The sequence below is a fragment of the Bacillus sp. BD48 genome (genome assembly GCF_046566805.1).
Lineage (GTDB): Bacteria > Bacillota > Bacilli > Bacillales > Bacillaceae > Bacillus > Bacillus safensis.
Window position 1 is genome coordinate 1 of sequence record NZ_JANGFM010000005.1, and the last position, 115,343, is coordinate 115,343.

Here is a 115,343-nt window from a genome sequence, read left to right on the forward strand (position 1 = left end):
TTACTCCTTTTTCTCTCAACTTATAGGCTAGTTGATTCGCTCTCTCGTTTAACTCTTGATAAGTTAATTCATTTTCTTCAAATACAACAGCTTTTGTTTCAGGAGATTTCTTAACTTGTTCTTCAAACTGAAAATGAAGCGTTTCATCTTGCGAAAACATTACTTTAGTCCCGTTGAATTTCTTCAATATATTATTTTTCTCCAACTCTAATATAATTTCAACTTCTCTCAGAGGTATATTGGGATCAATAGAAAGTTGATCAATAATATTAATCAAATGATTTAATAGATTAGAAACATAGAAATTATTATATACTTCAACATTGTAAGTAAGCTTTACTGTAAATAGGTCAATAACGGAGCAAATTAATTCATTATTAAGAAAGCCTTCTATTTCTTGTGGTGAATAATCCCCTTCCCTACAAAAAAAGATCAAATGCCTGTTACTATTACTAGTGAATCCTACCCCTGATTGTTTATCGCAATCTACATTTAATAATAAGTCTGAAAAGGTTTGAACTTTATCGCATTTTAAATTTATATCTGTGCTACTATAATTATTTCCAACAGGTGTAGAAACATCAATAGAGCTAACATTTATCTCATCTTTTCCTAACAGTTTACTTAACAATATAAACCAGACAGTGTGAAATAAAACTTTATATTCAACATTTAATTTTTTTGATAAAGAGTTAAATTTATTGATCAGATCTTTATCAAAATGAAATATAAATTCTCCATATTCATTATTTTTTTGATTTGATGCATTAAAATAGTTATTAAAATTTTTATTTCTTTTATAGTTCATTTATATTCTCCTCGCAGTTTTATAAAAAAATATAGTGTTAATTTTCTTTGTTTCGAGATAATATAAACTCTTTTCTCCCAAAGACTATAGGGAATAATGCTCTATATATATTCAAAATTAAACTAATGGCTCACTAAACATTTTAACACTTATCATAACTAATTTGGAAAAAAAAGATGTTTTTACCTAAAAATGATCATTTAATACTATCTTTTCACTAAAACACCCGAATAATATGTATATAAAATACCAACAAAAGTAAATGAATGATTGATTTATCAAATAAATCTGAATAGTATACTTACTTATAATTAATAAAAAAACAGCCTACTATTAAAGTCAGCTGTTTTAACTATTATAAAATTACAAGAATAATAAATTTCACTTTGATTCACAAGTTGCTGTACTCTCTAGCTTTTTAAATAAGAAATAATACTGCTTAACATTTCTATCGTGAGTGATTGGATCGATCTAAAAATGTCATTACTGCCTCTGTCATTTTTTGTGCTTCTTTTGGCGCTCTGTCTGATCCAAACCATTTGTTCAAGTCACTGTGGCTTAGCGTATGAACCCGAAAAACAAACCGAGAGCCTTTATCATGGTTCAGTTTTTCTGCAAATCGGTACACCTCAGGATTTTCCCAGCCTGTGACCAAATAGACAGGCGGTACATTCGCTTGATTCATATAAGTGACAGGTGATGCCTTTGTCCAGTTCTTCTCTTGTTTGCCAAAGACTTTTTTGTACGATGGGATGGCTTGTATAAATTGATTGAGGTTTAACGGTCCGTCTAGAACAACAATGGAATTGATCGATTTTGGCGACAGCCCCACACGTTTTAAGTAGGTCGAATCCGTTGCAACCAATGCCGTCAAATGACCGCCCGCTGAGTGACCCATGACATTGATTTTTGATGAATCGATTTGATATTCATCCGCATGATCCTTGACCCATTTAATGGCGTTTGCCGTATCATCTGCCATCTGCTCATAGTTGGCATTAGGGTGAAGCCTGTAATTCATTGAAACAAACACATACCCTTGACCTGTAAAATAATCAGCCTTTGAAGCGACTCTATTCTTATCGCCGCCTGTCCAGCCTCCGCCATGGAGATAGATCATGACTGGATGCTTCTTCTTTTTGTCTTCATCTTTGCCCTTTGGCATGTACATATCGAGTGTTTGCTGTTTGTTTTGTGTGTCTGCGTAATGGATGTTTGTTGTCGGCTTAGGCTGGTTGAAACGGAACACAAAGAATGCGCATACCAATAAACCAGCGATGACCGCCGCAAATAAGAGCCATTTCATGATTCGATTCAATGTCATTGCACCTTTCTGTGTTGGGATGAGGGAGCACGAGTAGCAGATATATAGATATACTAGCACGATTCATTCGATTCATATGGAATGAGCAGAGCGATACAATTGATCAAGTCGTAAGATTCATTATACCCCTTAAAGTGGTGAAATTCATTGATTTGCTCTAGAGGGTTGACATCGAAATCAGGAATTAGCTTCTGGATTTTTCATCTAAAAACCATGTCATAGTCTATCCTCCAAGAGGTTATTGTATAAATGCAATGATTCGTTTTCTTGTTTCCTCATGGTACTGGATATAGGAATGTAATAAAGGATATGATTCAAGGATGTGTTGAAACGCTTTAATTTGAGGGTAATGCTCTTCAAATGACTGACGCAGCACGTTTAACTGTTTTTTCGGTATTCGTTTGTTATCGATCACATAACTTAAGCTTCCTGTTACAAGTGTGAAAAATTCATAAAAATCATCGGACCAAATGCCAGTTTCCTCCTCAAAAGATACGATATCTTCTGGATAAGCGGAATGAAAACAATATTGATAGCGCTGCTTCAAATCATTGATTAACTCTTGTTTATCTTGGCTGGTGTTCATGGATCCACAACACCTTTCTCTCAATGCTTTTAAGCAGGTTAAAATTTAGGAAGAATATAGTCCTTATTATTCAATATTTGTGTAATTTTGAATGAATTCATTTCTAAAATCTTCTGGAAGTTTCTGATTTGGAAATACAACAGAAATCCAATCTAATACAACCTCATTTAAAGTTCTCCACGTTTTTAACGTTTGGCTTTTCATCTGTTCTAATTGATGAATCGCTAGTACTCCAATCTCATAACCCCTTTCGCCATAAATGATCCATTTCGCAGAAGGGGAAATCCATATCACACGTGAAGCAATATTCATTAAACTATCATTTACGCTATCTATCGGATAATCCGTTAAGATATCAAGGTAATCACTTGGTGTTATATTTAAAGGAATTTTCACCCAAGGATAATAACCAAATTCCCGATAGAAATCATTCATACATCTCGAATCATCTAAAGCAGCCATTAGTATGTATTCATCTCTGTGTTTCATAGCTAACCCTTTTAACATCTCCCAGCTATCATCTGATAACAACCAATGAAATTCTTCAAATAAATAATGAGGTTTTTTTGTTTTAAACACTTGATCAGGGAATGTTTTTGTACTGTGAACGAGCGAATGGATAAACGATTGAACCTGTTCAAGTTCTTTTGGATCGGATATAAATAAATTTTTCACTTTATGCTCCTCTCATATCTTTGTATGACTGATGATCATTTCTTTGACTATTTTATCAAGTCATTGATACTCTCCACTTCAAACCTCATGTAACATTACGAATAATTTGATAGCAATTGAGTGAAATATTCATTGAATGTTTTTTGATCCTTCAATAACAGTTCTAACCAATTTGCTAAAACAGGATGATCCAGTGGTTTCCATCCTTCTTCTAATAAAATATTTAGGGGACAATCTTTTTTTGATACCATACCTATTATACAAATTTCCAAATCTCTATCTGCCCAAATCGCCCACTGCAAAGAACGGGATAACCAGATCACTATGTTTGAGTTCGTAATTATATTATCCGCTATGGAACCTTTTGGGTGCGTCCATAGTGCATTTATATAGTCCTCATCTGAAATGTTCACACTCGTTTTCAGCCAATTGTAATAACCAAACTCCTTCAAAAAGTAATCAACTGGATCTGGCTTAAGGACAGCGGTCAAAAATTCTCTATCTTGTGTTACATTTAATAACTCTTTTATGGTTGGTAAAATATCATCACTTATTGCCCAATCAAACTCTTGAAACAAAAAACAATCAAAATTCTTACGGAAGACTTGTTGTGGCAGCCTTTTATTTTGATCAAATACATGATCCACTATATTTTGATAGAATCTGAATTCTTTTTCTGAACGAACAAATAAGTGCTCATACTGGTTCAAGCAAAAGCCCCCTTTCTGCCATATTCATGTGATTTCCATTCCTTTTCTAAAACTAATCCATATATCATCAACTTATCAATATATCCCCTTTTCATATAAAAAAAGCACCCTAAACGGATGCTTCAATCAAATGATATTTTTTCAAAATACGATAAGTAATTTCTTTTGCCTCGATTCCGGTGCCTTCGATATTTGTGGCGAAGATGTAGGTTTTGTTTTCATGTTTGATGAAGCCTACGTACCAGCCGATGCCTGAGCCGGAGCCTGTTTTTCCGTATAGGGTGGCGTGTGTCTCTTCTTTTTGGATCATCATTCGTTTGACCGTTCTCATGACAGATAGGTCAAATGGGAGACTTTCTTCATATAGCTGTTTGAGGAAATGGACTTGTTCTACTGGAGTAATTCGTAACGTACTACTTAACCAAAATTGATCGATTCCGCCAGATATGTCTTCGTTCCCATAATGAATGGCTTTCACCCAATGATTCATGCGTTCTTCCCCGATGTCACGTGCCATGGCTTGATAGTACCAGACGACTGAATCTCTCATGCCAGAGCCCAGTGTATGATCCTTATTCCAGTTATCAATTTCTCTTTTTACTCCGTCCCAATATTTGATGTCATATTCATCACTCACTACGCCTGTTTGGAGTCCGATGAGGGCATTGGCCACTTTAAATGTCGATTGTGGGGCAAAGCGCTCGTTCGCTCTTTTTTTGTTATACACCCATGGCGATTTTTCTTTTACTTCTTGGATGACAAATGTGCCTTCCCGGTCTTTCATGAATTCATCTACTGACCACGCTGGAGATGTTCCCTCACTTGATAAAGGCTGGCCGATACAAAGTGCCATCAGCATGATGGCGGAAAACAGCCATTTCATATGCTTTTTCTTCAAAAAAACCGCTCCTTTTCCTATGATTTGTATCGATTGTAGCACGCCTGAGTGATGAGACATAAGGGACGCTTGTCCTCTTTTCTGTCAAATAAAAAAAAGCCGGTTTCATCCGGCTTTCTGGTCATATTAGCTTTCTTTTTTCTCTTCAATGGCCTGCTTCGCAATTTTTGAAATCGTCATATCATCCATTGGCGGGTTATGGAGTCCAGCCCGGATATCTCGATAGTAACGCTGAAGCGGACAGCCGAGGCTTAAGCTTTTTGCACCGACTAAACGCATGGCTTTATCGACCACTTGCAGACTATGATTAACGACTGTATGCTTCACAGCACCGAATTCATTGATTAACAGCTCTCTTTTCTCTGGCTGTTCATACAATGTTGTCGTTGAATAGATGACGTGGCGTGCTTGCTTTAGTAGTAAATCAATTTCGCCAATCAGTGTTTGGACATTTGGCAGATCACTAATCGTTCCGCTGATACTGTTCGGTGAATGGGTGATGGCATACTGAACTGCATAATCTCTTGCCGCTTGAGCAATTCCTAAATAGCAGGAAGGAATATGGGCAATCCAAGGGTTTAACGTACCACCCCGAGGTCCTTTTTGCACTTCAACAAGCATGTCATCTGAGACCTCAACCTGATCTAAGATTAAATCATGGCTTTCTGTTCCTCTCATGCCGACAACATCCCATGTTTCTTCTATAGAAACACCTTCTGTGTCACGGTGAATTAAGAAGAATCCCATCGCCTCTTTTTCTTCGATCCATACGCCGACTAAAAAGTATGTGAGAGCTGGTGACATTGTTGTGAAAATTTTACGTCCATTGATCACCCAGCGATCACCTGATTTAATCGCTGTTGTTCCAGGCTTGCCGCCTCTTGTTGGGCTGCCTGTCTGCGCCTCACTCACAGCACGGTTGACAAGGGCGCCCTTCTTCACTTCTTCCGCAAAGAATTGCAGCTGCTTCTCATTCCATAGTTTCTTTTCATAAATTTCACCTACAACCCCTTGATGCCAGCCGATCGATAAGGCAGTCGCTCCGTCCATACTTCCAAGCGTTTCTTGAAATAGAACCATATCCGTTACAGATTGACCTCCGCCTCCATATTCAGTGGGAAGAGAGAGTGTTGTATATCCCATGTTTACTAATGATTCGATATTCTTTTTAGGAAAATAAGCGCCTTCATCATGTTTTTTTGCGTTTTGTTCAATCGTTTCACGAAGAGATTCCAGCTGATTGAGCCATGTTTTTTGAAAATCGGTATCGACAAATAATGCTTTAGACAAAACGTATCCAACTCCTCTATTTCTCACAATCTATGATATCTTATTTTTCCAATCGGAATGAATAAAACACACTTTACTTATAGGATTTAATGTGTTAAATTTTATCAATATTAAGTACATCTGTCAAAGGAACGTGATGCTTTTATGATCTCAGCTACTAATCTACATAAATCTTATGGGCAGACCCATGTGTTAAAAGGCATTGATTTCACCGTACAAGAAGGTGAAGTGGTCGCAATTATTGGACCGAGTGGATCAGGAAAAACAACACTTCTTCGCAGTTTAAACAGCCTCGACATTCCAGACAAAGGAGAGCTGACTGTAGGAGAAGCCACGATTCAATTTGAACGATATCATAAAAAAGATCTTTTAAAACTAAGGCAGCAATCTTCCATGGTATTTCAGCATTATCACTTGTTTCAAAATAAACGCGCACTTGAAAATATTACAGAGGGATTGATTGTGTCCCAAAATATGTCTAAAAAAGAAGCTGAAAAGGTTGGAGAGCAATTTTTAGCGCGGATTGGACTGCTACACAAAAAGGATGCATTTCCGAGTGAATTATCTGGCGGTCAACAGCAGCGGATTGGAATTGCCCGCGCTCTTGCGATGAATCCTGCGGTGCTTTTGTTTGATGAACCAACGTCCGCACTGGACCCAGAGATGGTCGGAGAAATCCTTGAAATGATCAAAGATATTGCGCGCCAAGGGATGACAATGGTTATTGTGACGCATGAAATTTCGTTTGCAAAGGATGTTGCAGATACGGTGATCTTTATGGCAGATGGGGAAATCGTTGAAAAAGGCTCCCCAGAAGACGTCCTGATGAAGCCTCAGCATGAACGAACAAAACAATTTTTATCTAGGATTCATCGCGGAATGTGGCAAGGATCGGAGGAAGACATATGAAACAAAAGACAGCATTCATGACAGCTGGTGTCCTTCTGTTTCTCCTCTCTCTGATTGGCTGCAGCAGTGTGAAAACAACAACAGAGGATGGAAAACAAATTGTGAAAGTCGCACTGAGTGCAGAGGTCAATCCACCCTTTTTAGCCACAAATGACCGAAACGAACCGATTGGCTATAATATTGATTATTTAAATGAAGTGGAAAAAAGACTTCCGCACATACATTTTGATTACATCTTTGGCGAGGAAGAATCCAATTTAATTGGTGTAGGCGCAGGGAAGTTTGAAATGGCAGCTAATTGGTTTTTCAGTAATCCTGAACGCGAAAAGCGGTTTCTTTATCCTAAAGTTCCGTACGGCTATTCGATGACAGGTTTAATTGTGAATGAATCAAACCAGGATATTCAATCACTTGACGATATGACATCTAAAAAGCTAGCTCCTGTCAGTCCCAGCGGCGGATTGCGTTCCATATTAAATCAATATAATGAAGAACATGATCCAGATATTCCGCTGACAACGATTGAAAGCCCTTCAAACGAACTCAACTTAAAGCGCGTTGAAAGCGGACGGTCTGATGCGGCTTTTATGAATATTTCGACCTTCGATACCATTCAAAAGCATCTGAACCTAAAGGTCAAAGTGGGCGGCATTGTGTCAAAGGAGCCAATCTATCTTGTCTTACAGCCAAGCGAGAAGCAGCTTGCAGCAGATTTGGACCGGGTCACACAAGAGATGATTGATGATGGAACACTGCCTAAGCTTGCGAAAAAGTGGTTTGGGGTTGATTTCTTTCAAGATATTGACTACATCTCAGAGCAAGGCTATCAATATGAAGAAAGGAAGGAAGCATCATGACGTTTACAGCTGGAGATTGGCTGCAAATCTTTTTACAGGTGCTTGAACGCCTGCCACTCACTTTTCTCATTATTGCAGTGTCATTGTTTTTCGCCATCATAATAGGGCTCTTATTTGCATGCATTCGTATTAAACAAATCCCAGTGCTGAAGCAATTGGCTGTTATTTATTTATCTTTTACACGAAGTACGCCATTAATTGTTCAGTTGTTCTTGATTTATTTTGGCCTGCCCCAGCTTTTACTTGTGGCAGGGATTCAAATCAATCATTGGGACCGTGTGCTATTTGTGATGATGACGTTCTCTTTACATACTGGCGCTTATTTATCTGAAGTTTTTCGCAGTGCGTATTCGTCTGTTGGAAAGGATCAGCTGGAAGCCGCCTACATTGTTGGGATGACAGATACCCAGGCATTGATCAGGATCATTATCCCGCAGGCCTTTCTCATTGCCCTGCCAAACCTCGGAAATTACACCATAGATCTCGTAAAAGACACAGCGATTGCCTTTACGATTGGGCTCATCGATATTATGGGACAGGTGAAGATTATCTTAGGGAATAACTACGGAATCGGCATGTTTGAAGTGTATGTCATTATTGCAATTGTGTACTGGCTCATTTGTATGAGCATTGAATTAGTCACCATGCTGCTTGAAAAGAAATTTGTAAAAGGCCGTACCAGTCTGTCACGTTAAGGAGGCGATTTGATGCAAACCATTGATATTCCATTTGCAATTGACCAAATACCACATATTCTAAAAGGCGTTCCTTTTACTTTATTAATTGCACTTGTTTCCATGGCTGTGAGTCTTGTGATCGGATCTGTTTTTGCTTTCATTCGTCTCTTTCGCATCCCTGTACTCAGGCAGCTCGTCACGCTCTACGTCTCCTTTTTTAGAGGAACGCCTCTTATTGTTCAACTGTTCGCTTTCTTTTATGGGCTTCCTTTTGTTCTAACTAGTATGAGCGGCACATTCGGACTGTCCTTTCATCCGGATATGGTCTCCCCATTAGCTGTTGCCCTCATTACCTTCAGCCTGCATTCAGCCGCCCATTTAACAGAGGTAGTCCGGAGTGCACTTCTCGCAGTAGACAAAGGGCAGCTTGAAGCGGCAAAAATTGTAGGTATGACCACAAGGCAGGCGATGCTGCGCATTATTTTGCCGCAGGCATTTGTTGTAGCTTTACCAAACCTAGGCAATCAGCTCGTCCAGCTTTTAAAAGCCACTTCTCTTTCATTTACAATTGGGGTACTTGAAATCATGGGTATTTCCCGGATCATTGCAAATGACGGCTATCAGTTTTTAGAAACTTATCTCGTCTCTGCTTTGATCTACTGGTTGCTGAGCATTTTCTTTGAATTAGCTTTTGCATTATTAGAGAAACGTGTCAGCGTATACGGAAGAACTCTCGGACGTTAAAAAGTCGATCAGGTACAAAAACCTGATCGACTTTTTTATTCACCCTTTTTTGATGTGTTATCAGTTCTTTTGGTGCTGAGCCGAATACGACGACATCCTCTTCTCGCTCTATTAAAACATCTTTTCAATTATCACTATTCAACCACAGCTCTCTTAATCTGATCACATAAAAAAGAGAATGGCATATGCCATTCCCTCTACTATCCTACTTATTCAGCACTGACTAAAATTTTCACTTGATCTTTTTCATTGATTAATGCATGGAATCCATCCTCGATCACATCGTCCAGCTTGATTTTTTTCGTGACGAGTGTGTCTGCAGAGAAATAGCCTTTTCTCATTAAGTTTAATACAGATGGGAATACGTCTCTGTAGCCGATAATTCCTTTTACTGTACGCTCTTTGATGACGATATCATTCGGCATAATTTCTGCGCCTTTTTCCCAAATACTCACAATGACTGTTTCACCTGAAATTCTAGTTGATTGGATTGCTTGCTTCAATACAACAGGTACACCTGTCACTTCAAAAGATACATCGACGCCACCGTTTGTACGGCTAGCAATTTCTTGAACAACATCTTCATACTGAGAAGGATCAACAATGATCGCTCCAAGCTCTTTTGCTTTTTCTTGGCGTTCTTTTGATAATTCAACTGCATAAATATCAGTAGCACCAGCTGCTTTTAATGCTTCAATGACAAGTAAACCAATTGGTCCGCAGCCAAACACAGCTGCTGTATCCCCAGCTTGTACTTTACTAGAACGAACCGCATATAAAGCAACTGCAGAAGGCTCGACAAGCGCGCCTTGCTCATATGAGATTTCGTCTGGTAATAAATGAAGTAATTCTTCATCGACTGATACATATTCAGAGAAGCCACCGCCGCCTCCGGCAAGTCCTAAAAAGCCCATGTTTTCATCTAAGTTATAAGCACCTTGATGCCCGTGAGTTGCAAAAATAGGTTCAACAACCACTCGATCGCCTACTTTGTAATTGCTCACACCTTCTCCTACTTCAACAACCTCGCCAGAGAACTCGTGTCCCAGCGTAATAGGTGCTTTTTCTTTTGTAAGTGGATGAGGTTCATTCACAGGAATGAAGATCGGTCCGCCCAAATATTCATGTAAATCACTACCACAAATGCCGCACCATTTTACTTTAAGTTTCACTTTTCCTGGAGCAACTGTTGGTTCATCAATTTCCTCTAGTCGAATGTCCTTTTGATCGTGCCAGCGTAGTGCTTTCATTTGTAAGACTCCTTTTCTCATCAATTTAATTAACTTACTTAAATAATGATAACATAATTTTTTTAATTTTCTAAGTAGGATGCACTATTTTTTTGACAGTCAATGGACGAAAGATGACAAAACATAGCAATAGACAGATCAGAAGCATACATATACACCCAATGATGACGGAGATTCTAATCGATAAAATATGAGCGAGTCCGCCGAATATTCCTGTCATGGTCATCGTTAGAATGGCTTCAACCAAAGCATAAAAGCTGGCTACCCTCCCCATCACCTCTACCGGGATATTTGTTTGATAGAACGTCATAAAGCCTGTATTCGCAAAAGCTAAAAAGAAGGCTAAAACAAAAAATCCCACGGCGGCTGCAACTAGTGTGCTGGAAAACGCATAAAAGAGATAGCCAAACGCCACAAACAAACTGCCGATCCCAAGCATCAGCGAAACTGACAGCCTCTCGACAATGACCGAATTAAGACTTGCACCTGCGATGATACCTGCTCCAGCTATACTGACAAGAAGGCCGTATTGTGTATCAGTCAGCATCAGTACTTCTTTTGCAAAGGCTGTTTCAAGTGAGTCTATGGCCGTAGGAAGGACCGATATCGCCGCACTAAATAATAAATATACCGCCATGATCTGGCGTGACGTCAGACTAAATCGCAAAACAAGCTTTGCATCCTCTTTTAACATTGAAAGGGAAAATCCCTTTTGGCCAGCATCTGTTTTGAGCAAATTCGGTAAACACATCGTTAACAGAGCAGATATCAAAAGGCAGAACGCATTTACATAAATTGAAAGAACAGGCGTCCCGATGAGAAAAAGCAGACCTGCTGCTGCGGGTCCAAGTAAAAATCCACCGGATTGTAATAAAGAGCGAATGGCATTAAACCGTTTTCGGTTATCGGCCGAGATGAGTCCTGTCATATACACCATCGACGCTGGATGAAACATCGCTTGTGCCATCTGTATGAAAAACACCATGACATACAGAATGAGCAGATGTCCTGAAAATAAGGCAAAGGGGATGCATGCAATAAGCAGAGCACGGGTAATATCTAAACTGATCATCACATTCCGCTGATTTAGCCTGTCAATCAAACTGCCAGACCAGCTATTGGTCAAAAGAGCAGCCGCAGGTCTTAGCAAATAAACTGCTGTTACAGCAAGGACAGAGCCCGTTTCTTGAAAAATAAGCAGATGGAGGGCAATCATATAAATCCATTCTCCTATGTTTGCAATCCCGATGGCTCCAAGTAAAATACTCATATCCCACCATTGTTTTTTCATCATGATCCCCCCTATTTGTCATAAAAAAATCCCGCCCCCAAGACATTTCTGTCTTGAGGACGGGATTTACTCCGCGTTGCCACCTCAGTTCATTCATCTGTTGCCAGATGAACCTTAGCGGGTATCATACACCCTTCTCTGTAACGGGAGAAGTTCGCTGCACCACCATCCGACGGAATCCGGTGCAGAGCTAAGAGGCTTGGTTCCATCATACTTCCCAGCTCCTTCTCAGCTTCACGGAGTTCTCTGTGTGGGGCAGCTATGATGTACTCTTCTCTATTTGCGCTGTGTCTTTTTTCATCACGATCTTCAGCTGAATTGTTACATATTGTACTGCGCCTCGATCATAGCGTCAATGTTTTTTTCATGTTAATCCGCATAAATCATTTTTCTAGTCATGCCGCCATCAACGACCAAATCTGTGCCGGTCACAAATTGATTGTCTTCATCAGTTAAATAAAAACAGGCTTTCACAATATCCTTTGGCGTGCCGACTCGATTGGAAGGATGCTGCTGATGGTCAATTTCTCGAAGACTTTTCTCATCCTTCGTTTCAATCCATCCAGGGGAAATGCTATTCACCGTAATATGATCCTGACTAAAAGAAACCGCCAAGGCATGAGTAAGCGCGGAAATCCCGCCTTTTGATGCAGCATATGCTTCCGTATGAGGCTCTGACATGGTCGCACGGGTAGATGAAAGGTTCACAATGGAACCGCCTTTTGGATTCTTTTTGATATAACGTGCTGCTTCTCTAGCGCATAAAAAAGTCCCTCTTACATTTGTATGCAGCACATGATCCCACTCATCAACCGTTAATTCATAAGGCGATGCTGTGCACATGACGCCGGCATTGTTGATGAGAATATCAATCGTTTTGCAGCGCTCCGCCGCAAACGACATTAAGCGCTGAATATCCTTCTCCTGTTTCACATCCGTTTTGATGAAATAAACTTCATAGGACTCTTTTCTCAACTGCCCCTCCAAACGCTTTCCCTTTTCTTCATCTATATCCGCAAGCACCACCCGCGCCCCTTCTTTTGCATAGCCGCAGGCGATCGCTTCACCAATTCCATTGGCTGCGCCTGTGATGATGACGGTTTTATGTTGAAAATTCATCATTCATCCAATCCTTTCTCCATGAGATGTTGTCGTCTATCATACCATTTTGAGGAGTACGCATGAATAAAAAACCCTCTATCGCAATTGAGAGCCATAGAGGGTTTTTAAAAACTAAAATGAAACGAAGAAAAGTGATTAATAGGATCTGATATTTTTCAAACCAATCACCATAAAAACAATCGTAAAAGCAGCTAAAACTGTTATGTCTAATAATAAGATTGATTGGTTGACAGTACCGCTCATGATCTCACCAAAACCAGACATCATCCACGTTTGTGGTATAGCCAAAGAGATCTTCTTCATCATGTCTGGAACGATATCTAAAGGCCAATAAATACCACCCAGCATGCACGATCCTACAATGACAATTGCACTAAATACTTCAGCCTGCTTTTTTGTATGAGATAAGGTGGCAATCATAAAACCCAAACTCACAACAAGCCCTATAACAAATGATCCGAACACTAAAATAAGAAACAGATTGCCTAAATACACATGAAAGAACACAGATAAAACGGTCAAAAGAACACCCAGTTGTATCCATCCAAGAAGGAAATAAGCCATTAAATAGCCCAGCAGCACATATATTTTATGAATTGGGCTCGAAAGCAATCTTTGCCATGTATAATCTTTATACTCCAAATGAATAGATGACACAGAGCTTGAAATCGCAAACATCATAAACATAATGGTAAAGCCAAGTGGTATCAAATTTGGCTGCTGGCTTGCTTGACCATCTTGATTTTTTTCAATCAATGAAATGGTGCCAGATCCATTTAACTTGTTCAATGCATTGGTGAGAGAAACACTTTTCTGCTCTTTCACACCCTGATTGATTTGATAAATGATGGCTGCTGTCTCTTTTAAATAGGGAGATAAGACTGCATATTCCTCAGTTTTCTTATAAACTGTCACATCAAAAATCTCTTTATTTTCTTTTAGATGGGACTTTAATTGGTTTGCGACTTTCACAGACGCAACTACCTTTTCTTCAGATACTAAATCTTTTGCGTCGCTTTCAGTTGCCTTTACCCAGAGAAATTTGGTGTTTTTTTCGAGAATTTGAAAAATTTCTTGATCCAGTTTACCTTGACTCGGCTCTAGAATAAAAGCAACTGTCGGTTTCTTTGTATCAGATGCGGTACTACCAAAGATAAAACTAAATACGATTGGCATCACAAATAAAAAAATGAGGGTCAATGGGGACTTTAATGTTTCTTTTAACTTTAACGTTATAATGGCTAATATTTTATGCATAACGATGCTTCCTTTCAAAAGACATTCTTAATAAAGCAATGATGAAGAAAGCTAGTCCCATCCCACAGCTAAGTAATAATCCGCTTTGAATTTCACTAAAATCAGCACCAGCCATACTTTTCAAAAACATTTGAAGTGCAAGAGAATTAGGTAAAAAATAGCTGATATCAATCACCCATTGTGGGAATAAGTATAAGGGCACCATACTCCCGCCTAAAGCAGCTAACACTTGAGTTCCTAAAATACCCACACTGTTAAACGTTTTTTCTTTATTGATAAAAGAACCAATCAGCACCCCGAAACCCGCAGCATTTAATATAAAACTACATCCGATCATAACAACAGTAAAAGGCTCTCCCCAGTTCACCTTAAAGACTAAACTAGTAAATAAAATAATGACCGAAAGTTGAAACATACTCATCAAAACAATACCCAATAACTTCCCAACGATGTAATTCGTATTGCTTAATTTTGATACAATCAGCCTTTTATAAACATCGTCCTCTTTTTCCTCTATCATACTTCCTACTAGAAAAACAACAGTCATTAATAAAAAAAGCACCCCCATCCCGCCTGCGTAGTATTGGAAGGATGTAATCGGCTGGCTGTTGAGATGAATATTTCTCTCGTTCACCAGTTCTTTATTCAGTTGATCAGACACGATCTCCACTTCTTTACCTTGATTCAACGGCACCAGAATACGATTCATATGATAATTTTGATAGAATTGCAGAATCACATTTTCTAGAACCATTTCCTGTAAGGTTGAATTAGGTCCTTTCAAAATATTCAATTGCACATGATCATGATTCAATAGGCTTTTTTCAAAATCCGGCTTGATGATTATACCCATTGTAATGTCTCTACTATTTAAATCTTTCTCTAGCTGATTTTTCGAGGTGACCTTCACATCAAATATGTCACTAAGTTCACTCTTAGACAATGTTGAAAGAAACATTTTACTTGTAGCGGACTTGTCTTGATCTGTTATTCCTACTCGAAATGAATTGATCCTGATTTCACTATCTTTCTTCATGTTATCTCCAAATGCTGCACCTAAAATAGCAATTAATATGATAGGCATAAAAAAAAGTGTAAAAAAGCTTTTCTTATCCCTAAAAAACAATAATAGATCTTTCAGTACAACCCAAATGCTCATATGTTTACCTCCAAACAGCCTAATCCCTCAATTTTTTACTAGTTAAATATAAAAAAACATTTTCTAAGTTTGGTTCTACGATTTCTGCTGAAATAATTTGAACATTTAATGCAGTTACACCTTGAATGAGACGACTTAATAGCTGCTGAGGATGTTGATCAAATATTTTAATTTGATTTCCATGAATCACGATTTCCTTTAACGGATCTTCATCATTTATGTATTGGCACACACGATCTATTTCGCTCTGTCCATGTTCACGTTTAATAGTAAAAATAATTTCTCGTTGATTGCCAACAAGCTCACTTAATTCATGTTGATTCCCCATGGCAATGATCGATCCGTGGTCCAAAATGGCCATTCTTTCACATAAATATTCGACTTCTTCCATGTAATGACTAGTATATATAATTGTCATCCCTTCACTATTTAACTTTTTTACTGTTTCTAGTATGTGATTTCTTGATTGTGGATCTATGCCTACAGTCGGTTCATCCATGATTAATAGTTTCGGTTGATGCAAAATCGAGCATCCGATATTCACTCTTCTTTTCATTCCTCCAGAGAATACTTTCACTTTGTCATTTGCTCTATCTTCAAGACCAATTAACTGAAGTGTTTCTTGTACTCTGCTTTTTAACTCCTTTCCTTTGAGTCCGTACATTCTCCCCCAAAATATTAAATTTTCTTTCGCTGTCAAATGTAAATATAAAGCGATCTCTTGCGGAACAATACCAATCATTTGCTGTGCTTTTTTTGTTTCTTTGTTTAAATCTAAACCTTCAATCGTTACAGTACCGCTTGTTGCGCGGATAAGCCCTGTCAAGATGCCAATTAATGTGGATTTCCCAGCGCCATTCGGTCCCAATAGACCAAACGATTCTCCTTTTTTTAAGTGAAAGGTTACCCCTTTTAATACCTGTTGATCCTCATAATTTTTCTTAATGTCATGTACTTTTAGCAACCTATCTCTCTCCTCTATTCTGTCTATCGTTCTCTCACATAAAATCCCTTATAATAAATATCATCCAATCAAATCATAATATATAGTAAAAAAATTCTACTAAAGATGAATATTTCCAATCTGTTCATTTTAACATGTTACGGAATGCAGGAGAATAGTACAGGCTTTTTTAAATTTTAAAAATACAAAAAACTTACAAGGTATTCTTGTAAGTTTTTTAATCAACTTTTTGAAATCAATTTATGCGGATCAAATACAAACTTCAGTCATATTACAGCACAGGGGTCACCCTTCACAAATGTTCGAGTCTGTTTTGTCCAGCAAAGTTGAATCGACATTTTTATTCTTTCCTGAAAAGTGCGATCCAGTCATCCACCTCTATTGATTCTATTTTATCCTCTGTCATTTTCAATCTATAATATTGCTTTATTTTCTCGTTAGCATCTATCATGTATTTTGTAACGTTCTCTTCTTCCTTTAAAGTTTTCGTTGTTCGCTTGACCCATTCTTGAAAAGGATAACGTTTTTTTTGTTCCATTGATCTTACTTCTTTTATTCCCTCTTTTAAAAACAATTCCCGCCATTGTTCTGTAGATAAACAGGAGACATGACTTGGGTCTCTCAATCGTTCCAGCTGATTGATAAATAGTGCAAGCTCTTCATCATTTGGCGAAACATTATCAATAAAGAAAAACAGACCATTTGACTTTAATACGCGAGATGCCTCTTTGGCAAACTGTTCAGGGTGCGGGAAATGGTGTGCTGCAATTCGGCATGTGACCATATCAAATGTGCCATCTAAAAAAGGAAGGTTTTCCGCATCCGCTACTACATAAAAAATTTGTGGATACGTTTTTAAATGAAGTGATGTATTAGAAAGCATCTCTTTCGTTAAATCCGTCGCAAACACTTGATTCACATATGGGGCTAGTGCTTTTGCGGTATGCCCCCCGCCTGTTGCTATATCGAGTACGATCCAGCTTTCTTTTGGAGCTGTCCATTCAACAATTAGATCCAGGTCTGCTCCCTTTGCATGAGTTTGACTTGTCACATACTTTTCTGCATTTCTCCCAAATTGTTCTACCACTCTTCTTTTGGCCTGATCTGAATTCATCTGATTCCTCCCCTTTGAAATAGACTGGATTTTCCACAATAAAGAGCCGTCCCATTTTATTGAGCGGCTCCTTTCATGTTAAAAATTTATCGAGAAAGCATTCCGTGCGGGTCAATCACAAATTTCTTCGCCACACCCGAATCAAAGTCACTATATCCTTTAGGGGCTTGATCAAGGTCGATGACGGTTGCATTGACGGCTTTGGCAATCTGTGCTCTTCCGCTTAAAATGGATTTCATTAGACTGCGATGATATTGCATAACAGGGGTTTGGCCTGTCACAAAGGTATGAGCCTTCGCCCAGCCAAGTCCAATTCGTACTTTCAGAGAACCGACTTTTGCATCGGCATCCACTGCTCCTGGATCTTCTGTGACGTAAAGCCCTGGAATTCCAAGCTTGCCGCCAACTTTGGTAATATCCATAATCGTATTTAAAACAGTCGCAGGTGCTTCTCCCTGATCCCCATGACCCGAAGCTTCAAAGCCGACACAATCGACGGCACAATCAACTTCTGGCTCCCCTAAAATATGTGTGATTTGTTCGCCGATTCGATCGTGTTTTCGTAAATTGATCGTCTCGCAACCAAAGCTTCTTGCCTGCTCCAGTCTTTGCTCATTCAGATCTCCAACTATCACAGCAGATGCGCCAAGAAGCTGAGCCGAATGTGCTGCTGCAAGACCTACTGGCCCAGCACCTGCAATATAGACGGTAGAGCCCGGTTTTACGCCAGCCGAATAAGCACCATGAAAACCTGTCGGGAAAATATCGGAAAGCATCGTGAGATCAAGTATTTTTTCCATCGCCTGATCTTTGTCCGGAAATTTGAGCAGCTGAAAATCTGCATATGGCACCATGACGTACTCTGATTGGCCGCCAACCCATCCGCCCATATCTACATATCCATAGGCAGAGCCTGGACGGTCCGGGTTTACATTTAAGCACACATGGGTTTTTTGTTCTTTACACATGACGCAGCGTCCGCATGCAATATTAAACGGAACGGACACGAGGTCCCCTTTTTGAATAAACTCTACATCTCGTCCAACTTCAACGACTTCACCTGTAATTTCATGACCAAGGACAAGCCCTTCAGGTGCAGTCGTACGCCCTCTCACCATGTGCTGATCACTTCCGCAAATATTCGTCGTCACTACTTTTAAAATGACGCCATGCTCACATTTGCGCCCCACATTGGCTTTAGGTACACCCGGGCCGTCTTTTAAGACCAAATCAGGGTATCCAATATCCTCAACTGCTACTTTTCCTGCTCCTTTATAAACGACACCTTTGTTTCCCGACATGATTTCATTCCTCCCTTTTGTTTAAAAATGAAGTCTCTACAATTTTCTCTATTTCTTAAGCAATTTCCTTCTTCAAACAGCACATTATGTGAAAAAGAAGGAGGTACATGTCTACGTGAGAAAGAAAAATGTGTCTTCCAGTGAAATAAAAAAGAAAATATTGAAAAAAAAGCTAAACTTTTGCAGAATGGTGTCGATATAAGAAATAAGCCAGACAGGTATCCTTAATCGACAAACAAATTCCTTATATATACTATCATTCCTTACACACCTGGCTGGCGCCTACATCACATACAAAAGGCTCTTCTGATGAAGAGTCTTTTTATATTTTTACATTCGAATGCAGGCAAAGAGGCTCCTCTGACGAAGAGCCTCTTTTTTGATTGCTTGTTCATTACCTGGGAAATATTTTCATCATTTTAAGGCTTTGATACAGATGTATGTATCATAGTGATAAACCGAGACTTCTCTAAAGTGATACGCTGAAAATAGGCGGCTGATCTCTTGTTCACTGTACGATGAAAAAGATGTTGACCGTTTTTGTTCCTTTATCAGCTCCTGCTTTTGGAAGGATAAAAATACTTCTCCATCCACTTGAAGAACACGGTACACTTCCTTCATGACTTGCTCAATATCCTTCAAGTAATAGATCGTTTGCACCGTAAATAATTTATTGAATGATCTGTCATCAAAAGGTAATTGCTCAGCCTTACCAAGCGTAATAACGGCTTTGTCCTGTTCCGTTAGCTTCTTATGTTTTCGTTTTGCATATTTAATCATATGACGAGAAGCATCTACCCCATATACTTTTCCGCGGTCAAGTTTTTCTGCTACCTTTGATAAGGTGATGCCTCTCCCAGTCCCAATTTCTAAAATTCGGTCATTTTCTTGTATATTTAAGAGTTGAAGCGTCCATTCATTGATATTATGATGATTTTTTTCCATATAGCGGGCAACCCATTTTGAGAACAAGCCTTTTGGTTCCCTCATCTGTTTTCCAATCCAGCTTTGAATCAATGTTAACACCTGCTTTTCACCAGTAAATAAACTATTTACAAATTTTCTTACTTTTCATATCGGCTCTCACCTAACAAAAATTAAGACCTAGTCCTAATTTATTTGTCCTTTATAAGACGCTCCTTTTCAGAAAATGTTTCGCAGAAAGTGAAATTTTTTTAAGCTGAATAGGCGTTTTCATTATTTGTGCTCAGATTGATTTCGTTTTCTGCATGAGCTGCATAATTTATAAATGTATCTTGATTAGATAAAGGTGGTGCTAGATTATGGGCTTTGGCGGTTATTCTGGAGGCTACTGCGGTGGCTACGGTGGCGGTTTTGCAGGCGGATTCGCATTGCTTGTTGTACTGTTCATTTTGTTGATCATCATTGGTGCAAGCTGGATTTGCTAACGTAAAAGGAGCAGGAAACCATGACGTTTCCTGCTCCTTTTCTTTAATACCAATAAGTCCGGTACTGATACATATAACGTCTGAGCATTTCCTCTTGCTCTCTTTGCATTCGGTATGGATTGCCGTACCCGTGCTTTAAGGAATGCGGAATTGATGCATACCCGTGCCCTACAGACGGAAACCTCATATATGGTGACATCGACATTCATTGATCACCTCACAATCTCCTTTTACGGTTATCATATGTGCAGGTGATCAATGTGGAGCGTGTCTAAACCTGGTCCTTCTCCCTCGTATAACAATCAAGCATTGCAAGCATCATAAACATGTCAATCTCCTCCTTTTCACATTTTTCATTTCTTGTTTTAGTTCATATACTTTAGTTGTTTCTGTTTCATTTCTTCATAAATTGTTTCGACTTCTTGTTCGTAAAGAACGGTCTCAATGTCCTTGTATTTACGCTTGATCGTCAAAGTAATAAAAAATAAATGGATTGTCATATACGCTCACCTCCCTTCAGTTCGCAGCACGCGAAAAAGCCCGCAGATCTTCTTTATCAGTTGACCTGCGGGCACACAAAAATGCAGATCAAAAGACAGTGTCTTCCAACCTGCAATGGATGATACGTGTGAAATCCTCGTTTACTTAAACAGTTTTGAAGCGTGCACCGTATAAGGCAAAGGAAGGACACGAACTCTTCCACAGGCTGATGACATGATGAAATTGTTGGTTGAATTGATCACAAGTAGATACGAATAACATATTCTTCAGCCTCCTTTACGTTTTTTTAATTACTTTGTAAGTATATCCAGCAAGCACCATTTTGTAAACCTGTTTTTAGTAATATAGATGATTTTTGTGTTTTTGACTAAATTTCTACAGTTATTCTTGTCCGATTGTCCAATACAATGAAAAAAGCCTCCTCAGGGCACATGAGGAGACTTTCGAATTAATCTTCATCTAATTCTTGCAGTTTCTTTTGAAAGAAAATCGCGCGTTTAACACAAACAAACGCTGCTAATAAGAAAATACAATCTATTCCCATCATCAGCATTTTTGGAGATGCTTCGATGTGCTGATTCGGTAAGATTGTACCAATATATAAAAAGGTGCTGACAGCAAGCAAAATAAAAGCGTACTGCTTGTAATCTGTCACTAAATCACTCCACTTTTTCTTCACTTGTTTCACCTTCCAGTTATCAATGTCTATTCATAGCTTAACATAGTGAGAGAAAGCGAGGAGCATGTAAATCTATCCATTCGCCAGCGCGCTTAGTCCTTGCTTCAGATCATTCAGTAAATCATCGATATCTTCAATTCCGGCCGAAATACGAATTAAACCATCTGTAATGCCGAGCTCCTCCCGGCGGTCTTTTGGAATGGACGCATGGGTCATTCGGGCAGGGACAGAAATTAAGCTTTCAACCGCTCCAAGGCTTTCTGCGATTGTAAACAGCTTCAGCTGGCTTAAAAATACATCGACATGTTCTTCTTTTCCAATATCAAAAGAGATCATGCCGCCGAAGCCTGACGCTTGTGTTTTCGCAAGTTCATGGCCAGGGTGAGTACCGAGACCTGGATAATAAACACGTGTGACGGCTGAATGTTGATCTAAAAACTCAGCGATTTTCTGTGCATTTTGTTGATGTGCTTCCATTCTTAGTCCAAGCGTTTTGATCCCTCTCATGAGAAGCCATGAATCCTGAGGTCCAAGAATTCCGCCTGTTGAGTTTTGAACAAAATGGAGTTCTTCTCCAAGTTCTTTCGTCGCTGTGACGACAAGCCCGCCTACAACATCACTATGGCCGCCTAAATATTTAGTCGCACTGTGCAAGACAATGTCCGCGCCATATTCAATCGGCTTTTGGAAATACGGTGTGAAAAATGTATTATCGACAATCATCAAAATGTTGGCGTCCTTTGTCAATTCGCCAATGGCTTTTAAATTCGTCATTTTGAGTAAAGGATTGGTTGGTGATTCAATGTAGACGGCTTTTGTTTCAGGTAAAATGGCTTTTTTCACTGCTTCAGGATCACTTGTGTCAACAAAGGTTGCATGAATGCCAATGCGGTTTAGCACCTTTGTGATGACGCGGTAAGTTCCTCCGTACACGTCATCTGTCAGGACAATATGATCTCCGCTGTTAAACAGCATCATCACAGCCGTAATGGCTGCCATCCCTGAACCAAATGCGTAGCCGCTTGCTCCTCCTTCAAGATCACGAATGACTGTTTCCAGTGCTGTTCTTGTTGGATTTGCTGTTCTGGAGTATTCATACCCCGTATGTTCGCCTGCTTTCGGCTGTTTATAAGTACTCACTTGGTAAATCGGAACAGACACGGCACCTGTTCTTTCATCACCCGTTGTTCCGCTGTGAATCATCATTGTTTTTGGTTTCATGCTATTTTCCTCCCTCATAAATTCCTTTACTTAAATATCGCTCACTGCTGTCAGGAAAAATGGTGACAATGACTGTCCCAGGGGCTGCTTTCTTTGCTTCCTCTAAAGCGGCAAATAAAGCGGCACCAGAAGAGCTGCCGATGAGAACACCTTCTTTTTCAGCTGCTTCTTTCACCATTCGAAACGCATCATCATCACTGACAGTGTAAATCTCATCGAATAAAGACTGTTCCATATAATCTGGGATAAATTCAAGGCCAATTCCTTCCGTTCTATGCGAGCCCGGGTCTCCACCATTTAAAATTGAACCTTCAGGCTCCACAACCACTGTTTTTATCGCCTGATGCTGCTCTTTTAAATAGGCAGCACAACCTTGAAAAGTCCCTCCAGATCCCGCTCCCGCCACGAATACATCGATATTCCCTTTTAAGTCAGACCATAACTCCGGACCGAGCGTTCTGTAGTAAGTCAATGGATTTACTTGGTTTTTGAATTGTAAAACACAATAGGCATTGTCGAGGCTTGCCTCTAGTTCAAGGGCTCGATCAATCGCACCCTTCATGCCTTCTTTTCTCGGCGTATGAATAATCTCAGCACCGAGCGCCTTCATCACCTGTTGTTTTTCTTGACTAAAATGTTCTGGTACACAAAAAATGGTCTGCAATTGATGCTTCCTTGCACTTAAGGCAAGCCCAATGCCTGTGTTTCCAGCAGTCGCTTCAATAATGGTTCCGCCTTTTCGCAGTTTGCCAGATGCCAATGCTTCTCTAATGAGCATATCACCTAATCGATCCTTAATACTTCCACCTGGATTCATCATCTCAAGCTTTGCATACACCTCAACGCCTTCTGGGATGCCAATCCCTGACAGCTTTAAAAGCGGTGTGCGGCCAATTAATTCTGTAATATCCTTTATGACAGCCATATGATTCCCTTCCTTTGCATGGAAAAGAAGGGGGAAACCCCTTCTTTTATTGTGTTTGCTTTATCATACGCAAGACAAGGTCGGTTGAGTGAATCGCTGCTTGCTCAAGGAATTGATCAAAGGAGATATTGGATTCTTTCCCTGCAATATCTGATAGCGCACGAACGACAACAAATGGCGTGCCAAAGAGCTGGCAGACTTGTGCAACGGCTGCAGCTTCCATTTCCACTGCATATAGCTCTGGAAACTTCTCTCTTACAAACGCTACACGATCCGGATCATTCATAAATGAATCCCCTGTTGCAATCGTTCCTTTTGCGACTTGAATATGATCGATCTCTAAAGCAGATTCCTCTGCCAGCTTCACAAGCTTTTCATCTGCAATGAAAGCAGCTGGAAGTCCCGGCACTTGTCCATATTCGTAATCAAAGATGGTCACATCTACATCATGATGTCTCACATCAGTAGAGATGACAATATCACCTACATTTAATGAGTGATGGAAACCGCCAGCAGATCCTGTATTGATCACATAATCTGGCTGAAAGCGGTCAAGCAGTAATGTTGTGCTGACCGCTGCATTTACTTTTCCAATCCCCGATTTTAATAAAATCACTTCTTTATCTTCATAAACACCTGTTGTAAATTCACACCCAGCGATGTTTTCTTGTGTAGCATTTTTTAGTTGATCTCTTAAAATCGTCACTTCTTCTTCCATTGCACCTATGACTGCGATTTTCAAATCAAAAACATCCTTTCATTCCCTTTTCTTCGCTTCTACGATCCAAACAAAATCATTCATTTGATGAAAGGACGTGCTAAAACCTTCTTCTTCAAAGATTTGCTTTAGCACATCAATGGATGGATAATATTCCGTTTCTAAATCCTCTGCAAGCTGATCGAACCCTGCGGCTCTCGCTTTGTTGATCTCAGCTTGATGTGCTGCTTGATTTTGAAACATTGTATCAGCAAAGACTATTTTACCATCTGAGTGAAGGATGTTGCTATAGGTGTGAATGGCTTGTTTTTTTTCTTCGTCCGTTAAATGGTGGAAAGCATATGAGCTGACGATCGTATCTGGCTCAAAAGGCGGTACTGGAAATGATAAAAAATCCCCATCATGAAATACATCTGGTACTCCTTTTTGAAGAGCCGCTTTCTTCATGGCATCTGATGGTTCAACACCAAACACGTTTTTATCAGCTGCAAGCAGTAGCGCTGTTAGATTCCCCGTACCGCTTCCAAACTCAAGAATATATTGGCCTGAACGGCGGGCAATCTCTTTTAAAATGGCCGGATACCGGCGAAACACTTCTTTATACTGCTCATCATGACCACTTACCGTGTCGTCATAAGAGTCAGCCCAATGATCAAATAAAGAAAGAAACTCACGTCCCATTTTCTTTCCCTCCACTTTATCTATTTATTCCTATGCGTATAGTATGTTTTATTCCGTCGAACAGTTCCTATCCTACCACAACTTCTGTTTCTTTCCTACTAAAAAATACTGGGAGAGGCAGAAAAATATTTGCCCTTCTGAGGGAGAGAGATTAAGATGAATGAAGAGTATAGAGAGGTGAATCAAATGGATTTTCAGCTGGATTTTTTAAAGGACAAAATTGAATTTTTTGAAGCATCGTCTTTAAAAGAACTTGAACAAAAGATCCAAAAACAAATTGAGCATAATCAGGCGATCCTGCTGACCGTTCATTCTGTCAGTCATCAAACGACTGTGATCGATGAGCGGATTTTGTATACAGCAGTTGTTCATTTTAAAGCAAATGTCTAAACAAAAAAGATAGCATATCTGCTATCTCAGCGTGTAGACAAACCCTCGCATTCGGTGTCAGGTCTGCAAAGGTTTTCTATACGGCTGAAAAGAAGACAAAAGGGCTAAAATAAAGATCATTTTAGCCCTTTGTCTTCAATCTGAAAGATAGCATATCTGCTATCTTTTTTTCATGTTTATCTTAATTTTTCAACCTTCACAGGTTTCCAGCCTTTTTCATCTACCCACGTAATTTCCACGCGGTAGCGTTCACCTGTTGATTTATCACGAATGGTTCCTTTTGCATCTTGAGGACCTCCGTTATTTCCTAACCAAAGAACAGTCATTTGATCTTCTGAAATTCCTGTCGCATAAGACATGGCTTTGATCATTTCTTTCCAGTCTTTTGAGCTCGAATCATAGGTTGCTGTATGTGAACCGGATTGCTCTGTTCCTACAGGCTCCCAGTCATCATTTTCGTATGTTTTGTCTACGTCACTCGTTTTGCCGCCATCTGTTTCTTTGGCGTCTTTTAACGCATCTTTATTAGGTTTCTCTTCATCATCTGTCTTCTTCGTTTCGTCGTCTTGATCAGTTGAATCATCTTTTTTTGCATCTGAATCATTGGATGTGTCTTTCTTTGGATCTTTCACATCTTCTTTTGAGTTTTGTTTATTTTCACTTGTTGCAGGTGCCGTTTTTGATGGCGCATCCGCTACATCTGGATCTTTCGGCTTATTAAAAATTAACAAACTCGATGCGACAACCAAAATAAGCACCACAACGATACCAATTAATATGTTAAGCACCATATTTGCCTTTCTGCGCTTATCACGATGTTCAAATCGAGAATTTCTACTCAAAATCTCTGCACTCCTTTGCCTCTGTTCCCTAAGTCGTTACTATTCTAACATGTCATGAAGGGATGTTCTATGTCTGTTTCATTTCAATTTCATTGACCTTTTTTACAATATCATAAAACGCATCATTTGTCTTAGCCCGGCCACTTGTCTCGTCAAGGTGAACAACGACAAGGGCGTATTTTGGTTTTTCTACCGGAAAGTATCCAGCAAACCACTTATGATAAAGCGGATTCCCCTTTTTGTCTTGACTGCCGGTTTGGGCAGTACCTGATTTTCCCGCTACATCGTATGGCAAATCTTGAAACCTTCTTCCGGTTCCCTTGTCAGAGGTCACCACCTGTCTTAAGTATTTTTGCAGCTTTTGAGCTGTATAGCGGTCGATGCTGCCCGCTTCAGGTCGTTTGTTTTGAAAGGACAGCATCGTTGTTCCGTTTTGATACAGCACTTTTTCTGCGATTTTCACTTCTTTTCGTTCTCCTCCTCTTGCGATCGTAGCCATCATATTCGCGATTTGCAGAGGAGTTGTTTTGACATTTTTTTGTCCTATTGCGGTTTGTGCAATGGCTTTTTTGACATGCTTGTCTCTTTTATCTCCCCACACACTGCCTGTTTCTTCACGATCAAACTGTTTGAAGTGCTGCTTATGATAGACATCCCCTTCCCAGCCAGCTCGATCTATGAGTCCAAGCTTTGAAGCCGTCTTTTCGATGATTTGATCATCTGTTTGAATGAGCCTTTCAGCAAGTGTCGCAAAGGTATAATTGCAGCTCTGCGAGAAACTGTCAGTCAGATTCATCACTTTCTGTTTTCCTTCAGGCTCTCCATATAAATTCTTTCGACAGTCATACATGGTTTGTGGCTGGTCAAGGTTTTTTTCGATTGCTGCGGCAAGCACTGCCGTTTTAAAGACAGAGCCTGGTGCAATGGCTGTCAGCATGTAATTTCTTGCCTCATGCCGGTTTTTACTTGTGACATTTGGGGTACTCGCCATCGCCAGCACACTGCTGCTTTCAATGTCGAGCAGAACAGCACCGCCTTTTTCAACGCCTTGTTCTTTGAGCACCTTCTCCATTTCAGCCTGCATGTCTTCATCTATTGTTGTCTGTACCTGAAGTGGGTAAAAGGAATGAGCTTCTGCTGTATATTTGACGTCCATACCGAACAAAGGGTTTCCCCTTCCGTCCACATGATATAACAATTTTGTGTCTTGCTCGGGTAATAGAAATTCGTCAAAGGTGCTTTCCAGCCCAAATGTGCCGATTTCAGTACGAATAGAAAGCTCTTTTTTGTCAGGATAACGCTTTCTGAGTAGTTCTGGATTCTCACTTGTGAAGCCTAATGTGTGGAGGGCAAGTCTTTTTTTGTCCTTCTCTTTCATATATACGCCGTACACACCTGAATATTTCATATCATTGATGTCTTTCAGCTTTTTTTTCGTGATGTCATCTTTTAAAATGAGAGGTTTTTTTGTTTCTGTCAGCTGTTTTTTGAGTTCATCTTCTTCCATCTCAAGAATAGAGGCGGTTTGCTGTAGGTGCGGAAGATCATATTGCAGGAAAGGAAATAAGATAACCGCGGGCTGTTCTTTTGTAAGTAGCGCTTGGCCGTTTCGATCTAAAAACTCACCGCGCCCGTCTGAAATAACGACTTCTTCTGTTCGCTGTTTGACACTTTCTTGTATTAAATTGATATCAAGCTTTGAAAAAGATTCTGTGAAGAACAGCTGAATTTCTGCCAGTCTAAACAGAAGACCGAGCAATAGTATAAAAATAATTGCACCTGTCCATTGAATTCTTCTTTTTTTGCGCATAAAAACACCTCGTCCCTATTGTGGACGAGGTGTTTACCTGATAAACGTGATTATGAAATTTTTACAATTTGGACGAACATTTCTCCGCCAGGTGTTTGAACGGTTACTTTGTCGTCTACTTGTTTACCTAAAAGGCTTTTTGCAATAGGTGAATCGTTTGAAATCTTGCCTTCGAACGGATCAGCTTCTGCACTTCCAACAATAGTGTAAGACTCTTCTTCACCGTCTGGTAATTCAACGAATGTCACTGTTTTACCAAGTGAGACCACGTTTGAATTTCCTTCATCTTCGATAATTTTGGCATTACGAATCATATTATCAAGCGTTGTAATACGGCCTTCTACAAACGCCTGCTCTTCTTTAGCAGAATCATATTCCGAGTTCTCAGAGAGGTCTCCAAAGCTTCTAGCGATTTTAATACGCTCTACAACCTCTTTACGTTTAACCGTTTTCAAATGTTCAAGCTCTTCTTCTAATTTACGTTTTCCTTCTTCTGTCATTGGAAATACTTTTTCTTGTGCCATGAATCATTCACTCCTTCTATTAATCCTCATCATACAAACTTTCTGCATGTGAGTGACGACTGAAATATACAAGAATGAGGACATGTTCAGGCCCTCATTCCTTCTGTCCCATATTCGTAAAAGTCCATCTTACATGGCGTCCCTTTTAGATGCAACTATTATGCCTTTTATTAGACAGGACCACTCGCAGCGGTCTAAAATCGCACAAACTGTGGAAAGGCACAGGAAACTCCTGTACCTCGTTCGGCCATTTCGATCATATGTAGAAGAATAGCTTATCCATTCTCCATCTTCCAATACATAATATGGTCAGTGTACGATATGTCTATGCTATATTATTACAAAATTGCTTTTTGATCAAGAATTGTTTGAAAATTTGTGATGATTTGTTTGTCGTTTTTTTAATATACTTTTTTAACTTGATTCTTTCGCTATGTGGTAGTGATTTCTCCATCTCTTCTTTTCTTCATTGTTTTACTATCATATCAAACCCTCAAAATTCTTTCTGAGAATGATGCTTTAATAAATGTTCACATATTATTAACAAATATTAACAAGGAAATATTTGGTTTTTGTTGAATTCTATCAATGCAAGACCAAATACATGCTAGGGAGTGTTTTGAATGAACATGAAGAAAACAATTGTTTCTGTTCTATCCATCTCTACCTTATCTTTTTCACTAATGGGCATGGCTTCAGCCAAAGAAACAGCGGATTTCACAGTCAATAGCTGCTCTTCGGGATTGAAAACATTAGATGTAATTTCGATTCAAAATTACGATTTACCTATGAGAGTTGGCGAGCAGTGCTCAGTCTATAATGCTGCAGCAACTCGTTATTGGACAGATAACCAGAGTGTTGCTACTGTTAACTCTTTTGGAGTAGTAACCGCTCATTCACGTGGCGATGCCACTATCACTCTTTATAAAGGAACGTCTGTCTTAGGACAAGTTTATGTGAGAGTTTGGTAAGATGATGCTGAAAAGACCTTTACACTGTAAAGGTCTTTTTCTTCTCCACCATTACTCTGCTCGGTTTTGAAGAATGGTTTGAATTTTTGTGACCATGAGATCTATCGCCACATGGTTTTGACCGCCTTCTGGGATGATGATATCGGCGTATCGCTTTGTCGGTTCAATGAATTGATTATGCATCGGCCTGACAACAGATACATATTGTTCAATTACAGAATCGATCGACCGGCCTCTTTCCTTCGTATCGCGTAAAATGCGGCGGATGATGCGAAGGTCTGCATCTGTATCGACATACAGTTTAATATCCATTAAGTCTCTCAAACGTTCATCTTCGAGCGCAAAGATACCTTCTACGATAATGACATCCTTCGGCTCAACATGAACCGTCTCTTCTGAACGTGTATTTAGTTTAAAATCATATATTGGTTTTTCAATGGATTCGTACCTTAAGAGCTGTTCCAAATGCTCAAACATCAGGTCATTGTCGAATGCAAGCGGATGATCATAGTTCGTGAGCAGGCGCTCTTCAAATGGCATATGACTTTGATTTTTGTAATATAAATCTTGCTGAAGCATGAGGATGGAATGTCCTTTAAATTTTTCATAGATTGAATTGGTGACGCTCGTTTTACCTGAACCTGAGCCGCCAGCAATACCAATGACAACTGGTTTACTCCTCATGTGGCTGTTATTTCCCCTTTCTCATCATGTTGCTAGGGTATACTTTTTGATCAAGCTTGAATTTGACGATTTGCAGCGGATGACGAGCGGCATCTAGTTCATTTCCTTTTTCATCCCAAATCGTTTCAATTTTGCATGTGAAATTCTCAATTTCTGGTCCGAAGAATTCGACTTCGTCACCTTGCTTAAAGAAGTTACGCTGCTGCAATGTCACGATTTGTTCTTTCTCATCATAATGAAGAACAAGACCTGCAAAATCAAATGTCGTTTTCTTTCCATGAATGCCAAACATTTGTTCATCCGTTCCTGGTACGCCTTCGAAAAAGGCTGGCGCTGTGTCACGGTTTGCGCATTTATCTAATTCATCTAACCATTCCTGCTGAATGACAAAATTGTCTGGATCAGCACAATACGCATCAATGACTTTACGATACACACTCACAACAGTGGCAACATAATGAATGGATTTCATCCGTCCTTCGATTTTTAAGCTGTCAATTCCCATTTCGATCATTTGAGGAATGGATTCAACAAGCTTCAAATCTTTTGGACTCATCGCAAATGGCGCATCTTCCTCGCCAAATAATGGCGCTTCCTCAGAACCTTCTAGTTTATAAAGATCATAATCCCAGCGGCAGGACTGGCAGCAGCCTCCGCGGTTAGAATCTCTTGCCGTCATATGGTTACTGAGCACGCAGCGGCCAGAGTATGCGATACACATCGCACCGTGAATGAATGTTTCGATTTCAATATCGACTTTTTCTTTCATTTCTCTAATTTCTAGCGCACTTGTTTCACGTGCAAGCACCACACGCTCAAGCCCTTCTTCCTTCCAAAATTGAACAGCTTTCCAATTTGAAAGAGATTGCTGTGTGCTTAAATGGACTTCAAGTTTCGGTGCAACACGTTTACACGTTTCAATGATCAGTGGATCAGCTACGATAATGCCTGCAACTCCAGCGCCTTCAATCCCTTGAAGATATTCCTCCAGCCCGTCCATGTTTTCATTGTGGGCAAAGATATTCGTTGTCACATAAATACGTGCGCCATATTTATTTGCAAATGCGACGCCTTCTGCCATTTCTTCAATTGAAAAGTTATCTGCATTTGAGCGAAGTCCAAATTCTTTCCCGCCAATAAAGACAGCGTCAGCTCCGTAATGTACAGCAATTTTCAGCTTTTCCAAGTTTCCTGCGGGTGCAAGCAGTTCTGGTTTTTTTGTAATGACACGTTTCCCATCAATCATTTCAGAAATACCATCTTTCAATAATGCCATTTCCTCTGCCTCCTCTTATATTAATAAACCGTTTCTTTAAAGAAGAATCCCGTATCAATCGAACGATTCACTGGCTGAATCTCTTCAATCCGCTTCACCCAGTCTTCTTTCTGATCTTCATACGCGTCTTTGTCAGTCGTTAGTAAATCAATTGCTTTTCTATAAAGTGATGTCACCTCTGTCATATAAGAAAGTGACTTTAAAATTCCGTCAATTTTAAATGAGTCAATGCCTGCGTCAACAAACTCTTCTAATTCGTCAATCATACATACATCATTTGGACTCATAATATGTGTCCCGTTTGCATCCTCGAAAATAGGGTATTTGTTTTGACGCTCTTGGTCATGCAGGAATAGCCCTTCCTCCATATTTCTGCCTTCGACGTCCATTTGTTTGCCCTGGTATTCAAAGTAGTTGCCGATGAGCGTACGTTTCGACTGAAACATACATGTCATGCCATGGACTTGAATTTCAATTTCCACCTCAGCATTTTCTTTGATGTCGATCACACTGTCCATATTCAGCTCTTTTGCAAGAACAGCACGCGATGCGCCTTTTCTGCCCCAGTAGTTACAAGTGTAATAGTTGGTCCCAGTCGTTTCTGTACTCCAGTGAAGGTTCAGGTTCACCCCTGTTTCCTTTGCCGCCATGATCACGGCTGGGTCTCCAAAGACGACGCCGTCCACGCTTAATGAATCGAGAAAGGTCAAATAATCTCCAAGCAGCTGCACGCGGTCATTATGAAAAATCGCATTCATCGCAACATACACTTTTTTGTGATGGGCATGTGCAAGCTCTACCGTTTGTTTCACATCTTCTCTTGAAAACTCACCTGCAAGACGAATACCGTATGTTTGTTCGCCTATTAAGAATGCATCAGCTCCTGCCTCAATTAATGGCAGTACATCTGACACGCTGCTTGGCGTCACAAGCAATTCTGGTTTCTTCATGATTGGTCACCTCTTTTTGTACTAATGGCGATCCCGTCTCCAACGGGAATAATGCACGTTTGGAAATCCGGGTTTGACATAAGCCATTGATTGTATCGATCAATTTTTCCAATTAATTGTTTTTTTCGTTTATCTTCAATTTCTTCTTCATAATTTGTCGCCACTAAGCCTTTGAATAATACATTGTCTGTAATGATCATTCCGTCATGAGCGAGCATCGGTTCAAACAGCTCAAAAAAACGCTTGTACTGCCCTTTTGCAGCATCAATAAAAATCACGTCATAGGGCGCCATCGTTTGGACCGTTTTAGCCGATTCCATCGCATCACCAAAAAACACGTGTATTCTTTCTTTTAACTTTAATTCCTCAATGTTCCGCGTCGCTTCTTCATAGCGCTTTGCATTGCGCTCAATCGTATAAATCTCAGCATCTGGCAGAGCTGTTGCCATTCGAATGGCGGAATAGCCAATCGCTGTCCCGACCTCAAGAATTTTCTTCGGCTTTTTCATCGAAAGCAGCTGCAATAAAAGCTCGATGCTCACCTTTTCCATAATCGGCACATGATGCTCTTTTGCATATATCTCTAATTGAGCGATTGCATCAGGACTTGGGTGAATTAAATGTTCAATATAATCATTTATTCGATCATCTTCGATAGTCATTATCCGTCTAGCTCCTTCATGACCTGAAAAAGAAGAGTCCTGCCTATTGCAGCTCTCTTTCTCGTCAATCTTTCGTTCATCTAAGTAAAAACAACCCGATATATTTTACCACAAAGAAGTGGTAATTGCGAACCTATAAAATGGATATTCCAACGAAAAAAACTGCAGGCAATCTCATATTGTCTACAGTCTTTTTCGATTCACTTGTCCATTAATTGCTGCCTGTGATGTATTTCGCTTTTGCTTTATTATGCTCATTTAACGTTTTCGTAAATACGACTTCTCCATTTTTCTTCGCAAGGAAGTAAACGTAATCCGTTTTCTCTGGATGCAGAGCGGCTTTCCAGGAGGATTCACCAGCATTTGCAATAGGTCCAGGCGGCAGCCCTTTGTTGTTATACGTGTTATATGGAGATTTCACTTTTAGGTCTTTGTAATAAACGCGGGATTTATGCTCACCTAGTGCATAAAGAACGGTTGGGTCAGTTTGAAGCGGCATGTCCTTTTTCAACCGGTTATAAAATACACTTGAGATTTTTGCCCGATCTGTCTTTTCTGTTGCTTCCATTTCAATCAGTGATGCCATCGTTAACACATCATGTATGGACATGTTTCTCTTTTTCATGTCTTTTTCATACGTTTTCACGTATTGATCTGTTTGTTTAATCATCGTTTCAATGATCGTTTCAAGAGATTCATCCTCACGATAAAATGGATACGTAGCAGGGAATAAATAACCCTCCAACGGATGTTTCACCTGTTTTCCATCCACCTGTGATGTCACGGTTTTCGGATACTTTTTCATTAATGTTTGAATGAAAGCAGGATCATCCAGCTTCGCTTCAACTTCCTTCGCTGAAAAATTCGTCTGATTTGCGATAATGGCTGCAATATCAGACAGCTGTCTTCCCTCTGGAATCACTAGCTGAAAGGCGTAATCTGTCCCGCCAGATGTCAGCTTTTTAATCAGTGTGTCTGCGTCCATTGTTTGTTTTAAATGAAAATATCCTGCTTTAAAGCCGGACGCTTTTTTGTATTTTGCATAATAAGTGAAAATCGTGTCATTCGAAATGAGCCCATTATCTTTTAAAATGCCTGCAATTTCGCGGACAGATGTCCCATTTGGAATATGAATATTTATGGTTTGTTTACTTTTTTGATCGACCGGTCCGAGTGCTGATTTAACATATAAAAAGCCTGATAATGCTGCAATGATGATGACAGCAAGGACAGATAACAGGACGATCCCCATTTTTCTTTTGAAGAATGGTCGTTTCTTTTGTTCTGAAAACATGCATGGCCCTCCTCACATCTAGCTTTTATAGTACATGATTCGACGGAGTTCGGCAATTACTTGCTTATGCAGCTCATGACAGAACTTGACATAACACGGCTAAACCAATACCGCCACCACTTCCAATAGCAGCCATGACATAGCTTCCATTCGGTAAGGCACGCGCTTCATAAAATAATCTCACCATCATAGCAGCTCCTGACGCGCTGTAAGGATGCCCAAGGCAAAGTGCACCGCCTCTTCTATTGATCCGCTCATATGGTATACCTAGCGTCCGGGCAATAAGTGCTGCTTTCAGCGCAAACGCTTCATTGATTTCAAATAACGCCACTTCTTCTGCCTTGATGTTCTCTTGATGTAAAAGTTTCTTGATCGCATCAATTGGTGAAGCAGCTGGAAAATGAGGATGTATCGCCGTCACAGCACTTCCGGCATACCGTAACATCGCCTTACAACCACTCGCTTCCGCTAACGCTCTTTCCATCACAGCGACGGCGGCGGCTCCGTCTGCTTCCTTACAGCTATTGGCGGCGGTCACAGTTCCTTTTCCCGGTAAAAATACAGGCTTTGCCCGCTTGATCAGCTTTGTCATCGGTCTTATTTTAGCAGCCGCTTCATCTATGTTCATACCATCAATCGAAACGATTTCTTCTGAATATGTACCATGTTTGAATGCCGCTAAACTTCTTTCCCAGCTTAAAAGGGCATAGTCATCTTGTTCTTTTCTTGTGACAGAAAATGTTGACGCGGTCAGCTCAGCTGCTTCTCCCATATGCGGATCTCCTATCCACTCCGGTGAAAAGCGGGCTCTTTCTTTCATTGGTGATCTGGAAATGCTCTCTGTCCCGCCAGCAATATACATTGAGCCCTCCCCCGATTGAACCATGATGCAAGCTGTTCTGATCGCTTCAAGACCAGAGGCACACTGCCTGTCAATCGTCATACCGGGAACGTGTAAAGGAAGACCTGCTTCTATTGAAGACAGACGGGCCATATTTCCACCGCCTCCGACGACATTGCCTAATATGACGTCAACTGGCGTCCTCTTCTGAGACAAATGCCAAATAAGGGGAGCGGCTAATTGCTCTGGGCGATAATTTTTCAGCATCCCATTTTTGTCACCGAAGGGTGTTCGTTTTGCTTGTACGATCACTGCTTGCATGACAATTGCTCCTCCGCCCACCTTTTCATGCTCGCGCGGGCTATTTTTCCGCCGGATGTTGCAATCATTTGATCAATCACAAGCCATTTTTTTGGTACCTTGTAGGCTGCAAGCTTTTCTTTGACAGCTTGTCGAACCGCTTTTATTTGCGGCACTTGCTCCAGTATGGCAACAGGAATTTCACCCCAATATGGGTCAGGAACGCCAACCACAACCGACCGCTTTACCTCTTGCTGTTCATTTAGCACGCGCTCAATTTCCTCAGGATAAATATTCAGCCCCCCATAAACAATCATGCCATTCTCACGGCCGCTCATATACAGATAACCGTCTTCATCCAGCCATCCCATGTCGTAAACTGTCAGCCACTCCTGCGGCGGTTTCTCCTCATGTAAGTAGCCTGAAAAAGTCATTGGGCTCTTTACATAAATTCTCCCTGTTTCATTTGGCTGACAAACAGATTGATCGGGCCGCCTTACTTCTACTTGAATGGAGGAGAAAGGCCGTCCAACAGAAGAAGGTTTTTGCAGAAAATCATTTGAAGACAAATAAGAGACAAAACTTAACTCTGATGTGCCATAAAAATCAAAAAAAGTGACATGTGGATAGTTGATGACAAGCTGTTCTTTTGAAGAGATGCTCCAATCTGCTCCCGATGACATGACAAGAAGCGGATTGTCTCCTCCAAAAGCATCGATTTTCAGTAATGTTTCTGTCATTGCTGGGACAGTATACATAACGGTGATATCACCTGTCTCTAAGGCTTTCTTTGCTTTTCCTGGCACAAATTTTTCTAAAAGCGTCACTGTGCCGCCAAAGTTTAATGTACTGATGGCACCATATAAAAAGTGTGAGGATAAAAGTGTACCTAATATGAGAACATGATCTTGATGAGTGATTTCAAATGAAGCGGCGGTCGTTCGAAAGCTCTCGATCCATGACTGCTGGCGCCTAATAAAGGCTTTCGGTGAGCCCGTTGATCCTGACGTAAATCCCATATAAAAGACAGGGTCCTTCTCGGTATCACATTTGCTGCATGGACTGTCTGTGAAAAGGTTCATTGTTTCCTTCCATTCAGATAAAGAAAGAAGCGGCATGTCCACACTGCCCTGTTCAAATCTTTTCATATATCGATCCTCTATAATGGCCAGGTCTGCCTCACTTAACAAGAGCTTTTCTACACATTCCTCATGACTCCATCTCGGATCAAGCGGAACGGCTGTCCACCCAGCACAAGCAGCGCCCGCAAATATTTGCAAGAAAGAAGCGCCATTTGATAATAAAAAAGCGATTCTTTTTTGCTGATGAGCCGTTCCTTGTAACCACTGTGCCGATCTCTGTACACGTTCATACCAATCTTGATATGTAATGCTTTCTTGCTCATCTATGATGGCAATCTGATCTGGTTTCATTTCTGCATGTACTGCATAGCTTTCCGTTATTCTGATCAAACTGCACGCCTCCCTTTGTGCAGATCCCTTTTTCGATATGACATGGCCTGAATAATTTTGACCGTAAAGACAGCACACATGCCAGCTTTGATGAAATCACCTGGAAGATAAATCAAACTAAAAAATGCTGCCTGCGAGACCTTAATATGCATCATCATGGCTTGAAAAGGAATGCCGCATAAATATAAAATCCCAATACTGCAAATCGCATAGATCACAAAAAGACGCAGTGCGGTTACTTTTTTCAGCCGGTTCACCCATAGGCTGATCATGAAGGCAGCAACTGGATAAGCAAGTAGAAAGCCACCACTTGGCCCAAAAAAGACTCCAATTCCGCCTCTCCCACCTGATAAAAGAGGTGCGCCTGCTGCCACAACCAAAAGAAAAAGACATAAACTGATCAGTGCTTGTTTTGGCTTTAACAGCCCTCCAGCAAGCAAAAGACCTGCGGTTTGCAATGTAATCGGTACAGGTGTAAATGTAAGTAAAATCGGCGGGATCAATCCCAACATCCCGATGACTGCTGTCATTAACGCTATTTGCATCATATCTTGAATTTTCAACATACATACCCCTCACTCAATTTATTGTTAAAAACAGAGTAAAAGGTGCAGTTCATTATGTCAACATAAAATGAAATAAAGTTAACATAATAGCCGTAAAAAAAGACCTGTGAAGAAAGATCAAGAAGATCTGTTCACAGGCCTTTTATTCGTTCTATTCTTCGTCTTCTTGATCTAAGAACGTATTTAACGTTTCTTCAATCATGTCCCACTCTTCATCCGTTTCAATCGGCTCTAGCTCGCCATCTTCACCGTCTTCGTTCGGTGTGAAGCTTGACGCATGAATTTCAATTTCCTCATTGTCTTGCTCAGAAATTGGGTAGTAAAGAACATATGATTTGTTGAAATGGTCGCTTTCAAAAGTAAATAGTACTTCGCAAAGCTGTTCATTTCCATTATCATCAACGATTGTAATTTGCTTTTCTCCGTGTTCCATTTGATTCACCTCATTTTAATTTAAGCTGTCTAAATATCCTTGCAGGATCATGACAGCCGCCATTTTATCAATGACTTTTTTACGCTTTTGTCTGCTCACATCTGCAGAGATGAGCATTTTTTCAGCTGCCATTGTTGACAGACGCTCATCCCAAAGCACAACAGGAACATTGTACGTGTTTTCTAGCACTTTCGCAAATGATTGGCTGGCTTCGCCTCTTGGACCGACCGTGCCGTTCATATTCTTTGGAAAGCCAAGTACAATTTTATCTGCTCCGTATTCAGCTATGATCTCAGACAGGCGGCTAAGACCAAAGTCACCGCCTGCTTCATCAATTTTAATTGTTTCAATCCCTTGCGCTGTCCATCCCATTTCATCACTGATCGCAACACCAAGGGTTTTCGTGCCTAAATCTAAGCCTAAAATTCTCATGTTTTACGCCTCTTTATGTGTCTCTAAGTACGATTTAACCAATTCCTCAATTAATTCGTCTCGTTCTAGTTTACGAATTAGGTTGCGTGCATCCTGATGTCTTGGAATATAAGCAGGGTCGCCTGACAGCAAGTATCCGACAATTTGATTGATCGGGTTGTACCCTTTTTCTTGTAGTGCGTCATGAACTGTAATGAGCACTTCATTCACATTGGTTTCAGCTGAATCATCAGAGAAGTTAAACTTCATTGTCTTATCAAATGAACTCACTGCTTCTTGCACCTCTCTTCCAACATTCTACTAGCAAGCTTTTTTCTAACCGCTCATCTAATACCATTATTCTACACTACATCGCCTGATTATAAAACGGATTTGACAGATTCTTCGACAGTTGCCAGTGCTTCTTCAAGCTTTTCTGGTTGTTTTCCGCCTGCTTGTGCCATATCTGGACGTCCGCCTCCGCCTCCGCCGCAGATTTCAGCTGCCTGCTTCACAAGCTTCCCTGCATGCAGACCTTTTTCGATCACGTCTTTTGTCACTCCTGCTGAAATGTTTACTTTTCCGTTTTGAACGGCTCCCAGGACGATGACAGCTGATCCTAATTTAGCTTTCAAGTCATCAACCATTGTTCTTAAATGGTTCATGTCTTTAGCGTTTACTTTTTCAGTTAACACTTTCACTCCGCCAACTTCTGTCACTTTCTCTAAAATAGAGCCTGCTTCTGCTTGGCTTAATTTCGCAAGGAGAGATTCGTTTTCTCTTTGAACCTCTTTTAAATCTGCCTGTAATGAAGCAATCCGTTTTGGCACGTCCTTCGTATTTGACTTCAGCTCGCTTGCTGCCTGCTCTAAAATCGCCAGCTGGTCATTTAATTCTTCATAAGCACCTTTTCCAGTCACAGCTTCAATACGACGTGTTCCAGCACCAATACCCGACTCAGACGCAATTTTAAACAAACCGATTTCCGCAGTGTTTTGCACGTGACAGCCGCCGCATAGCTCGATGCTGTAATCGCCCACTTGGACAACACGGACAATATCGCCATACTTCTCACCAAAGAGCGCCATTGCACCCATTTCTTTTGCTTCAGCAATTGGTTTCAGATCGATGGCAACAGAGATGCCTTCCCAAATCTTTTCGTTCACGATTTTTTCAATTTGAGACAATTCTTCTTTCGTCACTTGTCCAAAGTGAGAGAAATCAAAACGAAGTCTATTTTCATTCACCAATGAACCTGCTTGGTTCACATGGCTGCCTAATACATCTTTTAGCGCTTGATGCAGAAGGTGTGTCGCTGTATGGTTTTTCACAATGCCTTTTCGAAGAGCTGATTCCACTTCAGCAGTGACCTCGAGACCTTTTTGAGCCGTACCGCTTACAACGATTCCTTCATGGACATGCTGACCATTTGGCGCTTTTTTCACATCTTTGATCTCAATGATGGCTTCTGCACTTTTTAGTGTCCCTTTATCAGCTACTTGTCCGCCGCTTTCCGCATAGAAAGGTGTTTCATCTAACAAGATTTGCACCGTGTCTCCTTCATGTGCTTCCGAGACAATTTCACCATTTTGAAGCAATTCGATAATGCGAGAATCCGCAGTTAAATTTTCGTAGCCAACAAAGGTACTTTCCACTTTAATATCGCCCAATGCGCCGCCTTGAACCTGCATACTGCCGACATCTTGTCTCGCATTTCTTGCCCGTTCACGCTGCTTCTCCATTTCCGCTTGGAAGCCTTCTCGATCAACTGTCATGTTCTCATCTTCTGCGTATTCTTCTGTCAGCTCGACAGGGAATCCATACGTGTCATACAGTTTAAATACATCTTCACCTGAAATTTGTGAGCTGCCTTTGTCTCTTTCTTTTTTGATCACTTCTGACAAAATCGCTAACCCTTCGTTCAGTGTTTCATGGAAACGTTCTTCTTCGTTTTTAATGACTTTCGCAATAAATTCTTCTTTTGCTTGTACATCTGGGTAGAAATCCTTCATGATCTCAGCAACAACTGGCACTAGATCATACATAAATGGACGGTGGATATGAATCGTTTTTGCATAACGCACAGCACGGCGCAGCAAACGTCTTAATACATATCCGCGGCCTTCATTGGAAGGAAGCGCTCCGTCACTTACAGCAAAAGCAACTGTCCGGATGTGGTCAGCAATGACTTTAAATGCTGTATCTTTATCCTTTGCCAAACCATAGCTTTCTCCAGAAATGGTTTCGACTGCACGAATAATTGGCATGAATAGATCTGTATCGAAGTTTGTCGGCACGTTTTGAATGACAGATACCATTCGTTCAAGACCCATCCCTGTATCAATGTTTTTCTTCGGAAGTGGTGTGTATGACCCATCTGGATTATGGTTGAATTCAGAGAACACAAGATTCCATACTTCTAGATAACGCTCGTTTTCCCCGCCTGGATATAACTCTGGATCGTTCAAGTCGTGACCGTATGATTCGCCTCGGTCATAGAAAATTTCTGTATTCGGTCCGCTTGGGCCCTCGCCAATATCCCAGAAGTTTCCTTCAAGACGAATAATACGTTCTTCAGGCACACCAATTTTATCTCTCCAAAGAATATACGCTTCTTCGTCCTCTGGGTGGACTGTCACAGATAACAAATTCGGATCAAAGCCGATCCATTCGTCACTTGTGAGGAATTCCCATGCCCATTCAATAGCCTCTTCTTTAAAATAGTCACCAATAGAGAAGTTGCCAAGCATTTCAAAGAACGTGTGATGGCGTGCTGTCTTCCCTACATTTTCAATATCATTCGTCCGAATTGATTTTTGCGCGTTGCAAATACGCGGATTGTCAGGTACGACGCGGCCATCAAAGTATTTTTTTAATGTTGCCACACCACTGTTGATCCATAAAAGTGTCGGATCGTCATGCGGTACAAGTGACGCACTCGGTTCTACAGCATGTCCTTTTTCTTTAAAAAAGTCTAAAAACATTTGACGTACTTGAGCTGAAGTTAAAGTTTTCATTCAAAAATCCTCCCTTTTCATTCATCAATCTCCACACAAACGCAAAAACATCCCGCCCTATGCAAGCACAAAACGACTTACACAGGGACGAGATGTTCTCGCGGTACCACCCTGATTATAGACAAATTCGTCTATCACCTTCACATCCGATAACGCCGGAAGAGAGCGGCAGTGTTTATCTGCACTCGGGACTAGCTTCCGTTAAAGGTCTGATAAGGCTTTTCTCAGCAAATAAAGCCTCTCTCTGCAACAGCTTTTTAACGTACTCGGGTCCGTCATTGAATTTCAATATGTATGAATCGAAATTATTATAGACAACTCGGCTCGTCTTGTCAATGAACGCTTCGTCTCATCAGGATATATTGCACAATGACCACTCTAATAATAGCAGCAGTTGGTACGGCTAAAATCATACCTATTAAACCAAATAACTCTCCACCAGCAAGCAAGACAAGCATAATGACGACAGGATGCATATGAAGGCTTCGCCCTACAATGATTGGACTGAGGACATTACTCTCTAAAAATTGCAGCACCGCTACTGTGATCAGCACAATGATGACAGATTTCACCGAAATGGTAAACGCAATAAAGACGGCAGGAACTGCTCCAATAATCGGTCCAAAATACGGAATCACGTTCGTTGCTCCTATCAACATGCCAAGGACGAGCGGGTATGGGATATGAAAAAGCCAGAGCACAATGGCTGCTGCCCCCCCTATTAAAGAACAGACAAGCAGCTGCCCTCGAATATAATCACCAAGCGATTCATCCACTGCTTTGACAAAAGCATGCCCCCTCTTCCTAAATGATGGCGGCGTTAAATACCATGCCGCCCGCTTCATCATGTTCATGTCTTTTACCATATAAAAAACAAGAAAAGGAATGAGTGCTGCGACTAATGCGTAATCAAGTAAAACTTTACAGCTAAGAATCATCCGCTCAGCGCCGTTGGCTGCATATGTCTCCGATTGAACAATGAAGCGATCCAAGCGGTCGTGAAGTCCGTCAGGCCAGTGGCTCGTATGACGATGAATATGTGATAAAGCGCCATTATACGTTTCAGCAAGGACAGGAATTTGTTCTGAAAGCTCATTTAACTGCGCGATCATAACAGGTGCTCCTTTATAAACCGCAAAACCAATCCCGCCAAAAAACAGGACATAGATCAATAGGAGGCTGACAGTTCTCGGCAGCCCTCTTGCATGCAGTCTTTCCACAATAGGATAAAGCAGATAAGAAATAAAAATGGCAATGAGAAGCGGAATCAGAACAGCCTTCAACAATAAAAAAATAGGCATCCATAACTCGTCGAGCTGCAGTAAAATGAGCAAGGATGCAAGGACAAGCAAGACCCCTGCAGCATATATCAGAAATTGGATCGGACGTTTCTTCACCTTTTTCACCTCTTTTCTTATTGTTTAACCATCTTCTGCAATTATCCACGTAAATAAAATTTGTCCTAACTTTGTTAAAAATGAATACACATGAAACATACAGCTCTATCCAAAGTCACTGTTTGCTGTGAAATCTCGTCAGAAAATATTCCATCTTTTACTTCTTTTTACACAAGTTGTGCTAGAATCCACTTTAGCTTTAGCCAATGAAACACAAGAGGAGGTTCTTCATGATCACATTCGAAGAAGTCAACAAGCATTATGGCCAGTTCCATGTACTTAAGGACATTAACCTACATATTCAAAAAGGTGAGGTTGTTGTGATCATCGGTCCTTCAGGATCTGGAAAAAGCACGATGCTCAGATGTATCAATCGTCTTGAAAGCATTGATGAGGGAAAAGTTCTCGTCAACCAAGTGTCTGTTCAGCATCCGAAGACCAACATCAATCTTGTCAGGCAAAATATCGGCATGGTCTTTCAGCATTTTCACCTCTATCCGCATAAGACGGTGCTTGAAAACATTATGCTTGCGCCGATGAAGGTCAAAAAAGTGAGCAAGGAAGAAGCAAAGGAAACAGCTGAATTTTATTTAAATAAAGTCGGCATTCCTGAAAAAGCAGACACCTATCCTTCAAGACTCTCGGGCGGACAGCAGCAGCGCGTTGCCATTGCAAGAGGACTTGCGATGAAGCCAGAGGTCATGCTTTTCGACGAACCGACATCTGCACTTGATCCAGAGATGATCGGCGAGGTATTAGATGTGATGAAGCAGCTGGCCCGTGAAGGCATGACCATGGTTGTCGTCACGCATGAGATGGGCTTTGCCCGCGAAGTAGCCGACCGCATTGTTTTTATTGATGAAGGCAGAATTCTTGAAGAATCAACACCGGCTGCTTTTTATGAAAAACCGCAAGAGAAACGTGCCCAATTATTTTTAAGCCGTATTTTAAATCACTAGGGGGAATGGTTGAATGAAAAAAATAAAACGCTTTGGACTGCTGCTCTTTATGACTTGCTGCATCGCCGCTTTGGCTGCTTGTGGATCTACTGAAAAAGGCTCAACTGATGCAAAACAAGGAAGCTCATTAGCAGCCATTAAGAAAGACAAAAAAATCATTTTCGGTGTAAAAAATGACACACGCCTATTCGGTCTAAAAAATCCGAGTAGCGGCGATATTGAAGGATTTGATATTGACATTGCAAAAGCCATCGCAAAGGAAATACTCGGCGCTGAAGGAAAAGCAGAATTCAAAGAAGTCACATCTAAAACGAGAATTCCTTTGCTTCAAAAAGGAGATATTCATGCGATTGTTGCGACTATGACAATTACAGAAGAGCGTAAAAAAGAGGTCAATTTCTCAGATGTATACTTTGAAGCAGGACAATCACTGCTTGTGAAAAAAGGAAGCGACATCAAATCCATTGATGATCTTAAAAAAGGAACGAAAGTGCTGGCCGTAAAAGGATCTACTTCTTCTCAAAATATCCGCGAGAAAGCACCTGAAGTATCCGTATTAGAATTTGAGAACTATCAGGAGGCATTTACAGCATTAAAATCAAATCAAGGGCAAGTGCTGACAACTGATAATGCGATCTTATTTGGTATGGCAGATGAGGATTCAAATTATGAAGTGGTCGGCGGCACCTTTACAGATGAGCCTTATGGCATTGCTGTGAAAAAAGGGGATCAAGAATTAACAGATGCGATTAATAAAGCCTTAAAAACGTTAAAAGACAATGGAGAGTATGACAAGATTCTTAAAAAATGGATCAAAGAATAACGTTTGATTCGTTAAGATCGATGCCTCAGGTGAGCCGCTCCATGGCTCCCCTGTTGATCAGGAAGGAAGTGAACTGATTGCTGCGGTTTTCCATTCTCACTGAAAACTTTCATCTTTATGTAGAAGGCTTTAAATATACCATTGGTGCAAGTGTCATTGCTCTGATTGGAAGCTTTTTGATCGGTACACTCATTGCCATTATGAGAATTGCGCCACTCAGGCCGCTCAACTGGTTAGGGACGGCTTACGTAGAATTTATTCGGAATATTCCGTTATTATTGATCACTTTTGTTTTCTTCTTTGGTTTACCTGTGCTAGGTATTGTAGCAGATGGCTTTACTGCTGGTACAATCGCTCTTGCCATTTATACGTCTGCCTTTATTGCTGAAGCCATTCGTGCAGGGATACAAGCTGTGCCGCTTGGACAAATGGAAGCAGCCCGCGCCTCAGGTCTGTCATATGGCGGGACAATGCGGTATATCATTTTGCCGCAGGCGATTAAAATCGTCATTCCCCCTCTTGGGAATCAATTTATTAACCTTGTCAAAAACTCCTCTATTTTAGGTGTCATTGCAGGGTTTGATCTTATGTATCAAGGAGACCTTATTGCATCTAGAACATTTGTGACGTTTGATGTCTACATCTTTGTTGCGATGTTCTATCTGCTCTTAACCATTCCGCTCAGTCTAGGTGTTGGTTATTTAGAAAGAAGATTAGCAAGAAGCCACTAGAAAGGAGGAAACATCATGGATTTTATAGGTGCCTACCAGCCTGATCATCTCGCCTTTTTACTTGAAGGATTTGCTGTCACCTTAAAAGTGGCTTTTATCTCCATCATTTTGAGCTTTATCATTGGATTAATCGTTGGCACATTGCGGTTCGCTCAAATTCCGGTTTTATCAAAGGTGCTTGCGGTTGTTGTAGAAACCATTCGGAACCTGCCGCTTTTACTGATCATCTTTTTCACGTATTTTGCATTGCCTGAAATCGGCATCAAGCTGAGCATCACAGCCTCTGCTATTGCGGCTTTAACCGTGTTTGAATCTGCGATGCTGTCAGAAATTATTCGGAGCGGCCTTAAATCAATTGATAAGGGTCAGATCGAAGCAGCCAGGTCTTCTGGTTTAACCTATATTCAAACATTAAAAATGATTATTATGCCACAGGCCCTGCGCCGAATGGTGCCGCCAATTGTCAGTCAATTCATATCCCTTTTAAAAGATACGTCGCTTGCCGTCGTCATTGCGCTTCCAGAATTATTACATCACGCACAAATATTAAACGGTCAAAGCCAATCCTATTTACTGCCGATTTTCCTATTGGCAGCTATGATGTATTTTGTCGTCAATTTCAGCTTATCCATTCTTGCAAGACGATTAGAATACAGGCAGACATAAAAAAGGACATCCACTCACGGCGGATGCCTAAGCGTATAGACCGGTTTGCGATCACGCTGAAAAAACAAAGGGCTAAAATGAAGATATTTTAGCCCTTTTTGTTTACATCATTCTCATAACACGTTTTCTTAGCTTTTTCATATCCCGCTTTGATGGCATATCATATCGGCTTGCAAAGTGATATGCGAGTGCACCTGCACCAAGCGTTAATAGTGAAGAAGTCATTTTGCCCATTCGAAATTCCCCCTTAACACTTATAGTTGAATTGAACGTTCATCGTCACTAAACAGATCATCTAAGCTGCTTAGTGTCCCGTCTTCCTCCACTTGGTGTGTAGATATTTTGCCTTTTGACAGTGTCAATTCAATAAAACAGCCCCAGCAATAATATTGATTGACCCCAATTTTTCCGATGTCTTTACATTTGCAATTTGGGCAAATGAGCATAATCAGCACCTCTTTACGTTCGGTTTAGAACCAGTGCTTCCTTTTGAACGTTCATCAAGGTTCCGGCAGCCTGCAGCTGTTTCCGAATCCCTGATAGCTCTGTAAAGAAGCCGTCCGAGAGTTCATATGCTACGATTGTGCCCGAATTTGAGCAAAAGTATACATCTTCCAAAATGCCTAAATTTTCACCATCAGGCGACTGCATCATTTTCTTTTTTAACTTCGAAAATAACAAGGATGGAGCAGAGGAATCCATGCCTATTCCCTCCTGGCAGCTCACATATAAACCTTTGTCTGTCAGCTGATCAAAAGCAGAGAATGGAATGAGTGCACTGTCTTTCTTTTTCCCCTCTAACACATATCCTCCGCAGCTGCCTTCGGCTAAAAAGCAAATATCTTTTATGGAACCAAGCGAATGAGACAGCTCATCTGTATAGATCATCATTCCTTCAAGTTCTCGGCATGTTCTCAAAATGTGCTCAACCACCTTTTGCGGAACAGTCTTATCGTGTGCGTTTACTTCATGACTCATACGAAGAAATGGCTTCCATGAACAGAATGGGAGAAACTCTTTTCACGCTGAAAAGAAGACAAAGGGCTAAAATAAAAATCATTTTAGCCCTTTGTCAACAATCTGAACCTTCTACTCATGCATAAAATCAAACGGAGTGATTCCCTCCATGCCAATATTTGCGTCATGTACGCTAAACGGAAGCTCTTTTTGGAGCGCTTCAAGTTCAGCATCCATGATTTGTTCGGTTTGCACGAGTCGCATCGTTAAGGACGTTTGTCTGAGGGAATCCTCATTGTTTTTCACGCCCCACTCCAGCGCTGATTCCTCGCCGCACAAAATTAAAAACTTTTTACTTCGTGTAATGGCTGTGTATAGCAGATTCCGCCGAAGCATTCGGTAATAGCTTCTCACAACTGGCAGCACAACAATTGGGAATTCACTGCCTTGTGATTTGTGAATGGAGCAGCAATAGGCATGTGTAAATTGATGAAAATCCTTTTTTGTAAAGGTGATTTCATTTCCATCAAAGGAGATCACAGCCATGTCTTCTTTTTCAGTATTTTCTTTTGCATAAAAAATCGAGACAATTTCACCGATATCGCCGTTAAAAATGTTGTTCTCCGGCTGATTCACAAGCTGAAGCACCTTATCACCTGTCCGATACACCACATCACCAAACGGGATTTCTCTGCCTTTTGGTTTTTTAGGATTCAAAATGTGCTGCAGCATTTTATTGAGCTCATTGATGCCTGCTTTTCCTTTATACATCGGTGCCAGCACTTGAATGTCCTTTGCCGAAAACCCTTTTTGAGCAGCATTGCTGACGACTTTCTCAATGACTTCTTTCATTTGATCAGCTGAACACTGAATGAACGACCGATCCTTTGAGCGTGCAGTAATATCCTTTGGCAGCACACCATTTTTCATATCATGTGCAAGTTCAACAATGGTTGAGCCGTCTGCCTGCCGGTAAATATCAGTCAGGGTAACAGCCGGCACAGCTTTTGAGGCAAGCAAATCCCGTAAAACTTGGCCTGGTCCGACAGATGGCAGCTGATGTTCATCTCCTACCATAATCACTTGGATATGATCAGGAATCGCTTTAAACAAATGATTCGCCAGCCAAATATCCAGCATACTTGATTCATCAATGATGACAAGCTTTCCTTCAATCGGCTGTTCCTCATCATGAGAGAAGCCTTCCGAACCGTTCCAGCCTAGCAGCCGGTGAATGGTGACAGCTGGAAGCCCTGTTGATTCTGTCATTCGTTTAGCCGCCCGTCCAGTTGGTGCCGCAAGCACAAATGGAAAGGATTCATCTTTTTTATAATCACTTGGATCAAGAGATACACCGTGAAGATCACTGTAAAGCTCGACAATCCCTTTAATGACCGTTGTCTTCCCTGTTCCAGGCCCGCCTGTTAAAAGCAGCATCGGGGACATGAGTGCCTTTTGAATCGCTTCCTTTTGTGTCGGTGCATACTGGACGCCTAACCGCTCCTCCAGCTCACCAAGTGCAAGCAGAAATTCTGATTCAGGAAATTGATCTGCATATTCTGTTTGGGAGACGATTTTTTGAATGCGTTTGGCAACACTTTGCTCCGCATAAAATAAGGATGGATGATAGCAGCGGTCATCTTCAATGATCATTTCTTTTCCTTCGCCAAGTGCAATGATCTGATTGGCGACATCCATTTCAGTCACTTTGTAATCATTGCCTGTTTGGTTGAGCAGCTTGCGGGTTTCAACGATCAAATCTTTCGTTTGTATGTACGTATGACCGTCCTGAAGACTGGCTGTCTCCACTGTATATAGCAAGGCGGCACGAATCCGTTCTGGGTCATTTCCTGAGATGCCTGTTCTAGCGCCAAGCTCATCGGCCTTAATAAATCCGATCCCCTCGACATCCTTAACGAGCTGATAGGGATTTTCCTCGATCTTCTGCAGCGTTTCACTTTCGTACACTTGGTAAATCTTCATGCTGAGCTGTGGACCAAAGCCATATTGATTCAGGCTGATCATGATTTGTTCCAATCCTTGATGCTCCTGAAGCGCTGCGGCCAGCTTATCCGCCTTCTTTTTTGATAAGCGCGGTACATCGTACAAAACAGCTGGGTCACGCATTATTTTATGAAGCGTCTGATTGCCAAGCTGCCCCACAATTTCTTCAGCCGTCTTTTTCCCTATTCCCTCAAATAAATCACTTGAGAGATAATGTATGATTCCTTGCTTCGTTGTCGGTACTTCCTTTTGAAAATGAGTGGCCTGAAACTGTTCACCAAATTTCGGATGGCTTGTGACTTTGCCAAAGAAGGTGTAGGTTTCCTCCTCATGAAGTGCTGGGAAGTAGCCTGTGACAGATGCTGTTTTTTCCTCTAAGTTTTCCGATGTTTCAATGACTTTCACCTTTAACACCGAGTATAAATTACTTTCATTATGGAAAATAACGGCTTGAATGGTCCCCTTTAAAAACGGTTCGTCCTCAAGCTTCATTTGATCTGGATGTTCCTGCACAGGTCTTCCCTCCTTCCATCTATTCTGCCTCTTGAATCAGCTTTTGCGCATGTAGTGCCAGCATATGGTCAGGCTGCACATCAATCGCTTTTCCTAACATCTCAAGTGCTTCGTCTTTTTTCTCTAAATACGCATACGCAACCCCTAAATTATAAAAGGCATCTGCATGCTGCGGATCACGCGTGATGACTTCGGTAAAAGTTGTCACCGCTTCTTCCAGCATGTGTTCATTGGCTAAGCACATGCCAAATTGAAATCTTGCTTCATTATCTTCTTCGTTTAGTTCAACGGCTCGCTGAAGGTACGGCATCGCAAGCTTTGGCTGCTCTAATTTAATAAGCGTCTGCCCGAGCATATAAAACAAATCACTATTTTCCATGCCCGCTTTTAGTGCTTGTTCAAAGTAGTCTTTCGCTTTCATAAAGTCTTCTTTTAATGTATACACATTTCCTGCTCCATAATAGGCTGCAGCTGCAGTATGATCAAGCTCAATTGCTTTTTGAAAGAAATTTAAAGCACGTTCAAATTCATTGATACTTGAAAGTAAGTTCGCAAAGTTAATATATGGAACCGGGTCCTTCGGGCTTTCTTCGATCGCTTTTGTAAAAGCTTCAGCTGCTTTTTCGATATTCCCTTGATTCAAGGCTTCTATGCCGATTTCGTTATAATTCATTCGCTCTCTCATCCTTTCATTAAAAAACCTCAACAGCGACGTTGAGGTTTTGAAAACATGTTACACATACGACAGCTTTTGACCATCCTTGAAGACATCGTCAATTGTACCGCCGCCAAGACATTCGTCGCCGTCATAAAAAACAACCGCTTGTCCCGGAGTAACAGCACGAACAGGTTCATCAAAGATCACCATTGCTTCTTGCTCACCTGTCATTTTGACCTTTACATGGTGATCTTCTTGACGATATCTGAATTTTGCTGTGCAAGTTAATTCACCGTTTTCCCCGACAATATGAGGACGAGTCCAGCTGATATTAACGGCAGAAATACTTTCAGAGTATAAAAGTGGATTGTGGAAGCCTTGTTCAACAAACAAGATATTTTTCTTCAAGTCTTTCCCAACGACAAACCAAGGATCACCGCTGCCGCCAATGCCAAGTCCTTGGCGCTGACCAATCGTGTAATACATTAGTCCATCGTGCTCCCCTTTTACTTCTCCGTCCATTGTCTGCATCACACCAGGCTGTGCAGGCAAATATTGACTGAGGAACGTTTTAAAGTTCCTTTCCCCAATAAAGCAAATACCTGTTGAATCTTTTTTCGTTGCTGTTGCGAGCTCTGCTTCTTTCGCCAATTCACGAACCCTTTTTTTCTCTAGATCACCGATTGGGAACATGACTTTATCAAGTTGTTCCTGAGTCAGCTGATTTAAGAAATACGTTTGGTCTTTGTTTGCATCAAGACCTCGCAGCATTTTGACTTCATCGCCTGTTCGATCAACACGGGCATAGTGGCCTGTTGCCAAATAATCCGCACCAAGTGAAAGTGCATGCTCAAGGAATGCCTTGAACTTAATTTCTTTGTTACACATGACATCTGGGTTTGGCGTTCTGCCCGCTTTATATTCATCAAGGAAATATTGGAACACTTTGTCCCAATATTGCTTCTCGAAATTCACTGCATAATAAGGGATTCCAATTTGGTTACATACGCGGATGACATCCTCATAGTCTTCCGTTGCTGTGCAAACACCATTTTCATCAGTGTCATCCCAGTTTTTCATAAATATGCCGATGACATCATAGCCTTGCTCCTTTAGCATAAGAGCGGCAACTGATGAATCGACTCCTCCGGACATACCGACCACAACTCTTGTATCTTCTGGTCTTTTTGTCATCTACATCAACTCCAATTTCAATGAAACAACATGCGCGTTTCGTTCTTTAGGTGCTTCGCTGTTTCATTTTTCACACACGAACAAAAGGAAGCATTTATTTGGCTAGGCGTTTGACAACAGCCGCTATCTTACGTGCCGCCTGCTTCACATGATCCTCTTCATTCCCAAGACCGAAGCTTATTCTGACTGAGGACGTCAGCTCTTTTGCTTCTTCGCCATACATGGCGCTTAACACGTGCGAAGGAAGGACAGATCCAGCCGTACATGCCGATCCGCTTGAAACAGCAATCCCTTCCATATCTAAATTCACAAGTAGCGATTCAATGGAGACGCCCGGGAAATGAACATTTAATATGTGTGGCAATGTCTCTTTCGGATGTCCATTGATAGAGAAATTGAGTGATTCCTCTTCGAATACTTGCAGCATAGTTTCTTTGAGCTTACCATAATGCATCGCTTTTTCTCTTCTATTTTGCTTCGTTAATTGAACAGCTTCTGCAAGCCCAACAATTCCTGCCACATTTTCAGTGCCAGCACGGCGCTTTCTTTCTTGTTCCCCTCCGAATATTTGCGGAGAAAGTTTCACGCCTTCGTTTACATATAAAAAGCCAGTTCCCATCGGGCCATTCAGCTTATGGCCAGAAGCAGATAAAAGATCAATATGAAGGTCTGCTGCATCAATTGGCATTGTTCCAAACGCCTGCACTGCGTCTGTATGAAAATGAGCAGTGTGATCACGTAAAAGTTCGCCAATGGCTTTGATTGGCTGAATCACACCTGTTTCATTATTGCCGTACATGATGGTTACAAGAATCGTATCATCTCTCAATGCTTGTTTTAATTGCTCGAGATGAATCAATCCAGTTTCATCCACATCTAAATATGTCACTTCAAATCCTAGCTTCTCTAGGCGTTCACATGTATGCAGCACCGCATGATGCTCAGTTTTTACTGTGATGATATGTTTTCCTTCATGCTGTCTTGCCATGGCAACACCTGTGATCGCCAGGTTGTCCGCCTCGGTTCCACCGCTTGTGAGGATGATCTCCTGCGGTTTACAGTGTAATTCTCCTGCAATGACTTCTCTTGCTTCATCGAGCCACTTTCTTGCCTCGCGCCCATATGAATGAATACTAGAGGGATTGCCAAATATCTCTGTAAAGTACGGCATCATCTTGTCCACAATACGCTGATCCATCGGCGTTGTGGCCGCATGATCTAAATAGATTCGTTCCATTTCCGGTACACCTCTGATCTAAATATAGAACATATACGAGTCTTGATCCCCGTCATCTGTGTAGCTTGCCAAGTCTTCAAGAGTTGTATTGTCTAGTACGTCTTTTACTGCATCACGAATACGAATCCACAGTTCACGCTTTGCTGGTTCTTCGTTTTCGATGACTTCAACAGGACTAATTGGTCCTTCTAATACACGAATAATATCACCTGCTGTGATCTCGTTTGGTTCATGTGCAAGAACATAGCCGCCATACGCACCGCGGATACTTTTTACAAGACGGGCATTGCGGAGTGGTGATACAAGCTGCTCTAAATAATGCTCAGACAAATCATTGTTTTGAGCGATTGATTTTAATGATGTAGGGCCTTCGCCATGTTTTTTGGCTAATTCGATCATGATCGTCAGACCATATCTGCCTTTAGTTGATATTTTCAAGTTAAACACCTCTGCGTTTTCTATTCTATGTCATCAATTATTTTTCTGATTTCATATACGCTGATATATAGACCAAAAGCAATTATATCATACTTTCAGCCAACTTTCATTTACGGGTACTGAGCATAATAGGAGGACGCATCCCTTTTCTATTTGAAGAAATTTCGGTACTCTATACAAACAAGACATTGCTATAGGAGAGATAATTATGAAACCTTTAGCGTACCGGATGCGCCCGAGTCATATTGAAGACATTATTGGGCAGGAGCATCTTGTTGGAGAAGGTCAAATTATTAGACGAATGGTCGAGGCAAAACATTTATCCTCGATGATTTTATACGGACCGCCGGGTATCGGCAAAACATCGATTGCGACCGCGATCGCTGGCAGTACAAGCATTGCTTTTCGTACGTTGAATGCGGTCATTCATAACAAAAAGGATATGGAAGCTGTCGCCGCTGAAGCAAAAATGAGCGGCCAGGTGATCCTTATTTTAGACGAAGTCCACCGGCTTGATAAAGGAAAACAGGATTTTCTTCTTCCTTATTTAGAAAATGGCATGATCATTTTAATTGGGGCAATGACGGCTAATCCCTATCATGCGATTAATCCTGCCATCCGAAGCCGGACACAAATATTCGAGCTGAAGCCGCTTGAAACAGAGCAAATCAAAGCTGCGTTAACAAGAGCCTTACAGGATGAGCATCGCGGTCTTGGCGGTTATGAGGTGACAGTGGACGATGAAGCGATGAATCACTTTGCCAATGGATGCGGAGGAGACGTGCGTTCTGCTTTAAATGCACTAGAACTCGCTGTCTTATCGACAAAAGCTGATGAGACTGGGCATATCCAAATCACTCTTGCCGCAGCAGAAGAATGCTTACAAAAAAAGAGCTTCTCACATGACAAGAATGGTGATGCTCATTATGATGTCCTCTCGGCTTTTCAAAAATCCATTAGAGGATCTGATACAGATGCGGCGCTGCATTACCTTGCCAGACTGATCGAAGCTGGAGACCTTGAAAGCATTTCAAGAAGATTACTCGTGATGGCTTACGAGGACATTGGCTTAGCCAGTCCGCAGGCAGGCCCCCGCGTGTTAAGCGCTGTACAAACAGCAGAAAGAGTCGGTTTCCCGGAAGCACGAATTCCGCTGGCGAACGCAGTGATTGAGCTGTGTCTTTCCCCTAAGTCCAATTCAGCATATAAGGCGATTGATGCGGCACTTGGTGACATTCGGACAGGGAAAATCGGTGAAATTCCAGTTCATTTAAAGGATGCTCACTACAAAGGCGCCACAGCACTCGGAAGAGGTGTCGATTACCTCTACCCACATGATTACGAAAACGGCTGGGTGAAGCAGCAATATTTACCTGATCCGCTGAAAAACAAGCAATACTATGTACCGAAGCAAACCGGGAAATTTGAAGGTGCATTGAAACAGGTCTATGAGAATTTAAAACGCCAAAAATAAAAAAAGCCCCCTGCATATTAGCAGGCGGGCTGTTTATTTATCCTTCACACGTGTAATCGGAATATCTTTTAAAAGCTTCATAATGACATGACCACCCATGATCAGTCCGGCAACAGACGGAACGAATGCATTGGATGATGGCGGCATTTGTGCCTTGCGAATCTTCGCTTCATCATTTCCAACTTCTTTTCTGACATCTTCACGAATAACAATCGGACTTTCATCAGAGAAAATGACTTCAATTCCTTTACGAATCCCTTCCTTACGCAGACGTGTTCTCACAACTTTTGCAATAGGATCGGTATGCGTTTTTGAAATATCATCAATTTTGAAGCGTGTCGGATCTGTTTTGTTCGCAGCTCCCATACTTGAAATGATATTCACACCTCGTTTCAGACACTCTTTCATTAAATGAATTTTATAGTGAATGGTATCTGAGGCATCAATGACATAATCAAGCGGATACTCAAAAAATTGCTCGTATGTTTCCTCTGTATAAAACATCTTCAGCGCGACAACTTCACATTCTGGATTAATATCAGCGATTCTCGCCTGCATTAAGTCAACCTTTGGCTGGCCAACTGTTGATAGCAATGCTGGAAGCTGCCGGTTCACATTTGTAATATCAATATCATCTTTATCAACAAGAACAATACGGCCAACGCCTGAACGAGCGAGTGCCTCTACTGCGAATGAACCAACGCCGCCCACACCAAGCACTGCAACTGTACTGTTTTTTAGTATATTTAAGCCTTCCTTGCCAATGGCAAGCTCGTTTCTTGAAAACTGATGTAACAAGTGCCTCACTCCACCTTTATTTAAAATGAATCGAAAGAATCATATCATATTCAGACTTCTCCGTCATCCTTCTCTAAAAGAAAAAAACACAAAAAAGTCCCGATGACGCCGCCAGCATTTCCTTCGTTTTGAACCCCGCACCATGCAGGTGGGTGCTTTCTTCCTGACTTTATAAGTCCTCTAAAGAGGCATTTATGCAGAAAGGAAAGGCAAGCTCCCGTATAAAAAAATGTTCGGTCAAAACTAGGTAACCACCGTACGTATCAGGACTTTATTTATTGATTGATGAAAGCATATCATAGGCATATTTCTTTTTCAAGCGTTTACATACCTATAAACATGCGCCTATTTTACTGTTTTACTTTTGTTTTAATCGCTAAACTCAGCTCATCAAGCTGCGCCTCGCTCACATGGCCAGGGGCATCTGTGAGAACGCAGCTCGCACTTGCCGTTTTCGGGAATGCAATCGTATCTCTTAAGTTAGAGCGGCCTGCAAGCAGCATCACTAAACGGTCAAGCCCCAGCGCGATTCCGCCATGCGGAGGAACACCATGCTCAAAAGCATCCAGCAGGAAGCCAAATTGTTCGTAAGCCTCTTCTTTTGAAAAACCAAGTAAACCAAACATTTTTTCTTGAATATCCTTTTCGAAAATACGAATAGAACCTCCGCCAAGCTCGTAGCCATTCAGCACAAGATCGTAAGCCTGTGCCTTCATGTCTTCCGGGCTTGTTTCAATTAATTCAAGATCCTCGCGAACTGGCATTGTGAATGGATGATGAGCAGCATAGAAGCGGCCTTCTTCTTCATCTTTTTCAAGCAGCGGCCAATCGACAACCCATAAGAAATTGAATACAGACTCATCGATCAGTCCAAGCTCTTTACCAAGTTTTAAGCGAAGTGCACCAAGCGCATCATGGACAACAGACGTCTTATCTGCAACAAAGAGTAAAAGGTCGCCTTCTTCCACTTGCAGCTGTTCTTTTAATTCAGCTTGCTTTGCTTCATCAAAGAATTTAGCGATCGGACCTTTTAATTCAGTCCCTTCTGCTTTTAGCCAAGCTAGACCTTTTGCACCGTAGTTCGCTGCAAATGCACCAAGTGCATCAATGTCTTTTCTTGAGTAGTTCGCTGCAGCCCCTTTTACATTGATGGCTTTCACAGCTCCACCATTTTTCACAGCTCCGCTAAATACTTTGAAATCTGAGTCTTTTACCGTGTCTGAAATGTTCACTAGCTTCATCTCAAAGCGTGTATCTGGCTTATCAGATCCATAAGAATTCATCGCTTCATCGTATGTCATACGAGGTAATGGTAATGTAAGGTCTACACCTTTAACATCTTTCATCACCTTCGCCATCATCTCTTCAGCAAGCGTCATGATGTCCTCTTGACTCATAAAGGACATTTCAATATCGACTTGTGTAAATTCCGGCTGACGGTCAGCACGCAAGTCTTCATCTCTAAAACAGCGGGCAATTTGATAATAACGGTCCATTCCAGAAACCATCAGCAATTGTTTAAATAATTGCGGAGACTGAGGCAGTGCATAAAATTCTCCCTCGTGTACACGGCTTGGAACAAGATAGTCACGCGCACCTTCTGGCGTACTTTTCGTTAAAATTGGTGTTTCAATGTCTAGAAAGCCGTTGTCGTCTAAGAAATGGCGGAATGCTTTTGTGACTTCATGTCGCATTTTCATTGTTTCAAACATTGCAGGGCGGCGAAGATCTAGATAACGATATTTTAAACGCACATCTTCTGATACCTCGTCTGCTTGGTCTGAAATCACAAATGGAGGAGTCTTTGCTTCATTTAAAACGGTGACCGTTTCGACTTGAATTTCAATTTTGCCCGTTTTTAAATTTGGGTTGATCGTTGCTTCTTCTCTTGCAACAACCGTTCCTTTAATATCAAGGACATATTCATTACGAATTGATTCTGCTGTCTCAAGCGCCTCTTTTGATAGGTCTGGATTGAAGACAACTTGTACAATCCCTGTACGATCGCGAAGATCAATAAAGATTAATCCGCCTAGGTCACGCCTTTTTTGAACCCATCCTTTTAATACAACTGACTGACCGATTTGGTCTTCTGTTACTTCTCCACAATAAAAAGTTCTACCAAACACAAACATTCCACTCCTTCTTTACGCTTTCTGGTGGGCCTTCAACATTTGAATCAGCTCATCAAGCTTCACTTCAATTTGTTCACCCGTTGTCGTATCTTTCACATTCACAATTTGCTGCGCAAGCTCATCTTCACCAAGAACTGCAATAAATTTGGCTTTTAATCGATCAGCCGCTTTAAATTGTCCTTTTAGTTTCTTCCCTGTATAGTCCATTTCACTTGAGATACCTTCTTTTCTCAGACGGTTTAATAATGAAACAGAATAATCCTTCGCTTCATCTCCAAGTGCAGCAATGTATAGATCAATACCATCTTGCAGAGGAAGCTCAATTCCTTCAGCATCGATCGCAGATAAGAAACGCTCGATACTCATCGCAAATCCGATCCCTGGTGATTCAGGACCGCCAATTCCTTCAACGAGCCCATCATAACGGCCGCCGCCGGCTAATGTTGTGATCGCACCAAAGCCTTCTGCATTACTCATGATCTCAAATGCTGTGTGATTGTAGTAATCAAGACCGCGTACTAAATTTGGATCGACGACATACTCAATGCCTATATCTGATAAGTATTGTTTGACCTTTTCAAAATAAGTCCGCGACTCTTCATTTAAGAAATCTTGAATGGATGGAGCTGTTGCCATCAGTTCGTGATCACGATCCTTTTTACAATCAAGAATGCGCAGCGGATTTTGATGTAGACGCGTTTGACAGTCATGACAGAATTCATCAATTCTTGGCTCAAAGTGCTCGACCAGTGCTTTGCGGTAGTCTGCACGGCTCTCTTTGTCACCAAGGCTGTTAATGACGAGTTTTAAGTTAGAAAGACCTGCTTTCTCATACACACTCATCGCAAGCGAAATGACCTCTGCATCAATGGCAGGATCTTTGGAACCAATCGCTTCAATCCCAAATTGATAAAATTGACGATATCTTCCTGTTTGCGGACGTTCATAGCGGAACATTGGTCCGATGTAATACAGCTTTGTTGGTTGAGCCGGCTGTGCAAACAATTTATTTTCAACATAAGAACGGACGGTTGAAGCTGTTCCCTCTGGACGAAGAGTGATGCTGCGTCCTTTTTTATCTTCAAATGTGTACATCTCTTTTTGAACGATATCAGTTGATTCGCCTACTCCCCGTGCAAACAGCTCTGTATGCTCAAAAATCGGTGTGCGGATTTCTTTGTATTGAAAGGCTGCACATGTATCTCTCGCAATTTGTTCAACATACTGCCAGCGTTCTGACTCTCCAGGTAAAATATCCTGTGTGCCTCTTGGAATATTAAAACTCATTTTTCGTCCTCCTACGACCATCATTCATTTTTTATGTGGACATATAAAAAACCCCCGCCTCTACTATGTGTATAGTAGGGACGAGAGTTATACCCGTGGTGCCACCCTAGTTGGAACATGATCAAGCATGTTCCCGCTCAAATCCTTAACGCAGATTCACGTTCTCCGCCTATTGACTCATTTTTAGAGCGTTCAGCAGGAAACCTACAGAGTGTTCTTTCGTGATAAATGCCATGCGGATTCGCTTTCAGCCTAAGGCGATTCCTCTCTGCTCACGCAATTTACCCTACTATTCTCTATCATCAGTTCCACATTTTAAATTTTCAAGTGTGTTGATTTATATTATAATAAGGTCGGTGCTGCCACTCTGTCAACCCTTGCCGTGCCTCTTTTTCTTTTCCAGCTCTTCTTTTGACGTACATCCGTATTCAGATGCGGTTTCTTCAAGGAAGCCTGGCTGATCCATTTCGTCGTGCTGCCAGCGGTCAATATCACGATGTCCATTATATTGCACTCGTCCTAATTTTCTGCTTAATCTCATGTTTGTACATCCTTTTATCACATTTTTATTTAGTATAAACAGATTGATTCATTTTTATTAGGGAAACTGCAAGGAATTCATCCACTACATAACGAATTAACATTCATCGGTTTTACAAGGGAGGGGAAAACACCGTTTTGAATCTGAAAAAACACAATCAAATGATGATGCTGCTTACTTGTTTTGTTCTCATCGCGAGTTCTTTGCCTATGACACATGCTACAGCACAAACAGATCAAGCTGTGGTCGCAACTGATGAAATCAATGTGAGGACGGGCCCTGGTTTAAGCTATGGAATCGCAGCTGTTGTAAAACGCGGCGAAAGTTATCCCATTCTCACTGAACAAGGAGAATGGGTGCAGATCCAATTATCAAACGGACAAAAAGGCTGGGTCGTCTCATGGCTGATCACCACATCATCCAGCGCTCAAAAATCCGCGAAACCAAAGGCGCAAGGCCAAAGCACGGCTGGAGGCAGTACAATTACATCGACAGCTTCCGACCTTCGCATCCGGACAGGCCCTGGGACTTCCTATCAAGTGATTGGTACTTTCCCGCAAGGCGCTTCCGCTAAAAAACTCGAGACAAGCGGCGAATGGACGAAAATTTCGTATAAACAAGCAGAAGGCTGGGTTCACTCTGATTATGTTTCAGGGGGGCAGAAAACTTCTCAATCAAGCTCCGGCGAGTCCTCTCGCTCTAACCAGACAGGCACAGTTGGCGTATCGAGCTTGAATGTAAGGCAATCGGCTGCACCAAATGCACAAGTCGTCGCTTCACTTGCCCGCAACACACAGATCACCATTTTGCGAGAGCAGAACGGCTGGTATGAAATTGAGGGGAAAGGCGTAAAAGGCTGGGTTGCAAGCTATTACATTGTCACAGACAAAGGAGCAGGCTCTGCACCTGAAAAGAGTTCATCCTCTTCGGCTTCTGAGCAAAAAGCGTACATTGTCTATGACGGCACCAACATTCGAAAAAGCGCTTCTACCTCTGCTGGGATTGCAGAAAGAGCAACCAAAGGAGCTGCCTATCAAATCGTTCGGACGCAAGGCGACTGGTACGAGGTGACACTATCAAACGGCGGGACTGGCTATGTGGCGAGCTGGGTCGTTCAAACAAAGAAAAATAGCAGCGAAGCGCCAAGACCTCAGCAGGATTCATCGTCTGGAACTGGTTCTTTAAAAGGAAAAACGATTGTTCTTGATCCTGGTCATGGCGGAAAAGACAGCGGCACAATTGGCGCAGACGGTGCTTTTGAAAAGAACATCACCATCAAAACCGCCAATTTACTGGCAGGCAAATTAAGGGCTTCTGGTGCAAATGTTTATTTAACAAGAAGTGATGATACCTTTATCAGCCTTCAATCAAGGGTGGCAACATCTCATTACCGAAATGCAGATGCATTTATTAGTCTTCATTATGATAGTTTTATGGATCAAAGTGTTAGAGGAAGTACTGCGTATTATTATCAAGCAGCAAAAGATCAGCAATTAGCGTCAAGCGTTCATTCCGAAGTCGCCAAACGCTCTCAAATCCCTGATAAGGGTGTCAAATTCGGAGATTACTTTGTTTTAAGAGAAAACAAACGCCCTTCCCTTTTATATGAACTCGGGTACTTAAGCAATCCTCAGGAGGAAGCGATCATTTATAGCGCCTCTTACCAAGAACGAGTCACAGAAGGAATGACTGAAGGATTAAAACAATATTTCCGTTAAAAAGAAAGAGGCCACTGCGCCTCTTTTTTGTTTATCTGCAAAAGAAAAAGACTCTAAACAAACTCCCGCATGAGTTCATCTACAGTCTAAAGAGAATCTATTCTTTGCTGTCCATCAAGATCGTGACTGGTCCTGAATTGGTCAATGACACGTCCATCATCGCGCCAAAACGGCCAGTTTCTACATGAATGCCTTTTTCTCTAAGGGTTTTATTGAAACATTCATAAAGCGAGTTGGCTGCATCCGGCTTGGCGGCTTTCATAAAATTCGGCCGTCTGCCCTTTCTCGTGTCACCATAAAGGGTAAATTGTGATACAGACAGAACGCTCCCTTTTATGTCCAATAAGGAACGATTCATTTTCCCATTTTCATCTTCAAAAATACGTAAATGTGCAAGCTTCTCAGCTAAATAAAGCACATCTTCTTCAGTATCTTCGTGTGTGACACCAACAAGCACCATATATCCTTCGTTGATGGCACCTGTGACCTCTTCTTCTACCTTCACAGATGCATTTGTCACACGCTGCACAACAAGCCTCATAGACGATATACTTCCTTTCTAATTCATGAATCGGCGAACAGAGTAAATGTCTTTGATTTGTTTAATGCGTTCGACCACTTTGTGCAAATGATTAATATTTTGGATAAAGATCGCCATATGGATCGTCGCCACTTTGTTACGATCAGACTTCCCAGAAACAGAGGAGATGTTCGTTTTGGTTTCGTTGACTGCTTGAAGCACCTCGTTAAGTAATCCGCGTCTATCATATCCTAATATTTCAATTTCCACATTGTATTCTTTACGGTTTTGAGCAGGCTGCTCATGCTCCCACTCGACCGGAATTAACCGCTCCTGCGCTTCTCCTGTCTTCACGTTCGGACAGTCGTCGCGGTGAACAGATACGCCTCGGCCCTTCGTAATAAAACCGACAATGCTATCGCCAGGAACAGGATTACAGCACTTAGATAAGCGGACAAGCAGGTTATCAATTCCTTTGACCCTTACGCCAGCTTCCCGTTTTTTCCCGTGATACGTCTTCGGTTCCACCGTCACTTCTTGAACAGTTTTCTCTTGCTCTTCTTGATCTCTTTGTTTTCTTTCTTTTTCCGTTAAACGATTGGCGACCTGTAGTGCAGTAATGCCGTTATATCCAACTGCTGCATACATGTCCTCTTCGTTTGAAAAGTTAAATTTGTCAGCCACTTTTTGCAGGTTTTCTGCTGTCAGAATGTCTTTGACGTCAAACTCAAGGTTTTTGATTTCTTTTTCCACGAGCTCTCGGCCTTTTTCGACATTTTCTTCACGGCGCTGTTTTTTGAAAAACTGTCTGATCTTGTGCTTCGCTTGGGAGGTTTGGGCAAGCTTGACCCAATCCTGACTTGGCCCGTAGCTGTGCTTTGATGTCAGAATTTCAATAATGTCACCTGTTTTTAGTTTGTGATCGAGTGTGACCATCTTGCCATTGACCTTGGCACCGATCGTTTTATTCCCAATTTCCGAGTGAATCCGGTAAGAGAAATCAATCGGAACTGAGCCCGACGGCAGTTCAATGACGTCTCCTTTTGGTGTAAACACAAACACCATATCAGAGAAGAGATCGATCTTTAACGACTCCATAAATTCTTCTGCATCTGTGGATTCATTTTGGAACTCAAGAATTTCTCTAAACCAAGAGAGCTTCTTTTGGAAGACTGCTTCTTCTGTTGATTCTGCTGACTCTTTGCCTTCTTTGTATGCCCAGTGTGCCGCAATTCCGTATTCTGCAATTTCATGCATTTCCACTGTACGGATCTGAACTTCAAGCGGATCGCCTTTTGGTCCAATCACCGTTGTATGAAGAGACTGGTACATGTTCGGCTTTGGCATCGCAATATAATCCTTAAACCTGCCTGGCATCGGCTTCCAGCACGTATGGATAATCCCGAGCACAGCATAACAGTCTTTAATGCTGTCGACCAAAATACGAACGGCAAGCAGATCATAAATTTCATTAAACTGCTTATTTTGCAAGACCATTTTGCGATAAATACTATAAATATGTTTTGGTCTGCCGGAAAATTCGGCCTTGATGTTTACCTCAGACACGCGGTCTTTCACTTCATTGACGACCTCGTCCAAGTATTCCTCACGTTCCGCTCGTTTGCGCTTCATCAGATTCACAATCCGGTAATATTGCTGCGGATTTAAATAGCGGAGTGCTGTATCTTCAAGCTCCCACTTAATCTTTGAAATCCCTAATCTGTGCGCAAGCGGTGCAAAGATTTCAAGTGTTTCATTTGAAATTCTCCGCTGCTTTTCCTGCGGAAGATGTTTGAGCGTTCTCATATTATGAAGACGGTCTGCCAGCTTAATCAAGATCACGCGGATATCCTGCGCCATTGCAACAAACATTTTTCGATGGTTTTCGGCCTGCTGTTCTTCTTGTGATTTATATTTAATCTTCCCGAGCTTTGTGACACCATCAACAAGCATTGCTACTTCCTCGTTAAAATGCTCTTTTAAATCCTGTAATGTCACATCTGTATCCTCAACTACATCGTGCAGGAAACCGCCTGCAATGGTTGATGGGTCCATTTCAAGATCAACAAGAATGCCCGCCACTTGAATTGGATGGATAATATAGGGCTCACCAGATTTCCGGTATTGCTCCTTGTGTGCATTTTCAGCATATTCATATGCTCGCTCTATAAATTGAATATGTTCAGCGGACAGGTATTCTCTTGCCTTGTCAATGACCTGCTGCGCCGTTAAAACTTGTTCGTTCGCCATGGAATCACCTTTTTAAATGAAAACTGTATTGTAGTTTATTATCAAGAAAAATTCGATAGATGTAAAGAGAAGAAGTCCGCTAAAAGATTTTTGATAGGAAAAAAGCACCCTTCTTACTGAGTGCTTTTTACGAAAAACTCCATTAGTATTGCATTAACGTCATGATGTCGTAGCCGTCAAGCTTCTTTCTGCCGTCCAGATACGTCAGTTCAATCAAAAATGCAATCCCTGCCACAACGCCGCCTAATTCCTCTACAAGCTTAATGGACGCTTCAATTGTTCCACCAGTCGCAAGTAAGTCATCTGTAATCAGGACACGCTGACCAGGACGAATCGCATCTTTATGAATCGTTAATACATCTTTACCATATTCCAAGCCGTAATCGACTTTAACGACTTCACGAGGAAGCTTTCCTTCTTTACGAACCGGTGCAAAACCTACACCAAGTGCGTATGCTACAGGGCAGCCAATAATGAATCCACGCGCTTCAGGTCCAACAATGAGATCAATGTCTCTTTCCTTCGCGTAATCAACGATTTGATCCGTTGCATAACGGTACACTTCGCCTTTATCCATTAACGTTGTAATATCTTTAAATTGTACACCTTCCTTTGGGTAGTCAGGTACAACTGTCACATATTGTTTTAAATCCATCTTTTCCTTTTCCTCCTCGTACGTCAAAGCACAGGTGAGACTTCGCTCATCATGCTATTCAGCCATTCCTTCAGCTCTTTAGCTGAGGAATATGTTAGTGTTTGATCGAGTTCCATCAATCGTTGTTTTGCTGTATAGGATGCTGATGCCGTTAAATCTTTTTTAGGGGCATCAAGTACTATTGACAGCACACCATTCTCTATTTTAACAAAACCGAGTTCAAAAAACACCTTTGTCATAAAAATGATTGTATCTTTTGTCCAGCCTCTATGTTTGGCAAGGTCCATTCCTTGTTCTTTGATAGGAAAACTTCCCCGTTTAAACAAGAACCCATAAAACCATTTGAATTGGTCACGGCTCGGGAAAGAGGACATAAAATGATCTTCTTTTCTTTGAAAAACCGTATAAATTCTGGCAGGCTTTTGATTTTCTAAAAGCTGCTTCAGCAATTGCTCATCTGCGGGAACATCCGCAAAGACCACATATTTGCCCTGTACATCAAACGTTGATACATTTTCTGCATGAACATGATGAATGGGGATATCGACGTCCTGTTTTGTTGCTTCATCAAAACAGACAACCAAAGATTTTTCTGAATCAAGCGTCGAAACTTTCTTCTCCCAATCCTTTTTTCCGCGCAGATCAAACAGCTGCCATTCATCAACTCGTGCATCTTTTAGCATCAGCTGGGGCTTCTTCCGGTTATTCCATTCATTGACGGACATTTCTCCAATCACGGAAATGCGGCTTCCTGGAACAATTTCTTCTTTTAATTTCCCTTGGTGAAAACCGACACAGTCAAGCAGCTTGTCTTCGTCTTTCAGAGACATTTTAATATGGTTGTGATTTGCCCCAATCGTTCGGATATCTTCAAGCTTCGCATCTTCAATCATAATGAACGGTTTTGGGTTTGACATACCGAATGGTGACAGCATCCCCGCTTCTTCAATCGCTTCAACCGTCAATTCGTCTACCTTGCACACGGCATCGACCCGCTGAATTGGAATAAAATCTTCTTCCGTCAATGTTTCATTTGCATATTGATTTAATCTTTCCCTTAGTAAAGCGACATCATCCGCTCGAAGTGTCATCCCTGCTGCCATCGGGTGCCCGCCGAAATGCGGCAGGATGTCGCGGCATTTGCTTAGATGGAAAAATAGATCGAAGCCAGGAATACTCCGGGCTGATCCTTTTGCCATTTGCGTCTCTTCGTCTATTCCAAGCACAATCGCCGGACGAGAAAAAGTATCCGTCAATTTAGAGGCAACAATTCCGACAACGCCCGGATTCCAGCCAGCTTTCGCTACAACGATCGCAGACTGGTCATCAGGCGTCTCTTCCACCATTTGAATGGCTTCTTCTGTGATCGTACTGACAATCTTTTGACGTTCTTTATTCAGTTCCTGTACAAAACGAGCGAGCTCTTCTGCTTCATCCTTATCCTCAGTCATAAGAAGATGAACGGCAGGATCAGCCTGTTCAATTCGCCCTACAGCATTCAGCCTTGGCGCAATTTGAAAGCCGATCGTTTCCTCGCTCGCTTCTTCTAGAGTGGCTCCCGCTTCCTTCAATAACGCTTTCAGCCCCGGTCTATTCGACTGTCGAAGCTGCACAAGGCCTTTTTTGGCGAGCCACCTATTCTCATCATGAAGCGGTACAAGGTCCGCAATTGTCCCGATTGCTGCAAGATCTAACAGCTGAACTGGCAGCTTCCCAAGCAGTGCATGCGCCACTTTAAACGCGACACCTACACCAGCAAGTTCTTTAAAAGGATACTCACAGCCCGGCTGCTTAGGATGGACAATGGCAAGTGCCTCAGGCAGCTCCTCACTTGGTTCATGGTGATCTGTAATGATCAGGTCTAATCCTATTTCTTTTGCAATACGTGCTTCATTTACAGCTGCAATGCCTGTATCGACCGTGATGACAAGCGATGCTCCTTGCTCCTTGATATATCGAAATGCCTGTTCATTAGGCCCATAGCCTTCTTTAAATCGATCTGGAATATAAAAGTCTACTATCGCAGACCGCTCTTTTAATGTATGTAAAAGTACAGACGTACTTGTCACACCATCTGCATCATAGTCTCCGAAGATCACAATCGATTCCTGCTCTTCGATCGCTTTGTTGATGCGCTCTACTGCTTCTTTCATTCCTTTTAATAGAAATGGATCATGAAATTCGGCTTTTTGATCAAATAAAAAAGACCTCGCCTCTTCTACTTCTTCAAATCCTCTTTTTACGAGAAGCGATGCAGTCAGCGCTGAAATATTCAGATTTTCAGAGAGTGATTTCACTTTTTCTTCGCTTGGATGTTCATATTCCCAGCGCATTTTGGATAATAACATAAATTCACCCCTCAACCACACTATTATACTAGAGTGGCCTGAGGGGTTTCAATTTTTATTTTATGAAATTGTGCTGGAAGATTATTTTTCCTTCCGGTCAAATGTTGCTGGCTGTTCTTTTAAAGGCGTGACATGCGTTTTCTTTTGAAGATCTTTGTCTGCCTTTTTCGTCGAAGCAGCAGGTGCAGCAGCTGCACGCTCAGCTTTTAAAGCTTTTAGTTCACGTTTCAGTTTCACAATTTGGAAGATCCCTGCAAATGCCACAATCAGTCCGCCCATTAAAACAGAACCAATAATGACAAGGATCAGCGGCCATTCAGCCGTTCCAAATAAGTAATCTACCTCAACAGGCCGTACATTAATCACGGCAAATACTGAGACAATTAATACGAAAATAAATGCGAGTATGATGGTCCATTGTTGTTTGTTCATCTACATATCCCCCAAGCTTTTTCTTTTATTCTTCCCTTTTCACTGCCTTTTTTAAACACAGAAAGAAAGCAGTGGAAGAAAACCTATCAGCATGGGCATCATCAGCTGCTGAGTTTTTCTTTAATCAGGTTCTTTAATTCTTTTCTTTCTCCAGAAATGACAAGGGTATCCCCTTCTTCGATGATGGTATCTGGTCCTGGATTTAAAATTTTCTCATGTGATTTTCTCACAATAGCGATGACTGTTACTTGATAGTTTTGGCGAACATTGAGGTCACCGATGCTTCTTTGAACAGCTGGTGCATTCTTTTCGATTTTAAACCATTCAATCACCAGTTCATCAATCGCTACCTCTACGGTTTCAAGCGCTTTCGGCTTATAGACCATGCCGCCTAAAATAGCCGCGATTTGTCTTGCTTCTTCATCGTTTAGCAGGATGCCAGAAATCGTTTCTTCGTGGTCGTCCTCCTGAAAATGATACATTTCTCTTCTGCCGTCATCATGTGTAATGATGGCAAGCTTCTCATTGTTTCTTGTGATCATTTCGGCTTTATGACCGATACCTGGCAGTTCAGTTTCCCGAACCTTCATAACAGCCCCTCCAATGAATAAAGCCAAATGCCTTAAACAGACACTTGCTTTCTATACTGATCTAAACGTATGTCATTATAGCAAAAGACCATTTCAAGATCAATGAAACCCGAAATGTTTTTTCAAATCTTCTTATTTTCAGAAAAACCGATAGAAAAAGACTGCCAAGAAGGCAGTCTTTCTAGATTAAATATCTTGATCTGTATCGATCTTAGCTGGTTTTTTCAGCTCACGGCCTTTCCACATCAGCCAAATTTGTGCCGCGATATAAAGGGATGAGTAGACCCCTGTTAATAAGCCGACAAGTAAGGCGATGGAGAAGTTTGTAATCGACGCTGATCCGAAGATAAGCAGTGCGACAACAACGACAAGTACAGTCAGCACCGTGTTGACAGATCGCGTAAAGGTTTGCTGTAAGCTTAAGTTCACAATATACGATAGATCTTCAATGGTTTTCGGTTTGCGTTTCTTCATTTGCTCACGAACCCTGTCGAAGGTAACGATCGTGTCGTTGATCGAGTACCCAATGACCGTGAGGATCGCGGCAATGAAGGTGACATCCACCTCTAAGCGCGTAATACTAAAGAAGGCGACAATAAAGAATGCATCGTATAGCAGTGAGACAATCGCCGCAATCGCCATCTTATACTCAAAACGGACGGATACATATAAAATGATCCCGATGGAAGCAATGATGACGGCATATAGCGCATTACGGGCAAGTTCTTTTCCGACAGTCGGTGATACTGTACTTACGTTCGGCTCAGTGCCGTATTTATCATTGAAGTAATCCTTCACTTCAGCGATTTTTTCTTTGTTCGGCACCCCGACAAATCGAATAGCTGCCTGATTTTCTTGTTGCCCCGACAGCACAACACTGTCTGCTTCAAGACCAAGCTTTTTAAAGTCTTGCTCTACTTGTGCAGTTGTCAGCTTGTGATCGCTTTGAACATCAATTCTCGTTCCACTAGCAAAGTCAATACCAGCATTGAGTTTGAAGATCGAAAGGACGATGATTCCCGCAATGGTAACAGCTATTGAGAAAATCATAAAGCCTTTACGTTTGCTGACGAAATCCCATTTATCAAATGGCGTTTTCGGTTCGGTATTTTCTGTTGTTTCGTGGATATTCATGATGTCTTTTTTGCGGACACCAAACCAGCCTTTTTTGCGGTCGAGCGCGCGGCTTTCTACAAGCAGTCCAAGAAGGAATCTTGATAGGAAAACAGCTGTGATAAAGCTTGTTAAAATTGAGAGGATGAGCATCGTTGCAAATCCTTTTACAGAGCTTGTTCCGAAGAAGAACAGCACTCCGCCGGCAATAATACTTGTTAAGTTTGCATCAAAGATGGTCGCAAATGATCTGCGGTTCCCTGATCTGAAAGCAGAACGGACAGATTTGCCGAGCTTCAGCTCTTCTTTGATCCGCTCATAAGTAATAATGTTGGCATCAACAGCCATCCCTACCCCTAGAATAAGTGCGGCAATTCCAGGCAGTGTCATGACCGCGCCCATCCAGTCAAACACTTGCAGCGTAATGTAGATATAAGCTGAGAGTGTGATGACAGCTATAAGACCAGGTAATCGGTAATAAAGCAGCATGAATAAGAAGATAAATGCGATTCCTACAATTCCTGCGAACACTGTTTCGTTCAGTGCTTGTTCACCAAACTGTGCACTCACAGATGTGGAATATTTTTCTGTTAATTTCACTGGCAATGCCCCGGCATTTAAAATACTTGCAAGGTCTTTTGCCTCTTGGACAGTAAACTTTCCTTCAATTTGTACGTCACTGCTGTTAATCTCTTGATTCACATTTGGTGCAGATACATACTTGTGATTTGATTTTGAGACTTCTTTTTTGAAGGAATCTCCTTTGTGATAATCAAGCCAAATGACAAGCTGGTTATTCGGCGCCATCGCCGCTACTTTTCTTGTGACGTCACCAAATTTTTTCGCATCCTTTAGTTTAACCGTCACAATTGGCTCATTCGTTTGACTGAATGTTTGTTTTGCACTGTTTTCGACTAGGTCAGCCCCGTTAAGGAGTTCTTTATCATTCGTATCTCTAAAGGATAGCTGTGCTTCAGTGGAAAGGATTTCCCTAGCTCTGTTTTGATCTTTTACCCCCGCAAGCTGCACACGGATACGATTATTGCCTTCAATCGAGATATTCGGCTCACTTACCCCTAGCACGTTTGCTCTTCGGTTAAGAGCTTCCACTGTACTAACGAGAACACTATTTGTGATCTTGTCCTCTTTTTTCACTGGATGTACATCATACAGGACTTCAAATCCACCCTGTAAATCCAGCCCTAGCGTCATATCTTTCGCAACAGGCTTTGTCAGTAAGCCCACGCCAGTTCCGATTAACAGAACCACTAAGAAAAACGCAAGAATGCGCCCTTTTTTCATTATGTATTTCCTCCTTAAACACCTGAATCCATTAAGATGGCTTATTTTAACAGTTCATCAAGCATATTCTTGCCATCTTCACTGTCCAAAAAAGCAGACGTTTTAAACGACTGAACGGTTGCATAGTTCATAAATTCGCCTATTTTCACAGATAAAATATCTGCAACCATTTCATGAATCGGATACTCTTGTTTTTTCTTCCACTTCTTATTCTCTAAGTATGACCATAATTCCTCTAAATCTACATCTTTATAGCCCAAAACGATGAATTCTTCAAGCTTACTGAACAGAAAAGGCTTTAAATGGTCTTTGTATATTGCAGCTGGGTGTTGTGTCATTGCGTAGCTCCCCCTTTTCAGTTTTTTATCGAGAGACTTGTCATGCTTGGACGATATACACGCATATCTTATTGTATATGATTCTATGTCGTTTGAGAAGGCAGGTGATCTGTGATTTGACGAAGCAAACGTTTTTAAAGGGGACCATCATTTTAATTTTAGCAGGTTTTATCACGAGAATATTGGGTTTTGTCAATCGAATTGTCATTGCGAGATTCATTGGCGAAGAAGGGGTCGGGCTTTATATGATGGCTGCACCTACCTTTTTTCTCGCCGTAACGCTTACACAATTCGGACTGCCTGTCGCTATTAGTAAGCTTGTTGCTGAAGCAGAAGCCCGGGGTGACAAACAGAAAACAAAACGTATTCTGGTCATGTCCCTTGCGATAACAGGAACACTCAGCCTGATATTCACGCCGCTTTTTTTATGGTTTGCGCCCATCATGGCAGAAAATATGCTGACTGATCCTAGAACGGTCTATCCACTGCTTGCCATTACACCCGTCGTACCAGTCATCGCCATTTCCAGTGTGTTAAGAGGCTATTTCCAGGGCAGACAGCAAATGAGCCCGCTTGCGATGTCTCAAGTTCTGGAACAGGTCGCAAGAATTTCACTAGTGGCGGTATGTACAACGGCTTTCCTTCCTTATGGGATTGAATTTGCGGCAGCAGGTGCGATGATTTCATCTGTGATTGGAGAGATGATTTCACTTGCTTACTTACTGATCGCCTTCCGCTATAAAAAAACCATTCGTATTCGAAAACGATTTTTTAAGGCGATTCATGACGGGAAGGACACATTTAAGCAGCTGATGAGCATTGCTCTGCCAACAACAGGCAGCCGTTTTATCGGAAATATTTCGTGGTTTTTAGAGCCGATTGTTGTCGCGCAAAGTCTTGCCATTGCTGGTTATGCGGCTGTAGAGGCGACAAGGCAGTACGGGGAGTTGACTGGTCTTGCCCTGACCCTTTTGACACTGCCTAGTTTTATTACGTATTCACTCTCCACTGCGTTAGTTCCGGCGATCAGCGAAGGAATGGAGCAGAACAAACGTAAAACGGTCGAATACCGTCTGAAGCAGGCGATGCGCCTTTGTTTACTCAGCGGAGGCATTTCATGTATTATTCTTTTCGTTTACGCAGAAGATTTAACGCTCTTTATGTATGGTTCATCGCACGCGGCCATTTATGTGAAATTCATGGCGCCATTTTTCCTTCTATATTATTTTCAAGGACCCCTTCAAGCCGTGCTTCAAGCACTTAATTTAGCTGGTGCGGCGATGACCAACAGCCTGATAGGTGCAATTGTCAAAACAGGGATGATTTTTGTCCTTGCTTCCCAGCCTGGCTTTGGCATTATGGGCGCAGCACTTGCGATATTAATCGGCATCATCCTTGTCACGCTGCTCCATGCGGCAACTGTTGGAAAAGTGCTGCCTATTCATTTACCTTTAAAGGAATATGGGATATGCGTCCTTGTGATTATCGGTACGGGAGCTGTCAGCCTTTGGCTGAAGTCTCAAGTAAACGGACTCTTTTCTGCTCCTCTTGAACTTGTGACACTCATCTTTGTTACGTGCACGCTGTATGTCATTCTACTAATCTGCCTTGGCCTAGTAAAACGAGAAGAGCTGCGCCGCATCCCGTTCATTGGGAAGCTGTTTTAGCTCATCTCTTTTTAATCACTTCATCTTTCAAATCAATATAAAACGTTTTTTGATTAAAGCTGCAGTAAGAGATTTGATCGATATCATGATAGCCTCGTTTAGAAAGCTCATCTTTCAGCCACTGTTCATTTTGATTGATTTGCTTAAGGTGGTCAATCTGCACGACACCGTCCGCAATAAGTGGAAGCTCAAGCGCTGCATGTTTGCGCTTGTTTTCTTTTTCGACAACGGCGAGCTTTCCAGACGGCTCTAAAATGGCGTAAGAGACATCCTGAATGCTGTCGATGTTATTTTCTCTTAATTGAATGAGCAAGTCATCAAAATTGTATCGCTGTTTTCTCATTGCACCCTCGTCTATTTTCCCATTGATGATGAGCAGGGCCGGTTTGCCGTCAAGAAAGCGCCGGACACCTTGGAATTTCAATGAGAGGTAGGCAAGTGTGATTTGAATGAAGGTTAACAGCAGGATTGGCCATACCGTATGTAACATGTGATCCTCTACTTCTTCTATGGCGAGAACTGCAATTTCAGCAATCATCATAAAAATGACTAAATCTAAAATACTCAGCTCGCCAATTTCCCTTTTGCCCATTAAGCGAAAAATAAACCAGATAAGAAAATATAAAATGATGGTTCTCATGGAAATGATCAAGATGTCCTGCATGTGATGTAAACCCTCCTTCTCCAACATAGCTTGTGTCAAAACACTTTATTTATGTAGAAAAGAAACGTCTGAAACATGTCTATTTTTTCTTCACTGTGAATACATTTTAGTAAAAGACAAGCTTCGTTCAATTGGAGAGGAGACGAATCTACATGCAGGAAACGAAACAAATTGGAAAAGGCATTTTATCCGGCTTAATTGCCATTTTTGTCGTGATGGTTGTCACAAGTTTACTTGTGGCGCTCATGCTTACATTCACAAGTATGCAGGAATCATCATTTAAATGGATGATTCTGATTTTGTCCTTTGCTGCCCTTTTATTAGGAGGCATCATTTCTGGCGGGAAAGCTAAGGAGCGCGGCTGGCTAATTGGTGCGATCACGTCGTTGATCTTTTCCCTCACTGTATTTCTATTTCAATATTTGGGGTTTGGAAAAACGTTCTCACCAGAGCAGCTCATCTATCATGGGGCATTTTTAGGCATTTGTATGCTGGGAGGAATGATTGGCGTCAATCTTAGAGGCAAATAAAAAAAGAGCGAATGATATCGCTCTTTTTTTATGGCTATGTATCGGAGGATTAGCCTTTGTCAGCTAATTCTCTAATAGCACGACGATCGAAAGTTAAACGGTTGTTTTCGCTTGTTTTGATGACCACTTTTGATTCATCAATGTAGTCGATTTCACCGTGTAATCCACCGATTGTGACGATTTTATCGCCTTTTGATAAAGATTGCTGCATCTGACGCACAGCTTTCTGTTGCTTTTGCTGTGGACGGATTAACAAGAAGTAAAGCACAGCAAACATGACAACAATCATAATGATTGAACCCATACCACCATCCATTCTATTTCACCCCTTTCTAAAGCATTGTAAAGCCTTTCGTTTATGCGTTAAAAGTTTTTCGCATTCGGTTTGTTAAAGCCATAACGCTCAAAAAACTCTTCTTTAAAATCACCTAAACGATCCTCACGGATAGCTTCTCTCACTTGCTCCATTAATTTTAACAGAAAATGAAGATTATGATAAGTTGTTAATCGAATTCCGAACGTTTCATTTGTTCGGATGAGATGTCTAATATAGGCGCGTGTGTAGTTTTTACATGTATAGCAGTCACAGTTTTCATCGATTGGTCTAAAGTCACGCTCATATTTTGCATTTTTCACAACAAGACGGCCTTCACTTGTCATCAAGGTGCCGTTTCTTGCAATTCGCGTTGGCAGTACGCAATCAAACATATCTACTCCGCGAATGGCGCCGTCAATTAAGGAATCTGGCGAGCCGACACCCATTAGATATCTTGGCTTGTCTGCCGGTAAAAATGGTGTTGTGAACTCTAGTACACGATTCATCACATCTTTTGGTTCCCCTACAGATAAGCCTCCGATGGCGTAGCCTGGGAAATCAAGTGAAACAAGGTCTTTTGCACTTTGTTTTCGAAGCTCTTCGTATTCTCCGCCTTGGACAATCCCAAACAGTCCTTGATCTTCAGGACGCTGGTGCGCTGTTAGACAGCGCTCTGCCCATCTGCTTGTCCGCTCCACAGAACGTTTCATATAATCGTACTCTGCAGGATACGGCGGGCATTCATCAAATGCCATCATAATATCAGAGCCAAGTGCATTTTGGATGTCCATGGCTTTTTCAGGAGATAGGAACAGCTTATCTCCATTTAAGTGATTACGGAAGTGAACGCCTTCTTCTTCAATTTTTCTAAATTCACTCAATGAAAAAACTTGGAATCCGCCTGAATCTGTTAAAATCGCTCGATCCCAGTTCATAAATTTGTGCAGACCGCCTGCTTCTTTTACAATATCGTGACCTGGACGAAGCCATAGGTGGTACGTATTGCTTAAGATGATGCCTGCATCCATTGCCTTTAATTCTTCAGGCGCCATTGTTTTGACTGTAGCCAGTGTACCTACTGGCATAAATACAGGTGTTTCAAAGGAGCCGTGCGGTGTATGAACGCGGCCAAGACGTGCACCTGTTTGTTTGCATGATTTAATGAACTCATAACGTATCGGTAATTGCGACAAAAATGAGCCCTCCTGTCTTTGTTGTATGATGTTATTGAATCAGCATGGCATCGCCAAAGCTGAAGAATCGGTATCCCTCTTTAACAGCCTCATTGTACGCTTTTAGTACGTGCTCTCGTCCAGCTAATGCACTGACAAGCATAATTAACGAGGATTTTGGCAGATGGAAATTCGTGATCATGCCATCAATTGCCTTGAATGTGTAGCCAGGGTAAATAAAGATCGACGTCCAGCCGCTTGAGGCTTTGAACTCACCATCATGTGCACTTGCAATGGTTTCAAGCGTTCTTGTTGACGTTGTGCCGACTGAAATAATCCGCCCGCCTTCCATGCGAACGCGATTAAGCTCATCAGCTGTTTCTTCATTCATTTCATAAAACTCTGCGTGCATTTCGTGTTCTTCAATACGTTCTGCACTCACCGGACGAAACGTGCCAAGCCCAACGTGCAGCGTAATGAAAGCAATGTGTACACCTTTCGCTTTCAGCGCATCCAGCAGCTCGGTTGTAAAGTGGAGACCGGCAGTCGGCGCAGCAGCGGAGCCGACCTCTTTTGAATAAACGGTTTGATAGCGTTCACGATCGTCAAGCTGCTCTTTAATATATGGAGGCAGCGGCATTTCACCAAGGGATTCAAGCACTTCATAAAAAATGCCTGTATATTGAAACTCGACTTTTCTTCCGCCATGTTCCATTTCCTCTGTACATACCGCTTTGAGCCGTCCATCACCAAAAGTGATAACCGTCCCTTTTTTCACCCGTTTGGCTGGTTTGACAAGTGTTTCCCAGTTATCTCCTTCTTCTTGTTTCAATAGAAGCAGCTCAACTTTGGCACCTGTATCCTCTTTCATACCAAACAGACGTGCAGGCAGAACGCGCGTATTGTTTAGAACGAGACAATCACCCGTTTGAAAGTAATCGATGATTTGTGAGAATGTATCATGTGTCATCGCACCCGTTTGTTTGTTTAAGACCATCAGTCTTGATGCATCTCGTTGTTCAAGCGGCACTTGTGCAATCAATCTTTCTGGTAAATCAAAATCAAATAGTTCTAGCTTCATTTCCTTCACCTATTCTGTAGTTAACTAGTTAACGTTATTTCATCCGTCCAAAGATATTAAGTAATATGGTTAGTACGATGCTAATGACAATGCATGTAATGACAGGAAAAAAGAACGTTACATTTCCTTTTTTCACAAAAATATCACCTGGAAGCTTACCAACCAATTGAAATACTAATCCTGCGGCAAAAAGGACACCACCTAAAATCATTAATATTTTAGGGAATTCAGTCACGAATCGGAACCTCCATTTGAAAATGTTCATACGCTTCTCTTGTGACGACCCGCCCTCTTGGTGTTCTTTGCAGGAAACCAATTTGCAATAAGTACGGTTCGTACACATCTTCAATCGTATGTGATTCTTCTCCAATTGTCGCTGAGATTGTATCAAGCCCAACAGGACCACCTCTAAATTTTTCGATCATACTTAAAAGCAGCTTATGATCTATATGATCAAGGCCAAGTCTGTCGACTTGAAGACGCTCTAGGGCATCTTCCGCAATATCCTGCGTAATGGCATGATTCCCAAGCACCTGCGCAAAATCTCTTACTCTTCTGAGCAAACGATTGGCAACCCTCGGTGTTCCACGGGAACGTCTCGCAATCTCTTCGGCAGAGCGAATATCGATCCCAATCTCAAACAGCTCGGCTGTTCTTGCCACAATGTGAGCCAAATCTCTTTGCTCATAGTATTCCAATCTTGCATGTACCCCAAACCTGTCACGAAGCGGCGCTGTTAACAGCCCGACACGGGTCGTTGCACCTACAAGCGTAAATGGCGGTAAATCAAGCCGTACAGAGCGTGCTGTATCTCCTTTTCCAATGACAATATCTAAACAAAAATCCTCCATTGCTGGGTACAGCACTTCTTCAATTGAGCGCTGCAAGCGGTGAATTTCATCAATAAACAATACATCACCTGGCTCAAGAGATGTTAAGATGGCCGCCAAATCACCAGGACGCTCAATTGCTGGTCCTGACGTTGTACGCAGCTGAACATTCATTTCATTGGCAATGATCGACGCAAGCGTTGTTTTCCCAAGTCCAGGAGGTCCATATAAAAGGACATGATCAAGCGTTTCCTGCCTCATACGGGCAGCTTCAATAAATACGCTGAGGTTATCCTTTACTTTTTGCTGACCGATATATTGGCTAAGTGTCTGTGGCCGCAGACTTTGCTCAATGGCTGATTCATGGTTGTCTGCTTCAGTTGAGACGAGCCGTTCATCCATGAGACATCACCCTATTTCAACATTTTTTGTAAAGCTTTTTTTACATATTGATCGGTTGTGAGATTCTTTTCTTCTTTTAATAATGGAAGAACCTTTTTGATTTCACGATCACCGTATCCAAGGACACTTAAGGCTTCAAGCGCTTCATCTAGTGCAGTTTGCTGCGTTTCGACCTGAATGTGGTCCTCGTGATTAAATAAGTTGCCAATCATTTCTGGCACTACATCTGCAAGTTTGCCTTTTAGATCCAGAATGATTTGACGTGCTGTTTTTTTGCCCACACCAGGGAATTTGATCAGGAACGCTTCATCTTCACGTTCTATTGCTGAAATGACAGCGCCAGGATCACCGGAAGCAAGAATGGCGAGTGCACCCTTTGGCCCAATTCCTGTGACATTTAACAGTTTTGTGAACAGCGCTTTTTCTTCTCGTGTTTGAAAACCGTATAACGAAAATGCGTCTTCCTTTATGTAATGATACGTATAAATCGTTTCTTGTTTATTTACTCGATAGATAAACGGGTTTGGGGTATAGACTTGATATCCCACTCCGCCGTTTTCAATGACAACATATTGCGGGCACACATAATCAATGGTCCCTTTTACAAACTCTATCACCGTTTTCACCTCTTTGACTGTTCTTCATTGTAACATAAATCGAAGAGAAAACCGCAATAAAAGTTAACATACGTTCGCTCAGCACAATTTTATGATGAAACCACGAAAAACAGCTTGCGGCCTTCACACCAGCAAGCTGTTACACGCTTTAAAACGATATTTCATTTCGGTAAGGCTTCATGACTTCAAGCACATGCTCAAATTCATCCTTTGTTCGAAAAGGAATACCTTGCTCAAGCTGCTTCTCCACATGACTTTCTAAACGGGACGTATCAATTTGAAAAAAGAGATGAATAGGCTCCGCCCAGCCGTCAGGCCTTCCATGAAACGTAGAAATCACACCGTCCTCTGATAATCCGATATATCCATTTGCTTTACTTAATGGAGAGATATCATCAATTTGCTTTCTAAAAAGGGCAAAATCCTCTTTTTGTTCTACCAGTGTCCAGCCTTTATACTGCGCCCAGAATGTATCTTTGTCTTCTAATGATGCCCGGTGTCTTTCAATACTCACATCACCATCTAGATAGACTTTTTCAAGCTGGACAGTGATAGAGTTTGACTGCTTTTGCAAGTGTTCTTTTCCTTCCATATCCGCAGCGAAAAAAAGCACACTTGTCATGATAAGTCCTGTAACGAAACATTTCATCTTCACTTTCACTATTTACACCTCTTTAGAACATGAGATCGATGCATGACATATGTAGTTTGACCCATTTTTCTAAACATTAACCAAATCGATCATTCAAATGTATGGTAAGAGTCTTTCGTTGTATCCTTCATTCGTAAATGTTATGTTTTATACAATCCATTGCTTTATCGAATGACACGGTTTTTTCATCATTCGTTTTTCAGCCGCATAAACTGAAACCAAAGAAGGTGAAGTCAATGTCAGATGTCAAAAGATTAGCCGAATCGATTCAGTATCATGAAGATAAACGTTTTCATAAACTTGCCTATAAACCGGCAGAGCTTGAGCTGTGCGGCAAAGGAAGAAGTGCCTATGTGTTTTTATACAAAAAAGACGGCAAGAAAATGGCACTAAAAGTCTTTTTCCCTTCTTATCAGCATATTGCCCGCAAAGAGGCTGCCATTTACGAAAAACTTTCTGGATCGTCTTACTACCCTGAGATTTATGAGTCTGGGGATCAGTATATTTTAATGGAATATATTAAAGGCTACACATTCTATGAATGCCTTACAAAAGGAATTCCAATTAAAAAACAAATGATTGAACAAGTCGATGATGCGCTGGAGGAAGCGCGTGAGAAAGGATTGAATCCTTCTGATATCCATCTGCGCAATCTGATCTTAACAAAAGAAGGACGGATCAGGGTCATTGACGTTGCCAGATTCACGCAAACGAAAGCATGTCATCAATGGGATGATTTAAAAGCCGCTTATGCCTATTACCAAAAACCTTTTTTCCCTAAAAAAGCACCGCGTCTGTGGCTTGAAGTGATTGCTTATTTGTATAAAAAGAACTGGCTGTCCCGTGGGCAGCTTAATAATCGAAATGATTTTTCTGCATAATGAAAGCCGCTCTCTATGAGCGGCTTTCTGCGTTATTCTGTTTCTACATGGATACTATTGACGTTTAATAGGTTAATGATTTCATTATTCAGCTTAAACCAATGATTGGCTTCTTCAATTTTTTTATACACATCATAGGTAGCTGGACGTTTTAGCTCGAAATCAAGCACTTCCCCATTGTTCATATGAAATGTTACCTTAAATACTTTCATCATAAGATCACCTTCCACTCTTCTTGTTCGCTGGTCAAATAGATCAGCTCTTTTCATTCATTCTCTATTCAACTCGTTTCCCCTCCTTGTTTCCATCCAAACCCAAGAAGTTTAAATTTTGTTTAAATTCAAACAACATATCTATCTCTCAGATCTGCAAAGAAGTATATTGATTAAAAAGGAGGCTTCCCTTGATGAAGCAGAAAAAGAAACGAACATCTCCAGAAAAACAAACAGTCTTTTTTCATTTAGCGGATGCTCTCATTCCGAGTGTGGACATGATGGCATATGCAGCAAAGGCATTTTTTCACCTTTTAAGAAAAGCCTTCTCAGCCGTTTGATAAAACCCCGCACAGCATGCGTGCGAGGTTCTTTTTTAGGGCTGATAAATTTGACTTCCCTGACTGACAAACTCCTTCGCCTTCTTTTCCATCTCTCTTTTCACTTCTTCAGATTGATTGCGGATATCATGGGAAATTTTCATACTGCAAAACTTCGGTCCGCACATCGAGCAAAAGTGAGCAGTCTTAGCACCTTCAGCAGGCAATGTTTCATCATGGAACGCCAAGGCTCTTTCTGGATCAAGTGACAGGTTGAATTGGTCCCGCCACCTAAATTCAAATCTCGCTTTTGATAATGCATCATCACGCCTTTGAGCAGCAGGGTGTCCTTTTGCTAGATCAGCAGCATGTGCGGCAATTTTATAGGCGATCACGCCTTCTCTCACATCTTCTTTGTTCGGCAGACCTAAATGCTCTTTTGGCGTTACATAGCACAGCATGGCTGTTCCGTACCAGCCGATCATGGCAGCGCCGATGGCGGATGTAATGTGATCATACCCCGGCGCGATATCTGTTGTAAGTGGCCCTAACGTATAAAATGGTGCTTCCTTGCAAATATCCATTTGCTTGTCCACATTCTCTTTGATTTTATCCATTGGGACATGACCAGGCCCTTCAATCATTACCTGCACATCATGTTTCCAAGCGATTTCTGTTAACTCACCTAACGTTTCCAGCTCTGCAAACTGCGCCTCATCATTGGCATCAGCAATCGAGCCTGGTCTAAGTCCATCTCCAAGAGAAAAGGCGATATCATACGTTTTCATAATTTCACAAATGTCTTCAAAGTGTGTGTAAAGGAAATTCTCTTGATGATGAGCAAGACACCATCTTGCCATAATCGCACCGCCTCTTGAAACAATTCCTGTCACCCGATCAACTGTCAGCGGAATATATCTTAATAGCACGCCCGCATGAATCGTGAAATAGTCTACACCTTGCTCTGCTTGTTCAATTAATGTGTCCCTATACACTTCCCACGTCAAATCTTCTGCTATTCCATTCACTTTTTCAAGGGCCTGATAGATAGGAACGGTTCCTACTGGGACTGGGCAATTTCGAATGATCCATTCTCTCGTTGTATGAATGTCCTTTCCAGTAGACAGGTCCATCATTGTGTCTGCCCCCCATCTGATCGCCCACGTCATCTTTTCTACCTCTTCATCAATGGATGACGTAACAGCTGAATTGCCAATATTCGCATTGATTTTGACATGAAAATTCCTTCCGATAATCATTGGTTCACTTTCTGGATGGTTAATATTCGAAGGAATGACGGCTCTTCCGCTCGCTACTTCCTCTCTAACGAACTCAGGGCTTAGCTCTTCTCTTATTGCGATAAACTCCATTTCAGGCGTAATGATGCCTTTTTTGGCATAATGCATTTGCGTCACGCGCGCTCCTTGTTTCGCACGGAGCGGTATATGATGAAAATCAGTCTGGATAGAATGGAAGGACTCCTTCTCCCTTGAACGATATCCGTTATCTTCCGGTTTTACATGACGCCCTTCATAGCTTTCTGTATCTCCTCTTTCTTCAATCCATGCTGCCCTAAGACGCTTTAATCCTTTTGTGACGTCAATATGAACGTTCTCATCAGTGTACGGTCCACTCGTATCGTATACACGGACTGGTACATTTTTTATGTCGCCCGCCTCTGTCACAGTATGTGAGAGCGCAATCTCTCTTTTTGGCACTAAAATATCGGGTCTTGATCCTTTCTCATACACCTTATGGCTGCCGTCAAAGCTGGATAATAATGATTGGTTGGATGGGACACTTTTCTTTTCTTTCATTTGCTGTTCTCTCCTTTTCTTCTTGTCACCGGACAGGATGGAATCAGCACCAGCAAAAAAACCAGGCTCTATTGAAAGAACCTGGTTTCGTCGTCAGAAATAAACATGCATATCATTGATATGATCCATGCATCATCTTCAACTTCCCCACGCTGGTACGAGCCAGATCAGGTCCAAAGGGTTAAGAAGCTTACGCTACTCTCTCAGCCCATTTACGGGCACCCCTAGTCACTTTTATTGATTTCCACATCAGTGTAGCATAGAGACATCATGAAAAAAAGAGAATTCAGGAAAATAGTTCCTTTCCCCTACAAGCTTCATAGATCATGTTGATATACAGACTTCTATACATGATCTGTCTCTCTCATTTCAATTAAATCTAAAATAATCGTTGATCCTTTTCTCCTATTATGTATAATTAATCTAAACGGAGAATTTTTATACAATCTATTCAAAGGAAGTTCTAGTCGATTGCAAACATTTCTCACATTTATCGTCGTAGGATTCTCAATTGCTCTGCCTGTTGGAGCAATCACGGTTGAAATGACAAAACAGGGACTGAAAAATGGATTCTTTCATGGCTTAACTGTCGGAGCAGGTGGTATGACCATAGACTTATTACTCATCTTGGCTTTATATGCTGGATTTGCTCAATTTTTATCTTTGCCGTTTGTTCAAATCCCTCTCTGGCTGATCGGAGCTGTATTTTTAATGATTCTTGCATACGATTCCATTAAAAATGCGGATCAAGATATCCATTTAGCAGGAGAAAAGGTCAATAAATCATTCGCAAAAACATATCGAAACGGCTTGCTCGTGGCGGTATCCCCTGGAAATCTTGTGTTCTGGGTTTCTGTTTTTGGTGCTGTACTTGCGGATGCTTATACAAAAACAGATTCATCTGAATTTATGCTGGCTGCCGGCGGTATCTTGGCAGGGATTCTCCTTCATGACATCGGTCTTCTCACACTTGTATCCTTAACAAGAAAAGTGATGAATCGAACGATGATCAAGTGGACATCCATTATTGCTGGTATTTTATTACTAGGGTTTGGCTGTTATTTCTTTTACGAATTTTATATAGGCATCAAGGTTTTTTTTTAAGAAAAGGCTAAAGTTCGTGATGAACTTTAGCCTTTTTGATGTCAAACTACCGGGTCATGCCAGTTTGGCCTGTTTCAAATTGCGTTCTTCTCATATCTCTGAAACGTGTGAATGCACCTTCATCTTTTATGACTTGGACTGCTCTTCCATCCGCATAACGAGTCGCTGCTTCTTCTACTTGTGATACGCCTTCTGACGTCAGGCGGCCATCTGATTTAATGGCAATATACACATTCTCATCCGTCACCATGACTTGAGAGTCTGCCACGTGATTCATTTTATTGACGCGGTTGGCAATTTTTCTTGAACGCTGGATGTTCTCTTGTTTATCGTAGCCTGAGAACGACATTTGGTTATGATAGTTCATATCTCCATGACTGTAGCGTCCATCTCCACCTGTGAGAGGCATTCGATCATCAGCTTCAGGACGTGTACGGTAATCAACATTCGTTGTATTTCTACCGTTCATTCCCTCCATGAGTTCAGAAACTGGTCCTTGATGATCCTGGTTGTTGTCTGCCGCTCGTTGATTCGAATGATAACCAACCGGCTGACCTGATTGATTATGACGTGTATCGACACCTGCGTTATGATTTGCACCACATGCCGTTAAACCAATAGGAAGAAGCACTAATGCGATTGTTTTTTGCCATTTTTGCAAACGAAAAACCCCCTGTACAAATTCAATCTCATGAGCGCGAAACAGGCTCTGTTTTAGCATGTACAGTTAGGAGGAAAATCAAGCTGTCAGTTATAAACAAAAAAAGGAACGATTGAGATCGTTCCTTCTGATTGGTGACAAAGGGCTAAAATGTTCTTGATTTTAGCCCTTTGTCTTCTTTTCAGCGTAATAGAAAACCTTTGCAGTCTAGGAAGGGCGAGCACCGGAACGGAGCGAATTTGACATTCGTGAGCACCGGAGCGCAGACCTGACACCGAATGCGAGGGTTTGTCTACACGCTGAAAGGAACGATTGAGATCGTTCCTTCTGTCATTAATCCTCTTCTTCTTCCTCCGGCCTTGCAAAAACGGATTGACCTGGATATGGCTGCATATAAGGCTGAGCTGGATAAGCCCCCATTTGGCCATAAGGAACAGGATTTGGATAATGCCCTGGCCAAGGCTGATGATGCTTCATGCCATCATCACATCCGCAGTCTTCCTTGCCATATGCTGCATTTGAAACGTTTGGATAAAAGCCTTGATTTGCGTTGGCATTTGCGTTGGCGTTTGAATGCATATGGTGATGCCAGTGATGTCCGTCGTTTGCATGATGCTCAAGATTTTCCCCGTAGTAAGCTGGCGCTTGATACGCAGGATAATACGAATGAGCCGGATATGGATATGGCATCATGTGATGGTGATAATACGGCTGGATAGGATAACATAGGCCTGATCCCGGTAAGATTGGCGATGCCGGCACCATTTGCTGCGGATATGGATACATTGCTGGCATGTAATGACCATAACCATAATAAGGATCATATGGTTCATGATGATGGTGCTGGTGATGATGCTCCTTATTTTCAGCTATTCCTCCAACCGCTGCCCCTCCCACATTTGGCATTTGCGGGAAATTAGGAAGGTTTGGGTAATTGCTATGCTCCATATCTTTTCCCTCCTCTTTTTGATGCGGAATATGAATAAACGGATCATACCCCTTTGCCACTTCTTCTTTTAGATGACCTTTATTTTCGTGATGAAAATGGTCCTTGTGGTCTTTATGTTCCTTATTTTCATGATGAAAATGATCTTTGTTATCTTTATGGTCTTTATTTTCATGATGAAAATGATCCTTGTGATCCTTTTTGTCATGAACGTGATCTTTTTTCTCATGATGATCTTTTTTGGGAGGAGGCGTGAATGGCTGGTAGAGATTGGTCTGATAATAGTTCACATCGACTTGCGGAAAAACTGGCTGCTCAATCTTTGGCACTGGCGGTACATAAGGTACCGGTTCATTTGGCTTTTCCTTCGGTTTCGTATCTTGCACTTGCACGACATCTTTTGGCTTTTCTTTCACATACGGATGTTCTTTCGTTTTTGGCATTTCTTTTGCTTTGTGATGATCTGTTTTAACAGGAACACCACTAGATGGAATTTTAATCTTCATACCCGGCATGATCAAATCAGGATTACTGAGCTGTGAATTTAGTTTTTTCAATTCTTGAAAGTCGACTCCGTATTTCTTTGAAATTTTCCAAAGGGAGTCTCCTTTTTGCACAATATGAATTTTCAACGTTTTCCCCTCCTATGCAAAACGTGAACGTAACGGTTATGTCAGAAGTACAATATGTTTCAACATAAATTTATGCCTATTTACAAGCCGATATGATAAAAACTTGTTTTCTGATAGGAGGGGCTGATTCATTATTTAATGGCGAGCATTTTCTTGAGTGCAAGCAATGCGTCTTTTGTGATGTCTTCATCGACCTGTATCAACCCGGCCGGCTGACCCTTCTCAATGCTTTCAAGCGACCATAGCAAATGAGGCAGATCAATCCGGTTCATAGTCAAGCATGGACACATATCTGGGTTGAGGGATTCAATTTGTTTATCTGGGTGCTGCGCTATGATCCGTTTGACTAAATTCATCTCTGTTCCAATTGCCCATTTGCTTCCTGCTGGTGCCTGTTTGATCGTATCAATAATAAATTTCGTTGAACCTGCTAGGTCAGAAGCCCTTACGACCTCATGCGTGCATTCAGGATGAACAAGAATTTGAATGTCACGGTCTTTTTTTCTCATTTCTTCTATATTCCGAACGGTAAACTTCTCGTGTACGGAGCAATGGCCTTTCCATAAAATCATCTTAATACGGGAAAGCGGCTGATCGGTGATGAGCTTTTCTTCTATCTGATCCCACACAGCCATTTCTTCTAGCGGAATACCTAAATCAAAAGCCGTATTACGCCCTAGGTGCTGATCAGGGAGAAACAAAATCCGCTCTTTTTGTGTCAGTGCCCACTCGAGTACTTTTTTAGCGTTTGATGAAGTAACAGTTGCCCCGCCATGCTTGCCGACAAATGCTTTAATATCTGCTGTTGAATTGACATACGTAAGCGGAAGTATTGTATCCCCAAACAGATCAGTGAGCTGCTCCCATGCTCTGTCTGTTTGTTTCATGTTTGCCATATCTGCCATTGAACAGCCTGCCCTCATATCTGGCAATACGACGCTTTGATTCTTGTTTGACAGCATATCTGCCGTTTCTGCCATAAAGTGAACACCGCAGAACACAATGTATTCAGCCTCGTGATTGTCAGCCGCTATTTGCGCCAGCTGCAATGAATCTCCTGTTGCATCTGCAAATTCGATAACCTCATCCTTTTGATAATGGTGGCCCGGTATAAAAAGCTTTGAGCCAAAAGCCCGCTTAATTTCTAACACTCGCTGCTTCATCTCATCTTCAGAGCGGTGTTTATATTCATCTGGCATCATGACTGCATGTTGATTGGCTAATACATTAAGCATGGACATGAGTCGTTCCCCCTTTATGACTGAATTCCATATTCATACTAAAATCAAACGCTGGAGCAGAATGAGTCAGAAAACCAAGTGAAATAAGATCGACTCCTGTCCCCCTGTAGCTTGGCAATGTCTCTAACGTGATTCCCCCTGAAGCCTCTGTCAGAATGGACTCTGGCGTCATTTGTTTAAAACGTTTTACCTCGTCCGGAGAGCAGTTATCAAACATGATGACATCCGCTTTTGCTTCAATGGCTTCCATTAGCTGCGTTTCTGATTCAATTTCCACTTCAATTTTCACCATATGACCGGCATATGCTCTTGCTTTCTCTACAGCTTCACGGATAGAGCCGCATGCGGCAATATGATTATCTTTAATCATCACCCCATCTGATAAGCCAAAGCGATGATTCTTTCCACCGCCTGTCTTTACTGCGTATTTCTCTAACATACGCAAGCCGGGTGTCGTTTTTCTCGTATCACAAATCGTAATTGACGGGTCGCCTAATCGCTGCACCGCCTCATGTGTTAAGGTGGCGATACCTGTCATTCGCTGCAATAGATTTAAAATGACCCTTTCTCCCTTTAATAGGTCGTTGACTGGGCCCTTTATTTTCGCCAGTAAAGCGCCTGAATGAATCCAATCACCTTCTTGAAAAAACAGCTCAGTTTGAATTTGTTCATTCAACAGTCGGTACCCTATATCAATTAATTGTGATCCTGCCAATACACCAGATTGTTTCGCAATGATAAGAGCTGTTCCTTTCTTGTCTCCAAAGATGGCATCAGCTGATACATCTCCAAAGCCAATATCTTCTGTGAAAAAATGAGTGAGCATTTGTTTTAACTGTAAACGTTCCATTTGGCACCGATCCTTTCATTTTTCATGATATGAATGTGACCTTTTTCATGAACAATCTGCCTACCCTGCCACAACGCATCACTTCGCTCTGGATAATCCATTCGATAATGGCCGCCTCTGCTTTCTGTACGAAGTAATGCAGATTGAGCAAGGCAAATCGCTAATGCCCATTGATTGCTTAATTCGATCTGTTCATTTGTGATATCCTTCACATTAATTTGCTGAAAAGTGATATGTTGCAACGAATGAAGCAAAGTCTGCAAACCTTTTTCATCTCTCACAATGGCCGCATATGTAGCCATCCATTGTCTCAGCACAGCCTTTGAAATCATTGGGACTCGCCATATTTCTCGAATAGAAAAAGGTGGACTTATTTCTTTCTGTTTAGGGAGCTGTTCAATTTTTTGTGCCGCTTTGCTGCCTAACACGAGACCTTCCAGAAGAGAATTACTCGCCAATCGATTCGCACCGTGTAAGCCAGTACAGGCCGCTTCTCCAATGGCAAATAGCGCTGGAACAGTGGTTTCTCCATATTCATTGACGCTGATTCCGCCCATTAAAAAGTGCATACCGGGGGAAATTGGCAGCCTGCCGCTTGCCATATCGACGCCTGCACGCTGACACATTGCATCTATTGCTGGAAAACGAGTTGAAAAATGCGGAATATCATGGATGTTAAGATACAATTGATGACCTAATTGCTGCTCATGAAAAATTGCTCTAGCGACCACATCTCTAGGTGCTAAATCAGTTTGTGGGTGAATACCTTTCATGATCCGCCTGCCTGTTTCATCTTCTAAATAAGCTCCCTCTCCTCGTACTGCCTCTGAAATGAGACCAACTGCTTTTCCAGCGATTGTTAAAAGAGTAGGATGGAATTGAACAAATTCGAGATCCACTAATTGCGCACCGGCTCGATAGGCCATCATCAGCCCGTCTCCTGTTACAGAAGGATCATTTGTGTTTGTCTCATATAGGGAGCCGCAGCCGCCAGTTGATAAAACAACGGCATCTGCGGTCATCGTATGTACGTGTCCTTTCTCGTCTTTCCATACAACACCCGTACATGTCCCTTCATGAACCAATAGATCAATGACATGATGATATTCGTATAAATGAATATGTGATCCGAGCTGACTTTTTAGATACTGTACAAGGGTTTTCCCTGTTTGATCTCCTCCCGCGTGCAAGATGCGATGAGTGGTGTGTGCCCCCTCTTTGCCTAATTGCGGCTCTCCCATCTCATCTTGATCAAATGGACAGCCTTCTGCTACGAGCTGCTCCACAAGGTGCTTTCCAAGTTTCACGATTTCTTGTACGGTTCTTTCATCATTGTGATCACAGCCGGCAGCTAGTGTATCTTGCACATGCTGCTCAGCTGAATCATGTGCTGAAAAGGCAGCAGCGATTCCACCTTGTGCCAGCATGGAATTACTAGATGAAAATTGTTTTTTTGTCATCATGATGACCTGGCAGTTTTTCGAAATGGTTTTTGCAAAGGAAAGCGCTGCAATGCCTGATCCCACCACAATAACTTTTTTGATTGATGACACCATCGCCCCTCCTGTCATTTACACCTGTCTTGACACATATCATTACACAACACTAAAATAAATACAAGAAAAAATTTTCACACGGGAGATGGATAGGTTGGTTTATTTAGATTACGCAGCTTCTACACCTGTTTCAGAGGAAGCACTGCATGTTTTTGAGCAACTCAGTAAAAATTTCTACGGAAATGCAAGCAGTCTTCATGATGCTGGGGGAAAAGCAAATGACATATTGTCTTACAGCAGACAATCACTCGCTGCCATGATCGAGGGTGAACCAGATGGAGTCTACTTTACAAGCGGTGGAACTGAATCCAATCTCCTTGCGATTCAATCGATCATCAATGGACTGCCAGCGCATCAACAGCATGTCATCACAACTTCAGTTGAGCACCCTTCTGTTCATCATGCAGTTAGCAGCTTAGAGCGTCTTGGCGTAAAAGTCACGATCATTGAACCGAATCAGGATGGAATCGTTACAGAGGACATTCTCAAAGAAGCATTATTGCCTGAAACAGGGCTAGTATCTATTCAGCACGCTAATTCAGAAACAGGGATTATCCAACCGCTTGCTGAATTAGCGCCTCTTTTAAAAGAAAGGAACATTCTATTTCATACTGATGCTGTGCAAACATTTGGAAAGATTCGTGTGTCCATCAAAGACCTTGGAGTCGATGCCGTGTCCATCTCAAGTCATAAAGTGTATGCTCCTAAAGGCGCTGGTGCCGTTTATATGGGCGCACATGTTCCTTGGAAACCTTTATATAGAGGGGCAGTTCAGGAAAATGGCTTACGTCCAGGGACAGTGAACGTTCCGTGTATCGGTGCTTTTGCTGCCGCAAGTGAACAAACGATGCTTAGGCTGGATGAACAGCATAAATTAGATGAGCAGCTGCGTGATTATTTTCTTCAGCAGTTAAAAATAAGACAGCTGCCTGTTCGTACACTTGAGGACAATGACAACCGCCGCACGCTGCCTCATATTATTGGTTGTTTTTTTGAAGGGTTTGAAGGACAATATGTAATGTTAGCATGTAATCGGCATGGGATTTGTCTATCAACTGGAAGCGCGTGTGCTTCTGGTTATCATCATCCTTCCCCTGCTGTGAAGGCATTACGTGTATCAGATCGTGATGCCCTTCAATTTATTCGACTATCATTTGGATGGCAGTCATCAAAAGAGGACATCGATCAGCTTTTGCATACATTTGAGCATTTGCAAAAGGAGAAGAAGGGAGCTTAGGACGTGGAGCAAGAGAGGAAACTCATTGGCGAAGAAAGAAGAACCGCCATTTTAGAGTGGCTGAAAGAAACAGACACACCGCTTACCGGAAGCTTTTTAGCAAAAAAAGCGGCTGTCTCTCGACAAGTCATTGTACAAGATATCTCATTATTAAAAGCAAAAAACGAACCCATTATTGCCACAAGCCAAGGCTATGTGTATATGGCAGCGCAGCATGCGCCAGAAAAAGAAATTGAACAAATCATCGCCTGCAAGCATGATCCTGCTCGTACAGAAGAGGAACTGACCTTGATTGTAGACTTTGGAGTGACGGTGAAAGATGTGATCATTGAGCACCCTGTTTATGGTGAACTGACGGCCTCTATTCGCGTCAGCACACGGAAACAAGTCGCTGATTTTGTGCATCATATTTCTAACACCGGCGCGTCCTATTTGTCAGAACTAACAGACGGCGTGCACCTGCATACTCTCACTTCTTACAGCCAAAAGCAGCTTGACCAAGCCATTCAAGCGCTGGATGATGCTGGGTTTTTAATAAAAGACTAAAAAAATAGTGTCCTCATGGGACACTATTTTTCATTCGTTAATTCATAGGTTTGATAGCTGCCGAGCAGCTTGACCTCACAGCCAATCGCTTCTAATTCTTGAATCGCACCAGGGACTAGAACATCATCCATTTCTTTTTCAATATCAATAATAAATAAATAATGTCCAAGACCTGTTTTTGTCGGACGAGATTCAATTTTTGACAAGTTGAGATTCCGCCAAGAAAAAGCAGACAGCACACGGTGCAATGCGCCTGATTGGTCATCCTTTGGCAGACTGACCACAATAGTCGTTTTTGGTTTTGATGAGAAACCAGAATTCATTGGGAACGATGCATTAGGATCTTTATGTAAAATCACAAAACGTGTATGGTTGTGCGGATAATCATGAATGTCTTTTTTCGCAATCGTCAATCCATACGTTTTTGCGGCAATTTCATTGGCAATAGCCCCAACAGCTTCATCTGGATGCTCACTGATATATTTTGCTGCATAGCCTGTTGATTCCACTGGCCGATGAGGAATATGAGGGTACTGCTTTTTCAGAAATTGATGACACTGAGCAATCGCGTGAGGATGCGACTGAATGACATCTAACGTCTCCCAGCTGTCCGCTCTTGATGGGTGGACAAGCAAATGCTGCCGAATTGGTGCTGTCATTTCCCCCACAATGGACAGCGCTTCTTCATGAATTAAATAATCAATCGTTAAGTTCACAGATCCTTCGAGTGCATTTTCAAGTGGAACGACTGCCAAATCGACTTCGCCCTTTGACACAGCATCCATACATTGCGGAATTGTTGCATAGGCACGCTGCACCGCATCTTTTGGAAAACAAGAGCATACGGCCAAATGAGTAAATGTTGCCTCTGGTCCAAAATAACCTACAGTTAATTGCTTCATCTGCTATGATCTCTCCTTTTACGCCCCAGAACCTAGAATTTCGACTTTTTCGACAAATTCAAGCTTTCTTAATTGATTCATGACGGTATTGATATCATCTGCCATTCCAGCTGTACTAATTGATAAGGTGACATTCGCTCTTCCTTGCAGCGGAATCGTTTGGTGAATGGATAACACATTACAGCCAGAGTCAGCCACGATTTGAAGCAGTCTTGACAAAGCCCCAGACCGATCCTCAAGGTGGAAAAACAATGTGATGATCTGCTCTTTCACCATCGTATAAAAAGGAAAAACAGCATCTCGGTATTTATAAAAAGCACTGCGGCTTAAATCCGCTTTTTGAACAGCATCAGCAACTGAATCCGCTTTTTTGCGATCAAGAAGCTTTTTGACCTCAAGCGTTTTTCGCATCGCATCTGGAAGTACATCCTCTCTTACTAAATAGAACGTTTCTTCTTTCACCTGTTTTCTCCCCTTTTAAAAACGGGAGAGCCCATAACTGGACCCTCCTTTTGATCAATCAATAAATTCGAATTCAAATTCAAGCAGACGAATGATGTCGCCATCTTTTGCACCGCGCTCACGCAAGGCATCATCGACACCCATTCCGCGCAGCTGTCTAGAGAATCGTTTAACGGATTCATCTCTTGAAAAATCTGTCATCTTAAAGAGTCGCTCAAGTGCTTTACCCGTTAACACAAACGTACCATCAGGATCTCTTGAGATCTCAAATGGTGCATCGCCCTCATCAAATCTGTACATCACGCGGTTATCCGACAGCTCCTCTTCATTATAGAGCGGGAATTCCGGTGTTGTTTCAAGCTGATTGGCAATTTCAAATAAGAGCTCACGAAGTCCTTCTCTTGTGATCGCACTAATCGGGAACACTTTATAGTCATCCGTTAATTTTTCTTTAAATGCCGCTAGATTGTCAGCTGCATCTGGCATGTCCATTTTGTTCGCAACAATGATTTGCGGACGCTCTGTCAATCTCATATTGTATTGCTCAAGCTCTTCATTAATCGTCACGTAGTCTTCGTATGGGTCACGCCCTTCAAGTCCAGACATATCAATGACATGGACAATGACACGTGTACGCTCAATATGACGTAAAAATTGATGACCTAAGCCAACGCCTTCGTGCGCTCCTTCGATCAGTCCTGGCAGATCCGCCATAACAAAGCTTCGGTTATCGTCTGTTTCAACAACTCCGAGGTTCGGCACAAGCGTTGTAAAATGATAATCCGCAATTTTTGGTTTCGCAGAAGAGACAATCGAAAGCAGCGTTGACTTCCCGACACTTGGGAAACCAACAAGTCCAACATCTGCAAGTACTTTTAATTCTAAGATGACGTCACGTTCTTTACCTGGCTCACCGTTTTCAGACAGCTGTGGTGCAGGGTTTGCTGGTGTTGCGAAGCGTGAATTTCCACGTCCGCCACGTCCGCCTTTGGCAATCACAGCCCGCTGCCCATGCTCTGTCAAGTCAGCTAGTACTTGTTCCGTCTCTGCATCTGTTACAACCGTACCCGGCGGAACTTTGACAATCATTTCTTCCGCATTTCGGCCATGCTGGTTTTTACTCATTCCGTGCTCACCGCGGTCAGCCTTGAAATGACGCTTATAACGAAAGTCCATTAACGTTCTAAGTCCTTCGTCTACTTCAAATACAACATCTGCACCATTTCCGCCGTCGCCGCCTGCTGGGCCGCCCTTTGGTACATATTTTTCACGACGGAACGCCACCATACCGTTTCCGCCGTCACCGCCTTTAACATACACTTTAACCTGATCTACAAACATAACTTCCTCCGTTTCTCTGCATCACATATCTCGTTCTTGCCTCAAACAAAGCTCAATCATGGACTCATGAGGCGTCACATGAAATTGCGTTATACTCATACATGGATAGTTTGCGTCATGAAACGCATTTAACGCATCCAAACTTGTTAATTTTCCTTTGAAATCAAAATATAAGATCACATCATTTTCTTCATGATCTGTTTGGAAAGTGACCGTTAAATGATTTTCAGTTTTTTGACAAACTGATTGATCGAATATCGAAAACAACTCCTGTGATACCGTTAGCAGCTGCGATTCATATGCTGATAAGTCTCGGGTTTCACCAAGCACTTCATATTCTAAGGTGATAAAATGCGACTCCCAATTAAATGTTAGAAAGGAATAGGCCAATTGGGGAATTTTTAAATTTGAGAGTTTGGATTCATGCTGTGCTTCAATGACCATTTCTTCTATAATTTCAAACACGCGGTCATATTTTTCTAATGTCAAGTTGCCTTTGATCAGCTGTAATTTATTCATCCAGTCGTGTCTTGAACGACTGAGCAGATCAATCAATTCATTTGTTAATGCAACGTGAGTTAATTTTTCATTTTCTTTACTTGGTATCTCTTCCATTATCGCACTCCCAATCGTTTGGTCTCTCTTTTAGGAGTCTTATCATCAATATGTCTCCCTGAATTATAACAGAGAAGACAGCATAGAAAAACACTAGTTATGTGAGGAAAGGTTGTTTTTTCTGATCGTATAGGAGAAAATGAGGCAAAGTCAGCAAACGTTCTTTGATATTTATGGAGTGCATCTTCTTTTATCATCTTCGGGTACTGCTTGTAAAAGTGAAAAAAACTCCAGTCAATGACCGGAGTTTTTAGCAATTATTGTGCCGCAGGATATACGCTCACTTTTTTACGGTCACGACCGAAACGTTCGAATTTAACTGTTCCGTCGATTTTAGCGAAAAGAGTGTCGTCGCCTCCGCGTCCAACGTTTTCACCTGGATAGATTTTCGTTCCACGTTGACGATAAAGGATAGAACCACCAGTTACGAATTGACCATCAGCACGTTTAGCGCCTAAACGTTTAGACTCAGAGTCACGTCCGTTCTTTGTAGAACCTACCCCTTTTTTAGATGCGAAAAATTGAAGATCTAATCTAAGCATGAAGTTCACCTCCTATTTTTTTGTTGATATTCTCACATAATCGTGATAATCTCGTTCAATTGTCTCTAAGGAAACGACCATGCCTTCTAAAAGCAGCTGGGCTTTTTCAAAGGATACTGGATCTGTATCAGCTGGCAGTTCAAAAGAGAAATAGCCGCCTTCTTCACCAATATCGAGCAGTGGGTCCAATCCTGTCAGTGCAATAATTGAATTGACTGAGCCGAAAACAACAGCAGATACACCTGCACAAACGAGATCCTGACCTTTTTCAGCAAACTCGGCATGTCCAGTCATCTGAAAAGACGTAATGCTTTCATCTGCTGAAGACCGAGTAATGGTTGCTTTGATCATATCACTCACACGCCTTAAGCGTTGATTTTTTCGATAACAACTTTAGTGTAAGGTTGACGATGACCTTGTTTCTTGTGGTTGTTTTTCTTCGGTTTGTACTTGAACACAGTAATTTTCTTACCGCGACCTTGTTTTTCAACTTTAGCCGTTACTGTTGCTCCAGCAACTGAAGGGTTACCCACTTTGACAGTGTCTCCGCCGACAAACAATACGTTTTCGAAAGTTACTGTTTCACCTGCTTCAGCAGCTAGTTTTTCAACATAAACAGTTTGACCTTCTTCAACTTTTACTTGTTTACCACCAGTTTCGATAATTGCGTACATCTCTGCACCTCCTAATAAACTCAGACTCGCCGAATACAGGGGGCCATAGGCTCTTTACACCTGCTTCGCGCGGTTGTAGCACGGGTGCTACATATCCATAACATTAAAAAATATATCAAACTAGACGCAGAATGTCAATGTATTTTCACCATTAGTACGGTAAAAGAAGCTCTTCCATTGAGGAGGTGGTTCTGCGATCTGAAAAATACGCATGAAGCAGTTCATTTTCATCAAGCTGGCTCATCTTCACGCCATCTCTTTCAATAATAATCGGATGTTTGCAGCCCCTTTGAAATCGTGCTATCACTTCGTATACTTTTTCCTCTGCACTTGCTCTCAGCGGAATCAGTTTTTCTACCTTTTGCTCTTTTTTACCGTAATACCGTTCTAGTAAAAAGCGAACCCTGACGTAATGCCGCTGTCTGTGCTCCATCACGAGTGAATAAGCTAAAAAAGTGAGCAGCACCCAGCCATTGAATTGCAGCGGTGCAAACAAAAGTAACCCTCCTGTCAATAGGCCGAAAAAGACAAGTGAGCCTTTTATTGCGAGAGCATGTGCACGTTGGAAAGGGTAAAAAACAGATAAGAGCAAAAAGACTAATTTTCCGCCATCAAGCGGCCAAACGGGCAAAAGATTCACAAGAAAAATCGCCATATTATAAAAGGTAAACATCGTAAAGACGTCGTGCGAGATAAGAGAAGCCTCCATGAAAAGCCATGCCATGAGCTGGAGCGGTACATGCTGAAGCGGCCCGCACAAAATGACCGCCAGCTCTTCTTTTAACGGACGGTTCCCATGTTCCTCTACTTCCACCGTCCCGCCAAATGGCAGTAAAAAAATCCGCCGAATGCGCCAATGATAATAGCAGGCAGCCGCTGCATGTCCAAGTTCATGAACACAGACAATAACGAGCAGACAAAGCAGCGGCTTGATTTGACCTGACAGAATCGCAAACGCCATCACAATCCACAGCAGCGGATGGATGTGAATTTTCGTCAGCATAAGCAGCCATCTATTCAAAGGTCATCACCTGAATAGGATCGATAAATTGTTCATTTTGCTTAATGGCAAAGTAATACGTGCCCTTTCCTTGATCATCAAGCGAAATCTGGCCAATTTTTTCACCCTTATCGACAAAATCGTATAAGGCCACATCGGCTTTCTTTAATTGACCGTACCAGCTATAGCTGTTATCTGCATGCTGCACCACCACGGTAAGCCCTGTATCGCTTTTCTTTTTCACCTCGACCACGTAGCCTTCCTTCATACTATCAATCGCTTCAGCTGATGTCTCGACTTTGACCCCTGCTCCATTTTGCGTAAAGGATTCCTGCACTTTACCAGAGGCAGGAACAGCCAGTTCTTGATTTGCTTGCACGTCCTTTTGGCCATCTTTTTTCTCGGTTAAAAAGGCCAGCGGATGCCCAACTGTTTTTTCAAACCAGCGGTTGGCAGCAGCAAATTGAAAATCTTGCTCAAAGGTCTGAGTAATCATTGGCTTCAGCTGCTGAAACGGACCTGCCTGACCTTTAAATGAAATGGCTGCAATCAACACAAGGGACGCTGATAATAAGCATTTAAGCACAAAGGTATTCGGGTTAAATAAGGGATGACGGTATTTCTTTGGCTGGTGAGCCGCCGGTTCGTAGGAGGTCGAGCCAGAATGCTTTTCTTCCTCTGTCAGCATAACCCATGGCGGGATATCTTCTTTTTTCTTGAAAGCCGTCTTCTTAGGGGGAGCAGCTGGCTGCTTTGTTTTGCGGCGCTGCGCGATTTTCTTTCGGTACTCGTCCACTCTTTTCATGAGATCACCCTTTACATACAAACAGTTTGTACATTTTATGTGACAACCTCATCTGATATGCAACAAAAAGACCGATTCTCATCGAATCGGTCTCAGCGGGTAGACAAACCCTCGCATTCGGTGTCAGGTCTGCGCTCCGGTGCTCACGAATATCGAATTCGCTTCGCAAAGGCAGCGCTTTTCCTAGACTGCAAAGGTTTTCTATCACAGTTAAGTGATTATGCTCTTACACCAAAAAATGCTTTCAGCTTTGCAAACATTCCCTTGTTTTCTTCTTCAAAAGATTGAAGCGGTACTGATTCCCCTAGTACCCGGCGGGCAATATTGCGATATGCAATCGATACTTTATTTTTAGCATCCATGACAATTGGTTCACCATTGTTTGAAGCCTTAATCACATCATCATCATCTGCTACGATGCCAAGTAGATCAATTGATAGGTGATGTACAACTTCATCCACATCCATTGAATCGCCATTTTTCGCCATGTGTGTACGAATACGGTTGACAATCAAACGAGGGGGTTCGATATCTTCTTGTTCTAACAAACCAATGATTCGGTCCGCATCTCTCACAGCTGAGATTTCAGGTGTCGTCACGACAATGGCCTTGTCTGCACCGGATACAGCATTTTTAAAGCCTTGCTCAATTCCAGCAGGGCAGTCAATAACAACATAATCAAAGTCTTGTTTCAATGATTGAATTAATTCTTTGATCTGTTCCGGCTCTACAGCCGTTTTATCGCTTGTTTGAGCAGCAGGTAAAAGATACAAAAGATCCTCGAAACGCTTATCTTTTACAAGCGCTTGGTGAATTTTGCATCTTCCTTCTACTACATCAACTAGATCATAAATAATGCGGTTTTCCAGCCCCATCACGACATCCAGATTCCGAAGGCCGATGTCGGTATCAACTAGACACACCTTTTTCCCTTGAATTGCTAGTGCTGTGCCTAAGTTTGCAGATGTTGTTGTTTTGCCAACGCCGCCTTTTCCTGAGGTAATCACAATAGCCTCGCCCAATTTCACATTCCTCCCTCAAGCCTTGTCAGATTAGGTCTTATATGAGCCAATTGCTGCAGGCGTTCAATGATCATATTGCCATCTATATCTAAATAAGCACATTCCATTTCATTTCCATCTTCTTTTTGATCTGGTGCACGGTTAATAACTTGTGCGATGCGAAGCTGTGTTGGAATCATATGTGATGCCGCAATTACAGCCTGTTTGTTGCCATTACATCCAGCATGCGCCACACCTTTTAATGCGCCAAGCACAAAAATATTTCCCCCTGCGCGAATCGTTCCGCCAGGATTGACATCTCCTATTAATAAAAGATCTCCTTCGACATACAGCACCTGTCCAGAGCGTACAATTTTTGCTACAGAAGTAATTTCAGCCTCTGCTTTTAATCGTCTCGCCTCTTCAGTTGACATGACGTCACTTTCAATTGAGTGGATAACGAGATGTTCATTTTCAGACACCGCTTCGGTCAAACGTGTCTCCTGATCCTCTGTTAAATAACGAAAACCAAGCTTAATATGCACATTGACCTTATGTCCTTCTCTTCCATCTGTATATTGCTCAAGTAATAGAACCTCTCGCAAGCCAGAAAGAAGGTCATCAAACGAACAGTCATCATTTAACTGTAAAGTTAATCCGTTTTTTGTACCTTTTATCGTCACATATTGCTGTTTTTGAGTTTTCAAGATGCTCACCTCAACAACATACTCATTTCGCCGTAATTGGACAAACTCCTGCTTTTATTCGTCGATCAGTTCTTGCTTCACATAGGTGAAAAAGAGCCTTAGCGGCACAACAAGTATGAGAGACGCAGCAGTATTTAAAAGAATCGTTGGAATAAAGCGTTCGATGACATACGTATTAAACGGCATAATCCCTGGTTGAATTGTCGCTTGAACGCCGTATACATAAAACTCCATCACGGAAACAGCAATAATCGACAGAAAGACGACAACTAACATATTCGTTTGCAAAACTTTAAAAGCTTTTGCTAGCAAATAGCAAAGCGCCCCAAAGCCAAACATATGAACACCAAGTATGCCTGTATATGAAATATCATATAAAAGTCCAAAGATAAATCCGTAAATCACACCATATTTTTGATTCACAAAAGCAGTCATAAATACAAGTGCGAGTAAAATGAAATGAGGAGCTAAAATTTGATTCTCTGAAACAAATGGGAGCTTCACTAAATCAACAAAAATGCTGTCAAATACGAAGATAAACAACATGACGAAAGCAAGAAGGACACGTTTCACGAGCCTTCCTCCTTCGTCAATTCAGATGCATCTGCCGTACTTGTACTGCGATTCACCACAATCACGCGGTCTAAATTGTTGAGTTCAGCCGCTGGTTCTACGTAAATGATCTTTGTCAGGCCGTAATGGTCTGGCTCAATTTCACTCACCTTACCAATCGTCAAACCTTGCGGGAATACGCCCCCTGCTCCAGATGTTTCAACAAGATCTCCTTTTTTGACATCCCCATCTGCATCGGATTTCAGAATATTCATAGTCAGCATTTTTTTCTTGCTGTCATAACCGTTAATGATTCCATTGAGTTCTTCTTTGCCCTTTTTCGCAAAAATTTTCGTTGAAATTCTATTATTTTGGTCAGTAGAGCTTAGCAACCTTACAGTCGAAGTAAAATTGTTGAGCTTATCACTTTCAATCTTCCCAATTAACGCACCACTCTCATTTGTGACCGCCATATCTTTTTCAACGCCTTGTTTTTTCCCTTTATCAATCATCACAAAGCTATCCCAAAGAGATGGGTTTCTTGCGATAACAGTTGATAGAATTGGCGTGTAGTCACGAATAGAGTTCACATAGCCGAGCTGTTTGCGAAGCTTTTTGTTCTCATCTTCTAGTTCTTGAAGTTTCGCCTCATATTGGGTTTGTCCATCAAGTTTTTTTCGAAGACGCTCGTTTTCATCATATGTGTTCTTTAAATCTTGTACGTTCCCATAAATACCGGCAATAAATTGTGATGGTTTATGAAAGACACCTTGAAAAAAGCCTGTCGTATCCCCCACTAATTTTTCCGGCCATGAAGCACCTCTGCCGCTTTTCACTGAAAAACCAATCATGGCCACCAGTACGATGACACAGACAAGGAGCAACATTAATCTTTTATTCATAAAAAACTGCGGCATGTCTTACACCTCTTTAATTACGCCCGATTATCGATTATCTTTTGATTTTCCTTTGAACAAATGAATATGTTCTAGTGCTTTCCCTGTTCCGATTGCCACACAATCAAGCGGGTCTTCTGCAATTATAACTGGCATTTTCGTTTCATCACTAATGACTTTGTCAAGATTACGAAGCAATGCACCGCCTCCTGTTAAAACAATTCCGCGGTCCATAATATCTGCTGCCAGCTCAGGCGGGGTTTTTTCAAGAGTCATTTTCACTGCATCAACAATTGTTTCCACCGTATCGCGAAGCGCTTTTGCAATCTCTTCTGCCGTAATAGAGATTGTTTTTGGCAGACCTGTTAAAAGGTCTCGTCCGCGAATATCCATCTCAGCATGTACATCAGGCTGCGCAGAACCGATTTCCATTTTAATCGCTTCTGACGTACGATCACCGATCATTAGGTTATACGTTTTACGGATGTAGCTGCTGATCGCATCATCCATTTCATCTCCTGCCACGCGGATTGATTGTGATGTCACAATGCCGCCAAGAGAAATAATCGCTACCTCTGTTGTACCGCCGCCAATGTCCACAACCATACTTCCTGTTGGCTCCCATACAGGCAGGTTAGCACCGATTGCCGCAGCAAATGGTTCTTCAATCGGGTATGCGTCACGTGCACCAGCTTGTCTTGTTGCATCAATGACTGCACGCTCTTCTACAGCTGTAATACCAGATGGTACACATACCATGACGTAAGGTTTACGAGCAAAAAGCCCTTTGCCTTTTAATGCTTGATTAATGTAATATTTCATCATTGTTGCTGTCGTCTCGTAATCTGCAATGACTCCGTCTTTCATTGGGCGTAATGCAACAACATTACCAGGTGTACGGCCAATCATGTTTCTAGCATCATTTCCGACTGCCACTATAGACTTCGTATCAGTTTCCAAGGCTACGACCGAAGGTTCTCTCACAACAATGCCTTTTCCTTTAATAAAAACAAGCGTATTCGCTGTTCCAAGATCTATTCCAAGGTCTTTTGTACCAATTCCAAACATATGTATGTATCTTCCTTTCTTAAACCAAAATTCCCTTAGGGAAAAACTCATAAACTCTATTATATCGTAAAACATTGAAAAAAAAAGTGTTACAAATACCCTTTTTCCTTCAAACTCACAAATTTTTGATCACCTATGACAAGATGATCAAGCAGCTGTATTCCAATCAGCTTTCCACATTCAAAAAGCCGCTGAGTGACTTCAATATCTTCCCTGCTCGGCGTCGGGTCTCCAGATGGATGGTTGTGCACACATATAAATGAAGCAGCGGACCGTTTAAAGGCCTCTTTGAAAATTTCACGCGGGTGAACGATGGATGAGTTCAGACTTCCAATAAACACAGTATGTTTATGAAGAACCTGATTCTTTGTATTGAGGTATAGACATACGAAATTCTCCTGTTGTAAAAACCTCATATCTTCCATCACATAGTTTGCCCCATCCTCTGGTGTGCGGATCACATAGCGGTTGTCCGTCGTTTGATGGTGTAATCTAGTGCCGAGTTCTAAAGCAGCTAAAAGAGCGATCGCCTTCGCCTTTCCAACTCCTCGAATCTTCGACATTTCTTCAATTGAGGCTTCTCTTACAGAGCGAAGACCGCCAAATGTTTGCAGAAGTCTTGCGGAAATTTGGAGAACTGATTCCTTTTTTGTGCCTGTCCTTAAAAGAATCGCAACAAGTTCATGGTTTGACATACTGCCGGGACCATATTTCATAAATCGTTCTCTCGGCTTTTCATCTTGAGGAAAATGCTTTAGCAACATAGGGAAATCGTTCATGATGCCCACTCCTTTTAGATTCCTTCCTGTCATCAAAAAGGGGTGATTCCAAATGTTTCGAGCACTCTAACTGTTTTGGCAATAGGGAGACCTACAACGGAAAAATAATCACCATCTATTTTTTGAACAAACAGTGCGCCTTTTCCTTGAATGCCATAGCTCCCCGCTTTATCGAGCGGTTCTCCCGTTTCGATATAGCGGTCTATTTCATTTTGCGTAAGTGTCCAAAATGTCACTTCTGTCTGTTCATAAAATGTTTCTTTTCTATTCTCTGACTGAATCGTGACACCCGTCAAGACTTGATGTGTCTTTCCTGACAATAATTGAAGCATTGAGGCCGCTTCTTCCTTGTCTTTAGGTTTCCCAAGACATTTGCCGTCAATTGCAACAATCGTATCTGCACCAATAATCACAGCTTCGGGATATAATGTTTGAATATCACTTGCTTTTTGTTCTGCCAACCATTGGACGTTCTCTGCAGGAGAAAAGTTTCGATTTATTTCTTCTTTTAATTGACTTGCTTGAATGTCATAAGAAAACCCTGCTAGATCAAGCAATTCTTTTCTTCTAGGGGATTGAGATGCAAGAATCAATTGGTTCATGTTTGTTCATCCTTTCAGGGTTTAGCCTAAGAAGTAAGATACCCATTCATCCTATCAAATGTACATCTTACCGACAATTTACGAAAATTCATTTTTCATGTTCCTTCATCATTATGTTGGATGCAAAAGAAAAAAACTAGTCATTTTTTGACTAGTTTGGTTTCTTAAAATATGATTTTACGTATTTAATTGATCAAGCAGTGCCTGCTGAGATTTCCACCCGTTTTCAGCAGTAGGTTCATTTAACAGCTGCACCGCTTTCAGCAAACTGCTTTTAGCTGGTGCGTCCATTGTTTTGGCACTTTCAAGCTCAGAGATCAGCTGCGTAACGTCCTTTTGATCCACATCATCCCCTGCAATGACCTTAGAGGATAAAACAGATGCCTTTTCTATTAAACTAGTCAGCTCCTCCGGTACTTGAAATGAGAGCTCCTTGCCTCCCCACGCTTCAAAGTGCTGATCAATCAGCTTCTTCCCAACAGCACTTGTCATGCCCTGTTCTGTCGCAAGCCCAGCAATGACATAATAGCCATCATCCATTGAGACCTTTTTCCCCGCATATCCTGCTTCTTTTAAACTGCCAACTAATTCATCTGCTCCTTTTTCAGAGGAAAACTTTCCAGCCTGTACGACATATGTTGAAAAACTGCCAGAGGCGCTTTTTTCATCTTTATTCTCTTTTGATTCATCAGCAGTATCTGCTGGCGGCGCATCCCCGCCCGCTTTCATCGATGATTGATTTCCGGACGCTGAAACGCTGATATCTCCCCCTGATGGATTCTGAGTACCATCTTGGCTTAAGCTAAGTGCAAACACACCAAGGCCTGTCCCAAGAACCACTGCAAACACAATCGTTGTCATCACTCTCTTAAACGGGCCGCGGTTTTTACCGAACTTCTGATCAAAGGAGCCTTTTTTCTTTTGATATGGTGTCACGACCTTTGGGTCAGAATGATAAATATGATCAGCTGCGTCATCCCACTGGAAATCTTCTTCTTTCGGTTTAGCCGGTTCTTCCTCGGAAGCAGCTGTCTCCTGTTCTGACTGCCTTTTTTCCTCCCAATTCGAAAACGTCACTTGATCATCCTCTTGCTGTTTTGTTTTTGGCGGCTGGTGGTCATCTTCATGAAGCATTTCTTCTTTGCCATTAATATTGACTTTTAACCCTTGTTTTTTTGCCTGCCTTTTTTTCACTGTCATTCCCCGCTTTCTGACATTGTTTTTAAGAAAGACCTTTTTGTCCAATGAATCAGCGCGAATGTAACCCGTCCTTCTTTCTGTTTCACACTTTAACATAGCGAAAAAAAAAAAGAACAAGACTTTTGTCGGCAGGGAAAAAAAGTGTTCGCCAATTTTTTCAACCGATCGACCCGGCGAACGGGAACATGATATGAGCTCCATAGAGATACAGCCAAAAAGAAAAGGAGATCGCAGGAACAAAAGGAAATGGCTCATCTAATCGAAACGAAAAAACCTTCGCATAGACGATTCCAGCGATACACGAGAGGAAAAGAATGAGAAGGAATGGCTTGAATCCTAAGCAGAATGCAAGCACTCCGAACAGCTTCATATCAGCTCCGCCCATGCTATTTGGCTTGAACCGATCTAAACTATAAAACAAGAGAAAGCAAAAAAGAAGCGAAGCCGCTCCTTCCCACCAAATAAGTAGAGGTTCAAGCGTGCGGTATATGACGAAAAGAGGGAAAAAGAAGAGAAACAGCTCGTTTGGCACCCTCATATAAAGGAGATCGCTCACGACAGCAATCACAAATAAACTACAAAGAATCACAAGGAAAAGACCTTCAAACGAAACACCAGCGATTCTATATATGAGCAAAAAAAGACTGCCTGACAGCAGCTCAACCATTGGATATAGTAAAGACAGCCGAGTGCCGCAATGTTTACAAGTCCCCCTCAATAATGCATACGAAACTAGCGGGATCATCTCGCGCAAGGAAAGCGGCTGTTTACAGGCTGTGCAGTGAGAACGAGGAAAAAGAATAGACCGCTTCAGTGGCAGCCTTTCACCAACTAAATGAAAGAACGACCCCATGGTGATGCCTGCAAGAAACACAAAAATGCCAATCATATTCAGTAACCCCTTCCGGAAATAGAATATCCCGGATTGTACCATAGCGATTCACCTTGAACACCTAATGAAAATGTGATTCTCCCCCCTCTTTTACATTTCAAAAGAAAAAAGACGCACATTACATAGAAGAAATTGCGTCTTTTGATTACCTTAAAATACGATTTCGAACATCTGAGAAAAAGTGTACAAATACCTAAACCCTTTCCCTTCAAATTCACAAATTTTTGATCAAATATGACAAGATAATAAAGCAGATATCCTAACAAGAAAGAGCACAAGATCGAAGCTTACCCGTCCTATATAAAATCTTCATATACTTAATCTTGCAATTATTTTTACGCCCGTTTTGTAAGATGAGCACTAAAATTAACACCATATATTATCTCAACTACACTTCCATCACTATTAAATAATTAATTATTTAATAGCGGCTAGAATATTTCCCCATTATTTTCATCCTTATCATTACCTTGATCGTCTTCATTTTCTTCTTCATTTTGCTCTTCATGAAATTCAATACTGGTGTTTCCAGTAATATTGTCAAAGGGAGTATAGTAAACACCTATGCTTTTCCCTAAAATAATTCGTTTAAAAAGGATTACAACTATTAAAACAACTATTAATAACATAAAAGAAAGAAGTACTCCACTAATAATAAACAAGTTATTCCTCCTTTCAGATGAAAATTGAGGGAAAGGGTTTTAAAAATTAAATTACAATCTGTTAATTTATAAATTAATACTACGCGATACACCTTTTCATCTATTTTACTATATAGTTATATTAAACCCAAAATAATCCATCCCAAAAAAGCAGCAGTCATTACTTGAATTGAAATTTGATTAAAAATATCTCATAAACCATCATTGAGGGAATAAGAAGGGGCGGGCATCGAATTAAATATGTTTACTCCATGTAGAATTCCTTCCCGTCATCAGCGCTTCAACTTGAGTATCTAGTAAACCGGCTCATTTACATTTCCAAAGAAAAAGACGCACATTGCATAAAAGCAATTGCGTCTTTTGATTACCTTAAAATACGATTTCGTATATCTGAAATAAAATAAAGAGAGCCTGTCACAAGAATCACCGCTGAAGGATCATCACTTTTTTTCTGAATGAACTCAAGCACTGTACGAGGGTCATCATCATACGACTTTGCGTCTAACTGACTGCATACATAAAGATTTTCAGCTGATTCGGCTCTTGGAAAATCAAATGAAACAAAATGGATAGAAGAACTAACGGCTTCAAGCTTTTGAATCATTTGCTTGTACGGCTTGTCTTTTAAAGCACTAAAACATACATGCACCTGTTTACTAGAAAAATGAGCTTGTACGGTTTCAATTAAACGGTCGATCCCTTCTTCATTATGAGCGCCGTCTAAATACACTGAAGGCTGATCTTTAACCTTTTCAAATCTCCCAGCCCAAACTGCCTGCCGAATGCCCTCATATATTTGCTCTTCTGTCACGCTAATATAGCCTTCCTGCTCCAGCCATTCAATGAGTAAAACAGCAAGAGAAGCATTTTGCCTTTGATGCGTTCCAATTAATCCTGTTTCAAGCTGCGGATACTGCCCTCTTGATGTGCGTAATGTGAAACGTTCCCCTGTTTCTGTCGGCTGCTGCTCATCAAAACTACAAGTATCATGTAATGAAATACATTTGGTATTCTTTTCTTTGGCTGTGTTTTGAATGACAGCAAGAGCTTCAGGCTGGTGAACTGCCGTGATCATTGGAATACCCTCTTTGATAATGCCCGCTTTTTCAGCTGCAATTTGTTCAAGTGTGTCACCTAAAATGGCCATATGATCATGACCAATCGACGTAATCGCTGTTAAGATAGGCAGAGCAATATTTGTAGAATCAAGCCTTCCGCCAAGCCCTGTTTCCAAAAGGACAAAGTCTACTTGGTGCACATGAGCAAAATAAGCAAATGCACATGCTGTAATGATTTCAAATTCTGTTGCTGCACCAAGCTCTGTTTGATCTAATTCATCAACAAGAGGCTTGATTTTATTCACCAAACTCAGCCATTCTTCATCCTCTATAGGCACTCCGTTCACGCTGATTCTTTCATTGAACGTTAGTATAAATGGGGAGGTAAAAGTTCCAACTGAATAGCCGGCTGCCTGTAAAACAGAACGTGTAAACGCAATGGTTGATCCTTTACCATTTGTACCTGCAACATGTACTGCTTTTATGCTTTGTTCCGGATTTCCTAGTCTGTTCATCAGCCATTTCATTCGTTCAAGACCCGGTTTTACGCCAAAGGCCAGTCTGCTGTGAATCCACTCAATCGCTTCATGATAGGTTGTAAACAATGTCATCTCTCATTTCATACGAAATTTTCAAAAAAGACGACTCCATTTCATTAGGAGCCGTCTTTTTAACCTTATGCTTTCAGCTCTTCAATACGCTTTTGAACAGCTTCGCGTTTTGCGACATAATCACGTTCTTTCGCACGCTCTTCTTCTACGACACTTTCAGGCGCTTTTTTCATAAAGCCTTCATTGCCAAGCTTTTTCTGTACTCGTTCCACTTCTTTTGTCAGCTTATCAAGCTCTTTTTGCAGACGAGCAATTTCTTCATCTAAGTTGATTAAGCCTTCAAGCGGCAAAATGAGTTCTGCTCCAGAAATAACAGCCGTCATCGCTTTATCACTAGCTGGGACATCTGTGCCAATTTCAAGAACACTTGGGTTCGTGAAGCGCTCAATATATGAACGATTTTTCTCTAAACGTTCCTGAACATCAGACGTAGATGCTTTAATGTAAAGCTCAACTTGTTTGCTCATTGGCGTGTTCACTTCACTACGAATGTTACGAACAGAACGAATGAGTTCAACAAGCAGCTTCATATCAGCAGAAGCTTGTTCGTTGGAAAGCTCCGGCTTCACTTCAGGCCATGCCGCTACAGTAATGGACTCACCTTCATGCGGTAGATGCTGCCAAATTTCTTCTGTTAAGAACGGCATAAACGGATGTAGAAGTCTCATCGTTTGATCTAATACATACGCAAGGATCGAACGAGTCGTTTTCTTCGCCGCTTCGTCTTCACCATAAAGCGGAAGTTTCGCCATTTCAATGTACCAATCACAGAAATCATCCCAAATGAAGTTGTATAAATGTCTGCCCACTTCACCGAATTCATACTTGTCAGCAAGCTGTGTGACACTTTCAATTGTTTCATTTAAGCGTGTTAAAATCCATTGATCAGCAACTGATTTTTCTCCTGATAAATCAAGCTCATCATACGTTAAACCATCCATATTCATTAAAGCAAAACGGGATGCGTTCCAAATTTTGTTCGCAAAGTTCCAAGTAGATTCAACCTTTTCAAAGCTAAAACGAAGATCCTGACCTGGTGAGCTTCCTGTTGCTAAGAAATATCTTAATGAATCCGCACCGTATTTGTCGATGACCTCCATTGGATCAATTCCATTGCCAAGCGACTTACTCATTTTACGTCCTTGTTCGTCGCGGATGAGCCCATGAATGAGGACATCTTTGAACGGTTTTTCTCCTGTGAATTCAAGACCTTGGAAGATCATGCGGGACACCCAGAAGAAAATGATGTCATAGCCTGTTACAAGCAGATTGGTTGGATAGTAGCGCTTGAAGTCTTCACTGTCTGCATCCGGCCAGCCCATTGTAGAAAACGGCCAAAGCGCTGAACTAAACCATGTATCAAGCACATCGTTATCCTGTTCCCAGTTCTCAATATCTTCTGGTGCTTCAAGTCCAACGTATACTTCTTTTGTTTCTTTATGATACCAAGCCGGAATGCGGTGTCCCCACCATAGCTGACGAGAAATACACCAGTCACGGATATTTTCCATCCAATGTAAATATGTCTTCTCAAATCGGTCTGGAACAAATTGAACTTGGTCGTCTCCTTTTTGCAGATGAATGGCTTCGTCTGCCAGCGGCTGCATTTTCACAAACCATTGTGTCGATAAATACGGTTCAACAACAGCTCCACTTCGTTCACTATGACCAACTGAATGCATGTGGTCCTCAATTTTGAACAAAATGCCTTCCTCTTGTAAATCCTTCACAAGCTGTTTGCGGCATTCGAAGCGGTCCATTCCTTTGTATTGCAGGGCATTCGCATTCATTGTGCCGTCTTCATTCATGACAAGAATACGCTCTAACCCATGGCGGTTTCCAAGCTCAAAGTCATTCGGGTCATGAGCAGGTGTAATTTTCACAGCACCTGAACCAAACTCCATATCGACATAGTCATCACCGACGATTGGGATTTCACGGCCTGTAATTGGTAAAACCACTGTTTTTCCAATCAAATGCTGATAGCGTTCGTCATCAGGGTGTACGGCTACGGCTGTATCCCCCAGCATAGTTTCAGGTCTTGTTGTCGCAATTTCAATTGAACCTGTTCCATCTGAAAGCGGATATCTCAAGTGATAAAACGCACCTTGAACATCCTTATAAATCACTTCAATATCAGAAAGTGCCGTTTTCGTTGCTGGATCCCAGTTAATGATGTACTCTCCGCGATAAATAAGCCCTTTTTCATACAATTGAACAAACACTTGGCGAACAGCTTTATTCAGACCTTCATCTAAAGTAAAACGCTCACGGGAGTAATCGAGACCAAGGCCCATTTTTGCCCACTGGCTGCGAATAAAATCTGCATATTCTTCTTTCCACTTCCACGTTTCTTCTACAAATTTCTCCCGGCCAAGGTCATACCGGCTTACGCCTTCTTCGCGAAGCTTTGCCTCGACTTTTGCTTGAGTCGCAATACCGGCATGGTCCATACCTGGAAGCCAAAGAACGTCATAGCCCTGCATCCGTTTCATACGTGTCACGATGTCTTGAAGTGTAGAATCCCATGCGTGCCCAAGGTGCAGTTTTCCTGTCACGTTTGGTGGAGGAATGACGACTGTATATGGATCTTTCGTTTTGTCATTTTGTGCTTCGAAGAATTTCCCTTTAAGCCAGTACGTATAGCGGTCTTTTTCAATCGCATTTGGATCGTACTTTGTTGGCATTTCTTGATTATTTGTTCCCATTTGTGTAACCTCCACATTTTTTCGGCTGATGAAACATAAAAAAAAGCCTTTCCATCCTTATAAAAGGACGAAAAAGCTTTTTCGCGGTACCACCTTTTTTCACGAGACACATACACGTGTCCCATACACTCTAAAGGATAACGGGGTTCTCCCGAATTTCTCTACTTGTTCATTCAAGAAATTAAGCTCACAGGCGACCTTCCAAACAAGTACATCCTAGGAAACCTTTCAGCTCTTGGCTTCCCTCTCTTTAGGGTCTTGCTCGTACTCTTCCTGATCCACGCTTACGATATATCACGTTCATCAGCACATACTCATCTTTTATTAATATTACTAAATGCCTTTTGTTTTCGTCAATCATCTTTTCCGCTTTTCTTCTTCTTTATACAAAATGGGCAGGCACCCTTCGCCCTTTTGCCCATATGATAATAACAAAATGAAGAAGGAGGGCGTTTGATTTGAAGAAGATCAATCCTTACACACTTCCCCCCTGGCTGAGACAAATTCGGGCAGTTGCTTCCCAAGTCGTTCTCCCGATTGCTATATTTCAAGGATTTCGTACGATCATTTTCCCTACGACATTTGACGTCCTCATTCTAGGTATTCTTATTTTTCTCGCCTGTGCCTTTCATCTTGATTGGTTTTAAAAACTCATGCTTATGTACCTGCCCATATAATGCCAACGAAGCATAACCTCGTCATTCCGCCGATGACGAGGCACTTTGTTCTTCTTCAAGCCGTCTAGCCTGCTCAATCTCGTGAATCTTCATGACGGTCGGCTCTGAATTTTTCATCTGCCAATACGCTCTTAACAGCTGCTGGCAGCTTTCCATTTCATCCTGCCCGCCTGCTTCATAGGCTTTTACTGTATCAAACAGACCTTGCGGATAAGCAAGGTAGCTTAAGAACAAATGCAGTTCTTCCTCCCGCAGAGGATTTCCTTTTTGATACGTATAAAACAAGGAAGTGCATTCAGGACAAGACGTGGGATAGGTTTTGAAAGTCCGAAAGTAAAAGGTCAGAAGATCATAAATGGGGGCGGCTTTTTTAGACCGCTCGAAATTAGTGAAATGTCCTGTCCCTACATCATTATACAAAAAGTGATGGATCGATAGCTGCCCATGATTTAGCACAACACGCGTTGTCTCTTTGTCTTTCATTTCTTCATACCAATCTTCTAAACGTTCAAGCGCAAATTCACTGGCAGACATCGCCTCTGAAAAATACATAGCAGCGGCCAGCTCAAATGGCGACATATACCACGTTTGTTCTGCCCGCTCTATGAATCGTTCATACATGTCTTTCTCTGTTTCCCATTTGGTCTTGATTTGGGTGTAATGCGCTTCTATCTCTTGCTCTGTGATATCCATCATGACTTCAGTCCGCTTATGAAGTCTCGCAATCTCTTGAAATAAATATTCGTGCTTATCGTCCTGCTCTTCTCTCTTTTCATTCGTCAGCCACGGCATAAGATAGTATGCATACTGGCTTTCCCGATGACTTGAGAAAAAGGAACCGCTCTTCGTCCGATAAATCGGCACAAAGGAGCGATAGCCCTTTGATTCCAGTTCAAGCATTTGTTCTGTAAATTGCATATGCCGGCTGGCTTTTACTCTTTTTAAGGCAAATACACCCTGCTTTGTATAGACCTTGATGACAGCAGGACTGACAGGTTCAATATATTCAGCCTCAAGCCCGTATTCGTATAAGACAGATTGGATTTCATCCACGTTCACTCACCACATTTTCTCGGTCAGTCATCGTTTGCTATGCATTGCTTTTTTGATATTCAGGAATATAAAGAATCTGCCCTTCCTCAAGCTCCGCATCAATCGATAATGAGTTCGTGCGAAGAAGCTGCTGCACATTCAACTGATATCTCTCACAAATACGATCGACCGTATCTTCCTGCTGAACTATACATATTTTCATGCGGGAAAAATCTTCCTCCTCCTGCTTAGCGAACAGCTTTGTTAAATAAAGAGAATTCTCACTGCCAGACGTTTCTCTCACGTCTTCTTCAAGCTCCTCTTCTTGAGCTGACTCATATATTTTAGGTGCTTCCCGTTCATATAACCGCCCGAGCTGATATTCGTCATCGTGCGCTTCTTGCTCAGGCTCCACTTGAAAAGCAGGTGATTCAAAAGCCGGATACGACTGTACCGTTTCTTCCTGCTCTTCAGCAGCTTCCGGATCCTTTCTCACTTCCACTTCAAAGAACGGATCTTCCCGCTCCTCTTCTTCTAAAAGCTTTGGCGGTTCAAAAAATGGCGGTTCCTGCACCTGAGCTTCAGGAATGGATCGATAGCCAGACGCCACCGCTTTTTCTTGGTTATTCGGCTGTTCCGGCTCTTCATGTTCTTCTAATTCTTCCGTTTCTTCGGGCGCTTCCTCTACTTCCCTCACCAGCTCTATCTCAATTTCTTCTTCCTGTTCCTCTTGCTCGGCGCGCGTGTCTTGTTGGAATACAGGCTGCTTCTCATCATCCTCACGCTCTTCGCCTTGCAGTTCTTCATGTTCTTCTTGTTCCGGCTGCAACTGATAATCATAGGTCATATCGCCATCATCCTCTTCAGGACGATGGACAAATTCATATGGCTCCTCTACAGGCGCTTGAGGCATTTCCTCGTCTAACAAGCCCTCAATGGCCAAATCAGCCTGAATGGTGAGCAAACGATTCTCTGTCAGCTGGTAATCAAACGCATCAATAAACACAAACACATCATTTAAATGACTAATTTTGTTCTTCGGAATGGTGATATCGACTGGAAATTGATGCAGAAGCTCCGCCGTTCCGTCTTCTCTGACCTTTACCTCATCTGCTTCCCTGTATGTTGGAAAGGAACTCAATTCACCCAATAGCTCCTCTTGATTTATGTTGTATTCTCCTGTTAGCTCGAGTGAACCTCTAATAGAAACATAATCATTCACTTCTTGAACGAGAATGTCAGGGTCGAGAGAAATTGACAGCAGCTCACTGACTTCCTGTCCGCTTTTGAAATAAATGGATTCTTCTACCGAAAACTGTAATCGATTGTTTTGAGACAAGTCGGTGTCCTCCTTTCATCTAATCCTTAAAAAATAAAATTAGATGTCAATACAGTTGTATGTGGGAGGAAGTGAAAATATGATTGGTTTTCTCCAATGCAAAAAAGCCGATATGTCTCCATATCGGCTTTTGTTTTATCGACGTAGTTTTTGAAAAACTTTTTCCACTGTCTCAATCGTATATTCAATGTCTTCATCTGTATGAGCTGTTGACAGGAACAGTCCTTCAAATTGAGAAGGCGGAAGGAAGATGCCGTGATCGGCCATTTCCTTGTAAAATTCAGCGAATAAAGCAAGATCAGCAGTTTTCGCTTTGTCATAATTGATCACTTCTTCATTTGTAAAGAAAAATCCGATCATGGAGCCCGCACGGTTAAACGTTAATGGAATTCCGTATGCTTTCGCTGCTTTCGAAATGCCTTCTTCTAAACGGTCACCTTTCCGTTTAAACTCTTCATAAGACTCAGGTGTCAGCTGTTTTAGGGTTTCTAAGCCTGCTGTCATCGCAAGAGGGTTACCAGATAACGTTCCCGCTTGATAAATTGGACCACTTGGCGCAATTTGTCTCATAATATCCGCTCTTCCACCATAAGCACCGACCGGAAGACCGCCTCCAATGACTTTACCAAGGCACGTCAGATCAGGTGTGATGCCAAAATAGCCTTGCGCGCAGTGATAATCCACACGGAAGCCTGTCATAACCTCATCAAAGATAAGCAATGATCCGTATTGCTCCGTGATATCTCTCAGTCCTTGCAAGAAACCTTCTTGTGGAGGGACAACCCCCATATTTCCTGCAACCGGCTCTACAATGACACCCGCGATATCGTCTCCAAATTCTTGAAAAGCAACTTGAATGCTTTCTAAATCATTGTACGGCACTGTGATTGTATTGCTTGCAGTCCCTTCAGGAACACCAGGACTATCTGGCAGTCCAAGCGTCGCCACTCCAGAACCCGCTTTGATGAGCAAAGAATCACCGTGGCCATGATAGCAGCCTTCAAATTTCACAATTTTATTTCTGCCTGTAAAACCACGAGCTAGACGAAGTGCACTCATCGTCGCCTCTGTACCAGAGCTGACCATACGAATGACTTCAATGGAAGGAACCCGTTCAGATACAAGTTTAGCTAATTCATTTTCAACTAACGTGGAAGCACCGAAGCTTGTCCCATACTCTGCTACTCGCTGAATGCTTTCAACGACACGGTCATTCGTATGTCCTAAAATAAGCGGTCCCCATGATAAAACATAATCGATGTATTCATTTCCATCAATATCATAGATCTTGGCGCCTTTGCCTCGTGCCATAAAAATCGGGTCTGTGTTGACTGATTTAAATGCACGCACAGGGCTGTTGACACCACCAGGCATTAAATGTTGTGCTTCTTCAAATGCTTGCTTTGATTTTTCATAGCTACGTCCCATTTCAACGTCCTCCTGTCTATCCGTTCTTTATTCTGAGAGCCATTTTGCTGCATCTTTTGCATGATACGTAATGATGAGTTCTGCTCCTGCACGTTTCATGCTTGTCAGCATTTCAAGAACAAGCTCTTTTTCAGAAATCCAGCCATTTTGAGCAGCGGCTTTCACCATTGCATACTCTCCGCTCACATTGTAAGCAACAACAGGGAGTGTAAATTCATTTTTAACATCACGCATAATGTCTAAGTATGAAAGAGATGGTTTGACAATTAAGAAGTCAGCTCCCTCTTCTACATCAGATTGCGCTTCTCTTAGTGCCTCTAAACGGTTTGCAGGGTCCATTTGATATGTTTTACGATCTCCAAATTGCGGTGTACTATGTGCCGCATCACGGAACGGACCGTAAAAAGCACTTGCATATTTCACCGCATATGACATGACAGGTACATGAATAAAGCCTGCTTCATCAAGTGCCTCACGAATGGCAACAACAAATCCGTCCATCATATTTGAAGGCGCGATGATATCTGCACCTGCACGCGCTTGGCTGACAGCAGTTTTCGCTAGTAGCTGAAGAGATTCATCATTTAAAATTTCTCCATCTTCAACGATTCCGCAATGTCCGTGATCTGTATATTGGCATAAGCAAGTGTCTGCAATGACCACGAGCTCTGGGAAATGCTTTTTGATTTCAAGCGTTGCTCTTTGAACAATGCCATGATCGTGATACGCCTCACTGCCTACATGATCTTTATGATCTGGCACACCAAATACAATGATCGATTTGATGCCAAGATCCACAAGCTCTTGGACTTCTTCTTTCACAAGGTCTACAGAAATGTGATATACACCTGGCATTGAAGAGACTTCTTTTCGGACATTTTCTCCCTCTACAAAAAAGATCGGGTAAATGAAATCAGATGGTCTTAAAAAGGTTTCTCTGACTAATTCTCTCATTCCTGCGCTTGTCCGCAATCTGCGGTGTCTATTAAATTTCATCAATGGTTCAACTTCCTTTCAGATAAACGGCACATTAAATCAAGCATTCCGTCTATCGTATAAGTATCTGGGGTTTCAGAAGAAATCCCGTATTGAAGCAGTGCCTCTTTTGTCAGAGGACCGATCGTCACAAAACAGGTGTCAGATGCAGCCAGCATCGCTGCATCTGCTTCCATCACATGCATAAAAGAATGAACAGTGGATGAGCTTGTGAATGTAATAAAATCAAATGATTGCTTCGTCATTGCCGATTGAAGAGCAGCAATTCC

122 protein-coding genes, 1 other RNA gene, 1 riboswitch and 4 other annotated features (1 of these 128 running past the window's edge) are annotated in these 115,343 nt (G+C 41.7%); of the genes, 21 read left to right on the forward strand and 102 right to left on the reverse strand.

What is annotated here, in order from left to right; genetic code table 11:
* From ACLGGR_RS14405 to ACLGGR_RS14435, 7 genes are all read right to left on the reverse strand, one after another.
* On the reverse strand, window positions 1–808 hold an 808-nt coding region (locus ACLGGR_RS14405; protein ID WP_410973327.1), incomplete at its 3' end, for an AMP-binding protein.
* A gap of 448 nt (window positions 809–1,256) precedes the next feature.
* Window positions 1,257–2,132: an alpha/beta hydrolase gene (locus tag ACLGGR_RS14410; RefSeq protein WP_410973328.1), complete on the reverse strand. Its 876-nt coding sequence runs from the start codon at window positions 2,130–2,132 to the stop codon at window positions 1,257–1,259.
* A 238-nt stretch (window positions 2,133–2,370) separates the two neighbouring features.
* Window positions 2,371–2,718 carry a YxiJ family protein gene (locus ACLGGR_RS14415; protein ID WP_410973329.1) on the reverse strand — a complete coding sequence of 116 codons (348 nt, stop codon included), beginning with the start codon at window positions 2,716–2,718 and terminating at the stop codon, window positions 2,371–2,373.
* Between the two features lie 66 nt (window positions 2,719–2,784).
* Window positions 2,785–3,393: a hypothetical protein gene (locus ACLGGR_RS14420; RefSeq protein ID WP_048238958.1), complete on the reverse strand. Its 609-nt coding sequence runs from the start codon at window positions 3,391–3,393 to the stop codon at window positions 2,785–2,787.
* A 95-nt stretch (window positions 3,394–3,488) separates the two neighbouring features.
* On the reverse strand, window positions 3,489–4,103 hold the full coding sequence (locus ACLGGR_RS14425; protein WP_410973330.1) for a hypothetical protein: 615 nt from the start codon (window positions 4,101–4,103) through the stop codon (window positions 3,489–3,491).
* A gap of 109 nt (window positions 4,104–4,212) precedes the next feature.
* Window positions 4,213–5,001, reverse strand: coding sequence for a BPU family class D beta-lactamase (blaBPU, locus tag ACLGGR_RS14430; RefSeq protein WP_410973331.1), 789 nt, complete (start codon window positions 4,999–5,001; stop codon window positions 4,213–4,215).
* A gap of 126 nt (window positions 5,002–5,127) precedes the next feature.
* Entirely contained in the window at window positions 5,128–6,291 is a 1,164-nt protein-coding gene (locus tag ACLGGR_RS14435) for an acyl-CoA dehydrogenase family protein (RefSeq protein WP_410973332.1), read from the reverse strand.
* 144 nt (window positions 6,292–6,435) lie between these two features.
* On the opposite strand from ACLGGR_RS14435, the gene ACLGGR_RS14440 reads away from it, so the two are divergent.
* Genes ACLGGR_RS14440 through ACLGGR_RS14455 form a run of 4 tightly spaced genes read left to right on the forward strand, consistent with a single transcriptional unit; the run spans window position 6,436 to window position 9,478 of the window.
* A complete protein-coding gene (locus tag ACLGGR_RS14440; RefSeq protein ID WP_410973333.1) occupies window positions 6,436–7,200 on the forward strand; it encodes an amino acid ABC transporter ATP-binding protein in 765 nt (254 codons plus the stop codon).
* Window positions 7,197–8,057 (forward strand): amino acid ABC transporter substrate-binding protein, encoded by an 861-nt coding sequence (locus tag ACLGGR_RS14445; protein WP_410973334.1) that lies wholly within the window; start codon window positions 7,197–7,199, stop codon window positions 8,055–8,057. Before ACLGGR_RS14440 ends, ACLGGR_RS14445 begins: the two co-directional genes overlap by 4 nt.
* On the forward strand, window positions 8,054–8,752 hold the full coding sequence (locus ACLGGR_RS14450; protein ID WP_048238962.1) for an amino acid ABC transporter permease: 699 nt from the start codon (window positions 8,054–8,056) through the stop codon (window positions 8,750–8,752). Before ACLGGR_RS14445 ends, ACLGGR_RS14450 begins: the two co-directional genes overlap by 4 nt.
* Before the next feature lie 12 nt (window positions 8,753–8,764).
* Window positions 8,765–9,478, forward strand: coding sequence for an amino acid ABC transporter permease (locus ACLGGR_RS14455; RefSeq protein ID WP_410973335.1), 714 nt, complete (start codon window positions 8,765–8,767; stop codon window positions 9,476–9,478).
* 209 nt (window positions 9,479–9,687) lie between these two features.
* On the opposite strand, the gene ACLGGR_RS14460 is transcribed toward ACLGGR_RS14455, so the two are convergent.
* From ACLGGR_RS14460 to ACLGGR_RS14505, 10 genes are all read right to left on the reverse strand, one after another.
* On the reverse strand, window positions 9,688–10,728 hold the full coding sequence (locus ACLGGR_RS14460) for a 2,3-butanediol dehydrogenase (protein ID WP_025092841.1): 1,041 nt from the start codon (window positions 10,726–10,728) through the stop codon (window positions 9,688–9,690).
* A gap of 70 nt (window positions 10,729–10,798) precedes the next feature.
* Window positions 10,799–12,019, reverse strand: a complete 1,221-nt coding sequence (locus ACLGGR_RS14465; protein ID WP_410973336.1) for an MFS transporter — start codon at window positions 12,017–12,019, stop codon at window positions 10,799–10,801.
* A gap of 89 nt (window positions 12,020–12,108) precedes the next feature.
* On the reverse strand, window positions 12,109–12,231 hold the full coding sequence (locus ACLGGR_RS14470) for a hypothetical protein (RefSeq protein WP_285846165.1): 123 nt from the start codon (window positions 12,229–12,231) through the stop codon (window positions 12,109–12,111).
* Window positions 12,232–12,388: 157 nt separating this feature from the next.
* Window positions 12,389–13,138 carry an SDR family oxidoreductase gene (locus ACLGGR_RS14475; protein ID WP_410973337.1) on the reverse strand — a complete coding sequence of 250 codons (750 nt, stop codon included), beginning with the start codon at window positions 13,136–13,138 and terminating at the stop codon, window positions 12,389–12,391.
* Window positions 13,139–13,276: 138 nt separating this feature from the next.
* Window positions 13,277–14,398 (reverse strand): ABC transporter permease, encoded by a 1,122-nt coding sequence (locus tag ACLGGR_RS14480; RefSeq protein ID WP_410973338.1) that lies wholly within the window; start codon window positions 14,396–14,398, stop codon window positions 13,277–13,279.
* Window positions 14,391–15,557 carry an ABC transporter permease gene (locus tag ACLGGR_RS14485; RefSeq protein ID WP_410973339.1) on the reverse strand — a complete coding sequence of 389 codons (1,167 nt, stop codon included), beginning with the start codon at window positions 15,555–15,557 and terminating at the stop codon, window positions 14,391–14,393. The genes ACLGGR_RS14480 and ACLGGR_RS14485 overlap by 8 nt, the downstream gene beginning before the upstream one ends.
* A gap of 19 nt (window positions 15,558–15,576) precedes the next feature.
* The gene (locus ACLGGR_RS14490) at window positions 15,577–16,521 is read right to left on the reverse strand and encodes an ABC transporter ATP-binding protein (RefSeq protein WP_251216468.1); all 945 of its coding nucleotides are present in this window, start codon (window positions 16,519–16,521) and stop codon (window positions 15,577–15,579) included.
* 340 nt (window positions 16,522–16,861) lie between these two features.
* Window positions 16,862–17,635, reverse strand: a complete 774-nt coding sequence (locus ACLGGR_RS14495) for a class I SAM-dependent methyltransferase (protein WP_142945506.1) — start codon at window positions 17,633–17,635, stop codon at window positions 16,862–16,864.
* A gap of 86 nt (window positions 17,636–17,721) precedes the next feature.
* Complete coding sequence (gene fdhA, locus ACLGGR_RS14500) at window positions 17,722–18,936, reverse strand: formaldehyde dehydrogenase, glutathione-independent (RefSeq protein ID WP_251216466.1); 1,215 nt, start codon at window positions 18,934–18,936, stop codon at window positions 17,722–17,724.
* Window positions 18,937–19,350: 414 nt separating this feature from the next.
* Entirely contained in the window at window positions 19,351–19,953 is a 603-nt protein-coding gene (locus tag ACLGGR_RS14505) for a class I SAM-dependent methyltransferase (protein WP_142945735.1), read from the reverse strand.
* Between the two features lie 266 nt (window positions 19,954–20,219).
* Between ACLGGR_RS14505 and ACLGGR_RS14510 the strand changes: the two genes are divergently transcribed.
* Window positions 20,220–20,345 carry a YjcZ family sporulation protein gene (locus ACLGGR_RS14510; RefSeq protein WP_008342643.1) on the forward strand — a complete coding sequence of 42 codons (126 nt, stop codon included), beginning with the start codon at window positions 20,220–20,222 and terminating at the stop codon, window positions 20,343–20,345.
* A gap of 43 nt (window positions 20,346–20,388) precedes the next feature.
* On the opposite strand, the gene ACLGGR_RS14515 is transcribed toward ACLGGR_RS14510, so the two are convergent.
* The 7 genes from ACLGGR_RS14515 to ACLGGR_RS14545 all read right to left on the reverse strand — a co-directional run bounded on the left by ACLGGR_RS14515 (window position 20,389) and on the right by ACLGGR_RS14545 (window position 25,070).
* Window positions 20,389–20,550, reverse strand: coding sequence for a hypothetical protein (locus tag ACLGGR_RS14515; RefSeq protein WP_155267112.1), 162 nt, complete (start codon window positions 20,548–20,550; stop codon window positions 20,389–20,391).
* A gap of 160 nt (window positions 20,551–20,710) precedes the next feature.
* Window positions 20,711–20,845 carry a YrzI family small protein gene (locus tag ACLGGR_RS14520; protein ID WP_065214597.1) on the reverse strand — a complete coding sequence of 45 codons (135 nt, stop codon included), beginning with the start codon at window positions 20,843–20,845 and terminating at the stop codon, window positions 20,711–20,713.
* 449 nt (window positions 20,846–21,294) lie between these two features.
* Entirely contained in the window at window positions 21,295–21,525 is a 231-nt protein-coding gene (locus ACLGGR_RS14525; protein ID WP_410973340.1) for a YrhC family protein, read from the reverse strand.
* Window positions 21,526–21,597: 72 nt separating this feature from the next.
* Window positions 21,598–22,746, reverse strand: coding sequence for a bifunctional cystathionine gamma-lyase/homocysteine desulfhydrase (locus ACLGGR_RS14530; RefSeq protein ID WP_410973341.1), 1,149 nt, complete (start codon window positions 22,744–22,746; stop codon window positions 21,598–21,600).
* Between the two features lies 1 nt (window position 22,747).
* Entirely contained in the window at window positions 22,748–23,671 is a 924-nt protein-coding gene (locus tag ACLGGR_RS14535; protein WP_410973342.1) for a PLP-dependent cysteine synthase family protein, read from the reverse strand.
* Window positions 23,672–23,717: 46 nt separating this feature from the next.
* The gene (gene mtnN, locus ACLGGR_RS14540) at window positions 23,718–24,413 is read right to left on the reverse strand and encodes a 5'-methylthioadenosine/S-adenosylhomocysteine nucleosidase (RefSeq protein ID WP_024423101.1); all 696 of its coding nucleotides are present in this window, start codon (window positions 24,411–24,413) and stop codon (window positions 23,718–23,720) included.
* 15 nt (window positions 24,414–24,428) lie between these two features.
* A complete protein-coding gene (locus ACLGGR_RS14545; protein ID WP_323648069.1) occupies window positions 24,429–25,070 on the reverse strand; it encodes a class I SAM-dependent DNA methyltransferase in 642 nt (213 codons plus the stop codon).
* 186 nt (window positions 25,071–25,256) lie between these two features.
* Here ACLGGR_RS14545 and ACLGGR_RS14550 point away from each other — a divergent pair, with 186 nt between their 5' ends.
* Window positions 25,257–25,460: a YrzA family protein gene (locus ACLGGR_RS14550; protein ID WP_048239190.1), complete on the forward strand. Its 204-nt coding sequence runs from the start codon at window positions 25,257–25,259 to the stop codon at window positions 25,458–25,460.
* A gap of 176 nt (window positions 25,461–25,636) precedes the next feature.
* Here the strand turns inward: ACLGGR_RS14550 and ACLGGR_RS14555 are convergent, their stop codons facing one another.
* The 3 genes from ACLGGR_RS14555 to greA form a co-directional block, all read right to left on the reverse strand.
* On the reverse strand, window positions 25,637–26,302 hold the full coding sequence (locus tag ACLGGR_RS14555; protein WP_323648070.1) for a YrrS family protein: 666 nt from the start codon (window positions 26,300–26,302) through the stop codon (window positions 25,637–25,639).
* Between the two features lie 67 nt (window positions 26,303–26,369).
* Window positions 26,370–28,112, reverse strand: coding sequence for a peptidoglycan D,D-transpeptidase FtsI family protein (locus tag ACLGGR_RS14560; protein ID WP_410973343.1), 1,743 nt, complete (start codon window positions 28,110–28,112; stop codon window positions 26,370–26,372).
* Window positions 28,113–28,162: 50 nt separating this feature from the next.
* The gene (gene greA, locus ACLGGR_RS14565; RefSeq protein ID WP_047202506.1) at window positions 28,163–28,636 is read right to left on the reverse strand and encodes a transcription elongation factor GreA; all 474 of its coding nucleotides are present in this window, start codon (window positions 28,634–28,636) and stop codon (window positions 28,163–28,165) included.
* Window positions 28,637–29,259: 623 nt separating this feature from the next.
* Between greA and ACLGGR_RS14570 the strand changes: the two genes are divergently transcribed.
* Window positions 29,260–29,607, forward strand: a complete 348-nt coding sequence (locus ACLGGR_RS14570; protein WP_142945516.1) for an Ig-like domain-containing protein — start codon at window positions 29,260–29,262, stop codon at window positions 29,605–29,607.
* A 51-nt stretch (window positions 29,608–29,658) separates the two neighbouring features.
* Here ACLGGR_RS14570 and udk read toward each other — a convergent pair whose 3' ends face one another.
* The 13 genes from udk to ACLGGR_RS14635 form a co-directional block, all read right to left on the reverse strand.
* Window positions 29,659–30,291 carry a uridine kinase gene (gene udk / locus ACLGGR_RS14575; RefSeq protein WP_024423106.1) on the reverse strand — a complete coding sequence of 211 codons (633 nt, stop codon included), beginning with the start codon at window positions 30,289–30,291 and terminating at the stop codon, window positions 29,659–29,661.
* 7 nt (window positions 30,292–30,298) lie between these two features.
* Window positions 30,299–31,567, reverse strand: coding sequence for a peptidase U32 family protein (locus ACLGGR_RS14580; RefSeq protein ID WP_024423107.1), 1,269 nt, complete (start codon window positions 31,565–31,567; stop codon window positions 30,299–30,301).
* Window positions 31,568–31,587: 20 nt separating this feature from the next.
* Window positions 31,588–32,517: a peptidase U32 family protein gene (locus tag ACLGGR_RS14585; protein ID WP_111292104.1), complete on the reverse strand. Its 930-nt coding sequence runs from the start codon at window positions 32,515–32,517 to the stop codon at window positions 31,588–31,590.
* Window positions 32,514–33,179, reverse strand: coding sequence for an O-methyltransferase (locus ACLGGR_RS14590; protein WP_039180249.1), 666 nt, complete (start codon window positions 33,177–33,179; stop codon window positions 32,514–32,516). The genes ACLGGR_RS14585 and ACLGGR_RS14590 overlap by 4 nt, the downstream gene beginning before the upstream one ends.
* 211 nt (window positions 33,180–33,390) lie before the next feature.
* Window positions 33,391–34,473: an endolytic transglycosylase MltG gene (gene mltG / locus ACLGGR_RS14595; RefSeq protein WP_410973344.1), complete on the reverse strand. Its 1,083-nt coding sequence runs from the start codon at window positions 34,471–34,473 to the stop codon at window positions 33,391–33,393.
* Window positions 34,474–34,546: 73 nt separating this feature from the next.
* A complete protein-coding gene (locus ACLGGR_RS14600; protein WP_410973345.1) occupies window positions 34,547–35,635 on the reverse strand; it encodes an acetyl-CoA C-acyltransferase in 1,089 nt (362 codons plus the stop codon).
* Window positions 35,623–37,083: an acyl-CoA synthetase gene (locus ACLGGR_RS14605; RefSeq protein WP_410973466.1), complete on the reverse strand. Its 1,461-nt coding sequence runs from the start codon at window positions 37,081–37,083 to the stop codon at window positions 35,623–35,625. Before ACLGGR_RS14605 ends, ACLGGR_RS14600 begins: the two co-directional genes overlap by 13 nt.
* Window positions 37,083–37,652, reverse strand: coding sequence for a biotin transporter BioY (locus tag ACLGGR_RS14610; RefSeq protein WP_251216457.1), 570 nt, complete (start codon window positions 37,650–37,652; stop codon window positions 37,083–37,085). Before ACLGGR_RS14610 ends, ACLGGR_RS14605 begins: the two co-directional genes overlap by 1 nt.
* Before the next feature lie 151 nt (window positions 37,653–37,803).
* Window positions 37,804–38,085, reverse strand: coding sequence for a DUF1292 domain-containing protein (locus tag ACLGGR_RS14615; RefSeq protein WP_024423112.1), 282 nt, complete (start codon window positions 38,083–38,085; stop codon window positions 37,804–37,806).
* Window positions 38,086–38,100: 15 nt separating this feature from the next.
* Window positions 38,101–38,517: a Holliday junction resolvase RuvX gene (gene ruvX, locus ACLGGR_RS14620; protein WP_024423113.1), complete on the reverse strand. Its 417-nt coding sequence runs from the start codon at window positions 38,515–38,517 to the stop codon at window positions 38,101–38,103.
* 3 nt (window positions 38,518–38,520) lie between these two features.
* Window positions 38,521–38,787 (reverse strand): IreB family regulatory phosphoprotein, encoded by a 267-nt coding sequence (locus ACLGGR_RS14625; protein WP_008358522.1) that lies wholly within the window; start codon window positions 38,785–38,787, stop codon window positions 38,521–38,523.
* Window positions 38,788–38,876: 89 nt separating this feature from the next.
* Window positions 38,877–41,513: an alanine--tRNA ligase gene (gene alaS / locus ACLGGR_RS14630; RefSeq protein ID WP_251216455.1), complete on the reverse strand. Its 2,637-nt coding sequence runs from the start codon at window positions 41,511–41,513 to the stop codon at window positions 38,877–38,879.
* A gap of 80 nt (window positions 41,514–41,593) precedes the next feature.
* Window positions 41,594–41,801: a binding site (T-box leader), on the reverse strand.
* A gap of 44 nt (window positions 41,802–41,845) precedes the next feature.
* Window positions 41,846–42,910 (reverse strand): AI-2E family transporter, encoded by a 1,065-nt coding sequence (locus ACLGGR_RS14635; protein ID WP_048238981.1) that lies wholly within the window; start codon window positions 42,908–42,910, stop codon window positions 41,846–41,848.
* Window positions 42,911–43,140: 230 nt separating this feature from the next.
* Here ACLGGR_RS14635 and ACLGGR_RS14640 point away from each other — a divergent pair, with 230 nt between their 5' ends.
* The 4 genes from ACLGGR_RS14640 (at window position 43,141) to ACLGGR_RS14655 (ending at window position 46,089) form a co-directional block, all read left to right on the forward strand.
* Window positions 43,141–43,869 (forward strand): amino acid ABC transporter ATP-binding protein, encoded by a 729-nt coding sequence (locus tag ACLGGR_RS14640; protein WP_048238982.1) that lies wholly within the window; start codon window positions 43,141–43,143, stop codon window positions 43,867–43,869.
* A gap of 13 nt (window positions 43,870–43,882) precedes the next feature.
* Window positions 43,883–44,692, forward strand: coding sequence for a transporter substrate-binding domain-containing protein (locus ACLGGR_RS14645; protein WP_410973346.1), 810 nt, complete (start codon window positions 43,883–43,885; stop codon window positions 44,690–44,692).
* Between the two features lie 77 nt (window positions 44,693–44,769).
* Window positions 44,770–45,423: an amino acid ABC transporter permease gene (locus tag ACLGGR_RS14650; protein WP_323648092.1), complete on the forward strand. Its 654-nt coding sequence runs from the start codon at window positions 44,770–44,772 to the stop codon at window positions 45,421–45,423.
* Between the two features lie 15 nt (window positions 45,424–45,438).
* A complete protein-coding gene (locus ACLGGR_RS14655; RefSeq protein WP_251216452.1) occupies window positions 45,439–46,089 on the forward strand; it encodes an amino acid ABC transporter permease in 651 nt (216 codons plus the stop codon).
* A gap of 102 nt (window positions 46,090–46,191) precedes the next feature.
* Here the strand turns inward: ACLGGR_RS14655 and ACLGGR_RS14660 are convergent, their stop codons facing one another.
* The 8 genes from ACLGGR_RS14660 to cymR form a co-directional block, all read right to left on the reverse strand.
* Entirely contained in the window at window positions 46,192–46,323 is a 132-nt protein-coding gene (locus ACLGGR_RS14660) for a YrzQ family protein (RefSeq protein WP_003216198.1), read from the reverse strand.
* Between the two features lie 20 nt (window positions 46,324–46,343).
* Window positions 46,344–46,535: a hypothetical protein gene (locus ACLGGR_RS14665; protein WP_003216308.1), complete on the reverse strand. Its 192-nt coding sequence runs from the start codon at window positions 46,533–46,535 to the stop codon at window positions 46,344–46,346.
* A 13-nt stretch (window positions 46,536–46,548) separates the two neighbouring features.
* A complete protein-coding gene (locus tag ACLGGR_RS14670; protein ID WP_410973347.1) occupies window positions 46,549–47,067 on the reverse strand; it encodes a PRC-barrel domain-containing protein in 519 nt (172 codons plus the stop codon).
* Between the two features lie 111 nt (window positions 47,068–47,178).
* Window positions 47,179–49,563, reverse strand: coding sequence for an SF1B family DNA helicase RecD2 (recD2, locus tag ACLGGR_RS14675; protein ID WP_410973348.1), 2,385 nt, complete (start codon window positions 49,561–49,563; stop codon window positions 47,179–47,181).
* Window positions 49,564–49,582: 19 nt separating this feature from the next.
* Window positions 49,583–50,236 carry a tetratricopeptide repeat protein gene (locus ACLGGR_RS14680; protein ID WP_076840407.1) on the reverse strand — a complete coding sequence of 218 codons (654 nt, stop codon included), beginning with the start codon at window positions 50,234–50,236 and terminating at the stop codon, window positions 49,583–49,585.
* Between the two features lie 60 nt (window positions 50,237–50,296).
* The gene (mnmA, locus tag ACLGGR_RS14685; RefSeq protein WP_410973349.1) at window positions 50,297–51,415 is read right to left on the reverse strand and encodes a tRNA 2-thiouridine(34) synthase MnmA; all 1,119 of its coding nucleotides are present in this window, start codon (window positions 51,413–51,415) and stop codon (window positions 50,297–50,299) included.
* Window positions 51,416–51,509: 94 nt separating this feature from the next.
* The gene (locus ACLGGR_RS14690) at window positions 51,510–52,652 is read right to left on the reverse strand and encodes a cysteine desulfurase family protein (RefSeq protein ID WP_410973350.1); all 1,143 of its coding nucleotides are present in this window, start codon (window positions 52,650–52,652) and stop codon (window positions 51,510–51,512) included.
* An 18-nt stretch (window positions 52,653–52,670) separates the two neighbouring features.
* Window positions 52,671–53,090 carry a cysteine metabolism transcriptional regulator CymR gene (gene cymR / locus ACLGGR_RS14695; RefSeq protein ID WP_024423125.1) on the reverse strand — a complete coding sequence of 140 codons (420 nt, stop codon included), beginning with the start codon at window positions 53,088–53,090 and terminating at the stop codon, window positions 52,671–52,673.
* Between the two features lie 208 nt (window positions 53,091–53,298).
* Here cymR and ACLGGR_RS14700 point away from each other — a divergent pair, with 208 nt between their 5' ends.
* Window positions 53,299–54,564, forward strand: coding sequence for a replication-associated recombination protein A (locus ACLGGR_RS14700; protein WP_410973351.1), 1,266 nt, complete (start codon window positions 53,299–53,301; stop codon window positions 54,562–54,564).
* A gap of 33 nt (window positions 54,565–54,597) precedes the next feature.
* Here ACLGGR_RS14700 and ACLGGR_RS14705 read toward each other — a convergent pair whose 3' ends face one another.
* The 5 genes from ACLGGR_RS14705 to ACLGGR_RS14725 all read right to left on the reverse strand — a co-directional run bounded on the left by ACLGGR_RS14705 (window position 54,598) and on the right by ACLGGR_RS14725 (window position 59,325).
* Window positions 54,598–55,362, reverse strand: a complete 765-nt coding sequence (locus ACLGGR_RS14705; RefSeq protein ID WP_024423127.1) for a tRNA threonylcarbamoyladenosine dehydratase — start codon at window positions 55,360–55,362, stop codon at window positions 54,598–54,600.
* Between the two features lie 92 nt (window positions 55,363–55,454).
* A non-coding RNA gene (gene ssrS / locus ACLGGR_RS14710) (6S RNA) lies at window positions 55,455–55,635 on the reverse strand.
* Between the two features lie 77 nt (window positions 55,636–55,712).
* Window positions 55,713–57,491: an aspartate--tRNA ligase gene (gene aspS, locus ACLGGR_RS14715; protein WP_410973352.1), complete on the reverse strand. Its 1,779-nt coding sequence runs from the start codon at window positions 57,489–57,491 to the stop codon at window positions 55,713–55,715.
* Between the two features lie 18 nt (window positions 57,492–57,509).
* Entirely contained in the window at window positions 57,510–58,784 is a 1,275-nt protein-coding gene (hisS, locus tag ACLGGR_RS14720) for a histidine--tRNA ligase (protein ID WP_095409177.1), read from the reverse strand.
* Between the two features lie 73 nt (window positions 58,785–58,857).
* Window positions 58,858–59,096: a binding site (T-box leader), on the reverse strand.
* Between the two features lie 58 nt (window positions 59,097–59,154).
* Window positions 59,155–59,325, reverse strand: a complete 171-nt coding sequence (locus ACLGGR_RS14725) for a YrzK family protein (RefSeq protein ID WP_003216250.1) — start codon at window positions 59,323–59,325, stop codon at window positions 59,155–59,157.
* A gap of 137 nt (window positions 59,326–59,462) precedes the next feature.
* Between ACLGGR_RS14725 and ACLGGR_RS14730 the strand changes: the two genes are divergently transcribed.
* Complete coding sequence (locus ACLGGR_RS14730) at window positions 59,463–61,043, forward strand: N-acetylmuramoyl-L-alanine amidase family protein (protein ID WP_410973353.1); 1,581 nt, start codon at window positions 59,463–59,465, stop codon at window positions 61,041–61,043.
* A gap of 97 nt (window positions 61,044–61,140) precedes the next feature.
* Here the strand turns inward: ACLGGR_RS14730 and dtd are convergent, their stop codons facing one another.
* The 8 genes from dtd to ACLGGR_RS14770 form a co-directional block, all read right to left on the reverse strand.
* On the reverse strand, window positions 61,141–61,584 hold the full coding sequence (gene dtd, locus ACLGGR_RS14735; protein ID WP_410973354.1) for a D-aminoacyl-tRNA deacylase: 444 nt from the start codon (window positions 61,582–61,584) through the stop codon (window positions 61,141–61,143).
* A gap of 18 nt (window positions 61,585–61,602) precedes the next feature.
* Window positions 61,603–63,813, reverse strand: a complete 2,211-nt coding sequence (locus ACLGGR_RS14740) for a RelA/SpoT family protein (RefSeq protein ID WP_034279902.1) — start codon at window positions 63,811–63,813, stop codon at window positions 61,603–61,605.
* Between the two features lie 142 nt (window positions 63,814–63,955).
* Window positions 63,956–64,468, reverse strand: coding sequence for an adenine phosphoribosyltransferase (locus ACLGGR_RS14745; RefSeq protein WP_034279900.1), 513 nt, complete (start codon window positions 64,466–64,468; stop codon window positions 63,956–63,958).
* A gap of 23 nt (window positions 64,469–64,491) precedes the next feature.
* Window positions 64,492–66,816 carry a single-stranded-DNA-specific exonuclease RecJ gene (recJ, locus tag ACLGGR_RS14750; RefSeq protein ID WP_410973355.1) on the reverse strand — a complete coding sequence of 775 codons (2,325 nt, stop codon included), beginning with the start codon at window positions 66,814–66,816 and terminating at the stop codon, window positions 64,492–64,494.
* An 81-nt stretch (window positions 66,817–66,897) separates the two neighbouring features.
* On the reverse strand, window positions 66,898–67,248 hold the full coding sequence (locus ACLGGR_RS14755) for a LapA family protein (protein WP_041115111.1): 351 nt from the start codon (window positions 67,246–67,248) through the stop codon (window positions 66,898–66,900).
* Between the two features lie 101 nt (window positions 67,249–67,349).
* Window positions 67,350–67,838 carry a cation:proton antiporter regulatory subunit gene (locus tag ACLGGR_RS14760; RefSeq protein WP_041115109.1) on the reverse strand — a complete coding sequence of 163 codons (489 nt, stop codon included), beginning with the start codon at window positions 67,836–67,838 and terminating at the stop codon, window positions 67,350–67,352.
* A 186-nt stretch (window positions 67,839–68,024) separates the two neighbouring features.
* Complete coding sequence (gene secDF, locus ACLGGR_RS14765) at window positions 68,025–70,253, reverse strand: protein translocase subunit SecDF (protein WP_142945537.1); 2,229 nt, start codon at window positions 70,251–70,253, stop codon at window positions 68,025–68,027.
* A gap of 41 nt (window positions 70,254–70,294) precedes the next feature.
* The gene (locus tag ACLGGR_RS14770; protein WP_003216788.1) at window positions 70,295–70,591 is read right to left on the reverse strand and encodes a post-transcriptional regulator; all 297 of its coding nucleotides are present in this window, start codon (window positions 70,589–70,591) and stop codon (window positions 70,295–70,297) included.
* A 116-nt stretch (window positions 70,592–70,707) separates the two neighbouring features.
* On the opposite strand from ACLGGR_RS14770, the gene spoVB reads away from it, so the two are divergent.
* On the forward strand, window positions 70,708–72,258 hold the full coding sequence (spoVB, locus tag ACLGGR_RS14775) for a stage V sporulation protein B (protein WP_142945538.1): 1,551 nt from the start codon (window positions 70,708–70,710) through the stop codon (window positions 72,256–72,258).
* A gap of 1 nt (window position 72,259) precedes the next feature.
* Here spoVB and ACLGGR_RS14780 read toward each other — a convergent pair whose 3' ends face one another.
* On the reverse strand, window positions 72,260–72,922 hold the full coding sequence (locus ACLGGR_RS14780; protein WP_410973356.1) for a DUF421 domain-containing protein: 663 nt from the start codon (window positions 72,920–72,922) through the stop codon (window positions 72,260–72,262).
* Between the two features lie 152 nt (window positions 72,923–73,074).
* Here ACLGGR_RS14780 and ACLGGR_RS14785 point away from each other — a divergent pair, with 152 nt between their 5' ends.
* Entirely contained in the window at window positions 73,075–73,452 is a 378-nt protein-coding gene (locus ACLGGR_RS14785; RefSeq protein WP_410973357.1) for a TIGR04086 family membrane protein, read from the forward strand.
* A gap of 49 nt (window positions 73,453–73,501) precedes the next feature.
* On the opposite strand, the gene yajC is transcribed toward ACLGGR_RS14785, so the two are convergent.
* From yajC to ACLGGR_RS14820, 7 genes are all read right to left on the reverse strand, one after another.
* Window positions 73,502–73,768, reverse strand: coding sequence for a preprotein translocase subunit YajC (gene yajC, locus ACLGGR_RS14790; RefSeq protein WP_003216659.1), 267 nt, complete (start codon window positions 73,766–73,768; stop codon window positions 73,502–73,504).
* 47 nt (window positions 73,769–73,815) lie between these two features.
* Window positions 73,816–74,961: a tRNA guanosine(34) transglycosylase Tgt gene (gene tgt, locus ACLGGR_RS14795; RefSeq protein WP_024423141.1), complete on the reverse strand. Its 1,146-nt coding sequence runs from the start codon at window positions 74,959–74,961 to the stop codon at window positions 73,816–73,818.
* A gap of 31 nt (window positions 74,962–74,992) precedes the next feature.
* Window positions 74,993–76,021 carry a tRNA preQ1(34) S-adenosylmethionine ribosyltransferase-isomerase QueA gene (queA, locus tag ACLGGR_RS14800; RefSeq protein WP_251216444.1) on the reverse strand — a complete coding sequence of 343 codons (1,029 nt, stop codon included), beginning with the start codon at window positions 76,019–76,021 and terminating at the stop codon, window positions 74,993–74,995.
* Between the two features lie 34 nt (window positions 76,022–76,055).
* A complete protein-coding gene (locus ACLGGR_RS14805; RefSeq protein WP_012010741.1) occupies window positions 76,056–76,256 on the reverse strand; it encodes a DUF2905 domain-containing protein in 201 nt (66 codons plus the stop codon).
* The gene (ruvB, locus tag ACLGGR_RS14810; protein WP_024423143.1) at window positions 76,249–77,253 is read right to left on the reverse strand and encodes a Holliday junction branch migration DNA helicase RuvB; all 1,005 of its coding nucleotides are present in this window, start codon (window positions 77,251–77,253) and stop codon (window positions 76,249–76,251) included. Before ruvB ends, ACLGGR_RS14805 begins: the two co-directional genes overlap by 8 nt.
* A gap of 11 nt (window positions 77,254–77,264) precedes the next feature.
* Window positions 77,265–77,870: a Holliday junction branch migration protein RuvA gene (gene ruvA, locus ACLGGR_RS14815; protein ID WP_024423144.1), complete on the reverse strand. Its 606-nt coding sequence runs from the start codon at window positions 77,868–77,870 to the stop codon at window positions 77,265–77,267.
* Between the two features lie 148 nt (window positions 77,871–78,018).
* The gene (locus ACLGGR_RS14820; RefSeq protein WP_073979823.1) at window positions 78,019–78,519 is read right to left on the reverse strand and encodes an intercompartmental signaling factor BofC; all 501 of its coding nucleotides are present in this window, start codon (window positions 78,517–78,519) and stop codon (window positions 78,019–78,021) included.
* Window positions 78,520–78,758: 239 nt separating this feature from the next.
* Between ACLGGR_RS14820 and ACLGGR_RS14825 the strand changes: the two genes are divergently transcribed.
* A complete protein-coding gene (locus ACLGGR_RS14825; RefSeq protein ID WP_410973358.1) occupies window positions 78,759–79,403 on the forward strand; it encodes a protein kinase family protein in 645 nt (214 codons plus the stop codon).
* 32 nt (window positions 79,404–79,435) lie between these two features.
* Here the strand turns inward: ACLGGR_RS14825 and ACLGGR_RS14830 are convergent, their stop codons facing one another.
* Entirely contained in the window at window positions 79,436–79,618 is a 183-nt protein-coding gene (locus ACLGGR_RS14830; RefSeq protein WP_008342761.1) for a hypothetical protein, read from the reverse strand.
* Between the two features lie 191 nt (window positions 79,619–79,809).
* Between ACLGGR_RS14830 and ACLGGR_RS14835 the strand changes: the two genes are divergently transcribed.
* Complete coding sequence (locus ACLGGR_RS14835; RefSeq protein WP_185907627.1) at window positions 79,810–79,956, forward strand: hypothetical protein; 147 nt, start codon at window positions 79,810–79,812, stop codon at window positions 79,954–79,956.
* A 35-nt stretch (window positions 79,957–79,991) separates the two neighbouring features.
* Here ACLGGR_RS14835 and thiC read toward each other — a convergent pair whose 3' ends face one another.
* Complete coding sequence (gene thiC, locus ACLGGR_RS14840) at window positions 79,992–81,752, reverse strand: phosphomethylpyrimidine synthase ThiC (RefSeq protein ID WP_410973359.1); 1,761 nt, start codon at window positions 81,750–81,752, stop codon at window positions 79,992–79,994.
* Window positions 81,753–81,879: 127 nt separating this feature from the next.
* Window positions 81,880–81,988, reverse strand: a riboswitch (TPP riboswitch).
* A 235-nt stretch (window positions 81,989–82,223) separates the two neighbouring features.
* Here thiC and ACLGGR_RS14845 point away from each other — a divergent pair.
* Complete coding sequence (locus ACLGGR_RS14845) at window positions 82,224–82,856, forward strand: LysE family transporter (RefSeq protein WP_410973360.1); 633 nt, start codon at window positions 82,224–82,226, stop codon at window positions 82,854–82,856.
* 46 nt (window positions 82,857–82,902) lie between these two features.
* Here the strand turns inward: ACLGGR_RS14845 and ACLGGR_RS14850 are convergent, their stop codons facing one another.
* From ACLGGR_RS14850 to nadB, 5 genes are all read right to left on the reverse strand, one after another.
* Window positions 82,903–83,517 (reverse strand): YhcN/YlaJ family sporulation lipoprotein, encoded by a 615-nt coding sequence (locus ACLGGR_RS14850; protein WP_410973361.1) that lies wholly within the window; start codon window positions 83,515–83,517, stop codon window positions 82,903–82,905.
* Between the two features lie 333 nt (window positions 83,518–83,850).
* A complete protein-coding gene (safA, locus tag ACLGGR_RS14855) occupies window positions 83,851–85,095 on the reverse strand; it encodes a SafA/ExsA family spore coat assembly protein (RefSeq protein WP_323648128.1) in 1,245 nt (414 codons plus the stop codon).
* Window positions 85,096–85,226: 131 nt separating this feature from the next.
* A complete protein-coding gene (gene nadA / locus ACLGGR_RS14860) occupies window positions 85,227–86,336 on the reverse strand; it encodes a quinolinate synthase NadA (RefSeq protein WP_410973362.1) in 1,110 nt (369 codons plus the stop codon).
* Window positions 86,323–87,186 (reverse strand): carboxylating nicotinate-nucleotide diphosphorylase, encoded by an 864-nt coding sequence (gene nadC, locus ACLGGR_RS14865; protein ID WP_410973363.1) that lies wholly within the window; start codon window positions 87,184–87,186, stop codon window positions 86,323–86,325. The genes nadA and nadC overlap by 14 nt, the downstream gene beginning before the upstream one ends.
* Window positions 87,168–88,742 (reverse strand): L-aspartate oxidase, encoded by a 1,575-nt coding sequence (gene nadB, locus ACLGGR_RS14870; protein ID WP_410973364.1) that lies wholly within the window; start codon window positions 88,740–88,742, stop codon window positions 87,168–87,170. The genes nadC and nadB overlap by 19 nt, the downstream gene beginning before the upstream one ends.
* A 94-nt stretch (window positions 88,743–88,836) precedes the next feature.
* On the opposite strand from nadB, the gene ACLGGR_RS14875 reads away from it, so the two are divergent.
* Both ACLGGR_RS14875 and ACLGGR_RS14880 read left to right on the forward strand, forming a co-directional pair.
* Window positions 88,837–89,979 (forward strand): IscS subfamily cysteine desulfurase, encoded by a 1,143-nt coding sequence (locus ACLGGR_RS14875; protein WP_410973365.1) that lies wholly within the window; start codon window positions 88,837–88,839, stop codon window positions 89,977–89,979.
* Between the two features lie 3 nt (window positions 89,980–89,982).
* The gene (locus ACLGGR_RS14880) at window positions 89,983–90,525 is read left to right on the forward strand and encodes a transcription repressor NadR (protein ID WP_142945551.1); all 543 of its coding nucleotides are present in this window, start codon (window positions 89,983–89,985) and stop codon (window positions 90,523–90,525) included.
* A 23-nt stretch (window positions 90,526–90,548) separates the two neighbouring features.
* Here the strand turns inward: ACLGGR_RS14880 and pheA are convergent, their stop codons facing one another.
* The 21 genes from pheA to ACLGGR_RS14985 form a co-directional block, all read right to left on the reverse strand.
* Window positions 90,549–91,427: a prephenate dehydratase gene (gene pheA / locus ACLGGR_RS14885; RefSeq protein ID WP_251216435.1), complete on the reverse strand. Its 879-nt coding sequence runs from the start codon at window positions 91,425–91,427 to the stop codon at window positions 90,549–90,551.
* Window positions 91,428–91,445: 18 nt separating this feature from the next.
* Window positions 91,446–91,889: an ACT domain-containing protein gene (locus tag ACLGGR_RS14890; RefSeq protein ID WP_008342790.1), complete on the reverse strand. Its 444-nt coding sequence runs from the start codon at window positions 91,887–91,889 to the stop codon at window positions 91,446–91,448.
* Window positions 91,890–91,943: 54 nt separating this feature from the next.
* Complete coding sequence (gene obgE, locus ACLGGR_RS14895) at window positions 91,944–93,230, reverse strand: GTPase ObgE (protein WP_039180364.1); 1,287 nt, start codon at window positions 93,228–93,230, stop codon at window positions 91,944–91,946.
* Between the two features lie 21 nt (window positions 93,231–93,251).
* Entirely contained in the window at window positions 93,252–93,845 is a 594-nt protein-coding gene (locus ACLGGR_RS14900) for a sporulation initiation phosphotransferase B (protein WP_142945552.1), read from the reverse strand.
* A gap of 257 nt (window positions 93,846–94,102) precedes the next feature.
* Entirely contained in the window at window positions 94,103–94,387 is a 285-nt protein-coding gene (gene rpmA, locus ACLGGR_RS14905) for a 50S ribosomal protein L27 (RefSeq protein ID WP_003216586.1), read from the reverse strand.
* A 12-nt stretch (window positions 94,388–94,399) separates the two neighbouring features.
* Window positions 94,400–94,738: a ribosomal-processing cysteine protease Prp gene (locus tag ACLGGR_RS14910; protein ID WP_034279847.1), complete on the reverse strand. Its 339-nt coding sequence runs from the start codon at window positions 94,736–94,738 to the stop codon at window positions 94,400–94,402.
* Window positions 94,739–94,752: 14 nt separating this feature from the next.
* Window positions 94,753–95,061 carry a 50S ribosomal protein L21 gene (rplU, locus tag ACLGGR_RS14915; RefSeq protein ID WP_003216781.1) on the reverse strand — a complete coding sequence of 103 codons (309 nt, stop codon included), beginning with the start codon at window positions 95,059–95,061 and terminating at the stop codon, window positions 94,753–94,755.
* A gap of 12 nt (window positions 95,062–95,073) precedes the next feature.
* Window positions 95,074–95,146: a sequence feature (ribosomal protein L21 leader region), on the reverse strand.
* 66 nt (window positions 95,147–95,212) lie between these two features.
* Entirely contained in the window at window positions 95,213–96,082 is an 870-nt protein-coding gene (locus tag ACLGGR_RS14920) for a M50 family metallopeptidase (RefSeq protein WP_142945553.1), read from the reverse strand.
* The gene (locus ACLGGR_RS14925) at window positions 96,075–96,866 is read right to left on the reverse strand and encodes a peptidoglycan DD-metalloendopeptidase family protein (RefSeq protein WP_410973366.1); all 792 of its coding nucleotides are present in this window, start codon (window positions 96,864–96,866) and stop codon (window positions 96,075–96,077) included. Before ACLGGR_RS14925 ends, ACLGGR_RS14920 begins: the two co-directional genes overlap by 8 nt.
* A 218-nt stretch (window positions 96,867–97,084) precedes the next feature.
* A complete protein-coding gene (minD, locus tag ACLGGR_RS14930) occupies window positions 97,085–97,888 on the reverse strand; it encodes a septum site-determining protein MinD (RefSeq protein ID WP_017358134.1) in 804 nt (267 codons plus the stop codon).
* 2 nt (window positions 97,889–97,890) lie between these two features.
* Entirely contained in the window at window positions 97,891–98,574 is a 684-nt protein-coding gene (gene minC, locus ACLGGR_RS14935; protein ID WP_046311942.1) for a septum site-determining protein MinC, read from the reverse strand.
* A 54-nt stretch (window positions 98,575–98,628) separates the two neighbouring features.
* Window positions 98,629–99,147 (reverse strand): rod shape-determining protein MreD, encoded by a 519-nt coding sequence (mreD, locus tag ACLGGR_RS14940; protein WP_142945556.1) that lies wholly within the window; start codon window positions 99,145–99,147, stop codon window positions 98,629–98,631.
* A complete protein-coding gene (gene mreC / locus ACLGGR_RS14945; protein ID WP_024423163.1) occupies window positions 99,144–100,043 on the reverse strand; it encodes a rod shape-determining protein MreC in 900 nt (299 codons plus the stop codon). Before mreC ends, mreD begins: the two co-directional genes overlap by 4 nt.
* A 27-nt stretch (window positions 100,044–100,070) precedes the next feature.
* Window positions 100,071–101,090 carry a rod shape-determining protein gene (locus ACLGGR_RS14950; RefSeq protein ID WP_410973367.1) on the reverse strand — a complete coding sequence of 340 codons (1,020 nt, stop codon included), beginning with the start codon at window positions 101,088–101,090 and terminating at the stop codon, window positions 100,071–100,073.
* Between the two features lie 89 nt (window positions 101,091–101,179).
* Window positions 101,180–101,854, reverse strand: a complete 675-nt coding sequence (gene radC, locus ACLGGR_RS14955; RefSeq protein WP_267587548.1) for a RadC family protein — start codon at window positions 101,852–101,854, stop codon at window positions 101,180–101,182.
* A 47-nt stretch (window positions 101,855–101,901) separates the two neighbouring features.
* Window positions 101,902–102,471, reverse strand: a complete 570-nt coding sequence (locus tag ACLGGR_RS14960; RefSeq protein ID WP_144471278.1) for a Maf family protein — start codon at window positions 102,469–102,471, stop codon at window positions 101,902–101,904.
* A 177-nt stretch (window positions 102,472–102,648) separates the two neighbouring features.
* The gene (locus ACLGGR_RS14965) at window positions 102,649–103,671 is read right to left on the reverse strand and encodes an SPOR domain-containing protein (protein ID WP_410973368.1); all 1,023 of its coding nucleotides are present in this window, start codon (window positions 103,669–103,671) and stop codon (window positions 102,649–102,651) included.
* A 157-nt stretch (window positions 103,672–103,828) separates the two neighbouring features.
* Complete coding sequence (locus tag ACLGGR_RS14970) at window positions 103,829–104,560, reverse strand: prepilin peptidase (protein WP_410973369.1); 732 nt, start codon at window positions 104,558–104,560, stop codon at window positions 103,829–103,831.
* 434 nt (window positions 104,561–104,994) lie between these two features.
* Window positions 104,995–105,225 carry a DUF3951 domain-containing protein gene (locus ACLGGR_RS14975; RefSeq protein ID WP_410973370.1) on the reverse strand — a complete coding sequence of 77 codons (231 nt, stop codon included), beginning with the start codon at window positions 105,223–105,225 and terminating at the stop codon, window positions 104,995–104,997.
* A gap of 364 nt (window positions 105,226–105,589) precedes the next feature.
* Window positions 105,590–106,894 (reverse strand): bifunctional folylpolyglutamate synthase/dihydrofolate synthase, encoded by a 1,305-nt coding sequence (locus ACLGGR_RS14980; protein ID WP_410973371.1) that lies wholly within the window; start codon window positions 106,892–106,894, stop codon window positions 105,590–105,592.
* A 65-nt stretch (window positions 106,895–106,959) separates the two neighbouring features.
* The gene (locus ACLGGR_RS14985; protein ID WP_410973372.1) at window positions 106,960–109,602 is read right to left on the reverse strand and encodes a valine--tRNA ligase; all 2,643 of its coding nucleotides are present in this window, start codon (window positions 109,600–109,602) and stop codon (window positions 106,960–106,962) included.
* A 60-nt stretch (window positions 109,603–109,662) separates the two neighbouring features.
* Window positions 109,663–109,892: a binding site (T-box leader), on the reverse strand.
* 168 nt (window positions 109,893–110,060) lie between these two features.
* Here ACLGGR_RS14985 and ACLGGR_RS14990 point away from each other — a divergent pair.
* The gene (locus ACLGGR_RS14990; RefSeq protein ID WP_003216497.1) at window positions 110,061–110,249 is read left to right on the forward strand and encodes a hypothetical protein; all 189 of its coding nucleotides are present in this window, start codon (window positions 110,061–110,063) and stop codon (window positions 110,247–110,249) included.
* Window positions 110,250–110,300: 51 nt separating this feature from the next.
* On the opposite strand, the gene ysxE is transcribed toward ACLGGR_RS14990, so the two are convergent.
* The 5 genes from ysxE to ACLGGR_RS15015 form a co-directional block, all read right to left on the reverse strand.
* Window positions 110,301–111,332 (reverse strand): spore coat protein YsxE, encoded by a 1,032-nt coding sequence (gene ysxE / locus ACLGGR_RS14995; protein ID WP_410973373.1) that lies wholly within the window; start codon window positions 111,330–111,332, stop codon window positions 110,301–110,303.
* A 37-nt stretch (window positions 111,333–111,369) separates the two neighbouring features.
* The gene (locus tag ACLGGR_RS15000) at window positions 111,370–112,650 is read right to left on the reverse strand and encodes a LysM peptidoglycan-binding domain-containing protein (RefSeq protein ID WP_410973374.1); all 1,281 of its coding nucleotides are present in this window, start codon (window positions 112,648–112,650) and stop codon (window positions 111,370–111,372) included.
* Window positions 112,651–112,785: 135 nt separating this feature from the next.
* A complete protein-coding gene (gene hemL / locus ACLGGR_RS15005; protein WP_323648157.1) occupies window positions 112,786–114,078 on the reverse strand; it encodes a glutamate-1-semialdehyde 2,1-aminomutase in 1,293 nt (430 codons plus the stop codon).
* A gap of 27 nt (window positions 114,079–114,105) precedes the next feature.
* A complete protein-coding gene (gene hemB / locus ACLGGR_RS15010) occupies window positions 114,106–115,074 on the reverse strand; it encodes a porphobilinogen synthase (protein ID WP_029706177.1) in 969 nt (322 codons plus the stop codon).
* Window positions 115,074–115,343, reverse strand: partial view of a uroporphyrinogen-III synthase gene (locus ACLGGR_RS15015; protein WP_410973375.1) — the end only. 522 nt of this gene lie beyond the right edge of the window; only the last 270 of its 792 coding nucleotides appear in the window; its start codon lies off the right edge, out of view; its stop codon occupies window positions 115,074–115,076. The genes hemB and ACLGGR_RS15015 overlap by 1 nt, the downstream gene beginning before the upstream one ends.

Excerpts from the sequence above, each read along its gene's own strand:
- ACLGGR_RS14410 (WP_410973328.1), bottom strand. The coding sequence starts at position 2,132 with ATGACATTGAATCGAATCATGAAATGGCTCTTATTTGCGGCGGTCATC.
- ACLGGR_RS14415 (WP_410973329.1), bottom strand. The coding sequence starts at position 2,718 with ATGAACACCAGCCAAGATAAACAAGAGTTAATCAATGATTTGAAGCAG.
- ACLGGR_RS14440 (WP_410973333.1), top strand. The coding sequence starts at position 6,436 with ATGATCTCAGCTACTAATCTACATAAATCTTATGGGCAGACCCATGTG.
- ACLGGR_RS14445 (WP_410973334.1), top strand. The coding sequence starts at position 7,197 with ATGAAACAAAAGACAGCATTCATGACAGCTGGTGTCCTTCTGTTTCTC.
- ACLGGR_RS14450 (WP_048238962.1), top strand. The coding sequence starts at position 8,054 with ATGACGTTTACAGCTGGAGATTGGCTGCAAATCTTTTTACAGGTGCTT.
- ACLGGR_RS14455 (WP_410973335.1), top strand. The coding sequence starts at position 8,765 with ATGCAAACCATTGATATTCCATTTGCAATTGACCAAATACCACATATT.
- ACLGGR_RS14460 (WP_025092841.1), bottom strand. The coding sequence starts at position 10,728 with ATGAAAGCACTACGCTGGCACGATCAAAAGGACATTCGACTAGAGGAA.
- ACLGGR_RS14465 (WP_410973336.1), bottom strand. The coding sequence starts at position 12,019 with ATGAAAAAACAATGGTGGGATATGAGTATTTTACTTGGAGCCATCGGG.
- ACLGGR_RS14470 (WP_285846165.1), bottom strand. The coding sequence starts at position 12,231 with ATGATGGAACCAAGCCTCTTAGCTCTGCACCGGATTCCGTCGGATGGT.
- ACLGGR_RS14475 (WP_410973337.1), bottom strand. The coding sequence starts at position 13,138 with ATGAATTTTCAACATAAAACCGTCATCATCACAGGCGCAGCCAATGGA.
- ACLGGR_RS14480 (WP_410973338.1), bottom strand. The coding sequence starts at position 14,398 with ATGCATAAAATATTAGCCATTATAACGTTAAAGTTAAAAGAAACATTA.
- ACLGGR_RS14485 (WP_410973339.1), bottom strand. The coding sequence starts at position 15,557 with ATGAGCATTTGGGTTGTACTGAAAGATCTATTATTGTTTTTTAGGGAT.
- ACLGGR_RS14495 (WP_142945506.1), bottom strand. The coding sequence starts at position 17,635 with ATGAATTCAGATCAGGCCAAAAGAAGAGTGGTAGAACAATTTGGGAGA.
- fdhA (WP_251216466.1), bottom strand. The coding sequence starts at position 18,936 with ATGTCGGGAAACAAAGGTGTCGTTTATAAAGGAGCAGGAAAAGTAGCA.
- ACLGGR_RS14510 (WP_008342643.1), top strand. The coding sequence starts at position 20,220 with ATGGGCTTTGGCGGTTATTCTGGAGGCTACTGCGGTGGCTACGGTGGC.
- ACLGGR_RS14515 (WP_155267112.1), bottom strand. The coding sequence starts at position 20,550 with ATGTCGATGTCACCATATATGAGGTTTCCGTCTGTAGGGCACGGGTAT.
- ACLGGR_RS14520 (WP_065214597.1), bottom strand. The coding sequence starts at position 20,845 with ATGACAATCCATTTATTTTTTATTACTTTGACGATCAAGCGTAAATAC.
- ACLGGR_RS14530 (WP_410973341.1), bottom strand. The coding sequence starts at position 22,746 with ATGAAACCAAAAACAATGATGATTCACAGCGGAACAACGGGTGATGAA.
- ACLGGR_RS14535 (WP_410973342.1), bottom strand. The coding sequence starts at position 23,671 with ATGGCTGTCATAAAGGATATTACAGAATTAATTGGCCGCACACCGCTT.
- ACLGGR_RS14545 (WP_323648069.1), bottom strand. The coding sequence starts at position 25,070 with ATGGGACGTGAGTTTCTTTCTTTATTTGATCATTGGGCTGACTCTTAT.
- ACLGGR_RS14550 (WP_048239190.1), top strand. The coding sequence starts at position 25,257 with ATGGATTTTCAGCTGGATTTTTTAAAGGACAAAATTGAATTTTTTGAA.
- ACLGGR_RS14560 (WP_410973343.1), bottom strand. The coding sequence starts at position 28,112 with ATGCGCAAAAAAAGAAGAATTCAATGGACAGGTGCAATTATTTTTATA.
- greA (WP_047202506.1), bottom strand. The coding sequence starts at position 28,636 with ATGGCACAAGAAAAAGTATTTCCAATGACAGAAGAAGGAAAACGTAAA.
- ACLGGR_RS14570 (WP_142945516.1), top strand. The coding sequence starts at position 29,260 with ATGAACATGAAGAAAACAATTGTTTCTGTTCTATCCATCTCTACCTTA.
- udk (WP_024423106.1), bottom strand. The coding sequence starts at position 30,291 with ATGAGGAGTAAACCAGTTGTCATTGGTATTGCTGGCGGCTCAGGTTCA.
- ACLGGR_RS14580 (WP_024423107.1), bottom strand. The coding sequence starts at position 31,567 with ATGGCATTATTGAAAGATGGTATTTCTGAAATGATTGATGGGAAACGT.
- ACLGGR_RS14585 (WP_111292104.1), bottom strand. The coding sequence starts at position 32,517 with ATGAAGAAACCAGAATTGCTTGTGACGCCAAGCAGCGTGTCAGATGTA.
- ACLGGR_RS14590 (WP_039180249.1), bottom strand. The coding sequence starts at position 33,179 with ATGACTATCGAAGATGATCGAATAAATGATTATATTGAACATTTAATT.
- mltG (WP_410973344.1), bottom strand. The coding sequence starts at position 34,473 with ATGTTTTCAGAACAAAAGAAACGACCATTCTTCAAAAGAAAAATGGGG.
- ACLGGR_RS14600 (WP_410973345.1), bottom strand. The coding sequence starts at position 35,635 with ATGCAAGCAGTGATCGTACAAGCAAAACGAACACCCTTCGGTGACAAA.
- ACLGGR_RS14610 (WP_251216457.1), bottom strand. The coding sequence starts at position 37,652 with ATGTTGAAAATTCAAGATATGATGCAAATAGCGTTAATGACAGCAGTC.
- ACLGGR_RS14615 (WP_024423112.1), bottom strand. The coding sequence starts at position 38,085 with ATGGAACACGGAGAAAAGCAAATTACAATCGTTGATGATAATGGAAAT.
- ruvX (WP_024423113.1), bottom strand. The coding sequence starts at position 38,517 with ATGAGAATTTTAGGCTTAGATTTAGGCACGAAAACCCTTGGTGTTGCG.
- alaS (WP_251216455.1), bottom strand. The coding sequence starts at position 41,513 with ATGAAAACTTTAACTTCAGCTCAAGTACGTCAAATGTTTTTAGACTTT.
- ACLGGR_RS14640 (WP_048238982.1), top strand. The coding sequence starts at position 43,141 with ATGATCACATTCGAAGAAGTCAACAAGCATTATGGCCAGTTCCATGTA.
- ACLGGR_RS14645 (WP_410973346.1), top strand. The coding sequence starts at position 43,883 with ATGAAAAAAATAAAACGCTTTGGACTGCTGCTCTTTATGACTTGCTGC.
- ACLGGR_RS14655 (WP_251216452.1), top strand. The coding sequence starts at position 45,439 with ATGGATTTTATAGGTGCCTACCAGCCTGATCATCTCGCCTTTTTACTT.
- ACLGGR_RS14660 (WP_003216198.1), bottom strand. The coding sequence starts at position 46,323 with ATGGGCAAAATGACTTCTTCACTATTAACGCTTGGTGCAGGTGCACTC.
- ACLGGR_RS14665 (WP_003216308.1), bottom strand. The coding sequence starts at position 46,535 with ATGCTCATTTGCCCAAATTGCAAATGTAAAGACATCGGAAAAATTGGG.
- ACLGGR_RS14670 (WP_410973347.1), bottom strand. The coding sequence starts at position 47,067 with ATGAGTCATGAAGTAAACGCACACGATAAGACTGTTCCGCAAAAGGTG.
- ACLGGR_RS14680 (WP_076840407.1), bottom strand. The coding sequence starts at position 50,236 with ATGAATTATAACGAAATCGGCATAGAAGCCTTGAATCAAGGGAATATC.
- mnmA (WP_410973349.1), bottom strand. The coding sequence starts at position 51,415 with ATGACAAAAAGACCAGAAGATACAAGAGTTGTGGTCGGTATGTCCGGA.
- ACLGGR_RS14690 (WP_410973350.1), bottom strand. The coding sequence starts at position 52,652 with ATGGAACGAATCTATTTAGATCATGCGGCCACAACGCCGATGGATCAG.
- ACLGGR_RS14700 (WP_410973351.1), top strand. The coding sequence starts at position 53,299 with ATGAAACCTTTAGCGTACCGGATGCGCCCGAGTCATATTGAAGACATT.
- hisS (WP_095409177.1), bottom strand. The coding sequence starts at position 58,784 with ATGAGTTTTAATATTCCAAGAGGCACACAGGATATTTTACCTGGAGAG.
- ACLGGR_RS14725 (WP_003216250.1), bottom strand. The coding sequence starts at position 59,325 with ATGAGATTAAGCAGAAAATTAGGACGAGTGCAATATAATGGACATCGT.
- dtd (WP_410973354.1), bottom strand. The coding sequence starts at position 61,584 with ATGAGGCTTGTTGTGCAGCGTGTGACAAATGCATCTGTGAAGGTAGAA.
- ACLGGR_RS14740 (WP_034279902.1), bottom strand. The coding sequence starts at position 63,813 with ATGGCGAACGAACAAGTTTTAACGGCGCAGCAGGTCATTGACAAGGCA.
- ACLGGR_RS14745 (WP_034279900.1), bottom strand. The coding sequence starts at position 64,468 with ATGGATTTAAAACAATATGTGACAGTTGTACCTGACTACCCAAAGGAA.
- recJ (WP_410973355.1), bottom strand. The coding sequence starts at position 66,816 with ATGTTATTATCCAAAATGCGCTGGGAATATGAACATCCAAGCGAAGAA.
- ACLGGR_RS14755 (WP_041115111.1), bottom strand. The coding sequence starts at position 67,248 with ATGAACAAACAACAATGGACCATCATACTCGCATTTATTTTCGTATTA.
- ACLGGR_RS14760 (WP_041115109.1), bottom strand. The coding sequence starts at position 67,838 with ATGAAGGTTCGGGAAACTGAACTGCCAGGTATCGGTCATAAAGCCGAA.
- secDF (WP_142945537.1), bottom strand. The coding sequence starts at position 70,253 with ATGAAAAAAGGGCGCATTCTTGCGTTTTTCTTAGTGGTTCTGTTAATC.
- ACLGGR_RS14770 (WP_003216788.1), bottom strand. The coding sequence starts at position 70,591 with ATGACACAACACCCAGCTGCAATATACAAAGACCATTTAAAGCCTTTT.
- ACLGGR_RS14780 (WP_410973356.1), bottom strand. The coding sequence starts at position 72,922 with ATGCAGGACATCTTGATCATTTCCATGAGAACCATCATTTTATATTTT.
- ACLGGR_RS14785 (WP_410973357.1), top strand. The coding sequence starts at position 73,075 with ATGCAGGAAACGAAACAAATTGGAAAAGGCATTTTATCCGGCTTAATT.
- yajC (WP_003216659.1), bottom strand. The coding sequence starts at position 73,768 with ATGGATGGTGGTATGGGTTCAATCATTATGATTGTTGTCATGTTTGCT.
- queA (WP_251216444.1), bottom strand. The coding sequence starts at position 76,021 with ATGAAGCTAGAACTATTTGATTTTGATTTACCAGAAAGATTGATTGCA.
- ruvB (WP_024423143.1), bottom strand. The coding sequence starts at position 77,253 with ATGGATGAACGGCTCGTCTCAACTGAAGCAGACAACCATGAATCAGCC.
- ACLGGR_RS14820 (WP_073979823.1), bottom strand. The coding sequence starts at position 78,519 with ATGAAATGTTTCGTTACAGGACTTATCATGACAAGTGTGCTTTTTTTC.
- ACLGGR_RS14825 (WP_410973358.1), top strand. The coding sequence starts at position 78,759 with ATGTCAGATGTCAAAAGATTAGCCGAATCGATTCAGTATCATGAAGAT.
- ACLGGR_RS14830 (WP_008342761.1), bottom strand. The coding sequence starts at position 79,618 with ATGATGAAAGTATTTAAGGTAACATTTCATATGAACAATGGGGAAGTG.
- ACLGGR_RS14835 (WP_185907627.1), top strand. The coding sequence starts at position 79,810 with ATGAAGCAGAAAAAGAAACGAACATCTCCAGAAAAACAAACAGTCTTT.
- thiC (WP_410973359.1), bottom strand. The coding sequence starts at position 81,752 with ATGAAAGAAAAGAAAAGTGTCCCATCCAACCAATCATTATTATCCAGC.
- nadA (WP_410973362.1), bottom strand. The coding sequence starts at position 86,336 with ATGTCCATGCTTAATGTATTAGCCAATCAACATGCAGTCATGATGCCA.
- nadC (WP_410973363.1), bottom strand. The coding sequence starts at position 87,186 with ATGGAACGTTTACAGTTAAAACAAATGCTCACTCATTTTTTCACAGAA.
- nadB (WP_410973364.1), bottom strand. The coding sequence starts at position 88,742 with ATGGTGTCATCAATCAAAAAAGTTATTGTGGTGGGATCAGGCATTGCA.
- pheA (WP_251216435.1), bottom strand. The coding sequence starts at position 91,427 with ATGAAGCAATTAACTGTAGGTTATTTTGGACCAGAGGCAACATTTACT.
- obgE (WP_039180364.1), bottom strand. The coding sequence starts at position 93,230 with ATGTTTGTAGATCAGGTTAAAGTGTATGTTAAAGGCGGTGACGGCGGA.
- ACLGGR_RS14900 (WP_142945552.1), bottom strand. The coding sequence starts at position 93,845 with ATGGAAGAGATACCAAGTAAAGAAAATGAAAAATTAACTCACGTTGCA.
- rpmA (WP_003216586.1), bottom strand. The coding sequence starts at position 94,387 with ATGCTTAGATTAGATCTTCAATTTTTCGCATCTAAAAAAGGGGTAGGT.
- ACLGGR_RS14910 (WP_034279847.1), bottom strand. The coding sequence starts at position 94,738 with ATGATCAAAGCAACCATTACTCGGTCTTCAGCAGATGAAAGCATTACG.
- rplU (WP_003216781.1), bottom strand. The coding sequence starts at position 95,061 with ATGTACGCAATTATCGAAACTGGTGGTAAACAAGTAAAAGTTGAAGAA.
- ACLGGR_RS14925 (WP_410973366.1), bottom strand. The coding sequence starts at position 96,866 with ATGAAAAGAGTGGACGAGTACCGAAAGAAAATCGCGCAGCGCCGCAAA.
- mreC (WP_024423163.1), bottom strand. The coding sequence starts at position 100,043 with ATGCCGCAGTTTTTTATGAATAAAAGATTAATGTTGCTCCTTGTCTGT.
- ACLGGR_RS14950 (WP_410973367.1), bottom strand. The coding sequence starts at position 101,090 with ATGTTTGGAATTGGTACAAAAGACCTTGGAATAGATCTTGGAACAGCG.
- radC (WP_267587548.1), bottom strand. The coding sequence starts at position 101,854 with ATGTTGCTAAAGCATTTTCCTCAAGATGAAAAGCCGAGAGAACGATTT.
- ACLGGR_RS14960 (WP_144471278.1), bottom strand. The coding sequence starts at position 102,471 with ATGAACCAATTGATTCTTGCATCTCAATCCCCTAGAAGAAAAGAATTG.
- ACLGGR_RS14965 (WP_410973368.1), bottom strand. The coding sequence starts at position 103,671 with ATGACAGTGAAAAAAAGGCAGGCAAAAAAACAAGGGTTAAAAGTCAAT.
- ACLGGR_RS14970 (WP_410973369.1), bottom strand. The coding sequence starts at position 104,560 with ATGATTGGCATTTTTGTGTTTCTTGCAGGCATCACCATGGGGTCGTTC.
- ACLGGR_RS14980 (WP_410973371.1), bottom strand. The coding sequence starts at position 106,894 with ATGACATTGTTTACAACCTATCATGAAGCGATTGAGTGGATTCACAGC.
- ACLGGR_RS14985 (WP_410973372.1), bottom strand. The coding sequence starts at position 109,602 with ATGGGAACAAATAATCAAGAAATGCCAACAAAGTACGATCCAAATGCG.
- hemL (WP_323648157.1), bottom strand. The coding sequence starts at position 114,078 with ATGGGACGTAGCTATGAAAAATCAAAGCAAGCATTTGAAGAAGCACAA.
- hemB (WP_029706177.1), bottom strand. The coding sequence starts at position 115,074 with ATGAAATTTAATAGACACCGCAGATTGCGGACAAGCGCAGGAATGAGA.